Annotated in this window: 106 protein-coding genes, 3 tRNA genes and 1 pseudogene (2 of these 110 only partly in view); 63 read left to right on the top strand and 47 right to left on the bottom strand. The window is 71.8% G+C overall.

Features of this window, described 5'->3' with window-relative positions; all coding sequences use genetic code 11:
- Positions 1-301, bottom strand: partial view of a class I SAM-dependent methyltransferase gene (locus FB047_RS05250; protein ID WP_240752637.1) — the 5' portion only. 293 nt of this gene lie to the left of the window's left edge; the window shows 301 of its 594 coding nt (coding positions 1-301); its start codon is at positions 299-301; its stop codon lies off the left edge, out of view.
- Between the two features lie 30 nt (positions 302-331).
- Here FB047_RS05250 and FB047_RS05245 point away from each other — a divergent pair, with 30 nt between their 5' ends.
- On the top strand, positions 332-700 hold the full coding sequence (locus FB047_RS05245) for a VOC family protein (protein WP_136586143.1): 369 nt from the start codon (positions 332-334) through the stop codon (positions 698-700).
- A 40-nt stretch (positions 701-740) separates the two neighbouring features.
- On the opposite strand, the gene FB047_RS05240 is transcribed toward FB047_RS05245, so the two are convergent.
- Positions 741-1,703 (bottom strand): LacI family DNA-binding transcriptional regulator, encoded by a 963-nt coding sequence (locus FB047_RS05240; RefSeq protein ID WP_136586142.1) that lies wholly within the window; start codon positions 1,701-1,703, stop codon positions 741-743.
- Positions 1,704-1,791: 88 nt separating this feature from the next.
- On the opposite strand from FB047_RS05240, the gene FB047_RS05235 reads away from it, so the two are divergent.
- The 6 genes from FB047_RS05235 (at position 1,792) to FB047_RS05210 (ending at position 8,688) form a co-directional block, all read left to right on the top strand.
- Positions 1,792-3,312 carry a mannitol dehydrogenase family protein gene (locus FB047_RS05235; RefSeq protein ID WP_136586141.1) on the top strand — a complete coding sequence of 507 codons (1,521 nt, stop codon included), beginning with the start codon at positions 1,792-1,794 and terminating at the stop codon, positions 3,310-3,312.
- A 70-nt stretch (positions 3,313-3,382) separates the two neighbouring features.
- Positions 3,383-4,387 carry a zinc-binding dehydrogenase gene (locus FB047_RS05230; RefSeq protein WP_136586140.1) on the top strand — a complete coding sequence of 335 codons (1,005 nt, stop codon included), beginning with the start codon at positions 3,383-3,385 and terminating at the stop codon, positions 4,385-4,387.
- A gap of 40 nt (positions 4,388-4,427) precedes the next feature.
- The gene (locus FB047_RS05225) at positions 4,428-5,828 is read left to right on the top strand and encodes an MFS transporter (protein ID WP_136586139.1); all 1,401 of its coding nucleotides are present in this window, start codon (positions 4,428-4,430) and stop codon (positions 5,826-5,828) included.
- Positions 5,829-5,919: 91 nt separating this feature from the next.
- Entirely contained in the window at positions 5,920-7,146 is a 1,227-nt protein-coding gene (gene manD, locus FB047_RS05220; RefSeq protein ID WP_136586138.1) for a D-mannonate dehydratase ManD, read from the top strand.
- A complete protein-coding gene (locus FB047_RS05215; protein WP_136586137.1) occupies positions 7,136-7,759 on the top strand; it encodes a bifunctional 4-hydroxy-2-oxoglutarate aldolase/2-dehydro-3-deoxy-phosphogluconate aldolase in 624 nt (207 codons plus the stop codon). Before manD ends, FB047_RS05215 begins: the two co-directional genes overlap by 11 nt.
- Positions 7,756-8,688: a sugar kinase gene (locus FB047_RS05210; protein ID WP_136586136.1), complete on the top strand. Its 933-nt coding sequence runs from the start codon at positions 7,756-7,758 to the stop codon at positions 8,686-8,688. Before FB047_RS05215 ends, FB047_RS05210 begins: the two co-directional genes overlap by 4 nt.
- 64 nt (positions 8,689-8,752) lie before the next feature.
- Here FB047_RS05210 and purD read toward each other — a convergent pair whose 3' ends face one another.
- A complete protein-coding gene (purD, locus tag FB047_RS05205; protein WP_136586135.1) occupies positions 8,753-10,024 on the bottom strand; it encodes a phosphoribosylamine--glycine ligase in 1,272 nt (423 codons plus the stop codon).
- A 179-nt stretch (positions 10,025-10,203) separates the two neighbouring features.
- Here purD and FB047_RS05200 point away from each other — a divergent pair, with 179 nt between their 5' ends.
- Both FB047_RS05200 and FB047_RS05195 read left to right on the top strand, forming a co-directional pair.
- Positions 10,204-10,560 (top strand): sterol carrier family protein, encoded by a 357-nt coding sequence (locus FB047_RS05200; RefSeq protein ID WP_136586134.1) that lies wholly within the window; start codon positions 10,204-10,206, stop codon positions 10,558-10,560.
- A 210-nt stretch (positions 10,561-10,770) separates the two neighbouring features.
- Positions 10,771-11,106, top strand: a complete 336-nt coding sequence (locus FB047_RS05195) for a potassium transporter Trk (RefSeq protein WP_136586133.1) — start codon at positions 10,771-10,773, stop codon at positions 11,104-11,106.
- Positions 11,107-11,109: 3 nt separating this feature from the next.
- Here FB047_RS05195 and FB047_RS05190 read toward each other — a convergent pair whose 3' ends face one another.
- Positions 11,110-11,721: a zinc-binding alcohol dehydrogenase gene (locus FB047_RS05190; protein ID WP_136586132.1), complete on the bottom strand. Its 612-nt coding sequence runs from the start codon at positions 11,719-11,721 to the stop codon at positions 11,110-11,112.
- Between the two features lie 93 nt (positions 11,722-11,814).
- Between FB047_RS05190 and purM the strand changes: the two genes are divergently transcribed.
- The 3 genes from purM to FB047_RS05175 are packed head-to-tail and all read left to right on the top strand — an operon-like array spanning position 11,815 to position 15,656.
- Positions 11,815-12,957 carry a phosphoribosylformylglycinamidine cyclo-ligase gene (gene purM, locus FB047_RS05185; RefSeq protein ID WP_136586131.1) on the top strand — a complete coding sequence of 381 codons (1,143 nt, stop codon included), beginning with the start codon at positions 11,815-11,817 and terminating at the stop codon, positions 12,955-12,957.
- Between the two features lie 6 nt (positions 12,958-12,963).
- Positions 12,964-14,439 carry an amidophosphoribosyltransferase gene (gene purF, locus FB047_RS05180; protein WP_136586130.1) on the top strand — a complete coding sequence of 492 codons (1,476 nt, stop codon included), beginning with the start codon at positions 12,964-12,966 and terminating at the stop codon, positions 14,437-14,439.
- Complete coding sequence (locus tag FB047_RS05175) at positions 14,436-15,656, top strand: MFS transporter (RefSeq protein WP_136586129.1); 1,221 nt, start codon at positions 14,436-14,438, stop codon at positions 15,654-15,656. The genes purF and FB047_RS05175 overlap by 4 nt, the downstream gene beginning before the upstream one ends.
- Before the next feature lie 156 nt (positions 15,657-15,812).
- On the opposite strand, the gene FB047_RS05170 is transcribed toward FB047_RS05175, so the two are convergent.
- The gene (locus FB047_RS05170; protein WP_136586128.1) at positions 15,813-15,995 is read right to left on the bottom strand and encodes a DUF3073 family protein; all 183 of its coding nucleotides are present in this window, start codon (positions 15,993-15,995) and stop codon (positions 15,813-15,815) included.
- 157 nt (positions 15,996-16,152) lie between these two features.
- Here FB047_RS05170 and FB047_RS05165 point away from each other — a divergent pair, with 157 nt between their 5' ends.
- Positions 16,153-16,668: a universal stress protein gene (locus tag FB047_RS05165; RefSeq protein ID WP_136586127.1), complete on the top strand. Its 516-nt coding sequence runs from the start codon at positions 16,153-16,155 to the stop codon at positions 16,666-16,668.
- Positions 16,669-16,672: 4 nt separating this feature from the next.
- On the opposite strand, the gene FB047_RS05160 is transcribed toward FB047_RS05165, so the two are convergent.
- From FB047_RS05160 to FB047_RS16850, 3 genes are all read right to left on the bottom strand, one after another.
- On the bottom strand, positions 16,673-17,278 hold the full coding sequence (locus FB047_RS05160; RefSeq protein WP_136586126.1) for a PadR family transcriptional regulator: 606 nt from the start codon (positions 17,276-17,278) through the stop codon (positions 16,673-16,675).
- Complete coding sequence (locus FB047_RS05155; protein ID WP_136586125.1) at positions 17,278-18,123, bottom strand: DUF4097 family beta strand repeat-containing protein; 846 nt, start codon at positions 18,121-18,123, stop codon at positions 17,278-17,280. Before FB047_RS05155 ends, FB047_RS05160 begins: the two co-directional genes overlap by 1 nt.
- A gap of 263 nt (positions 18,124-18,386) precedes the next feature.
- Complete coding sequence (locus FB047_RS16850; protein WP_167494157.1) at positions 18,387-18,551, bottom strand: hypothetical protein; 165 nt, start codon at positions 18,549-18,551, stop codon at positions 18,387-18,389.
- Between the two features lie 240 nt (positions 18,552-18,791).
- Between FB047_RS16850 and FB047_RS05150 the strand changes: the two genes are divergently transcribed.
- The 6 genes from FB047_RS05150 to FB047_RS05125 all read left to right on the top strand — a co-directional run bounded on the left by FB047_RS05150 (position 18,792) and on the right by FB047_RS05125 (position 23,727).
- Entirely contained in the window at positions 18,792-19,061 is a 270-nt protein-coding gene (locus FB047_RS05150) for a DUF7218 family protein (RefSeq protein WP_136586124.1), read from the top strand.
- A gap of 5 nt (positions 19,062-19,066) precedes the next feature.
- Positions 19,067-20,032, top strand: a complete 966-nt coding sequence (locus FB047_RS05145) for a DNA topoisomerase IB (RefSeq protein WP_136586123.1) — start codon at positions 19,067-19,069, stop codon at positions 20,030-20,032.
- A gap of 145 nt (positions 20,033-20,177) precedes the next feature.
- Positions 20,178-20,543, top strand: coding sequence for a fluoride efflux transporter FluC (locus FB047_RS05140; protein WP_136586450.1), 366 nt, complete (start codon positions 20,178-20,180; stop codon positions 20,541-20,543).
- 144 nt (positions 20,544-20,687) lie between these two features.
- A complete protein-coding gene (locus tag FB047_RS05135) occupies positions 20,688-21,617 on the top strand; it encodes a carbohydrate kinase family protein (RefSeq protein ID WP_136586122.1) in 930 nt (309 codons plus the stop codon).
- Complete coding sequence (locus tag FB047_RS05130; RefSeq protein WP_136586121.1) at positions 21,614-22,255, top strand: class II aldolase/adducin family protein; 642 nt, start codon at positions 21,614-21,616, stop codon at positions 22,253-22,255. The genes FB047_RS05135 and FB047_RS05130 overlap by 4 nt, the downstream gene beginning before the upstream one ends.
- An 11-nt stretch (positions 22,256-22,266) precedes the next feature.
- Positions 22,267-23,727 (top strand): aldehyde dehydrogenase family protein, encoded by a 1,461-nt coding sequence (locus FB047_RS05125; RefSeq protein WP_136586449.1) that lies wholly within the window; start codon positions 22,267-22,269, stop codon positions 23,725-23,727.
- A 178-nt stretch (positions 23,728-23,905) separates the two neighbouring features.
- Here the strand turns inward: FB047_RS05125 and FB047_RS05120 are convergent, their stop codons facing one another.
- The 3 genes from FB047_RS05120 to FB047_RS05110 form a co-directional block, all read right to left on the bottom strand.
- Positions 23,906-25,183 (bottom strand): MFS transporter, encoded by a 1,278-nt coding sequence (locus FB047_RS05120; RefSeq protein ID WP_136586120.1) that lies wholly within the window; start codon positions 25,181-25,183, stop codon positions 23,906-23,908.
- Complete coding sequence (locus tag FB047_RS05115) at positions 25,180-26,250, bottom strand: alpha/beta hydrolase (protein ID WP_136586119.1); 1,071 nt, start codon at positions 26,248-26,250, stop codon at positions 25,180-25,182. The genes FB047_RS05120 and FB047_RS05115 overlap by 4 nt, the downstream gene beginning before the upstream one ends.
- A gap of 146 nt (positions 26,251-26,396) precedes the next feature.
- Positions 26,397-27,032: a TetR/AcrR family transcriptional regulator gene (locus FB047_RS05110; protein WP_167494156.1), complete on the bottom strand. Its 636-nt coding sequence runs from the start codon at positions 27,030-27,032 to the stop codon at positions 26,397-26,399.
- 56 nt (positions 27,033-27,088) lie between these two features.
- Here FB047_RS05110 and FB047_RS05105 point away from each other — a divergent pair, with 56 nt between their 5' ends.
- The 6 genes from FB047_RS05105 (at position 27,089) to FB047_RS05080 (ending at position 33,343) form a co-directional block, all read left to right on the top strand.
- Complete coding sequence (locus FB047_RS05105; RefSeq protein WP_136586117.1) at positions 27,089-28,537, top strand: flavin monoamine oxidase family protein; 1,449 nt, start codon at positions 27,089-27,091, stop codon at positions 28,535-28,537.
- Positions 28,534-28,992: an SRPBCC family protein gene (locus FB047_RS05100; protein WP_136586116.1), complete on the top strand. Its 459-nt coding sequence runs from the start codon at positions 28,534-28,536 to the stop codon at positions 28,990-28,992. Before FB047_RS05105 ends, FB047_RS05100 begins: the two co-directional genes overlap by 4 nt.
- Positions 28,993-29,099: 107 nt before the next feature.
- Positions 29,100-29,393, top strand: coding sequence for an alpha/beta hydrolase fold domain-containing protein (locus FB047_RS17350; RefSeq protein WP_136586115.1), 294 nt, complete (start codon positions 29,100-29,102; stop codon positions 29,391-29,393).
- Between the two features lie 61 nt (positions 29,394-29,454).
- Complete coding sequence (locus FB047_RS05090; RefSeq protein ID WP_136586114.1) at positions 29,455-29,679, top strand: hypothetical protein; 225 nt, start codon at positions 29,455-29,457, stop codon at positions 29,677-29,679.
- Positions 29,680-29,719: 40 nt separating this feature from the next.
- Positions 29,720-30,085, top strand: a complete 366-nt coding sequence (crcB, locus tag FB047_RS05085) for a fluoride efflux transporter CrcB (protein WP_136586113.1) — start codon at positions 29,720-29,722, stop codon at positions 30,083-30,085.
- Positions 30,086-30,166: 81 nt separating this feature from the next.
- The gene (locus FB047_RS05080) at positions 30,167-33,343 is read left to right on the top strand and encodes an efflux RND transporter permease subunit (RefSeq protein ID WP_136586112.1); all 3,177 of its coding nucleotides are present in this window, start codon (positions 30,167-30,169) and stop codon (positions 33,341-33,343) included.
- A gap of 592 nt (positions 33,344-33,935) precedes the next feature.
- Here the strand turns inward: FB047_RS05080 and FB047_RS17195 are convergent.
- The 3 genes and pseudogenes from FB047_RS17195 to FB047_RS05065 all read right to left on the bottom strand — a co-directional run.
- Positions 33,936-34,490: pseudogene (locus tag FB047_RS17195) on the bottom strand (DUF998 domain-containing protein); the annotation flags it as partial.
- Between the two features lie 314 nt (positions 34,491-34,804).
- Positions 34,805-35,710: an aldose 1-epimerase family protein gene (locus FB047_RS05070; protein ID WP_136586110.1), complete on the bottom strand. Its 906-nt coding sequence runs from the start codon at positions 35,708-35,710 to the stop codon at positions 34,805-34,807.
- Positions 35,707-36,330 (bottom strand): antibiotic biosynthesis monooxygenase, encoded by a 624-nt coding sequence (locus FB047_RS05065; protein ID WP_136586109.1) that lies wholly within the window; start codon positions 36,328-36,330, stop codon positions 35,707-35,709. Before FB047_RS05065 ends, FB047_RS05070 begins: the two co-directional genes overlap by 4 nt.
- 369 nt (positions 36,331-36,699) lie before the next feature.
- On the opposite strand from FB047_RS05065, the gene FB047_RS05060 reads away from it, so the two are divergent.
- Positions 36,700-38,868 carry a DEAD/DEAH box helicase gene (locus FB047_RS05060; RefSeq protein ID WP_136586108.1) on the top strand — a complete coding sequence of 723 codons (2,169 nt, stop codon included), beginning with the start codon at positions 36,700-36,702 and terminating at the stop codon, positions 38,866-38,868.
- Positions 38,869-38,984: 116 nt separating this feature from the next.
- Here FB047_RS05060 and FB047_RS05055 read toward each other — a convergent pair whose 3' ends face one another.
- Complete coding sequence (locus FB047_RS05055) at positions 38,985-40,088, bottom strand: Rv2578c family radical SAM protein (protein WP_136586107.1); 1,104 nt, start codon at positions 40,086-40,088, stop codon at positions 38,985-38,987.
- A 130-nt stretch (positions 40,089-40,218) separates the two neighbouring features.
- Here FB047_RS05055 and FB047_RS05050 point away from each other — a divergent pair, with 130 nt between their 5' ends.
- Positions 40,219-40,911, top strand: a complete 693-nt coding sequence (locus tag FB047_RS05050) for a hypothetical protein (RefSeq protein WP_136586106.1) — start codon at positions 40,219-40,221, stop codon at positions 40,909-40,911.
- Between the two features lie 54 nt (positions 40,912-40,965).
- On the opposite strand, the gene FB047_RS05045 is transcribed toward FB047_RS05050, so the two are convergent.
- Positions 40,966-42,909 carry an AAA family ATPase gene (locus FB047_RS05045; protein ID WP_136586448.1) on the bottom strand — a complete coding sequence of 648 codons (1,944 nt, stop codon included), beginning with the start codon at positions 42,907-42,909 and terminating at the stop codon, positions 40,966-40,968.
- Between the two features lie 117 nt (positions 42,910-43,026).
- On the opposite strand from FB047_RS05045, the gene FB047_RS05040 reads away from it, so the two are divergent.
- From FB047_RS05040 to FB047_RS05025, 4 genes are all read left to right on the top strand, one after another.
- Complete coding sequence (locus FB047_RS05040) at positions 43,027-44,163, top strand: M15 family metallopeptidase (protein ID WP_240752636.1); 1,137 nt, start codon at positions 43,027-43,029, stop codon at positions 44,161-44,163.
- A 251-nt stretch (positions 44,164-44,414) separates the two neighbouring features.
- Positions 44,415-46,205 carry a TIGR03767 family metallophosphoesterase gene (locus tag FB047_RS05035; RefSeq protein WP_136586105.1) on the top strand — a complete coding sequence of 597 codons (1,791 nt, stop codon included), beginning with the start codon at positions 44,415-44,417 and terminating at the stop codon, positions 46,203-46,205.
- Positions 46,202-46,555 carry a hypothetical protein gene (locus FB047_RS05030; RefSeq protein ID WP_136586104.1) on the top strand — a complete coding sequence of 118 codons (354 nt, stop codon included), beginning with the start codon at positions 46,202-46,204 and terminating at the stop codon, positions 46,553-46,555. The genes FB047_RS05035 and FB047_RS05030 overlap by 4 nt, the downstream gene beginning before the upstream one ends.
- The gene (locus FB047_RS05025; RefSeq protein WP_136586103.1) at positions 46,552-47,136 is read left to right on the top strand and encodes a hypothetical protein; all 585 of its coding nucleotides are present in this window, start codon (positions 46,552-46,554) and stop codon (positions 47,134-47,136) included. Before FB047_RS05030 ends, FB047_RS05025 begins: the two co-directional genes overlap by 4 nt.
- On the opposite strand, the gene FB047_RS05020 is transcribed toward FB047_RS05025, so the two are convergent.
- From FB047_RS05020 to FB047_RS05010, 3 genes are all read right to left on the bottom strand, one after another.
- Complete coding sequence (locus FB047_RS05020; RefSeq protein WP_136586102.1) at positions 47,111-48,133, bottom strand: pirin family protein; 1,023 nt, start codon at positions 48,131-48,133, stop codon at positions 47,111-47,113. The two genes, FB047_RS05025 and FB047_RS05020, sit on opposite strands and share 26 nt — an antisense overlap.
- On the bottom strand, positions 48,130-48,468 hold the full coding sequence (locus tag FB047_RS05015; RefSeq protein ID WP_136586101.1) for a GNAT family N-acetyltransferase: 339 nt from the start codon (positions 48,466-48,468) through the stop codon (positions 48,130-48,132). Before FB047_RS05015 ends, FB047_RS05020 begins: the two co-directional genes overlap by 4 nt.
- A gap of 100 nt (positions 48,469-48,568) precedes the next feature.
- Positions 48,569-49,084 carry a CGNR zinc finger domain-containing protein gene (locus FB047_RS05010; protein ID WP_136586100.1) on the bottom strand — a complete coding sequence of 172 codons (516 nt, stop codon included), beginning with the start codon at positions 49,082-49,084 and terminating at the stop codon, positions 48,569-48,571.
- A 25-nt stretch (positions 49,085-49,109) separates the two neighbouring features.
- Here FB047_RS05010 and FB047_RS05005 point away from each other — a divergent pair, with 25 nt between their 5' ends.
- Entirely contained in the window at positions 49,110-49,304 is a 195-nt protein-coding gene (locus tag FB047_RS05005; RefSeq protein WP_136586099.1) for a hypothetical protein, read from the top strand.
- A 124-nt stretch (positions 49,305-49,428) separates the two neighbouring features.
- Complete coding sequence (locus FB047_RS05000; RefSeq protein ID WP_167494155.1) at positions 49,429-50,766, top strand: FHA domain-containing protein; 1,338 nt, start codon at positions 49,429-49,431, stop codon at positions 50,764-50,766.
- 53 nt (positions 50,767-50,819) lie between these two features.
- On the opposite strand, the gene FB047_RS04995 is transcribed toward FB047_RS05000, so the two are convergent.
- The 10 genes from FB047_RS04995 to FB047_RS04955 form a co-directional block, all read right to left on the bottom strand.
- A complete protein-coding gene (locus tag FB047_RS04995) occupies positions 50,820-52,151 on the bottom strand; it encodes a S8 family serine peptidase (RefSeq protein WP_167494154.1) in 1,332 nt (443 codons plus the stop codon).
- Positions 52,148-53,476, bottom strand: coding sequence for a type VII secretion protein EccB (gene eccB / locus FB047_RS04990; protein WP_136586096.1), 1,329 nt, complete (start codon positions 53,474-53,476; stop codon positions 52,148-52,150). Before eccB ends, FB047_RS04995 begins: the two co-directional genes overlap by 4 nt.
- Positions 53,477-53,480: 4 nt before the next feature.
- Positions 53,481-54,815, bottom strand: coding sequence for a type VII secretion integral membrane protein EccD (gene eccD / locus FB047_RS04985; RefSeq protein ID WP_136586095.1), 1,335 nt, complete (start codon positions 54,813-54,815; stop codon positions 53,481-53,483).
- Positions 54,816-54,971: 156 nt separating this feature from the next.
- Positions 54,972-55,259, bottom strand: coding sequence for a WXG100 family type VII secretion target (locus tag FB047_RS04980; protein ID WP_167494153.1), 288 nt, complete (start codon positions 55,257-55,259; stop codon positions 54,972-54,974).
- A gap of 1 nt (position 55,260) precedes the next feature.
- Entirely contained in the window at positions 55,261-55,578 is a 318-nt protein-coding gene (locus FB047_RS04975) for a WXG100 family type VII secretion target (protein WP_076673392.1), read from the bottom strand.
- A 42-nt stretch (positions 55,579-55,620) separates the two neighbouring features.
- On the bottom strand, positions 55,621-57,141 hold the full coding sequence (locus FB047_RS04970; RefSeq protein ID WP_136586093.1) for a hypothetical protein: 1,521 nt from the start codon (positions 57,139-57,141) through the stop codon (positions 55,621-55,623).
- Positions 57,138-58,424 carry a S8 family peptidase gene (locus FB047_RS04965; RefSeq protein WP_167494152.1) on the bottom strand — a complete coding sequence of 429 codons (1,287 nt, stop codon included), beginning with the start codon at positions 58,422-58,424 and terminating at the stop codon, positions 57,138-57,140. Before FB047_RS04965 ends, FB047_RS04970 begins: the two co-directional genes overlap by 4 nt.
- Positions 58,421-58,810 (bottom strand): hypothetical protein, encoded by a 390-nt coding sequence (locus FB047_RS16845; RefSeq protein ID WP_167494151.1) that lies wholly within the window; start codon positions 58,808-58,810, stop codon positions 58,421-58,423. The genes FB047_RS04965 and FB047_RS16845 overlap by 4 nt, the downstream gene beginning before the upstream one ends.
- Before the next feature lie 333 nt (positions 58,811-59,143).
- Positions 59,144-59,431 (bottom strand): WXG100 family type VII secretion target, encoded by a 288-nt coding sequence (locus FB047_RS04960; RefSeq protein ID WP_076673399.1) that lies wholly within the window; start codon positions 59,429-59,431, stop codon positions 59,144-59,146.
- A gap of 28 nt (positions 59,432-59,459) precedes the next feature.
- Positions 59,460-59,771 carry a WXG100 family type VII secretion target gene (locus FB047_RS04955; RefSeq protein WP_055831852.1) on the bottom strand — a complete coding sequence of 104 codons (312 nt, stop codon included), beginning with the start codon at positions 59,769-59,771 and terminating at the stop codon, positions 59,460-59,462.
- A 293-nt stretch (positions 59,772-60,064) separates the two neighbouring features.
- Here FB047_RS04955 and FB047_RS04950 point away from each other — a divergent pair, with 293 nt between their 5' ends.
- The 6 genes from FB047_RS04950 (at position 60,065) to FB047_RS04925 (ending at position 71,777) form a co-directional block, all read left to right on the top strand.
- Complete coding sequence (locus FB047_RS04950; RefSeq protein ID WP_136586091.1) at positions 60,065-61,429, top strand: hypothetical protein; 1,365 nt, start codon at positions 60,065-60,067, stop codon at positions 61,427-61,429.
- Complete coding sequence (locus FB047_RS04945; protein WP_167494150.1) at positions 61,426-62,451, top strand: FHA domain-containing protein; 1,026 nt, start codon at positions 61,426-61,428, stop codon at positions 62,449-62,451. The genes FB047_RS04950 and FB047_RS04945 overlap by 4 nt, the downstream gene beginning before the upstream one ends.
- The gene (gene eccCa / locus FB047_RS04940; protein WP_136586089.1) at positions 62,448-66,452 is read left to right on the top strand and encodes a type VII secretion protein EccCa; all 4,005 of its coding nucleotides are present in this window, start codon (positions 62,448-62,450) and stop codon (positions 66,450-66,452) included. Before FB047_RS04945 ends, eccCa begins: the two co-directional genes overlap by 4 nt.
- 81 nt (positions 66,453-66,533) lie before the next feature.
- Positions 66,534-68,573, top strand: a complete 2,040-nt coding sequence (gene recQ, locus FB047_RS04935) for a DNA helicase RecQ (protein WP_136586088.1) — start codon at positions 66,534-66,536, stop codon at positions 68,571-68,573.
- A 384-nt stretch (positions 68,574-68,957) separates the two neighbouring features.
- Positions 68,958-71,060: an acyl-CoA dehydrogenase family protein gene (locus tag FB047_RS04930; protein WP_136586087.1), complete on the top strand. Its 2,103-nt coding sequence runs from the start codon at positions 68,958-68,960 to the stop codon at positions 71,058-71,060.
- Positions 71,061-71,204: 144 nt separating this feature from the next.
- Positions 71,205-71,777, top strand: a complete 573-nt coding sequence (locus tag FB047_RS04925) for a DNA-3-methyladenine glycosylase I (protein WP_136586086.1) — start codon at positions 71,205-71,207, stop codon at positions 71,775-71,777.
- A 19-nt stretch (positions 71,778-71,796) separates the two neighbouring features.
- Here the strand turns inward: FB047_RS04925 and FB047_RS17345 are convergent, their stop codons facing one another.
- Complete coding sequence (locus FB047_RS17345) at positions 71,797-71,919, bottom strand: hypothetical protein (protein WP_264629851.1); 123 nt, start codon at positions 71,917-71,919, stop codon at positions 71,797-71,799.
- Positions 71,920-72,162: 243 nt separating this feature from the next.
- On the opposite strand from FB047_RS17345, the gene FB047_RS04920 reads away from it, so the two are divergent.
- Positions 72,163-73,710 carry a DEAD/DEAH box helicase gene (locus FB047_RS04920; RefSeq protein ID WP_136586085.1) on the top strand — a complete coding sequence of 516 codons (1,548 nt, stop codon included), beginning with the start codon at positions 72,163-72,165 and terminating at the stop codon, positions 73,708-73,710.
- Between the two features lie 381 nt (positions 73,711-74,091).
- Here FB047_RS04920 and FB047_RS04915 read toward each other — a convergent pair whose 3' ends face one another.
- The 8 genes from FB047_RS04915 to FB047_RS04880 form a co-directional block, all read right to left on the bottom strand.
- On the bottom strand, positions 74,092-74,568 hold the full coding sequence (locus tag FB047_RS04915; protein ID WP_136586084.1) for a recombinase family protein: 477 nt from the start codon (positions 74,566-74,568) through the stop codon (positions 74,092-74,094).
- A gap of 250 nt (positions 74,569-74,818) precedes the next feature.
- Positions 74,819-75,571 (bottom strand): SDR family NAD(P)-dependent oxidoreductase, encoded by a 753-nt coding sequence (locus tag FB047_RS04910; RefSeq protein ID WP_136586083.1) that lies wholly within the window; start codon positions 75,569-75,571, stop codon positions 74,819-74,821.
- A gap of 94 nt (positions 75,572-75,665) precedes the next feature.
- Entirely contained in the window at positions 75,666-77,414 is a 1,749-nt protein-coding gene (locus FB047_RS04905) for a cation:proton antiporter (RefSeq protein WP_205822664.1), read from the bottom strand.
- Positions 77,415-77,460: 46 nt separating this feature from the next.
- A complete protein-coding gene (locus FB047_RS04900) occupies positions 77,461-78,705 on the bottom strand; it encodes a kynureninase (protein ID WP_136586445.1) in 1,245 nt (414 codons plus the stop codon).
- Positions 78,706-78,736: 31 nt separating this feature from the next.
- Positions 78,737-79,669, bottom strand: a complete 933-nt coding sequence (locus FB047_RS04895; protein WP_240752635.1) for an amidohydrolase family protein — start codon at positions 79,667-79,669, stop codon at positions 78,737-78,739.
- A gap of 5 nt (positions 79,670-79,674) precedes the next feature.
- Positions 79,675-79,932, bottom strand: coding sequence for a glutaredoxin family protein (locus FB047_RS04890; protein WP_136586082.1), 258 nt, complete (start codon positions 79,930-79,932; stop codon positions 79,675-79,677).
- A gap of 56 nt (positions 79,933-79,988) precedes the next feature.
- A complete protein-coding gene (locus FB047_RS04885; RefSeq protein WP_136586081.1) occupies positions 79,989-81,116 on the bottom strand; it encodes a glycosyltransferase in 1,128 nt (375 codons plus the stop codon).
- A gap of 158 nt (positions 81,117-81,274) precedes the next feature.
- Complete coding sequence (locus FB047_RS04880; RefSeq protein ID WP_240752634.1) at positions 81,275-82,435, bottom strand: polysaccharide deacetylase family protein; 1,161 nt, start codon at positions 82,433-82,435, stop codon at positions 81,275-81,277.
- Between the two features lie 110 nt (positions 82,436-82,545).
- Between FB047_RS04880 and FB047_RS04875 the strand changes: the two genes are divergently transcribed.
- The 3 genes from FB047_RS04875 to FB047_RS04865 all read left to right on the top strand — a co-directional run bounded on the left by FB047_RS04875 (position 82,546) and on the right by FB047_RS04865 (position 86,437).
- Positions 82,546-83,502 (top strand): Gfo/Idh/MocA family protein, encoded by a 957-nt coding sequence (locus FB047_RS04875; RefSeq protein ID WP_136586080.1) that lies wholly within the window; start codon positions 82,546-82,548, stop codon positions 83,500-83,502.
- 54 nt (positions 83,503-83,556) lie between these two features.
- Positions 83,557-84,750: a chromate efflux transporter gene (gene chrA / locus FB047_RS04870; protein WP_136586079.1), complete on the top strand. Its 1,194-nt coding sequence runs from the start codon at positions 83,557-83,559 to the stop codon at positions 84,748-84,750.
- Positions 84,751-84,853: 103 nt separating this feature from the next.
- A complete protein-coding gene (locus FB047_RS04865) occupies positions 84,854-86,437 on the top strand; it encodes an AMP-binding protein (RefSeq protein WP_136586078.1) in 1,584 nt (527 codons plus the stop codon).
- Between the two features lie 391 nt (positions 86,438-86,828).
- On the opposite strand, the gene FB047_RS04860 is transcribed toward FB047_RS04865, so the two are convergent.
- The 4 genes from FB047_RS04860 to FB047_RS04845 all read right to left on the bottom strand — a co-directional run bounded on the left by FB047_RS04860 (position 86,829) and on the right by FB047_RS04845 (position 89,678).
- Complete coding sequence (locus FB047_RS04860) at positions 86,829-88,892, bottom strand: MDR family MFS transporter (protein WP_205822662.1); 2,064 nt, start codon at positions 88,890-88,892, stop codon at positions 86,829-86,831.
- Between the two features lie 472 nt (positions 88,893-89,364).
- A tRNA-Phe gene (locus FB047_RS04855) sits at positions 89,365-89,437 on the bottom strand.
- Between the two features lie 64 nt (positions 89,438-89,501).
- A tRNA-Asp gene (locus FB047_RS04850) sits at positions 89,502-89,575 on the bottom strand.
- Between the two features lie 30 nt (positions 89,576-89,605).
- Positions 89,606-89,678 (bottom strand) — tRNA-Glu (locus tag FB047_RS04845).
- Between the two features lie 213 nt (positions 89,679-89,891).
- On the opposite strand from FB047_RS04845, the gene FB047_RS04840 reads away from it, so the two are divergent.
- Complete coding sequence (locus tag FB047_RS04840; protein ID WP_136586077.1) at positions 89,892-91,334, top strand: M23 family metallopeptidase; 1,443 nt, start codon at positions 89,892-89,894, stop codon at positions 91,332-91,334.
- Between the two features lie 73 nt (positions 91,335-91,407).
- Here FB047_RS04840 and FB047_RS04835 read toward each other — a convergent pair whose 3' ends face one another.
- Positions 91,408-91,941 (bottom strand): inorganic diphosphatase, encoded by a 534-nt coding sequence (locus tag FB047_RS04835; RefSeq protein WP_136586076.1) that lies wholly within the window; start codon positions 91,939-91,941, stop codon positions 91,408-91,410.
- 236 nt (positions 91,942-92,177) lie between these two features.
- On the opposite strand from FB047_RS04835, the gene tilS reads away from it, so the two are divergent.
- Positions 92,178-93,176: a tRNA lysidine(34) synthetase TilS gene (tilS, locus tag FB047_RS04830; protein ID WP_136586075.1), complete on the top strand. Its 999-nt coding sequence runs from the start codon at positions 92,178-92,180 to the stop codon at positions 93,174-93,176.
- 82 nt (positions 93,177-93,258) lie between these two features.
- Here the strand turns inward: tilS and FB047_RS04825 are convergent, their stop codons facing one another.
- Positions 93,259-94,548: an MFS transporter gene (locus FB047_RS04825; protein WP_167494149.1), complete on the bottom strand. Its 1,290-nt coding sequence runs from the start codon at positions 94,546-94,548 to the stop codon at positions 93,259-93,261.
- Positions 94,549-94,722: 174 nt separating this feature from the next.
- Here FB047_RS04825 and hpt point away from each other — a divergent pair, with 174 nt between their 5' ends.
- From hpt to lysS, 12 genes are all read left to right on the top strand, one after another.
- Entirely contained in the window at positions 94,723-95,274 is a 552-nt protein-coding gene (hpt, locus tag FB047_RS04820) for a hypoxanthine phosphoribosyltransferase (protein ID WP_136586073.1), read from the top strand.
- Positions 95,275-95,397: 123 nt separating this feature from the next.
- Positions 95,398-97,401, top strand: a complete 2,004-nt coding sequence (gene ftsH / locus FB047_RS04815; protein WP_136586072.1) for an ATP-dependent zinc metalloprotease FtsH — start codon at positions 95,398-95,400, stop codon at positions 97,399-97,401.
- Positions 97,402-97,407: 6 nt separating this feature from the next.
- Positions 97,408-97,995 (top strand): GTP cyclohydrolase I, encoded by a 588-nt coding sequence (folE, locus tag FB047_RS04810; protein ID WP_136586071.1) that lies wholly within the window; start codon positions 97,408-97,410, stop codon positions 97,993-97,995.
- Positions 97,992-98,783: a dihydropteroate synthase gene (folP, locus tag FB047_RS04805; RefSeq protein WP_136586070.1), complete on the top strand. Its 792-nt coding sequence runs from the start codon at positions 97,992-97,994 to the stop codon at positions 98,781-98,783. Before folE ends, folP begins: the two co-directional genes overlap by 4 nt.
- Positions 98,783-99,151, top strand: a complete 369-nt coding sequence (gene folB / locus FB047_RS04800; protein WP_136586069.1) for a dihydroneopterin aldolase — start codon at positions 98,783-98,785, stop codon at positions 99,149-99,151. The genes folP and folB overlap by 1 nt, the downstream gene beginning before the upstream one ends.
- Positions 99,148-99,675, top strand: a complete 528-nt coding sequence (gene folK, locus FB047_RS04795) for a 2-amino-4-hydroxy-6-hydroxymethyldihydropteridine diphosphokinase (protein ID WP_136586068.1) — start codon at positions 99,148-99,150, stop codon at positions 99,673-99,675. Before folB ends, folK begins: the two co-directional genes overlap by 4 nt.
- Positions 99,672-100,157, top strand: coding sequence for a DUF3180 domain-containing protein (locus FB047_RS04790; protein WP_136586067.1), 486 nt, complete (start codon positions 99,672-99,674; stop codon positions 100,155-100,157). The genes folK and FB047_RS04790 overlap by 4 nt, the downstream gene beginning before the upstream one ends.
- Positions 100,111-100,761 carry a PH domain-containing protein gene (locus FB047_RS04785; RefSeq protein WP_136586066.1) on the top strand — a complete coding sequence of 217 codons (651 nt, stop codon included), beginning with the start codon at positions 100,111-100,113 and terminating at the stop codon, positions 100,759-100,761. The genes FB047_RS04790 and FB047_RS04785 overlap by 47 nt, the downstream gene beginning before the upstream one ends.
- Before the next feature lie 56 nt (positions 100,762-100,817).
- Positions 100,818-102,476: a PH domain-containing protein gene (locus FB047_RS04780; RefSeq protein WP_240752633.1), complete on the top strand. Its 1,659-nt coding sequence runs from the start codon at positions 100,818-100,820 to the stop codon at positions 102,474-102,476.
- A complete protein-coding gene (locus tag FB047_RS04775; protein ID WP_136586065.1) occupies positions 102,473-103,192 on the top strand; it encodes a DUF2520 domain-containing protein in 720 nt (239 codons plus the stop codon). The genes FB047_RS04780 and FB047_RS04775 overlap by 4 nt, the downstream gene beginning before the upstream one ends.
- The gene (gene panC / locus FB047_RS04770; protein ID WP_136586064.1) at positions 103,189-104,043 is read left to right on the top strand and encodes a pantoate--beta-alanine ligase; all 855 of its coding nucleotides are present in this window, start codon (positions 103,189-103,191) and stop codon (positions 104,041-104,043) included. Before FB047_RS04775 ends, panC begins: the two co-directional genes overlap by 4 nt.
- 168 nt (positions 104,044-104,211) lie before the next feature.
- The gene (lysS, locus tag FB047_RS04765) at positions 104,212-105,732 is read left to right on the top strand and encodes a lysine--tRNA ligase (RefSeq protein WP_136586063.1); all 1,521 of its coding nucleotides are present in this window, start codon (positions 104,212-104,214) and stop codon (positions 105,730-105,732) included.
- Here lysS and FB047_RS04760 read toward each other — a convergent pair.
- A complete protein-coding gene (locus FB047_RS04760) occupies positions 105,683-106,834 on the bottom strand; it encodes a DUF4192 family protein (RefSeq protein ID WP_136586062.1) in 1,152 nt (383 codons plus the stop codon). The genes lysS and FB047_RS04760 overlap by 50 nt on opposite strands.
- 114 nt (positions 106,835-106,948) lie before the next feature.
- On the opposite strand from FB047_RS04760, the gene FB047_RS04755 reads away from it, so the two are divergent.
- The 3 genes from FB047_RS04755 (at position 106,949) to FB047_RS04745 (ending at position 109,623) form a co-directional block, all read left to right on the top strand.
- Positions 106,949-107,146, top strand: a complete 198-nt coding sequence (locus FB047_RS04755; protein ID WP_136586061.1) for a hypothetical protein — start codon at positions 106,949-106,951, stop codon at positions 107,144-107,146.
- Positions 107,147-107,210: 64 nt separating this feature from the next.
- A complete protein-coding gene (gene cls / locus FB047_RS04750; protein WP_136586060.1) occupies positions 107,211-108,677 on the top strand; it encodes a cardiolipin synthase in 1,467 nt (488 codons plus the stop codon).
- 205 nt (positions 108,678-108,882) lie between these two features.
- Positions 108,883-109,623 carry a hypothetical protein gene (locus FB047_RS04745; protein WP_136586059.1) on the top strand — a complete coding sequence of 247 codons (741 nt, stop codon included), beginning with the start codon at positions 108,883-108,885 and terminating at the stop codon, positions 109,621-109,623.
- A gap of 19 nt (positions 109,624-109,642) precedes the next feature.
- On the opposite strand, the gene FB047_RS04740 is transcribed toward FB047_RS04745, so the two are convergent.
- Together FB047_RS04740 and FB047_RS04735 are read right to left on the bottom strand one after the other, a co-directional pair.
- Positions 109,643-109,876: a helix-turn-helix domain-containing protein gene (locus FB047_RS04740; RefSeq protein ID WP_136586058.1), complete on the bottom strand. Its 234-nt coding sequence runs from the start codon at positions 109,874-109,876 to the stop codon at positions 109,643-109,645.
- Positions 109,873-110,499, bottom strand: a complete 627-nt coding sequence (locus tag FB047_RS04735) for a hypothetical protein (RefSeq protein WP_136586057.1) — start codon at positions 110,497-110,499, stop codon at positions 109,873-109,875. Before FB047_RS04735 ends, FB047_RS04740 begins: the two co-directional genes overlap by 4 nt.
- A 189-nt stretch (positions 110,500-110,688) precedes the next feature.
- Here FB047_RS04735 and FB047_RS04730 point away from each other — a divergent pair, with 189 nt between their 5' ends.
- The 3 genes from FB047_RS04730 to FB047_RS04720 all read left to right on the top strand — a co-directional run.
- Positions 110,689-113,214: an ATP-dependent Clp protease ATP-binding subunit gene (locus FB047_RS04730; protein ID WP_136586056.1), complete on the top strand. Its 2,526-nt coding sequence runs from the start codon at positions 110,689-110,691 to the stop codon at positions 113,212-113,214.
- Between the two features lie 72 nt (positions 113,215-113,286).
- The gene (locus FB047_RS04725) at positions 113,287-113,796 is read left to right on the top strand and encodes an amino-acid N-acetyltransferase (protein WP_136586055.1); all 510 of its coding nucleotides are present in this window, start codon (positions 113,287-113,289) and stop codon (positions 113,794-113,796) included.
- Positions 113,797-113,915: 119 nt separating this feature from the next.
- A protein-coding gene (locus FB047_RS04720) for a hypothetical protein (protein ID WP_205822660.1) crosses the window boundary here: on the top strand, positions 113,916-114,265 show its 5' portion. It continues 310 nt past the right edge of the window; 350 of the gene's 660 nt are visible here — the first part of the coding sequence; its start codon is at positions 113,916-113,918; its stop codon lies beyond the right edge, outside the window.

The following is a 114,265-nucleotide window of genomic DNA, read 5'->3' as shown; positions in this document are numbered from 1 at the left end:
GCCCGCCGTCGGCCTCCTCGAGCTCGTCGATGGTGCCGACGTCGAAACGGATGCCGCGGTGAGCTGCTCGCGCGTGCTCCACGAAGCGCGGCGCGAGGTCGACGCCGCGCACGTCGAGGCCCGAGCCGGCGAGATGCGCCGTCCAGTGGCCGGGACCGCAGCCGGCGTCGAGCACCGGGCCCGTGAGCCCCGCGGCCCACGCGTCGACGATCGCGCGGTCGACCGGGTGCACGGCATCCATCGTTCCGAGCGCCGCGATGTACTCGTCGGCTCGTGCGTCGTAGGCGGGGGAAGGGGACACCGACCGAGGCTACGCGCTCAGAATGGGCCCATGCAGGTTCGCTTCGCACGTCACACCGATCGCCTCCCCGAGATCGTGCGCTTCTATCGCGACGACCTGGGCCTGCCCGTGCGGGGGGAGTTCCGCGATCACGCGGGGTACGACGGGGTCTTCTTCGATCTCCCCGGAACGGGGGCGCACCTCGAGTTCACGTCGGGCGGCGGTCAGGCCGCTCCGACGCCCGACCCGGAATCCCTGCTCGTGCTGTACCTCGACGACGCCGAGCTGCAGTGCACCGCGGCTCGTCTCGCGGGCCGCGAGACCACGCCGGCGAACCCGTACTGGCAGCACAACGCCTCGGCGTTCCTCGACCCGGACGGGTTCCAGGTGCTGCTCGTGCGGGAAGGGGCGTCGAGGTGAAAGTGCGGGAGGTCGGTGTCGCTCCGCGAACGCCTCGCCGTCAGTCCCGGGGCGGGGCGGTCGATCCGCGGACGATCAGCTCCGAGGGGAGCACCGCGATCTCGTGGGGCGCCGTGCTGCCCATCGATTGCAGCAGCAGCTCCACCGCCAGGGCGCCCGACCGGGCGATCGGCATCCGGACCGTGGTCAGGCTCGGGGTCACGGCGCCGGCGAGTTCGATGTCGTCGATTCCGACGATGCTCACGTCGTCGGGACAGACCCGCCCGAGCTCGCCCATACCGGCCTCCAGGCCGAGGGCGACGAGGTCGTTGTAGGCGATCACGGCGGTGGCACCGCTGGCGATGGCCGCGGCGGCGCTCGCGCGACCGCCCTGGATGGACGCGGCGTGATTGCTCAGACGGGTGAGGCGGATGCCGAATTGCTCGCAGGCCCGGGCGACGGTGCGGGCGCGCTGGTCATCGGCCCATGAGCCGTGCGGGCCCGAGGCGTAGGCGAGGTGCGCGTGGCCGAGGGCGGCGAGGTGCTCGACCGCCTGGCTAGGGCCCCGCTCGGCGTCCATGATCACGCAGACGGCGCCGGGGATGAGGCGGTTGATCACGACGTGCGGGGTGTCGCCGATCAGGGCGAGCACATCGTCCTCGGGGAGACGAGGGGAGCACAACAGCAGGCCATCCGCCTTGCCTGCGAGTTCGATGGACTCGCGCTCACGGCGCAGGTCCTCGTCCGCGTCGTAGAGCACGATCCGGTGGCGCCCGTGCCACGCCTGCCCCTGGATGGCCTTGAGGAGGGTCGCATAGACGGGGTTGGCGGCATCCGGGACGAGGACGGCGATCGTGCGCGCCCCCGTCGGCACCTGTGACGCTGCATAGCCGAGTTCGGCCGCGGCGACGCGCACCCGCTCGAGCGTCGCCGGAGCGAGGCGGTCGGGCTCGCCGAAGGCACGCGAGGCTGTGGCGATCGAGACCCCGGCGTGCCGGGCCACGTCGGTGAGAGTGGCCGCCATTCGTGCTCCTTCGTGCAGTCGTTCCATCTTCGTGCATACCGAACTGAAAACAATTGACAAGTTTGTACAAACACATCACACTGCTTGTATGCCGATCACCGACGATCCCTCCAGACCGACCGCTCGCCTGCGTCGCACCCTGTCGTCGGTCGCCCTTCCCCCGGTCCCGGGCGCCGCCGGCATCCTGCACCTCGGCCTCGGCAGCTTCCACCGGGCCCATCAGGCGGTCTACACCGCGGCCGCTCTTCGCGCCGAGGGCGGGGACTGGGGCATCGTCGGCGTGGCCTCCCGGTCGCACCGGGTCGTGGATGCGCTGCACGCCCAGGATCACCTCTACGCCGTCGCGACAATCTCGCCCGGGGGGACGACGCTCGACATCCCCGGGGTCCACACCGACTCCTATGTCGCCGCCGATGACCCGGCCCGGGTCGTGGCCGATCTCGCCGCCCCCTCGACGCGCGTCGTCACACTTACCGTCACCGAGAACGGGTACAGCTACTCGTCGGCGACGCAGCACCTCGATGTGACCGACCCGCGGGTGCTGGCCGACCTCCGCGGCGGGGCGCCGACCTCGACCATCGGTCAGCTCGCCCGGGGTCTGCAGGCGCGGGCCGCCGCCGGCGGTGCGCCCCTCTCGATCCTCAGCTGCGACAACCTCCAGTCGAACGGCACGCACACCGAGAAGCTCGTCCGTGAGTTCCTCCACGAGCTCGCGGATGCCGAGGGCGCCGACGCCCTGTCCTACCTCGACCGCGCTGTGACCTTCCCCTCGAGCATGGTCGACCGCATCGTCCCCTCGACCACTGCGGCGCTGGCCGACCGCGTCGCCGGACTCCTCGGTGTACGCGATGAGATCCCCGTCCCGGCCGAGCCCTTCACCATGTGGGCCATCGAGGACCGCTTCGCCGGGGGCCGTCCCGCCTGGGAGGCTGGTGGCGCCGTATTCACCGACGAGGTCGGGGCCTACGAGCAGCTCAAGGTCCGCCTGCTCAACGGCACGCACTCGCTCATCGCCTACCTCGGCGCGCTGCGGGGGGTCCCGACGATCCCGGATGCCATCGCCCTGGCCGACATCGAAGCCGCGGCCGCGGCGGTCCTGCGCGGCGAGTACGAGCCATCGGTCACCGCCCCGGCCGGTGTGGACATCGAGCAGTACGAGCGTGAGCTGTTCGCTCGGTGGGGGAACAGCGCGCTGGGGCACCGCACCAGTCAGGTCGGCTCCGACGGATCGGCGAAGCTCGGGCAGCGCATCCCGGGGCCGATCGCCCACGCCCTCGACCGCGGCGAGTTCCCGCACCTCATCGCGCTCACGGTCGCCGCCTACCTCGCCTGCATCGCCCCGCCGGCCGGATTCGACCCCGGCCCGTACGCCGAGGCCATGACCGACCCCGCTCGCGAACGGCTCACCGCGGTCCCGACGCGCGGCGGGCGCGACCTCGCCCATCGCGCCGTCGTCGGCCTGCGGCTGTTCGGCGACGACGTCGCCCATCGGACGGCCTTCGTCGACCGGGTCGGCGACCTCGTCGACCTCATCGTGCAGCGCGGCGTCGAGAGCGCGATCGCCGACAGCCTCGCGGCGGCCGGCAGCCTTGCGCACCCCGCGACCTGACCCCTGGGCGCCCCCGAACGGCTCCACCACCCGACGCATTCAAAACGCAGAACGACAGGAGAGAGACGCGATGAAGCTCCTCGCGATCCACGGCGCCGAAGACATCCGCTGGGAAGACCGCCCGACCCCCGAGCCGGGCGAGGGCGAGGTACGCCTGCGCGTGCGCTACGTCGGCATCTGCGGGTCCGACCTGCACTACTTCTTCCACTTTAAGAACGGCGAGTACGCCGTCCGTGAGCCCCTGACCCCGGGCCACGAGCTTTCCGCCGAGGTCGACCTCGACCCCTCCGGGCGTCTCGCACCGGGCACTCCGGTCACGGTCCACCCCGCCCGCTTCGGCCCCTCCGTCGCGGGTCTCGAGGACCGCCCGCACCTCCGCGCCGGAGGCGACTACCTGGGCAGCGCCGCGGGCTTCCCGCACCGTCAGGGCGGGGCCGCCGAGATGCTCGTCGTCGAGGAGCATATGATCCGCGTCCTCCCCGCGGGGCTCTCCCTCGAGCGCGCTGCCCTCGCCGAGCCCCTCGCCGTCGCGATCCACGCCGCGGGCCTCGCGGGAGACCTGCGCGGCACACGCGCCCTGGTCATCGGCGCCGGCCCCATCGGCCTGCTCGTCGTCGCCGCGGCCGTGCACGCGGGTGCCGCGGTTGTGGGCGCCAGCGACGTCCGGCCCGAGCCGCTCGATCGGGCGCGCGCTCTCGGCACGACCGAGACCTTCCTCGTCGGCACCGACGCCATCGACCCCGAGTCCTTCGACGTCGTGTTCGAGTGCTCCGGCGTGGGCGTCGCGCTCACGCAGGCCGTCCGCGCCGCGCGCCGCGCCGGCACGATCGTGCAGGTCGGCATGCTCCCCGACGCCGAGATCGGCGTGAACCTCGCCCCGATGCTCGCCAAGGAGCTCACGGTGCGGGGAGCGTTCCGGTTCTCGACCGAGATCGACGACGCGATCGCCCTCCTGGCCTCGACCGCCGCGCTCGACGCGGTCCTCTCGCACGTCATCCCCGCGACCGACGCGGTCGCCGCGTTCGCCACGGCGCGCGACTCCTCGGCATCCGCCAAGGTCCTGCTTTCCCTCTGATCCGCCTCACCGAACGTCATCACTACGAAGGAGTAATCCGATGAGCAGCTCTTCCGCCCCCGGCGTCGACGCGTCGTCGTCGACGCCCGTCGCCAAGAGGTCGGTCGGCGACCTCGCCCGCGCCGCCGTCTCGGGTTGGCTCGGCACCGCGCTGGAATTCATGGACTTCCAGCTCTATTCGCTTGCCGCCGCCCTCGTCTTCAGCCAGATCTTCTTCGCCGGAGGGGATGCAGCGATGGCGGTCGTCCTCGCGATGGCGACCTATGGCGTGGGCTACGTCGCCCGCCCGGTCGGCGCGTTCTTCTTCGCCCGCATCGGCGACAAGATCGGCCGCAAGCAGGTGCTGTTCTACACGATCCTGCTCATGGGGGCCGCGACGACCCTGATCGGCGTCCTGCCGACGTACGAGCAGGTAGGCATCCTCGCCCCGATCCTCCTCGTGATCCTCCGCTTGGCCCAGGGCTTCGGCGCGGGCGCCGAGATCTCGGGCGCCGGTGTGATGCTGGCCGAGTACGCCCCTGACAACCGTCGCGGCATCGTCGCCTCGCTCGTCGCCCTCGGCACCAACTGCGGCACGCTCTTCGCCTCGGGCATCTGGGCGATCCTGCTCGCCGTGATGATGGAGAGCGACGTCATCGCGTGGGGCTGGCGCATCCCCTTCATCGGCAGCGCCGTCATCATGCTCTTCGCCCTCTGGGTGCGCTTCAACCTCAAGGAGAGCCCCGTCTTCGAGGAGCGCACCGACGTCGTCGACGGCAAGGCGCTCTCGCGCGCCGAGCTGCAGAAGGTCGCCACCGAGACCAACGACATCCGCACGCTCGAGTCGCTGCAGAAGAAGCCCCTCAAGGCCGTGCTCGTGTCGTTCTTCCTGCGCTTCGGCCAGGCGGGCAACTCCGGCATCGTGCAGACCTACCTCATCTCGTTCATCACGATCACCCTCGCCATCTCGAAGGAGGTCGGTCCCGAGATCGTCATCGTCTCGTCGCTGATCGGCTTCGTCACCATCCCCGTGGTCGGCTTCCTCGGTGACAGATTCGGCCGCCGCCGCATGTACATCGTCATGTCGGCGCTGTCGCTGCTGCTCATCGTCCCGACGCTGCTGCTGATCAACTCCCGCGAGGTGGGTGCGATCTTCGTCGGATACGCGCTGATCCACAACATCTCGGTGCTGGGTCTGGCATCCATGGAGAACATCTCGATCCCCGAGATCTTCGGCGCCCGCAACCGCTACACCCTAACCGCCGTCGTCCGCGAGGTCGCCGCGATCATCGCCACCGGTGTCGGCCCGGTCGTCGCCGCTGCCTGGGTGGCCGCCGCGACCGGCAGCATCGTCCCGATCATGGTGCTCATGGGCGTGTTCACCGCGTCGGCGCTGGTCGCCGCGATCGTCGCCCCCGAGTGGACCGGTCGCGACCTGACCGACCCGCGCGCCGCGATGTGACCCGCGGGGCCGATGCCCCGCACCCCGGGCGGGCTCGTGACGGCGAGCCCGCCCGGCATCCTTCTTCCCACCTCCTCGAGAAAGTCCCCGCATGAGCATCGAGTCCGTCGACGTCATCGTCACCAGCCCCGGTCGCAACTTCGTCACCCTCAAGGTCACCACCAGCGACGGTGTCGTCGGATGGGGGGATGCCACCCTCAACGGTCGCGAGCTGTCGGTGGCGTCGTACCTTTCCGACCACCTCGCCTCGATGCTCATCGGCCGGGACGAGGACCGCATCGAGGACACCTGGCAGTACCTCTACCGCGGGGCGTACTGGCGCCGCGGCCCGGTGACCATGGCCGCGATCGCCGCGGTCGACATGGCGCTGTGGGACATCAAGGCCAAGAAGGCCGGGATGCCGCTGTACCAGCTGCTCGGGGGCGCGAGCCGCGACGGCGTGCGCGTCTACGCCCACGCCTCGGGCACCGACTTCGCCGCGCTCTCGAACGCGATTACCGGCTACCGCGAGCTCGGGTTCACCGCCGTGCGCGTGCAGACCGGGGTTCCCGGCCTCGGGCAGATCTACGGCGTCTCGTCGACCGGGCCCGGCGTGCGCTACGACTACGAGCCGGCCAAGCGCTCGGGCGACCGCCCGTCCGAGGAGACGTGGGACACCCGTCAGTACCTCAACCACATGCCCGGCGTGTTCGCGAAGATCCGCGAGGAGTTCGGCACCGACCTGCGGATCCTCCACGACGGTCACCACCGCATGTCGCCGATCGAGGCCGCCCGCTTCGCGAAGGACATCGAGCCCTACGACCTCTTCTGGCTCGAGGACGCCACCCCCGGCGAGGACCAGACGGCGCTGCGTCTCATCCGCCAGCACTCGACGACTCCGCTCGCGATCGGGGAGATCTTCAACACCGTGTATGACTACCAGACGCTCATCACCGAGCGTCTGATCGACTACGTGCGCTCGGCCGTCACCCACACGGGCGGCATCACCGCGATGAAGAAGCTGCTCGACTTCGCCGCGATCTACGGCATCCGCTCCGGCATCCACGGGCCCACCGACATCTCGCCGGTCGGCATGGCCGCGGCCCTGCACCTGGATCTGGCGATCCACAACTTCGGCATCCAGGAGTACATGCCGCACAACGAGCAGACGCTCGAGGTCTTCCGGACGAGCTTCAGGTTCGACCGGGGCTTCCTGCACCCCGGTGATCAGCCGGGTCTCGGTGTCGAGCTCGATGAAGAGGCCGCGGGGGCTTTCGAGTACACGAAGGCGTACCTGCCCGTGAACCGCCTGCTCGACGGGACCGTACATGACTGGTGAGCTTCCCTCCCGCACGCTCGCGTCGAGACTCGTCGTCGTCGCCCGGGCGTCCGCCGCGTCGGATTACGCGCCGGTGCTCACCGCCCTGGCCGGGGCGGGCGTGCAGAGCGTCGAACTGACGCTTACGACGCCGGGCACCTTCGACGCCTTCGCCGACCTGCGCTCGTCGTTCGACGGCGACCTCGGCATCGGCACGGTCACGAACCTCGACCAGCTCGAGCGCGCGATCGAGGTGGGCGCGGACTACGTCGTGACACCCCTCACCTCGACGGCCCTCGTCGCGCGCGCGGTGGCCGCGGGCATGCCGATCGTCCCGGGTGGCCTCACCCCTACCGAGCTGTTCGCCTCGTGGTCGGCGGGCGCCTCGGCGGTGAAGGTCTTCCCGGCCGGACAGGTCGGCCCCGGGTACCTGAAGGACCTGCGCGGACCGTTCCCCGACATCGCCGTCGTCCCCTCGGGAGGGGTGGATGCCGCCGGCGCGGCCGCGTGGCTCGCGGCGGGCGCCGTAGCGGTCAGCGTAGGTGGGCCGCTGCTCGGCGACGCGTTCCGGGGCGGCGACCTCGGCGCGCTCCGCGATCGGGCGACGCAGTTCGTGGAGGTGTGTGCGTCGTGACGCGCGTCGTCACCCTCGGCGAGACCATGGCTCTCGCCCGCACGACCGAGATCGGCTCGCTGCGGCACGCGTCGGGGCTCGCGCTCGGCATCGGCGGAGCGGAGAGCAACGTCGCTGTGGGGCTGCGGCGCCTCGGCGTCGATGCGTCGTGGCTCGGCCGCGTCGGTGACGACCCCTTGGGCGAGCGGATCGCGCGCGAGCTCCGCGGGGAGGGCGTCGACGTCCACGCCCTCGTCGATGCCGGAGCCCCCACGGGCCTGATGATCAAGGAGCGTCCGTCCGCGGCATCCACCGCCGTCCATTACTACCGCCGCGGCTCGGCGGGGTCGCGGGTGAGCGAGGCCGATGTGCCCGACGGGTGGGTCGAGGAGGCGGCGCTGCTGCACGTCACGGGCATCACGCCCCTGCTGTCCGACACCGCCCGCGCCACCGTGCTCGCGGTCGTCGAGCGGGCCCATGACGCGGGCGTGCCGGTGAGCTTCGACATCAACTACCGTTCGGCGCTCGCCGCTCCCGAGGTCGCGGGACCGATCCTGCGCGAGATCGCGGAGCGCGCGACCCTCGTCTTCGGTGGCGTCGAGGAATTCGAGCTGCTGGGACCGGATGCCGTGACCTCGCTCCTCGCGGTGGGCGTCGCACACGTGATCGTCAAACGCGGGCCCGAGGGCGCCGCCGTCTTCACGCCCGACGGCATGACCGAGGCGCTCGGCTTCGTGATCGAATCCCTCGACACGGTGGGGGCGGGCGACGCGTTCGTCGCCGGCTACCTCAGTGCCTGGCTCGAGGACCTGTCGGCCGCGGACGCCCTGGTCCGGGGCAATGCCTGCGGGGCGGTGGCCTGTCTCGTGCCCGGCGACTGGGAGGCGGCCCCGACGCGGCGCGACCTCGAACGCTTCCTCGCCGGCGGCGGCGACCCGGTGCGTCGCTGACGCCCGGCGGCGCTGCGGGGTGCCGCAACCGAGCCGACCAAGGCTCGGGCCCCGACGAGCGCCGTCAGTCCTGCGCGACCCGCGCGGCGATGTCGGTGCGGAACTGCCCGCCCTCGAGACCGATGCGCTCGAGCCCCGCGTAGGCCGCCTCGCGCGCCTCGCGGAAGGTCGTGCCGGTCGCGACCACGCTCAGCACGCGCCCGCCCGTGGCGACGAGGTCGGCGTCGCGCTGGGCCGTGGCGGCATGCGCCAGGTGGACGCCGTCGACCTCTTCGGCCTCGTCGAGGCCGGTGAGCACGCGCCCGGTCAGGGGCGCTTCGGGGTAGCCCTCGCTCGCGAGCACGACGGTCACCGCGGTGGCCTCGGCGAAGGCCGGGCGGGGCTCGTCTTCGAGGGTTCCGGATGCCGCGGCCAGTAGCAGGCGCGACAGCGGGTCGACCAGGCGCGGCAGCACGACCTGCGTCTCGGGATCGCCGAAGCGCGCATTGAACTCGATGACCTTCACGCCCTGCTCGGTGAGGATGAGCCCCGCGTACAGCAGTCCGATGAAGGGGGTGCCCTCGGCATCCATCTGCCGGATCACGGGCTCGGCGATCTCGCGCGTGACGAGGTCGACGAACGTCTCCTCATCGCCGAAGCGGTCGCTCAGCCAGGGCAGCGGAGAATAGGCGCCCATGCCGCCGGTGTTGGGGCCCTCGTCGCCGTCGCGCAGGCGCTTGAAGTCCTGAGCGGGGCTGAGCGGAGCGACGTGATCGCCGTCGCTGAGGAAGAACAGTGAGACCTCGGGTCCCGAGAGGAACTCCTCGATCAGCACCGCGCCGGTGGGCAGGTAGGTCTCGGCGTGGGCGAGGGCGGCGTCACGGTCGCTCGTGACGATCACGCCCTTGCCCGCGGCCAGGCCGTCGGCCTTGACCACGTAGGGGGCGCCGAACGCGTCGAGCGCCGCGGCCACGGCCTCGACGTCGTGCGCGCGCGCGGAGCGTCCGGTGGGCACGCCCGCGGCATCCATGATCCGCTTCGCGTAGGTCTTGGATCCCTCGAGCTGAGCCGCGGCCTTGCCGGGGCCGAACACCGGGATGCCGTGCGCTCGCAGCGGATCGGCCACGCCGGCGACCAGCGGCGCCTCGGGGCCGACCACGACCAGGTCGATCGCCTCGTCTTTCGCGAAGGTGAGCACGGCGGTGGGGTCGAGCGGATCGAGGTCGACGAGGTGCGCCTCGCGCGCGATTCCGGCGTTGCCGGGGGCGGCGAAGATCGCGTGCGACTCCTGCTCCGAGCGCAGCGCGAGGATGATGGCGTGCTCGCGCGCGCCCGAACCGAGGACCAGGATTCTCACGCGGCCAGCCTAGCGAGCGCGGGGCCGGGGCTCGGGTCGCGGTCTCCCGGCCCGGCGCGGTCGCACGCTCCGTGATCCGCACAACCTCCGTCGCGCGGGCCGCGGCGGAGCTGAGGTTCTGCGAATCGCTGACATCGCGCGCGGCGCCGACGCGCACCGCCCCGAGTAGCGTGGATGCCATGCCTCCCCGCCGTATCGAGACCGGTGACGGCCGCGACGCGCTCGCCGCCGTCGCCGCCGGAGACGCCCCGCGCCCGGCCACGGCGACCGCGGTGCGCTACCTGCTGCAGCTGCTCGCCGAGAAGGCCCCCGGCAACTCGGTCGAGATGCGCGTGCCGCCCTTCGGGGCCGTGCAGGTGATCGAGGGCCCGCGCCACACGCGCGGAACCCCGCCCAACGTCGTCGAGACCGACGCCGCCACCTGGATCGCCGTCGCCACCGGCCAGGAGCACTGGGCGGATGCCGTGGCCGCCGGCCGCATCATCGCCTCCGGTGTGCGCGCCGACCTGAGCGCGCTGCTCCCCCTGCGGCCGTAACCCTCGGCCCCGCCCCGAACGGACCCCGACGCGCGGGATGCCCCGGCACCCGCGCGGAACGCGGGTCCTCTCGCGCGCAGCCGGTCTCCTCGCAGAAGGATCCCGCCCGCGCGAGGGGCGCCGTCCGCGGAACGCCCGGCCGCGGACGCCGGCTCGCTCGACGCCGAAGAACCCGACCCGCTCGCGGTTCTGCGGTGGGACAATATGCGTATGTCCGACCAGCCCGCTCCCGAACGACCGGTGTACGTCCGCGACGATATCGAGACCGTCACGGTGCGCCGCGCCCCCAAGTACGGCGTCTTCCTGGCCGCGGGTGCCTTCCTCGGCATCCTCGTGGCCCTCATCCTCACCGTGGCCATCGACGGCACCGACGTGAGCCCCTACACGCAGGTCGTCTACTCGCAGGTGCAGGTCTTCGGCTTCACGGCCCTCATCTGCGTGGTGCTGGGGGTCGCGCTCGCCGCGATCGTCGCCCTCATCTTCGAGCGCACCCTGGGCGGACGCACCCGTCAGGTCACCGTCGACCACGAGCAGTTCGAGGTCTGACCCTCACGCCAGCTCGGCGATGATCGGGTGGATCGCGGTGTCGAACGCGACCACGTCGCTGCGCAGACCGTCGGTCACCGCGACGGTGAGGGAGCCGATCCACCACACGCCCCGCTGAGCGAGCGGGAGCACCTGCACGTTCAGCTCGAACGAATGGGCCCGTCGACCGACCACCCGCTCGTGTGCGGCGATCGCGCTCGCGTAGGCGCGGTACGACACCCCCGGTCGCGCCGCGGACTCCCGCGCGTAACGGTCGTGGGCGAGGCGCGCGAAGTCGACGGCGTCGTCGGCGTGGCGGCCGATCGCGGCGCGCAGGGCATCGGCGCCCTCGACCGGGAGTGCGACGAGCGTGCCGAAACCGTCGACCAGCTCGAGCGGCACGGGCGAGGGATGCGCCTGCGGTTCCACGGTCAGCGCCCAGTAGCTGCGCCACTCGCGCTCGAGCAGTTCGTGCGCGGCATCCGTGCGCTCGTCGACGAGCGGCGGAGGGACGCGGCGGAGGGCGGGCAGCTCCTCGGGAGAGCGGATGCCGAGCACCTGACGCAGGTAGAGCGCGACGAGCACCGGTTGCGCCGCGTCTTCGCGGATCACCCATTCCGGCTGGCCGCCCGTCATGGCGCCATTGTAGGGAGGCGGGGCGGGCTCGGGGCCGGGCCTTGCGGACCCTGCCGGACACCCGCGCGTGTCCGCCCCGGGTAGTCTGTTGCGGTGGCCTCCGCTCCCCACGAAAACCCGTACTCCGCCGCAGGCGTCGATACCGCCGCCGGAGATCTCGCCGTCGAACTGATGAAGTCGGCCGTGCGCCGCACGCACGGTCCCGAGGTGCTGGGCGGGGTCGGCGGCTTCGCCGGCCTCTTCGACGCCTCCGCCCTTCGCGACTACGCCAAGCCGCTGCTCGCGACGAGCACCGACGGCGTCGGAACCAAGGTCGCGATCGCTCAGGCCATCGACAAGCACGACACGATCGGCGAAGACCTCGTCGGCATGGTCGTCGACGACATCGTCGTGGTCGGGGCGCGGCCCCTGTTCATGACCGACTACATCGCGTGCGGCAAGGTCGTGCCGCAGCGCATCGCCGACATCGTCGCGGGCATCGCGCGCGGCTGCGCCATGACCGGCACCGCGCTCGTCGGCGGCGAGACGGCCGAGCACCCCGGTCTGCTCGGCATCGACGACTACGACGTCGCGGGAGCGGCGACCGGCGTCGTCGAGGCCGACCGCGTGCTCGGCGCCGATCGCGTCCGCAGCGGCGACGTCGTGCTCGCGCTCGCCTCGAGCGGCCTGCACTCCAACGGCTACTCGCTCGTGCGCCACATCATCACCGGCGCGGGTATCGCCTACGGCTCGGCCTCCGCCGACCTCGGCGGCACGTGGGGCGAGGCGCTGCTCGAGCCCACGCGCCTGTACACCTCCCCGCTGCTGCGCCTGCTCGACGACGCGGCGGTCGGCTCCGGCATCCACTCGCTCAGCCACGTCACCGGCGGCGGCATCGCCGCGAACCTCGCGCGCGTGCTGCCGCAGGACACGTGGGTCGACGTCGACCGCTCGACGTGGAGCCCGTCGCCGGTGTTCCGGGTGCTCGCCGATCTGGGCGGCCTCGACCTCACCGCGACCGAGGGCACCTGGAACCTCGGCATCGGCTTCCTCGCCGTGGTCTCGCCCGAGATCGCGGATGCCGCGACCGCGGCGCTGCAGGCCGACGGCATCGCCACCTGGCAGGTCGGCGTCGTGCGTGACGGCGCCCGGCCCGAGGGCGAGTACGAGCAGGGCGCGAAGGGCGTCGACGGCGGTGCCGTGCGCCTGGTCGGAACCTACGCGGATGCCGGTCACCCGGCGAACGGAGCGAACTAACACCCCATGTGCGGCATCGTCGGCATGGCCGGGCAGGGCCCGGTCAACCAGGAGATCTACGACGCGCTCCTCCTCCTCCAGCACCGGGGGCAGGACTCCACGGGCATGGCCACGGCCGAGTCCAGCGGGGTGTTCCACATCCACAAGGCCCGGGGGCAGGTGCGCGAGGCGTTCCGCACGCGCGACATGCGGGCCCTCCTCGGCGACATCGGCCTCGGGCACGTGCGGTACGCGACCAAGGGGACGGCATCCAACGAAGAAGAGGCGCAGCCCTTCTACGTCAACGCCCCCTACGGCATCGTGCTCGTGCACAACGGCAACCTGACCAACACCCGCGAGCTCACGCGGGAGCTGTTCAGCAAGGACCGTCGCCACCTCAACACCAGCAGCGACACCGAACTGCTCGTCAACATCCTCGGCTCCGAGCTGCAGTCCGAGATCACCGGTCCCGACCTCGACCCCGACCAGGTCTTCCGCGCGGTCGCTCGCGTGCACGAGCGCGTCGAGGGGTCGTACGCCTCGATCGCCCTGATCGCCGGGTACGGGCTGCTCGCGTTCCGCGACCCCTTCGGCATCCGCCCGCTCATCCTCGGCAAGCGTCCCGCCGCGACCGTTCCGGGCGGCGAGCTGCGCGACGAGTGGATCGTGGCCTCCGAGTCGCTCGTGCTCGAGAACGCGGGCTTCGAGGTCGTGCGCGACGTCGAGCCCGGTGAGGCCGTGTTCATCAGCCTCGACGGCACCCTGCACGCGCAGCAGTGCGCGAAGACCACGATGCTCGCGCCGTGCTCGTTCGAGTACGTCTACCTCGCGCGTCCCGACTCGGTCATGAACGGCGTCTCGGTGTACGAGACGCGTCTGCGCATGGGCGAGCGCCTCGCCGACACGGTCGCGAAGTACACGCCCGCCGGGGCCATCGACGTGGTCATGCCGATCCCCGACTCCGCGCGTCCGGCGGCCATGCAGGTCGCCCGCAAGCTCGGGATCGAGTACCGCGAGGGCTTCTACAAGAACCGCTACGTCGGCCGGACGTTCATCATGCCCGGTCAGGCGGTGCGCAAGAAGAGCGTGCGCCAGAAGCTCAACGCGATGTCGACGGAGTTCCAGGGCAAGAACGTGCTCCTCGTCGACGACTCGATCGTGCGCGGCACCACGAGCCGCGAGATCATCCAGATGGCCCGGGATGCCGGAGCCAAGAGCGTGACGTTCGCCTCGGCCGCGCCTCCCGTGCGCTACCCGCACGTGTACGGCATCAACATGCCCTCGCGTCACGAGCTGGTGGCCCACGGGCGCACGATCCCCGAGATCGCCGAGGAGCTCGGCTGCGACTACCTGGTGTACCAGGAGGTCGAGGACCTGAAGGCCGCGATCATGGAGGGCACCGACCTGGTCGACCTCGACATGAGCTGCTTCGACGGCCGCTACGTCACGGGCACCGTGTCGGAGGAGTACCTCGCCTGGGTCGAGGGCAGCCAGGAGTCTTGACCCCGCCGAGACCGGCGGGGACGCTGGCGCTGGCCGCGTCGGCCATCGTCCTGCTGGCGCTGACGCTGCGGATCGCGGTGGCCTCGCTGTCGCCGTTGCTCGACGTCATCGACCGCGACTTCGCCCTGCCGGCGGCGGTCGTGGGCCTGATCGGCATGGCGCCGCCGGTGGCGTTCGCCCTGGCCGGAATGGTCGCCCCCGCGATCGAACGCCGCCTCGGTCTCGAGCGCAGCGTGCTGGTCGCGGCGGTGGTCGCCGCCGTCATGCTCGGGCTGCGGGCCGCCGCGGTCGACGCGTGGACGCTCCTGGCCGCGACGGCCGGGGTGTTCGCGGCGGTGGGGGTGGCCAACGTGCTGATCCCGGCGGCCGTGAAGAAGTACTTCCCCGAGCGAATCGGGCTGATGACCACCGTCTACACGACGACGATGGCCGTCGCGACGTTCACTCCGCCGCTGGTCGCGGTGCCGCTGGCCGACGCCGTGGGCTGGCGCGGATCGTTCGCGACGTGGGCGGTGGTGGCCCTCGCCGCCGTCGTGCCCTGGATCCTCATGAGTCTGCGGGCGCGGGCCGCACGCGTCGACCTCGTCGAGGAGCCGCGCACCTCCGTGCTGTCGCGCATCGTGCGGGTGCCGCAGACGTGGGCGCTCGTGCTGACGTTCGCGGTGAACTCCGCCGTCGCGTACGGCATGTTCGCCTGGCTGCCGCCCCTGCTGGTCGACGTGGCGGGCGTCGACGCCGCCGAGGCCGGGGGACTGCTCGCGCTGTTCTCGTTCATGGGCCTGCCGGTCTCGCTCCTCGTCCCCCTGCTCGTGCAGAGGATCGGGCGGACGACGCCGTTCTACGCCGTCGCGGTCATCGCCGGTCTCACCGGGGTGGCGGGCCTGCTCGTGGCCCCCACGGCGGCGACGGTGCTGTGGGTCGTGCTGATCGGCATCCCGCCCCTGCTCTTCCCCCTCGTGCTGGTGCTGTTCGGGTTGCGCACGCGCGGGCACGAGACGGCGGTCGCGCTGAGCGGACTGGTGCAGAGCGCGGGCTACGCGCTCGCCGCCCTCATGCCGCTGGCGATCGGCCTCACGCACGAACTGACCGGGGGATGGGTCGCGGCCCTCGTCGTGCTCGGCGCGGCGATCGCGTGCGCCGTGCCCGCGGGGCTGATCGTCGCGCGGCGCGAGACGATCGAGGACGCGTGGGAGAGGCGTACCGGACGCCCCTGGTGACGACCCGCCCCACTCAGGGGCGTCGCCCACCCCGGGACGAAAGAACGGCGGTGACGATCACGTCACCGCCGCTCGACATCGAGGGTCGACGAGAACGACTCGTGCCCACCCGGTCGCCGCAGAGGCGTCAGCGGGTGCGCGGACGAGCGAGAGGCGTCAGGCCTTCTCGTCTTCGTATTCGTCGGCGTACTGGTCGGCCCACTTGTCGACGTAGGCGTCTTCACCCGCCGCGGGTGCGCCCAGCTCGCGCTCGAGGGCCGAGTAGTTCACCGAGTAGGTGTCGTACTTCAGCTCACGGGCGATCTTGGTGTTCTTCGCCTTCTGACGGCCACGCCCCATGCGAGACCCCCTCACGATCGACGTCGAGGGCCGCTGTGCGAGCCCTGCGTATTGCGGTTCCGGACCGAGCCGGTAAGAGTAACAGCCAGGATATCACGGCGCATTCCGGCCGAGCCGTCGCGGGCTCGGGAGAGCGCCCGTCGCGACAGGAGCAGTCATGACCGATCAGCCCCGCCCCGAAGCCGCGCCCGGCGCGGTGATCGCCGGTGTCGTTCCGGGACAGTCGTCACGGGTCGTGCGGGAGGCGGCCCGCTACGCCGCGCTGTCGAAGGCGCCGCTGATCGTCGCCCACGTCGACACCACGCGCTTCGTCGCGTTCGAGGATCCCGACGGGTACGTGCACTCCTCGACGGTCGATGTCGCGGGTGCGGCCTCGAAGGCCGCGCTCGACGAGGTGCGCCGAGCGGCGGGTGAGGCGCTCGCCGGCCACGACGTCGAGTGGAGCGTCCGGCAGGTGATCGGCGACCCCGCACTCGCCCTCATCCAGCTCGCCGATCAGGTCGACGCGGCCCTGCTCGTGGTGGGCACCCGCAAGCGCGGCATCGGGGAGTCGTTCCGCGAATTCCTCACCGGTTCCGTCGCCGCGCGGCTGAGTCATCGGCAGCGCCGGCCGGTCCTCGTCGTTCCGCTCGGAGAACCGGCCGCCGCCGACGAGGAGCTGCCCTGGGCGTGACGCCCTACCCGCGCAGGGCGTGGGTGACGGCGTCCGAGGCGCGGCGCAGCGCCTCCTCGATCCCGTCGACCCCGGATGCCGACAGCTCGCCGCCGCGGGCGACGTGCGCGCGCAGTTCCGAACGCACGCGTCCGCGGAACTCGGTGATCGCCGCGTCGGCCCGCGACAGCTGCTCGCGGCTGCGCGCGCGGGCGTCGTCGGCGGGGGTCGCGGTGGCGTGCTCGCGTTCCTCGCGCGAGGCGGCCGCGAGGTCGGCGCGGAGGCTCCGCATCGCATCCCGCACGCTCCCGCGCACCTCGTCGGCGATCAGACGCACGCTGTCGGCGAGCCCCGCCTGAATGCCCTCCAGGTCGCCCGCGCGCTGCGCGACCTCGGCGCGGCCGGCATCCGTGATCTCGTAGACGGTCTTGCGCCCGTCGACGGTCTTGGTCACCAGGCCTTCTTCTTCGAGCTTCGACAGGCGCGGGTAGATCGTTCCGGCCGACGGGGAGTACGTGCCGCCGGTGCGTTCCGACAGGGCCTGCATGAGGTCGTAGCCGTGGCGGGGTGCCTCGTCGAGCAGGCTGAGGATGTACAGGCGGAGGTCGCCGTGCGAGAAGACGGGGCTCATCACCACTCCTCCTCTCCGGCGAGTTCTTCGGGGCGCAGGCCCGAGATGCCGCGGCGCAGCACGGTGATCTCGCCCGAGACGGTGTTGGCGCGCACGTCGACGAAGCTCCCCGCGAGGGTGCCCGTCGACCCCGTGTAGGTGGTGGGGCCCTTGCCGGAGCGCACGATCCCGTCGATCTGCACGCGGCCGCTGACCGAGCGCGAGACGTAGTTCGCCGGGAGGGCGCGGTCGAGGCGGATGGTCGCGGTGCCGCTGACGGAGTTCAGCGAGATCGACTGGGTCTCGCCGCTCGAGTCGACCAGCATCGCTCCCGAGACGGTGTCGATCGACGCCTTGGCGATGCGGCCGGTGGCGGCGACGTCGCCCGAGACGCTGTTGGCGCTCAGCGAGCCGTCGAGCTCGCGCACCTGGAGGTCTCCGGAGACGGCATTCAGGTCGACGTCGCCCTCCAGGCCGTCGACGATGATGTCGCCCGACACGGTGTTCAGGCGCACGTCGGTGCGAAGGCCCGACACGAGGGCGCTGGCGCTCACGACCCCCAGGGTCAGCGCGACGGTGCGCGGCACGGCGACGCTGATCTCGGCCTTGGGGCCACCCGCGCCGAAGTTGCGGAACACCTCGAGGAAGTTGTCCCACCGCAGCTGAGGGTGGTCGATCTCGAGACGGCCCTCGACCATCTCGATGCGCAGATCCTTGACCGTGACGCCGTGCACCTCGATGCGGGCGTCGGTCTCGTCGTGGGCGATCACGTCGACCTGGCCGCCGACGAGGCCGATCTTCAGCTCGCGCAGTCCGGCGACGTCGATGACGCGCGTCTCGCCGGGATGGATGATCCATTTCTCCATGTGGGGTCTCCTCACTCGCGATATATCGCGTTGGGTCGAGTGTCGCGATATATCTCGAGTTCGTCAAGAGGAGAGCGCGCCCGGGGGCTCAGCCGCCCCGTGATCGGCGCCTCCCCCGGAGGTCCCTGAGCCTGTCGAAGGGATCGCGACGGGCGAAGACGACGGATGCCACGCCCTCGAGGAGGACGTGGCATCCGGGGCGGGAGATCCCGCCGGGAATCGAGGTCGACGCGCACCCGAAACGCGTCGTCCGCTCGATGGGGTCAGACGGGCTTGCGACCGCTGATGAGGCGGAACAGCAGCACGATGAGGGCGATGAGGCCGACGATGATCGCGATCCACAACAAGAAGCTGGCCGCCTGGCCGAGTCCGCTGAAGATGGCGATGACGATCGCGGCGGCGATGATGATGATCAGGAAGATGTTCACGGGGGGCTCCTTCTTTCCCGCGCCGGAGCGCGGGACCTGGCGAGGTCATCCACCCGCTCCGCTCTGCGACGAGCAGGCGGCGCAACGGGTGGCTGATGTCCACGCTGTCACCGTCGAGGGCCGCGGTCAGTGGGGTTGACGCTGCGTGAAACCGGCTGTTATCCGCGCGGATGTCAACCCGCGGGCGCGGCGCCGCGCCCGCGGCGTAGCGTCGGACTCCGCGACGGGAAGGAGTCGATCATGCCCCAGGGACGTGGGTCCAGCAGCCTCAAAGACCCCGAGATGTACGAGGAGCTGCGCAAGAAGGGCGACTCGAAGGAGAAGGCGGCCCGCATCTCGAACGCCGCCGCGGCGCAGGGGCGCGACACCGTCGGCGAGAGGGGCGGTCACGCGGAGGACTACGAGGACCGCACCGTCGACGAGCTGAAGAAGCGCGCGAAGGAACTCGGCATCACCGGCTACTCGGGCAAGAAGAAGGCGGAGCTGATCGACATGCTCCGCTCGCACTGACGCGCATGGCGAGGCTCGTCCGCGTCCGGCCCTACGAAGACCCGGGCTATCGCCGGGTGCGCTCCGGATCGGGTTTCCGCTTCGTCGACCACACCGGGGCGGCCGTGCCCGAGCGCGACGCCGAACGCGCGCGCGGTCTCGTCATCCCTCCGGCGTGGCGCGAGGTGTGGATCGCGCGCGAGCCCAACGCGCACATCCAGGCCGTCGGCACCGACGAAGCCGGGCGGCGCCAGTACACGTACCACGCCGACTGGTCGAAGCGGCAGGACAAGGGCAAGTTCTCGCGCGCTCTCGACCTCGCCGAGACCCTGCCGCGGGCGCGCGCCCGTGTGACGCAGTCGCTGCGCCGCAGCGACATCGACCGCGAGCGGGTGCTGGCGGTGTCGTTCCGCCTGCTCGACCTCGTCGCGCCCCGGGTCGGGAACGCGCGGTACTTCGTCACGAACGGCAGTCGCGGCCTCACGACCCTCCAGCGCAGGGATGCCACGGTCGAGGGCGATCTCATCCGCCTGTCGTTCCCGGCGAAGAGCGGCAAGCGCGCCGACCTGCGCGTGCACGACGCCGAGCTGGCCGCCCTCATCGAGGAGCTCGCTCTCGGCCGCTCGCGCGCGGCGCTGCTGAGCTACCGGCGCGGACGTCGGCGCGTTCCCCTCACGCCGGGGGATGTGAACGCCTACGTGCGCGCGCTCACCGGTGGGCCGTTCAGCGCGAAGGACTTCCGGACGCTGCGGGGCACGATCCTCGCGGCCGAGTCGCTCGCGAAGGCCGGGGCCGTCGGGGGCAAGAACGAGCGCAAGAAGGTCGAACTCGCGGCCGTGCGGTGCACCGCCGACGCGCTCGGCAACACTCCCGCGGTCGCCCGGGCGAGCTACATCGACCCCCGCGTCTTCGCGCTGTACCGCAGGGGGCGCACGATGGACCTCGGCGGGTCGAAGGATGCCGCGATCCGGCGGCTCATCCTCGGGGAGTGAGCCCGCTGCGTCGATCGAGTGTCCACGACACCCGGACGCGTTCGGAATCCGTCCGGGTGTCGTGGACATTCGGCCGGGGTGCGTGGCACGGGCGGGCGCCGACCGGACGCGGGGCGGGACGGCGGCGTAGGGTGGCGCGGTGAGCATGTGGCGTGACGCGGTCCTCGTCGCCGCGGGCGGGGCGATCGGTACGGCCGTCCGCGCGGGGCTCACGCTCGCGCTCGGCGCCGACCTCGGCTCGGCTCTCGTGCCGCTCATCAACGTCGTGGGGGCGTTCGCGATCGGCATCCTGTTCGGATGGAGGGCCCGGATGCCGGAGTCCTCGCGCGCGCAGCGCGTGCAGCTGTTCGTCGGGACGGGTGTGCTGGGCGGCTTCACCACCTACAGCGCCCTCGCCGTGGAGTCGGCCGATCTCGCGCTGCTGTGGTGGGGCGTGGCGACCGTCGTCGTGGGCACTGCCGCGGCGTGGGGCGGCGTGCTGATCGGTCGCGGCGGGCGCGCGCGCAGCTGAGGAACGCCCCCGGGGTCTCGGTCGGCGCTCTCGGGGCGCCCCCGCGGCCGTCCTCGTGGTTGTCGCCGACGGGAGAAAGTGGTACAAATGTGCCACTTACTCGGCGTGGGCCGTCGCGCCGCGCCCCGACCCGGAGGTTCGACGATGAACGCCGCTCCCCAGATCGTCACGCTCGGAGCCCACGTGCTCGACACGATCGTGCATCCCGTCGACGAGATCCCCCCGGCGCAGGGGTCGCTCCTCGTCGACGAGATCGTGATGTCGGCAGCCGGTCCCGCGGGCGGCACCGCTCTCGTGCTCGCCAAACTCGGCGCGCACGTCGCCACCTGCGGAGCGGTCGGCGACGACGTGGCGGGCCGCGTGCTGCGGGGACTGCTCCACGACGCCGGGGTCGACGTGACGCACCTGCGCACCGACGCCCTGCCCACCTCTGCATCCGTCCTGCCCATCCGCTCCGACGGCTCGCGCCCCGCCCTGCACGTGGTCGGGGCGAACGCCCTCGCCGCCGACGTCGTGCCCTGGGACGCGCTCGCCGCCGCCGACCACGTGCACGTCGGAGCCCCCGAGCTGCTCGGACCCGAGAACGTCATCGAGATCCTCGACCACGCGCGGGAGAACGGCGCGACGACGTCGCTGGACTTCCTCATCGGCGGCGAACCGGCGTTCTACCCCCTCATCGAGCCGCTGCTCGCGCACGCCGACTACGTGCTGCCCAACGCCGAACAGGCGCGCGGATGGAACGGTGCCGCCGACCTGCCCGCCGCCGCCCGCGCGCTGAGCGCCGCGGGGGCCCGCATCGTGGCCGTCACCGACGGGGGAGACGACATCGTGCTCGTCGAGGGCGACGACCTCACCCGCGTACCGATCGTGCCCGCCGACCCCGTCGACACCAGCGGCGGCGGCGACGCGTTCTCCGCGGGGTTCGTCTTCGCCCGCCTCCGCGGCGCGTCGGCGACCGAGGCGGCGCGCTTCGGCTCCGCCGTCGCCGCCCAGGTGGTGGCGGGGGTCGGAACCTCGAACGGCGACTACGACGCGGCATCCGTCGACGCCCTGCTGCGCGAGGTCGCCCGATGACCGACGTGCGCGAGGCGGTCGCCGCGACCTGCCGCTCACTCGCCGCGCAGGGGCTGGTCAAAGGCACCGCCGGAAACGTCAGCGTGCGCGTCGCGGACGGCCTCGCGATCACGGCGACCGGGGTGGTCTTCGCGGACGCGGTCGCCGACGACGTCGTGATCGTCGACGCCGACCGGCGCGTGGTCGCGGGTCGTCTCGCGCCCAGCTCGGAGCTCGACCTGCACCGCGCCGCCTACGCCGACGACGCGGTGGGCGCGGTCGTGCACACGCACGCACCGGCGGCGGTCGCGCTGTCGCTGGTGAGCGACCGCCTGCCGTGCGTGCACTACCAGCAGCTCTCGCTCGGCGGAGAAGTGGACGTGGTGCCGTTCGCGGTGTTCGGCTCGCCCGAACTCGCGGCGCGCACCGGTGCGGCCCTGGCGAGCGCGAACGCGGTGATCCTCGCCCACCACGGCGCGGTCACCACCGGTCGCGACCTCGCCGACGCCGTGGTCAACACGGCGCTGCTGGAGTGGGCATGCGACATCTACCTGCGGGCGCGCGCGGTGGGCGAACCGGCCGAGCTGACCGCCGCCCAGCAGGCCGAGGTCGTCGCCGCGGCGGTGTCGACCGGGTACGGCCGCACGCGGGAGCTGTGACGATGGATGCCATGACGACGACGCCGACGTTCGACTCGCTCAGCCCGCTCGACGGGCGGATCGTCGCGACCTTCCCGGTCGACGACGCCGACGCGGTCGCCGCGACCGTGGAGCGCGCGCGTGCGGCCGCGAGCCGATGGGGGCGGCAGGGGTTCGACGGACGCCGCCGCACCCTCCGGGCGTGGCGTCGCGACATCGTCGCGCACCTCGACGACCTCATCGCGCTCGTGCGCGCCGAGACGGGCAAACCCGCCGGCGACGCGCGGCTCGAGATCATGCTCGCCCTCGACCACCTGGCGTGGGCGGCGACCCACGCCCGCCGGACGCTGCGGCGACGGCGGGTGCGCCCGGGGCTGCTCATGATCAACCAGTCGGCGAGCGTCGGGTACGTCCCCTACGGCGTGGTGGGGGTCATCGGCCCCTGGAACTACCCCGTCTTCACGCCGATGGGATCGATCGCCTACGCGCTCGCCGCCGGCAACGCGGTGGTGTTCAAACCCAGCGAGTACACCCCGGCGGTCGGCGCCTGGCTCCGGCGTTCGTTCGTGCGCGCCGGTGGCGACCCCGACGCGTTCGCGGTGGTGACGGGGCGGGGCGAGACCGGTGCCGCCCTGTGCCGTTCGGGGGTCGGCAAGGTCGCCTTCACCGGCTCCACCGCCACCGGCAAGCTCGTCATGGCGGCGTGCGCCGAGACGCTCACGCCCGTGGTGATCGAGGCGGGAGGCAAGGACGCGCTCCTCGTCGACGAGGACGCCGACCTCGACGCCGCCGCGGAGGCGGCGGTGTGGGGTGCGTACTCGAACGCGGGGCAGACGTGCATCGGCATCGAGCGCGTGTACGCGCACGAGCGGGTGTACGACCGCTTCCTCGAGGCGGTGGTCGAGCGCACGCGCGAGCTCCGAGCGGGCGTGGACGCCGACGCGCGGCTCGGGCCGCTCACGATGGCCCGCCAGGCCGACGTCGTGCGCGCGCACGTCGCCGACGCCCTGGCGCACGGCGGCACGATCCGGGTCGGCTCCGTGCCCCCGCCGGGCACCGTCGTGCCGCCCGTCCTGCTCACGGGGGTGGACGAGTCGTCGGACGCGGTGCGCGAGGAGACGTTCGGGCCGACCCTCGTCGTCAATCGCGTGGCCTCCATGGACGAGGCGATCGAGCGCGCCAACGCCGTGCGCTACGGCCTGTCGGGGGCCGTCTTCTCGCGGCGACGCGGGCGGGAACTGGCTCTGCGCCTGCGGGGAGGGATGATCGCGATCAACTCGGTGATCTCGTTCGCCGCGGTTCCCGCGCTGCCCTTCGGGGGCGTGGGGGACTCGGGGTTCGGGCGCATCCACGGGGCCGACGGGCTGCGCGAGTTCGCCTCCGCCAAGGCCGTGACGCGGCGGCTCTTCCCCTCGCTGACCCTGACGAGCATGCGGCGCTCGGCGCGCACCGACCGCGTGGTCGACCGCATCATCCGCGTCCTCTTCGGCTGAGCCGGCGCGCCCGGCGCACGGGGGCCGCGCCGCCGCCTGCTGCCCTAAGCGCCGAGCCCGCGGCATCCTGTGCGGGCCGCCGCTCCGCTCCCGCAATGTTCAGCGCTGTGCCCGCCGCCCGCCGTGCCCGGCGCCGCCCGCCGTGCCCGCCCGCCGTGCTCGCCCGGGCGGGTGGCGCTCAGCGCACCGAGCGCACGCGCAGGATGATCGCCGCGCCCAGCAGCCCGGCCGCCCCGCTCGCGACGAACAGGCCGGTGAAGCCGCCGAACGCGACGACCGCCCCCGCCCCGAGCAGCGGTCCGAAGGCCTGGGGGCCGGCGAGGGCGATGTTCATGATGCCGACGTCTTTGCCGCGCGTCTCGGCCGAGGGCAGCACCTGCGTCGCGAGCGCCTGGTCGACGGCGAAGAAGCACCCCTGCCCGAGTCCGAGCAGCACCGCGCCCACGATCGCGGTCGTCTGAGCCGGGGCCACCGCCAGCAGGAGGGCGGCGACCGCCTGCGCCGACCCCGAGGCCAGCACGAACACCCGTCGACGCCCGACGACGTCGCTGAGCTTGCCGAGGCCGACGGATGCCACGATCGTGACGACCATGTAGATCACCGTCGTGAAGACCAGGAAACCCGTGGGATCGTCCAGGCCGAGCGCGAAGGTGAAGAAGTACAGCAGCATCGTCGTCGCGATCGCGTTGCTGAGGTTGATGAGGACGCGGCTGGCGACCGTCCACGCGAAGTCGGGGTGACGGCGCGGATCGACCCAGATCGACGACAGGACGCCGCGCACCGTCGCGGGGCCGAGCCGGGCGGCGTCGGCGTCGGAGAGGGGGACGTCGTGCAGGCGCAGCAGGAACGGCACCGCCAGCACGACGGCGCACACGGCGAGGGCGAGGTAGCCCGACGCGGTCGTGGTGAACACCGCCGTCACGAGCACCATCCCGAGCAGGATGCCGAGGGCGTTCGGCGCCGAGATCCAGCCCGACACCAGTCCGCGCTGGTCGACGGGCACCCGGTCCGCCATCACGGCGGTGAGGGCGGCGGATGCCATGCAGAAGCCGATCATCGTGGTAGTCCACATCACGACGGTCCCGACGGTCCCGGTCTGGACGCCGAGCAGGGCGAGTCCGGCCGCGACGAGCAGCACGCCCCCGAGGATCCAGGGGCGACGGCGTCCGAAGCGCGATCGCGTGCGGTCGCTGAGCGCCCCCACGATCGGGTACGCCACGACGACGAAGGCGCCCGCGACCGCGCTCACGAGCCCGTACGCGACGAGGGACGACAGCCACTGCTCCGAGGAGTGCTGCGCGGCGATCTGCAGGGGGAGCAGCACTTGGACGGGAACGAGCTGCGCCATCCACAGCCCGAGCCAGACGCCGGCGAACGCGGCGATCCATCCCGCCCGTACGGGACGGGTCGGCTCCGCGTAGGCCGAAAGGGGCGGCCGATGCGTCTCGGCGCTCATCGGCGGTCGCCGGCGCGTGTCGCCGCCAGGGTCTGCAGGGCCCATCGACCGGCGTCGGCGACGGCCTCGCGCGCCTCGCGCAGGGCGCCGCAGGCGTTGAAGAAGCCGTGGATCTGGCCGGTGTGCACCACGAGGCGCGTCGCGACGCCGGCAGCCGTCAGCCGCTCGGCGTAGTCGACGCCCTCGTCGCGCAGAACGTCGAAGCCCGAGACGGCGACGTAGGCGGGGGCGACGCCGGAGAGGTCGTCGGCCAGGATCGGCGAGACGAGGGGGTCGTCGCCCGTCGCCCCGTCGCGGAGATAGTGGGCGGCGTACCAGTCCATCTGCGCCTCGGTGAGGAAGTACCCGTCGCGGAACAGGTCGTACGAGCGGCGTTTGCGCGAGAGGTCGGTCACGGGGCAGAAGAGGATCTGGAACGCGGGAGCGCCCGCGTCGTCGTCTCGCGTGACGATCGAGGTGAGCGCGGCGATGTTCCCGCCCGCGCTCTCGCCGCCGACGCCGACCGTTCCCGGGGCGGCGCCGAAGCGTTCGGCGGCGTCGCGCACGAACCTGAACGCGTCGATGCTGTCGTGCAGCCCGTACGGGAAGGGCGCTTCGGGGGCGAGCCGGTAGTCGACCGAGACGACCGTCATGCCCGAGGTCGCCGCGAGCGTGCGGCACGCGGCATCCCCGCTATCGAGGGATCCGAGCACCCATCCGCCGCCGTGGAAGTACACCACGACGCCCGGAGCGGGGCGGTCGGTGCGGGCGCGGTAGACGCGGCCCGCGATCGCCCCGTCGCGCGTGGGGATCGAGATGTCCTCGCGCTGGGCGAGGCGGGTGGTGCTGGCGAAGGTCCAGGCCTCCCTCTCGATGTGCTCGCGCGCTTCGGCGAGCGGGAGTTGTTCGAACCGGGCGCCGGGGGCGTCGTTCATCACGCGCAGGGAGACCTGCACGGCGGGGTGCAGCTCGTTCCCGTCGATCTCTACGGGGGCGCCGGCGAGGGCACGGAGCGCGCGCGGGGGCAGGGCGCCCAGTGCTCTCGCGCCGGCGCGCAGCAGGTGGTCGTGGGGTCGGGGACGGATCATCGCGGGTGAGCCCTTCTGCCGGTCACGTCGTCGTGATCGACTATCGGGTCACTTTATTGCACAGAAGTACAGCTTTGTGTGAAGAGAATGTGAAGAGGGCGGAATCGCGCTGGCCTCGGTCAACAAAACCTGTACATTTGTGCCAACTAAGCGGGACCGTCTCCCGCCTCGCCCAGCGACGAGGTCGCGGCGAGGGTGACGAATCCCACGAGCACCGCCCGCAGGGCGTGCGCCAAGGACTGGTACTGGACGACCTCGGAACGGGCGATGCGATGAAGGGCGAAACCGTCGATCACGGCGACGACCGCGGCCGCGGCGTGCGGATCGGTCACGCCGTTCGTGCGCAGCACCGCCGCGGCCAGGCCGCGCGTCTCGTCGAGGATGCGCTCGACGTGCACGCGCAGGGCCGGATGCCGCGAGGCGAAGAGGTAGATCTCGAACTGGGCGACCGTGTGCTCCTCGGACTGCTGCCGGACGATCTCGACGAACTCGTCGATCGCCGCGCCCGGACGGTTCGCCCCGGTTTCGAGCAGGGCGCGGAACTGCTGCAGACGCTCGAGCTCGGCGTCCATCGCGTGCGCCACCGCCTCGCCGATCATGTCGTCGAGCGAGGCGAAGAAGTACGTCGTGGACGAGTGCGGCACCCCGGCCGCCGCCGCCACCGAGCGGTGCGTGACGCCCGAGATCCCGCGTTCGGCGATGATCGCCAGCGTCGCGTCCAGCAGCAGGTCTTTGCGCGCTCGGCCCCTCGCGCGCATCGACCGGTTCGTCGTCTCGGCCACGGAGTCCTCCTCGCCGCCCCGCCCGGGCGGCATCGCATCAGAAACGGAGCAAGCCTATGACCGCCCCCGTCTCCCCGCCCGCCGCGGGCGTCGATGTCGTCGTCGTGGGGGCCGGTCTCTCCGGCCTGACCGCGGCCCACCGGCTCCGCCAGTACGGCCTGTCGGTCCGCGTCTTCGAGGCGTCGTCGAGGGTCGGCGGCCGCGTGTCGTCGACCCGCGTCGACGGCGTGCACGTCGACCTCGGCGGCACCTTCGTCGGTCCCGGCCAGGACCGCGTCATCGCCCTGGCCGACGAGGTCGGGGTGGGCCGCTACCGCACCTACGGCGCGGGGGAGAACGTCATCCGCTGGCGCGGGCAGCGCCGGCGCTACCGCGGAACGGTCCCGCCGGTGGGGGCGAGCCTGCTCGACGTCGGTCGCATCCAGCTCACGCTCGACCGCCTCGCCCGGACCGTGCCGTGCGGCGCCCCCGCGACGGCCCCGCAGGCGGCCCAGCTGGACGCGGAGAGTCTCGGATCGTGGCTCCGTCGGTCGCGGGCGTCGTCGGCCGCGCGCGACCTCATCGCGATCGCGGCCCGCACCACCTGGGGGTGCGAGCCCGACGAGATCTCGCTGCTGCACGCGCTGCACTACATCCACCAGGCCGGCGGGCTGTCGTCGATGCTCGACACCGAGGGCGGGGCGCAGGAGGAGCACTTCGTGGAGGGTTCGCACGAGATCACCCTCCGCCTGGCCGCCGCGCTGGGCGACGACCTGACCCTGGACGCGCCGGTGGAGCGCATCGCGTCCACGGGCGACGGGGTGCGGGTGACGGCGGCCGACGAGGTCGTGACGGCGGGGGCGGTGGTCGTGGCCGTCCCGCCCGCGCTGCGCTCGCGGATCCTCTTCGCCCCCGCCCTGCCCCCCGCGCACGCGCAGATGGCGCAGCGCTGGCCCGCCGGCATCCTGTCGAAGGCGTACGCCGTCTACGAGACGCCCTTCTGGCGCGAGCAGGCGCTCTCGGGGCAGGGGCTCAGCGACACCGGCCCGGTGTTCATCACGTTCGACGCCGGTCCCGAGGGGGCGGACGGTCCGGGCGTCCTGCTCGGCTTCGTCGGCGGGGTGTACGCCCGCGAGTGGGACGAGCTGCCCCCGGCCGAACGGCGGGCCCGGGTGCTGTCGTCGTTCGCCGACCTGTTCGGTCCTCGGGCGCTGGATGCCACGGGCTACGTCGACCAGCGCTGGGGGGCCGAGCCGTGGGTCGGCGGAGGACCCACCGCGGCGCCCGGTCCGGGTTCCGTCGTGCCGTACGCCGCGACCCTCGCCGCCCCCGTGGGGCGCGTCGTGTGGGCCGGCACGGAGACCGCCGACCGGTGGACGGGCTTCATGGACGGGGCGGTGCGCGCGGGGGAGCGCGCCGCGCTCGAGGCCCGCGCCCTCGTCTCCGCCACGGCCCGGCCCACCGCCTCGACCATCGCCTCGACGACCGCACCGCTGACCGCATCGCCCACGGGAGGGACCTCATGACCTGGCGCCGCCACTACACGCACCTCACCACCGCGAGCGCCGAGGCGGTGTGGAAGAGGTGGACGACCCCCGAGGACTGGGCCGTCGACGACCCCGATCTGCGGCGCGCCGACTTCGCCGTGCCCGCGCGCGTGGGGGCGAAGGGGCGGGTGGTGAATCACGGCACCCCCGCGCAGACGTTCACCTTCACCGAGCTGCAGCCCGGTGTCGCCATGAACTTCCGCATCTCGCTGCCCGGCGCCGTGTTGTCGTTCCCGCATCGCATGCGGCAGACCCCGAACGGGCTCTCGGTCACGCACGGCGTCGAGGTCTCGGGTCCGCTGGCCGCGGTCTTCGGTCCGCTCGTGGGGCGCAGGATCGCCGCGGGGCTGCCCGCCGTGGTGCGGCTGGTGACCACGAACGCCCTGGCCGACACCGCTGCCGCCGCCGCCGACGCCGATTCCGCCGCGGAGTGACGCGATGTCGCTGTCGATGACCCTCACGGCCGCCGCGATGTGGATGGACGCCGCTCGCATCCGCCGCGCCCTGTCCCGCGACGACTACCTGTCCACCCTCGACCCGGATCGTCGGCCCGCGCCCCCTCCCGCGCATCTGCGGCGCCGGCTCCGTCAATCCGGCGCGCGCCGAGCTCGACGGTCTTCCCCCGACCCTCGTCTTCCAGGGCGGGAGGGACATCTTCTTCGACGACGTGGTCGCCTTCGGGCGCCGCGCGCGGGACGCGGGCTCACCCGTGCGGGTGGTCACCGCCCCGGCGGGTTTCCACGTCTACGTGGGGGCGTTCTGGACGCCGGAGGCGCGGTCCGCGTACGCCCTCGTCGGCGCCCTGTCGCGGCATCCGTCCGAGAGCGTGACGTAACAGTACATTTGTGCAAGAATCTCGCCAGGGTGACAAGGACGCACCCGGATCAGGAGACACGATGGCCGCTCGATACGACCTCGCCAAGGTGAAGCTCGGCGCACTGATGACCGACCCGGATGCCGAGGGCATCATCCTCGACGTCATCCCCGACCTCAAGGCGAGCCCGACGTACCTCATCGCCCGCACGCTCACCGCGAGCGCGGCCCTGCAGCTCGCCGCCGCCCAGATCGGATCCGAGAAGGCCGCCGAGCTGCGCCGGCGCGTCGAAGCCCTCGAGGCCTGAGCCGACGCCTCCGGCGCGCGCGGCGGCGTAGGGTGACCGGGTGACACCCCTGGTCTTCCTCGCCGTCGCGCTCGCCGGAGGCGTCGGCGCGGCCCTCCGCTACGTGCTCGACGTCGCGGTCCGGCGGCGCACCGGGGAGCGGTTCCCCTGGGGGATCCTGGTCGTGAACCTGACCGGGGCGCTGGTTCTCGGCATCCTGACCCCCCTTGCGGCCGACGAGGCGTGGCGGTGGATCCTCGGAACCGGGCTGCTCGGCGGCTACACAACTTTCAGCGCCGTGGCGGTGACCACCGCGCTGCTCGCGGAGGAGGGGCGCACGCGCGCGGCGGTGTCGTACGCGGTGCTGTCGTTCGTCGGCTCGGTCGTGGCCGCGGCCGTCGGGCTCACGGTGGGTTCGCTGCTCTGAGCCGCGACCCGTCGCGAGGGGCATGGGATACTTGACGTTCGATACACCTCTGTATCGAACCGTGATCCCGAAGGGTCCTTCGTGTCGTACCTGGCCGTCCTGAGCCTGAAGAACCGCGCCCTCATCGCCCTCGTCACGATCGTCGCGGCGATCTTCGGCGGTCTGGCGCTGACGAGCCTCAAGCAGGAGCTCATCCCCTCGATCGAGTTCCCCCAGCTCGCGATCGTCACGACCTACCCGGGTGCTTCGCCCGAGGTGGTCGAAGCCGACGTCTCGACCCCCATCGAGAACGCGATCCGCGGTGTCGACGGGCTGGAATCCACGACCGCGACCAGCACGACGAACTCCTCGATCGTGTCGGCGTCGTTCACCTACGGCACCGACCTCGCCGCGGCGCAGCAGAAGATCCTCGCCGCGATCGCGCGCATCAACGACCGACTCCCCGAATCCGCCGACACCACGGTCGCCTCCGCCAGCATCGACGACTTCCCCGTCATCCAGCTCGCGGTCACCGGCTTCACCGACGCGCAGGCCACGCAGTCGATCCTGCAGACGAGCGTCATCCCCGATCTCGAAGACGTCGAGGGCGTCAACGGGGCCCAGATCGTCGGCGGAACGGGCCAGCGCGTCACCATCACCCCCGACACGACGAAGCTCGGCGAGCGCGGGTTCGGCCAGCAGGCGATCACCGACGCGCTCGACGCCAACGGCGTGCTCTTCCCCGGCGGCTCGCTGACCGAGGGCGATCAGACCCTCACCGTGCAGACCGGCACGAAGCTCACCAGCGTCGACGAGATCGCCGCGCTGCCGCTCGTGCCGACGGATGCCGCGCAGTTCCAGGCCGGGCAGACGACCATCGGCGACGTCGCCTCGGTCGAGCTGCAGACCGACCCCGTGACCACGCTGTCGCGCGTCGACGGCCAGCCGGCGCTCACCATCGCGGTCACCAAGCTGCCAGCGGCCAACACCGTCGATGTCTCGCGCGGCGTTCTCGCCGCCCTCCCGGGCCTCGAGTCGCAGCTCGGCCAGGGCGCGACCTTCACCGTGGTGTTCGACCAGGCGCCGTTCGTCACGCAGTCGATCGAGGCCCTCGCCCAGGAGGGCCTGCTCGGACTGGTGTTCGCGGTCGTCGTCATCCTGATCTTCCTGATGTCGGTGCGCTCGACCCTCGTCACCGCCATCTCGATCCCCACGAGCGTGCTCATCACCTTCGTCGGGCTGCAGGCCTTCGGCTACTCGCTGAACATCCTCACCCTCGGCGCGCTCACGATCGCGATCGGCCGCGTCGTCGACGACTCGATCGTCGTCATCGAGAACATCAAGCGGCATTACGTCGGTGATGCCGAGAAGATCCCCACCATCATCCGGGCCGTGCGCGAGGTCGCGGCCGCGATCACGGCATCCACGATCACCTCCGTCGCCGTGTTCCTGCCCATCGCCTTCGTCGGCGATGTCACCGGGGAGCTGTTCCGCCCCTTCTCGCTCACCGTCACGATCGCGATGGCGGCCTCGCTGCTCGTCTCGCTGACGATCGTGCCGGTGCTGGCGTCGTGGTTCCTCAAGCCGGGCACCGTCGTGCGCGACGCCGAGGGCAACGCGATCGACCCCGAAGCGGCCGACGCCCCGCCGACCCGTCTGCAGAAGGCCTACGTGCCCGTGCTGAGCTGGACGCTGAAGCACTCGTGGGTCACCCTCGGCGTGGCCGTGCTGGTGCTGGGCGCGACGCTCGCGGCCGTGCCGCTGCTGAAGACCGACTTCCTCGGCGACTCGGGGCAGAACACGTTCACCGTCACCCAGAAGATCGGCGATGCGCCGAGCCTGGATGCCGAGGACGCGGCCGCCCAGAAGGTCGAGGCCGTCCTGCTCGACACCGACGGCGTGCAGACCGTGCAGACCTCGATCGGTTCGAGCGGTTCCGCGCTGCGCGACGCCTTCTCGGGTGGCGGCTCGGGCATCACCTACTCGATCACCTCGCAGTCGGGCACCGACCAGGTCGAGCTGCGCGAGCGCGTGCGCACCGAGCTCGAGAAGCTGACGGATGCCGGCGAGATCGAGGTGTCGGCGCAGGGGAGCGGCTTCGGATCCACCGACATCACGGTCGACGTGACCGCCCCCGACGCGAACACCCTGCAGCAGGCGAACGACGCCGTCGTCGCGGGCCTGAACGGACGCGAGGGGATCGGCCAGGTCACCAGCAGCCTCTCGGCCTCGCTGCCGTTCGTCTCGGTGCGGGTGGATCGCGACGCGGCCGCCGAGCGCGGTCTGTCGGAGCAGGCGGTCGGCGCCCTCGTCTCGGGCGCCCAGCAGCCGCGCCAGGCGGGCACGGTCGAGCTCGACGGCCGCGGGGTCACGGTGTACCTCGCCACCGCGAACCCGCCGCAGACCATCGACGACCTGCGCGCCCTCGAGATCCCGAGCGCGCGCGGCACCGTGCGGCTCGACGAGATCGCGTCGGTCGAACAGAGCCAGACGCCCCCGTCGATCTCCACCGCCCGCGGGCTGCGCACGGCCTCGATCACGGTGACACCGACGACCGACGACCTCGGCAGCTCGTCGGCGAGCGTGAACGCGGCCCTCGCCGACGTGCAGCTGCCCGAGGGGGCCACCGCGAAGGTCGGCGGCGCGGTCACCGATCAGCAGGACGCCTTCGGCCAGCTCGGCCTCGCGCTGCTCGCGGCCATCCTCATCGTCTACGTCGTCATGGTCGCGACCTTCAAGTCGCTGCGTCAGCCGCTGGAGCTGCTCGTGTCGGTGCCGTTCGCGGCGACCGGGGCGATCCTGCTGCTGCTGGTGACGGGCGTGCCGCTCGGCGTCGCCGGCATGATCGGCGCGCTCATGCTCGTCGGCATCGTCGTCACGAACGCCATCGTGCTGATCGACCTCGTCAACCAGTACCGCGCGCGCGGTCTCAGCGTGCACGACGCGACGATCGTGGGCGGGGCGCGACGTCTGCGGCCGATCCTCATGACGGCGCTCGCCGCGATCTTCGCGCTGGTGCCGATGGCCCTCGGCATCACGGGGCACGGCGGATTCATCTCGCAGCCGCTCGCCGTCGTCGTGATCGGCGGTCTCGTGTCGTCGACGTTCCTGACGCTGCTCGTGCTGCCGACGCTCTACAACCTCATCGAAGGAGCGAGCGAACGGCGCCGGGCCCGGCGTGCCGCGCGAGACGCGGGCGGGTCGGAGTCGACGGGCGCTGCGCCGATCGCGGACGACGGGCACCCGCTGAGCCGCCGCGAGCTGCGCGAGAAGCACTGACCCGACGCGGGTCGGCCGCGAGGATCGCGGGCCGCGGGGTGGTGCGGCGCGCGCCGGGAGTGTGTGCATCGGCGCACGCGCCGTGCGTCGTCGCCGTCGCGTGGGCGGTCGCCGTGGGGTGTGCCGCGCCGGAGAGCACCGGGGTCGCCTGCGCGGCCCCGCTCCGTGCGGCGGCGTCCGCGGCGCCGGAGTGCGAGGGGGAGGATGCCGCTCCGGTCACTGCCGTCATCGCGGGGATGCGGGCTGCGCGCCGAACGGCCGCCGTGGCGGAGAGCGGTGCCAGACGCTGCGGCCACCCGACAGGGACGGCGGTCGCCGTGCCGGTGAGGGCGGACAGCACGTCGATGCGCGCGCGCGTCGGGCGGCCGGGGCCCGTGGCGAGGGGGGAGCGGCGGTGCGACACGACCGCGATGAGGGGCAGCGCCGAGGGGTGGCTCGCTGCGGCGGCGAACGACGGGGCAGCGAACGATGCGGCGAAGACGCTGCGACCCGCGCGGCGACGTGCGAGGTGCGCGGTGGTGCGCTCACCCTCGGTGCGCGCGGGGGCGGCGACGCGCGCGGCGCGCGCGGCGAGAACGTGGGTGAACATTCCCGACCAGGCGAACATCGCCGTGCACGAAATGGTCTCGAAAAGGGCGAGATTGATGGTGGCCGTGACGAAGAGGGTGATCGAGATGAGGAGCCAGACCGTCGCGACCGCGGTGCTGACGGCCATGCGCTTGCCCAGGCGGTTGAACATGATGGGCGCGCTGATCAAAAGGGCGAGGAATCCGAGCACCATCGAACCCGCGACACGGTCGTGAAGGTCTTTGTCGGTGTTCAGCGGAATGCATCCGACCAGGGCGAGATTGACGCCGACGACATTCAGGCAGAGGAATGCCACGGTCGCCGCGCCGCGGCGCACGGGGCCGCGACCGACACGGCGCACGTCGCGGCGGACGCAGAACGCGAACACGACGACGATGAGACCGCTGACCTTCAGGGTCGTGTTGAAGAACGCGCTCGAGAGGTCGCCGAAGATCCCCAGCTGGCTGAAGTGCAGCTGCCACCACAGCGGGTCGCTGGTCGTCGCGATGGACAGCAGCAGGCCGCTGACCAGCACGATCAGGGCGGCGGCGCCGACGTGGAGCGACGGGAGGGTGCGCATCCGGCGGGTGAGGCCGGACAGGTGCGACGTCGACAGGGAGAAGGGGACGGCGGAGCGGAGCGCGCTGCTCATGATGGGGGATCTTTCCTCGTGACGGAACGAGGATCCCCCCACATCGCGGGACCCTCGGCCCCCGTCGGCTCATTCGGGTAAAAACCGGGGGGAACCTTGACCCTTTGCTGCCCCCGGTCGCGACGGAAACCGTCAACCCGAATGGTATCGTTCGCGCCTCCGAAATGGGAAAGGGCTTGTCTCCTCTTTTCCCTGGTCATAGGGCGTATTTCTTGTCCCCCAAATGGGGGACAAGATTCGCTTTATGCCGTGAAGCGCACGCCCCATTCCCGATGCAGAATGCCGCCGCATTCCAGGTGCTCGAGGTCGTCGCCCGTCGCGAAGGCGTTCGCGGGCGCCGTCATCGGCTCGATCGCGACGGCGAGGGGGTGCCCCGGATAGCGGTCGGTCGTGAAGACCTGCGCCCAGCGGAATCCCTCGTCCTGCCATAGTTCGACACGCGCCCCGTCGGGCGCCGTCAGCGTGTGTCGGGCCCGCCCCTCGGCATCCCTCTCCATCCCCCGGTAGCCGTTGTCGAGAGCGGCGTCGCCGAGGCGCACGCCGTCGCGCAGGTCGGTGCCGGCGCCGACGGGTACCTCGTCGACGGGGATGTTGCGATCGTCGAGCACCAGCGTGGTGGTCCCCGACGAGTGCACGACCAGATCGGCGGTGTCGACGCCCCCGATCTGCAGGTACGGGTGCACACCGAGCGCGACGGGCGCCGTGCTCGCGCCCACGTTCTCGATGTCGTGGGCCACGTGCAGCCCGTCGGCCTGCAGGGTGAAGGTCACGCGCGTGCGCAGGTGGAAGGGGTAACCGGTCTGGGGGACCACGTCGGCGCCGAGCACGAGCCGCTCCTCGGTTTGCTCGATCGGCTGGTACGCGGCGAAGCGCAACAGGCCGTGGCTCGCGTTGCCGAACTTCGGCTCGCTGATCGCCAGCTGCAGGTCGGCGCCGTCGAAGCGGTACCTGCCGTCGCGGATGCGATTCGGCCACGGCACCAGCACGACCCCGGATGCCGCGGGCGTCGGCACGTCGTCGGGGTAGCGGGGCACGAGGTCGACCCCGTCGACGGTGAGCGCGCGCAGCGCCGCACCCACCTGGGCGATCTCGGCGGAGACGTTCGCGCTGCGCAGGACGAAGCGGTGGCCGGTGGGATCAGCGGTCATGACGAGGCCTTTCGTGGACGGGGCGGTCGCTGCAACCAGGGGTGGAGCAGGCGGGTGACCCACGGCAGAACCAGGTAGGTCATGACGGGGGTGAGCAGCAGAGTCGTGGCCAGCACCCGCAACGGCAGGGGGATCTCGGCGAACCCCGGGACGAAGCCCAGCAGCCACGACGCCAGCAGGTTGGTGGGGAAGAACCCCACCCAGATGGTCACGGCCTGTTTCCAGCGGGGAGGAGCGGGAGGCACCGGTTGCTGCACGGGCGAGGTCGTGGCATCCGTCGGGGCGAGGACCGAGCCGAACGCGGCGTCGAACCACCCCTCGATGCCCGTGCGTCGCTCGCTGCGCTCCTCGCGCGCGAACGGACGCCCCGAGTCGAGCCACCACTGCCGTTGCGAAGAGGTCTCCCACTGTTCGAGGGTGGCGATGTCGCGGAAGCGGTACAGCATGTACCAGAGGTCGCTCTCTTCGCCCGCGCGCACCCACCCCGAGCCGAGGAAGCCCGGGAAGGCGGTCGCGAGGTCGGTGCCGGCCTGCATCCAGGAGGTCGCTTCGGCGGTGCGCGTCGGGTCGATGCGCCGCTCGATCGCCACCGTGATGGGGTGGGCGTCGGTGTCTGCCATGCGTCCATTTTCGGTCACCCGTCGCGCCGTCGCGGCGCGGGCGTTCGAGAACAGGCGATCGTGCGGGAACAGGCCGTGACCGCTCGGGTGAGCCCTGTTCTGGAGCGATGCCCTGTTCTAGCGGGGTGGGGCCGCAGAGGGTGGCCGGGCATGGATGCCATTCCCAGGCGCGACCTGTAACGTGGGGCGGTCGGCTCTGGACACCGCGTGTGATGCGCGGATGGGTTTGTGAGTCCAAGGGGCCGATGGACAGGACGCGATCGCGGCCTCGACCCATCAGTGAATGGCCCCCGGCCGACGACAGTCCGGGTATCCCACCGCCACGAGCGGTGATGCTGTTTCGCGCGAACAGAACCCAGGAAGTTCCCCATGCCCAAGAACAAGAAGCCCGCCGGCGGCCGCGCCGCCAAGAACTTCGAGCCGCGCTACGGCGCCAAGACCTCGTTCCAGGACCGCAAGCGTCGTCCCGGTGCGGAGGGTCCCGCCAAGCCCGGCAGCAAGAGCCCGAACCACCGCGGCTACCGTCCCGAGGCCGAGGTCGCGCCCGACAAGCGTCGCTGGAACGCGTCCGACCGAGCCGGCCGCGACCAGGCTCGCGACATCCGCAGCTCCGCCCGTGACGACCGTCCGGCTCGTTCGTTCGATCGTGACGAGCGTCCGCGTCGGTCGTTCGAGGACCGTCCCGCGCGCTCGTTCGATCGTGATGAGCGTCCGCGCCGTGAGGCGGGCGACCGTCCCGCCCGTTCGTTCGACCGTGCCGACCGCCCGGCTCGTTCGTTCGACCGCAGCGATCGTCCCGCGCGTTCGTTCGACCGTGCCGACCGCCCGGCTCGTTCGTTCGACCGCAACGACCGCCCGGCTCGTTCGTTCGATCGTGATGAGCGTCCGCGCCGTGACGCGGGCGACCGTCCGGCTCGTTCGTTCGACCGGACCGACCGCCCGGCTCGTTCGTTCGATCGTGATGAGCGTCCGGCTCGTTCGTTCGACCGCAACGACCGCCCGGCCCGTTCCTTCGATCGCAACGACCGCCCCGCGCGCTCGTTCGACCGTGACGAGCGTCCCCGCCGTGACGCGGGCGACCGTCCCGCCCGTTCGTTCGACCGCACCGACCGTCCCGCGCGTTCGTTCGACCGTGACGAGCGTCCGCGTCGGTCGTTCGACGACCGTCCTGCTCGTTCCTTCGACCGCGCCGACCGCCCCGCGCGGTCGTTCGACGACCGCCCGCGCCGCGCCGACGGACCGAGCCGCAGCGACTGGAACGCGTCGCCGAAGCGCTCCGCCGAGCACGAGCAGCGCGTCGACGTGGTGCACGAGCGTCTTCAGGCCGAAGCGGTGGATGCCGCGACGGTGACCGGCGCCGGGTTCGCCGATCTGGGGCTGGGCGACAACATCGTCCGCGCCCTCGCCGGACTCGGGGCCGAGAAGCCCTTCCCCATCCAGGCCGCCACCGTCGTTCCGATCCTCGAGGGCCGCGACGTGCTGGCCCGCGGTCGCACCGGCTCGGGCAAGACCATCGCCTTCGGCGCCCCGCTGGTCGAGAGCATCCTGCGCTCGCAGGCCGGCAAGCGCCGCGAGTTCGGGCGCGCCCCGAAGGCGCTCATCATGGCGCCGACGCGCGAGCTCGCTCTGCAGATCGACCGCACGATCCAGCCGATCGCGCGCAGCGTCGGTCTGTTCACCACGCAGATCTACGGCGGCGTGCCCCAGGCGCGCCAGGTGGGTGCGCTCAAGAAGGGCGTCGACATCATCATCGGCACCCCCGGTCGCATCGAGGACCTCCTCAACCAGGGCAAGCTGAACCTCTCCGAGGTCACCGTCGCCGTGCTCGACGAGGCCGACCACATGTGCGAGCTGGGCTTCCTCGAGCCGGTGCAGCGCATCCTGCGCGCCACCGCGAAGGGCAGCCAGAAGCTGCTGTTCTCGGCTACGCTCGACCGCGAGGTCGCGGCCCTGGTCGACGAGTTCCTCGTCGAGCCGGCCGTCTACGAGGTCGCCGGAGAGGATCAGGACTCGAGCACGATCGAGCACCGCGTGCTCGTGATCGAGCACCGTGACAAGGCGCAGATCCTCGACTCGCTCGTCGACCGCGAGGGCAAGACGCTCGTGTTCGCCCGCACCCGCGCGTACGCCGAGATGCTCGCGGAGCAGTTCGACGACGCCGGGATCGCCGCGGTCGCCCTGCACGGCGATCTCAACCAGCAGAAGCGCACGCGCAACCTCGAGAAGCTCACCTCGGGTCGCGTCAACGTGCTCGTGGCCACCGACGTCGCCGCCCGCGGCATCCACGTCGATGACATCGACCTGGTCATCCAGGCCGACGCCCCCGACGAGTACAAGACGTACCTGCACCGCTCCGGCCGCACGGGCCGCGCCGGTCGCAGCGGTACGGTGGTGACGCTCATCACGCGTCAGCGTCGCCGCCGGATGACCGAGCTGCTCGATCGCGCCGAGATCGAGGCGCCCTTCGAGGAGACCCAGCTCGGCGACGACGTGCTCGAGGAGATCTCGGGCCGTCAGCTGGCCGACGTCACGTCGTAAGCGTTACTCCGAGAGGCCCCCGTTCGCGTTCGCGCGGCGGGGGCCTCTCGCGTTCACCCGTCCGTCCGACGGCCTCGCGTCCCTCTCGTCTGCGCCATCGGAGGGCCTCACGCCGTTCAGAACAACCTCGGTTCGCTCGCCGGAGCGACGCGGGGGCGCGCGGATGCCATGCCGACGGTGCTGCGGACCGGACCGAGGCTGCTCGTGGTCGGGGTGCGGGCGGCGAGTCCTGGTTGGGGGCGGCCGCGAGGGTGGTCGTCTTCGTCCCACCCGTCGAGCCCGTGCAGGCGGAGCAGGGGGCGCAGGCGCTTGCCGAGCCACGAGCGGTAGGCCTTCGGCGCGGTGACCGAGACGCCGGGATACAGCCCGCGATACGACGAGACGAGGTGCGGCTGCTCGCGCTCGAGCCACTCGAAGAACCACTGCTTCGCGCCCGGTCGGAGGTGGAGGGCGCCGTAGACGACTCGGGCGGCTCCCGCCGCACGCAGGCGTGCCAGTGCGTCGTCGAGCACCGGTATCGAGTCGGTGAGGTGGGGGAGGATCGGCATCAGGAAGACCGTCACCCGGAATCCGGCCGCTGTCGCCGCGCGGACCGTCTCGAGGCGGGCCTCGGCGCTGGGGGTCCCCGGCTCGATCGCGCGCTGCAGCGCATCGTCGAAGACGGCGATCGACATCGCCAGCGAGACCGTGACCTGCTCGGCGGCCGCGGTGAGCAGGGGGAGATCCCGGCGCAGCAATGTGCCCTTGGTCAGAATCGAGAAGGGGGTGCCGTTGTCGGTGAGGGCGCCCACGATCTCGGGCATGAGGCGGTAGCGTCCCTCCGCCCGCTGGTAGGGGTCGGTGTTCGTGCCGAGCATGACCGGTTCGCGTGCCCAGGATCCGCGACGCAGTTCTGTCCGCAGCACGTCGGCGACGTTGACCTTCACGACGATCTGCGAATCGAAATCAGCGCCGTAGTCGAGGTCGAGGTATTCGTGCGTCTTGCGCGCGAAGCAGTACGCGCAGGCGTGGCTGCATCCCCGGTACGGGTTGACGGTCCAGTCGAAGGGCATCGCCGACGCGCCCGGAACGCGATTGAGTGCGCTCTTGCACAGCACCTCGTGGAAGGTCATGCCGGCGAATTCCGGAGTGGTGACGGAGCGGACGAGACCGTCCATGCGCTCCATGCCGGGCAGCGCCGCCGTGTCGTCGACGCCCAGCTGTTGACCCTGCCACCTCATCTCGATAGTCGAACACATGTTCTATTCAAACGCAAGGCGGTGTTGTCCACATGCGTCTCCATGGACGAACGGCGACGCGCTACTGTGACAGCCAAGTCCGCTCGCCGAGCGGAGTGACAGGGGGTGGCGCATGGTCGACGACCGGCAGGTCCGGGGTCACGCCCTCGTGCACCGATCCGCGCGGCCGCTCGAGTCGCGGCATCCGGCATTCGTGGTGCGGCATCCCACTCTCTCCGGATGGATCTGGCTCGCGGTCGCGGTGGTGCTGCTCGTGGTCTGCGAGATCTGGGTCGAGAACGAGTCGGCCGGCGTCCTGGTCTCGCTCGTCGGCGCCCTTCCGTCGCTCGGCGCGACGCTTCTCGTGCTCGCGCAGACCCCGCGGACGCATCTCGACTTCGAGGAGTCGATCCTCGGCCACTTCTTCGCGCGTTTCTTCGCGGTCCTGGGGGCGCTGATCCTGTGGATCGGATCCGTCGTCCTCGGCGCCGCGGTCGCCGTCCAGCTCGCGGAAGACACCGGAGCCGATCCCGAGAAGGCGTGGGTGGAGGCCTTCGAGATCTTCGGCGCGGTCGTCCCCTTCATCGTCGCGATGCTGTGGGCCGTGCTCGTCTTCCGCTGCGTCGGCTACATCGCGCGGTTGCGCGGATGGGCGGGCGTGCCCGAGCGGCATCGCATCCCGGATCAGTTCTTCGCGGATCTGCCGCGCACCCGGCGCGTCGTCGTCGGCCTCGCCCACCCGTCGCTCCTGCTCGTCGCGGGTCTGCTGAGCATCGTGGTCGCGATCTTCGCGGCCGCCGAGGTCGGGTTGAGCGACATCGCGTGACGCCGTGTCGCGGCCGGCCGCCGCGGGGAGTGAGGAGCCGTCTCCCGCGCCGCCTCAGTCGAGCAGCCGGGCCGCGACGAAGCGCAACGCCTTCGCGCCGTGCGCCAGGGAGTCCTCCTGCTCCCGGCGAGAGTGGTCGGGGAGATCGGGATCGGCCAGGATCCCGCGCGTCACGCGCTGCGACGCCGCGAGGATCTCCACCAGGAACTCCTCGTCGCCGTCCGCGAGCGGCACGAGCAGCTCGGCATCGTCGAGGGGCCATCCGGTGGGGGCGAGGGGGCCGGGATGCCGCGCGGTCGCGGCGCTGCCGGCATCCATCAGGCGCGCCGTGCGGGCCGCGACGACCGGGTCGCCGCCGACGCGTTCGACGGAGCCGGTGTTGTCGAGCGTCCCGTAGACGGCGTGCCAGACGGGCATCGGGAAGCTCAGCTCGTGGGTCGGCTCGGTCGTGTCGACGACGGGCTCGTCGGCATCCTGACCGACGGTGTCGAAGGCGACCCCGCGTCCGTCGGTCTCGTCGTGATAGCCGAGATCTCCGAACGGCGACACCTGCAGGTGGGGGCCGCCCGGGTGCGGGACGAAGGGCGCGTGGCCCACCAGGGTCGCCGCGTGCGCCGACGGCGCCGTCTCAGACCGCGTCCCCAGGAGCACGCGCGTCAGCGCGGCCCCCGAGGCGAGCAGCTCGTCGAGGGCCGCCGCGAGGTCGTCGTCGCTCGGCGCCTCGTCGCCCCGGACCGCCGCGCGCAGCACCGTGCCGCGCAGCAGTTCCTTCGCGAACGACCCCGTCGTGCCCCGGGCGCGGTCGGCCGCGGCCTCGAGCGCGTCCGCCGACAGGGGCAGTCCCTGGGCGTACCTGCGGAACAGGCGCCGTCGGTCGGCGTCGTCGGGAAGGGGGATCTCGACGCCGAGGTCGACGCGCCCCGGCCGGGCGGCCAGAGCCTCCTCGAGGATCTGCACGTGGTTCGTCGTCATGACGAAGGCGATGTCGGCATCCGGTTCCAACCCGTCGAGGGCGTCGAGCACGTCGAACAGCACGGGCTCGGGCGAGAAGCCGCGGTCCGCCGCCACCAGGTCGATGTCTTCGAGCACGACGAGGGCGGGGGCGAAGGTGCGCGCGATCTCGGCGGCGGCGGTGACGAAGCGGATGCTGGACCCGGTCAGCACCACGGCGGTCGTCCCGGGGGTGCGGGCGAGCAGGTGACGCACCGTGAGCGTCTTGCCGGTGCCGGGAGGGCCGTACAGCAGGACGCCGCGCTTGAGGTGCTGTCCGGCGGCACGCAGGGCCTCGCGGTGGTCGCCGATGCCCACGACGTGGTCGACGATGCGTTGCAGCACGCCCTCGCCGAGAACGATGTCGTCGGCCGACACGTCGGGGCGGGGCAGGAAGGTCGCCCCGGCCTCGTGCCCGTACTCGGTCGGGACGAACGACAGCACCTGGCCCCGCAGCACGCTGCGCTCGATCATGAGCCGCCGGATCTCGGCGAGTGCCGCCGCCGTGGCATCCGGATCGGCGCCGATCACCTCGAGCTGGGGCTGCGCCGGCATCGACCGCGGATTGGCGGAGCGCTGCACGATCGCAAGCGGGTGTCCGTCGAACCGGAGCAGGCGCACGCCGAACGACACGACCCGACGCTGCGCGGTGGCGCTCACGTCGCGGGACTCGTACGACACGGGCCCGGGAGCGAAGTGCGAATACGGACCGGAGAGGAGCTCGGATGCCGACACGTGCAGGCGCTGCTCGCCTCCGGTCACGCCGATCAGGCGCCCGCCGCCGCGCTCGGTGAGTTCGTCGAGGGCGATGTCGGCGTCGACGTAGCGGTGCGCCGAGAGCGTCTCGGTGGTCACGGGAAGGGTCGTCGCATCCACGCCGAGATGGGCGCTCACCTCCTCGCCGAGCCGCGTGCGCTCCCCGGCCCGGTCGGCGGCGACCACGCGGTTCACGGTCTCGAGATAGCGGCCGAAGGCGTGCGCGAGTGCGCGGTCGTCGTCGTCGAGCATGGTCCCCCCCGATCTGCTCACGGTGGCTCCAGAGTGCCCGTTCGGAGGGTGCGGGGGCAACCGTCGCCGGCCGACGGGTCGACCGCGGGCCGCCCCCGGGAGACAATGGGAGCACTCATGTCCCCCGATCCCGAGCTCTCCCCCCGCCGCGCGGCCCGCGCGGAAGCCGAGCGACTCGCGACGGAGGCCCTCGCGCAGATCCCCCCTCCCGCTCCGACGCGCCGTCAGCTGCGCGAGGGCGCAGGCGCCGCGCGGGTCGAAGAGCCTCGACGCCCGAGCGCGGCGCGCCGCGGGCTCGCGCAGACCCTCGCCGCCCTTCCCGCGGACCGCCGACGTCGTCTCGCCGTCGTGATGGGAGCGGGAGCCGCGGTGATCGTCGGCGTCGTCGTCGCGATCGGCGCGGCAGCGGGTTCCGCACACGACGCGGCCGCATCGGCATCCGTCGACGACACCGTGAGTGCCGCCGTCGCGGGTCCGCCGGCCGTTCCGGACGAGGGGCTGCCCGTGCCGCAGGTCTCCGCCGTCGCGGCGACCGCGACACCCTGCGACGACCCGGCCTTCACCGCCGCGCTCGGGCAGGGCGACGACACCGCCGCGATCGCCGCAGCGGGCGGTGGGGCGGCGTTCCGCTCCGCGGTGGCATCCGGGATCGCCCCGTGCGTGTCGCTGAGCGACCCGGACCGCGAGTGGCTCGTGGTCAACAAGCAGCGCCCGCTCGACCCGATCGACTACGCCCCGGGCGACCTCGTCATGCCGGCGAACGTGCGCGCCCTCGAGCAGTCGGCGCTGCGGGCCGCTCCCGCCGAGGCGCTGAGCGCGATGGTGCGTGCCGCGGCCGACGCGGGGGCGGGCGAGATCGGGTACCTCAGCGCCTTCCGCTCCTACTCCACGCAGAAGTCCACCTACGCCGGCCGCGTCGCCGTGGGCGGCGTCGCGGAAGCCGACCGCGAGAGCGCACGGCCGGGGTACAGCGAGCATCAGACCGGCAAGGCCGTCGACATCGTTCCGTGCAACGGCTCGTGCGGCACGCTCGACGACGTCGCCGCATCGCCCCAGGGCGCCTGGGTGCGCGAGCACGCGTGGGAGTTCGGCTTCATCACGCGCTACGCCGAGGGGCGCGAGGACTACAGCGGCTACGAGCCCGAGGCGTGGCACCTGCGCTACATCGGGCCGGAGCTCGCGCAGGCCTATCACGACGGCGGGTACACCACCCTCGAGGAGTTCTTCGGCCTCCCGGCGGCGCCGACCTACTGAGCGACCGACGCCCCGGGCGGCTCAGGCCCCTCCCGCGCCTCGATGCCTCGCGCCGCTCGACGCCCCGGGTGGCTGACGCCCCGGGTGGCTGACGCCCCGGGTGGCTCACGCCCCTCCCGCGCCTCGACGCCCCGCGCAGGCGCCCGCCACCGCGTCCGCCCTCCCCCGCCACGCCACGCCCCACCCCGCTCGACGCGCCGCGCGCCGAGGCGCTACATTCGTGTTCTTCCTCCGCCCGAACGGATGATCACGTGACCGGTCTGTCCCGCCGCCAGTTCCTCCACGTCGCCGCCACTGCCGCCGCCGCGACGGGGATCGGCCTCGACGCGCTCGTCGCCGCCTCGGCTCGCGCGCAGGCACCTGCCGCGACGGCGGCCGGCATCCCGACCACCCTTCAGCAGACCATCCGGCAGGGCTCTGTGGTCTCGGGACGCTATCGCGCGCTCGCCACGGGGGCGGGCGAGCCGTACCTCCCGCGCACCGACGTCCTGCGGCGCGCGCCGTCCGCCGCCCGCACGGCCTCGCGGCGGTCGCTGCTGTACCTGGGGCACCTGTCCGACCTGCACGTGATCGAGGCGCAGTCGCCGGGCCGCATCGAACCGATGATCGTGCAGGATCACTCCGCGTGGGGCAGTGCCTTCCACCCGCAGGACCCTCTCAGCCCGCACGCGACGGCGGCGATGGTGCGGGCGTTCTCCGACGCCCGGTACAGCCCGCTCACCGGAGCGCCGATGAGCGCCGCGATCGTCACCGGCGACAGCGCCGACATGCACTCGCACCTCGAGCTGCGCTGGTACATCGACCTGATGGACGGCCTCCCGGTCGACCCGGCCACCGGCGGGCCCACCTGGCAGGGTGTGCAGGCCTGGAACGAGGCGATCTGGGCGTACCGGCCGAACGATCCCCGCGGGGGCGCGTTCGGCGACTACGGGTTCCCGCGCCTGCCCGACCTGCTCGCGCAGGCGATCGCGCAGAAGGTGGAGTCGGTGGGGCTGCCCGCGCCCTGGTACGCCGTGTACGGCAACCACGACACCCTCCTGCTCGGCACGTTCGACATCAGTCCGCAGCTGCGCGCCCTCGCCGTCGGCGGGCGGAAGTCGTACACCCTGGATGCCACGGCGAGCACGGCGCTGGAGGGGTGGGCGTCGAGCACGAGCGTGTTCTCCCAGGCCCTCGCGGCCCTCGGCCTGGCATCCGGAAACCCGGGGATGCGGGAGGTGCCCGCGAACGAGGATCGTTACCTCTTCGAGCGGCGCGAGTTCATGGCCGAGCATTTCCGCACCGAGACCACCCCCGGACCCGTCGGGCACGGCTTCACCGCCCACAATCTCGCGTCGGGCGAGACGTGGTGGCAGGTCGACCTGAGCCCGCGCGTGCGCGCCTTCGGCCTCGACACGTGCAACCAGGTCGCGGGTCCCGACGGGGCGGTGCCGGAGTCGCAGATGCGCTGGTTGCGGGCGCAGCTCGAGATCGCCCAGCGCGAGCAGCGGCTGGTCCTGATCTTCAGCCACCACAACAGCCTGACCCTCGAGAACCGGGCGGTGCGGCCGGGAGCCGACGAGAAGCTGTACGGGGCGGAGGAGTTCGTGGCGATGCTGTTGGAGTTCCCCGTCGTCGTGGGGTGGCTCAACGGCCACACGCATCTCAATCAGATCCTGGCGCACACGAGCGCCACCGGTGGGTTCTGGGAGATCACCACCGCGTCGTGCATCGACTTCCCGCAGCAGCAGCAGGTCGTCGAGCTCGTGGACAACCGCGACGGCACGCTCTCGCTGTTCACGACGGTGCTCGATCACGCCTCTCCGGCGGTGCCGGGGTCGTCGGGTTCCGTCGCCGATCTCGCCAGCCGCAGTCGGGAGCTCGCCGCCAACGACTGGGCCGAGACGCCGCTCATGCGCCGCGGCTCCCCCCTCGATCGCAACACCGAGCTGCTGCTGCCCGCGCCGTTCGACCTGGAGGTCATCACCGACGCGCAGCTCGAGGCGCAGCACGTCGCCGAGCGCGCGCGGATCGTCGCCTACGAGACGGAGCGCGCGCTGTGAGGCGGGTCGCGACGTCGGCCTCGCTGGGGGCGGTGCTGGCGCTCGCGCTCGCGGGCTGCTCGCAGGTCGCGGCGATCGCGCCGGTGGGCGGCAACCACCTCACCGAGGTGCGGTTCGCGACCATCGACGTCCTCCTCGACCGCGGCGTCGAGCTCGAGGCCGTCCCCACGTGCACCCGCGCCGACGACGGGGCGATCTCGTGCGCGGGAACCACGGGAGAGGGGGATGCCGTGGCCTCGAGCTCGCCGGCATCCGATCCCGACGCCCTCACCGTCACGGTGTCGGGCGCGGTGGTCTTCACCGGCAGCGTGAGCGCCGTGATCGACGCGGCGGCGGGGGACGCCCCGTGAGGCGGGCCCTGCTCACCGCGGCGGTGGTCGTGGGGCACGCGGTGATCCAGACGGCGCTGGTCGTCCCGCGGGCGGCGGTCGCGGCATCCGCCGGGTTCATCGCCCTCTTCGCGGCCTCGGCGGTGGCGATCGCCGCGGCGGCCGTCGCACTGGTGGTCCTCGCGGGCACGGGCGGGCGGCCCCGGATCGGACGCGCGATCGCGGGGGTCGTGGTCGCTCTGGTCGTCGTCGCCGCCCTGGCGGTGCTGTCGGCGGCGACGCTCGTGCCGGCGATCCTCGTCGCTCTGGTCGTCGTGTCTCCGCTGGGCAACGCCGGGGTCGGCGGGGCCGTCGGCCTCGGCTCGTTCGCCCGGCATCCGGTCCGCGCGGTGCTGGCGGCGGTGCTGACGGTGGTCGTCCTCGCGCTGATCGGCGTCGCCGCTCTGCTGCTCGGATTCCTCGTCACCGGATGGCTGGGGGCCCTGGCCACCGGCATCGCGGGAGGTGCTCTCGTGGCGCTGCTCGTGCGCCTCTGGGCCCGGCTCGCGATCCGCCCGCGGGGCGGGGCGAGCCGGGTCAGACCCGCCGTCGCCGCGCAGTGAGCCGCACCGCCGGAAGCGGGGGAGCGGGGATGCGCTCGGGACCGTGGTCGACGACGTCGCCGAACCGCTCGGAGTGGCCCTCCCACGCCTCGCGCGCCGCGACGATCTCGTCGTGCGTGCGGCCGACGAAGTTCCACCACATGACGATGTCGGCTTCGAAGGGTTCGCCGCCGAGCAGGAACACGCGGGCTCCGTCGGTGCTGCGCAGTTCGAGGTGGTCGCGGCCGGTGCCGAGGTACACGAGTCGGGTGTGATCGACGGATGCCGTCTCCCCGGCCTCGAGGGCCGGCCCCGGGCGACGAACTGCGTCGGCGTCGACGGCATCCATCCCGGTGACCGCCTCGGCGGTGCCGGTCATCCCGTAGACGGCGTACTCCCAGTCGGGGCGCAGGGGAACCCGCACGCTCACGCCCGCCGGGAGGCGCAGCTCGGCCCCCACGATCGGGGTGTGGACGGTGGCGGGCGAGGCGACCGCGCCGAGCGTGCCCATCACCACCACCGCGTCCGCGCCGTCGCCGAGGTCGAGCACGGGAAGGTCCTCGTGCCGTTCGAAGGCGGGGGCGCCGTGCCGGCGCGACTCGGGAAGGGCGACCCACAGCTGCAGTGCGTCGAGAGGGATGGGGCCCTCGCCCACCGAGTACTCCGAGTGGGCGATGCCCGCGCCGCTGGTCATGAGGTTGAGGGCGCCCGGGCGCACGACGACGTCGCTGCCCACGGCATCCCGGTGACGCACCTCGCCGATGATCGGCCAGGTCACCGTCTGCAGGCCGATGTGCGGGTGGGGTTCGACGCGCATCAGGGTGTCCTGCGGACCGAACCGGTCGAGGAAGCACCACGCGCCGACCATCGGCAGCGAGCGGTGCGGGAGGGTGCGGTGCACCTCCATGCCGCGCACCCCGCCCAGGGGCACCTCGCGCGCCTCGACCACGAGGGCGCGCGGCCCGTCGCACTCGACCGGCCCCTCCGACGCGGGCGGAGCGACGTCGAGGCGGGTCACGACGGTTCGCCGGACCCCGCCGAGTCGGCGGCGTCGGCCTCGTCGGGCCACTCCACGACGAGACCCGGTACATCGTGCTCGCGGAGGTAGTGCGCCACGAAGGGGCAGGAGGGGATGACGCTGCCGCCGCGGCGGGCGAGATCGCCGAGGGCTTCGCTCGCCAGCGTCGACCCCAGGCCGCGGCCCTTGAAGGCCGGGTCGATCTCGGTGTGCGGCAGCACCACGCGGTCCTCGCCCGCGGGACGGAACTCGAGGAAGCCGCCGAGCTCGTCGCCCACGTTGATCTCGTAGCGGCGTGCCTCGTCGTTGCGGGTCACGGTCAGTTCATCGGCCATCGGCGTCTCCTGTCGTCGGTGTCCACAGCAACGTACGTCGGCGCCGCGGTGTTCCGCCATCCCTGGACACGGCGCGCAGGGGCGCCCCGACGGCGTCGGCTCACGCCCGCGCGCGGTGCCGCCGGACGGCCGCGCGGTTGGCGCAGCGCACCGAGCAGTAGCGCTGGCGCCCGTTGCGGGTGATGTCGACGACGACGCGGTCGCACGGCTCCGAGGCGCAGCGACCGAGGCGGTTCATCCCGCGCGTGACGAGGTGCAGCGAGGTGCCGACCGAGATGACGGCCGCGAGGACGCGCGGCAGCGCTTCGTCGCTGTCGCGGTAGTGGAGGTGCCACCCCTCGCCGTCGTGGTCGGTGAGACGGGGGTAGGCGGTGACGGCGGCCATCTGCGTGTTCAGCAGCTCGGCCCGCGCGGCCGGGTCCTTCTCGTCGACGACGCGAAGCCACTCGTCGATCACCGCGCGCGTCTGTGCGTGATCGTCGGATGCCACCGGGAAGCGCATCGTCATCCCCCGCTCGATCGTGCGCTCCTCGATGCCGGCGCGGTCGGCCGGCCAGTCGTTGGCGAGCGAGGCGGCCAGGAGCACGGCGTACTCCCCGTAAGGGTTGAGATGCATAAGGGCATTACAACACGCTGGGATCATGACCGCCTCCCGCACCCGACCCGCCGCCGCCGCGGCATCCGTCCACGAACACGCCTGGCTCACGGAGTCGGTGCACGCCACGAGCGAGGGACGCGTGCGCTACGTGCGCTGTACCGGCTGCTCCGCTCGGCGCGTGGATCGGGAGCACCCGCTCGCGGTGGTCCCGGTCGCGGTGTCGCGCGCGATCGGATGACGCGGCGGAGGCCGGCGGGGAGGGGGCGGCCTCGGCTGCCGTTGCTCGATCCCCCGGGAGGACCGGCCACCCACGGGCGACGCCCGGCGCGGTAGCGTCGATGCAGACCGTCGACGGAGGACGCATGGATGCTCTGAGCCTGATCGCCGCGACCGCGGGAGCGGTGCTGGTGATCGCCCTCGTGCTGCACGTCTGGTACGCGATCGGACTGTCGCGCGTGCTCGCCGCGCACGGCGGCGAACCGTGGCGCGCGTGGGTGCCGCTCGTGAACGAGGCGGAGGTGTTCCGTCTCGGCCGCATCGACCCGGTGCGCGCGGTGCTGCTCGTGGTGCCGTTCGTGAACGTCTACGGGCTCGTGCTGAAGGCGAGGGCGGCGCACCGGCTCGGCGAGGGCTCCGGTCGCGGAGCCGGCACGACGACGCTCGCGGTGCTGCTTCCGCCCGCGTGGGCGATGGTCCTGGCTCGAGACCCGAAGGCGCCGGATGCCGCACCCCCGGCCCCGCGCGAGATCGACGGCCTCGAGTCGGTCGCCGCCGAGGCCGGTGAGGTCGACGGCCCGATCGCCGCCGTCCCGGGGGTTCCGACCGCCCCGTCCACCGCGGGTCCGGCGGCTCCCGTCGCCGCCGCGGCCGGAGGACGACGTGCCGTGGCGACGTCGGCGGAGCCGTTCGCGCCCCCCGTCCTGCCGGGACCCCGCGAGATCGGGGCGGGCGACGACCCGGACGCATCCTCTCCGGCGCCGGATGCCGTGGTCTCCGCCTCGCGGGCGGCGGCGCCAGTCGCGCCGGCTCCGGATGCCGGGATGCCGGCCTCGCGGGCCGAGGCGTCCGTCGCGCCGGCTCCGGATGCCGGGATGCCGGCCTCGCGGGCCGAGGCGTCCGTCGCGCCGGCTCCGGATGCCGGGATGCCGGCCTCGCGGGCCGAGGCGTCCGTCGCGCCAACTCCGGATGCCGGGATCCCGGCCTCGCGGGCGGAGGCGTCCGTCGCGCCGGTCGCCGTCGACGCCGCGGAAGGCATCGACGGTCGCGTGTCGGAGACGACGGACGCGACGGCCGAGCGACCCGCCGGACGCACCGACGTCGCCGACCCCCTCGACGAGTCGACGCAGACCGCGCGCCCGCGCTCCCGGCGCCGCGGGGACTGGACCCTCGGACTCCCCGACGGCGAGATGGTGTCCCTCACGAGCCGGACGGTCGTGCTGGGCCGCAAGCCCTCGAACGCCGACGACATGACCCAGTACGTCGCGGTCGTCGACGAGACCCGCACGATGTCGAAGGAGCACGCGCGCCTCGACTGGACCGTGACGGGCTGGACCCTCACCGATCTGGACTCGACGAACGGCGTGACGCTCGTCCACGACGACGGCCGTCTCGAACGTCTGCCCGGCGGCGGCACCGCGTCGGTGCCGAGCCGGTTCCGCCTCGGTGACGCGAGTCTCGAGCTGCGTCCGGCGGCCGGCTGAGCGCACGCGGCGGCTCCCTTAAGAGCCGTGCGGGCACGGGCTGACGCGGGTCGTCAGTCCGTGGCCGTGTCGTCGCCGTAGAGTCCGCGCCCGGTGGGCGCCGGTCGGCGCGGCACCGCGTCGTCACGGCGTCGGCTGACGTAGACCGCCATGGCTCCGATCGCGCCGAGAAGCACCAGGGCCCCCGCGCCGATGCCCGTCGCGAGGGTGATCGCCCCGGCATCCGGACCCGGGCCTACCGCGACACTGACCGGGGTCGGCGTCGTCGACGGCTGCGGCGAGGCGGACGCTCCGGGGAACGGGTTCGAGGGGCCGCGCAGACCGGAGCCCGGCACGAGCACGATGGCGTCGTAGGGCTGCACCACGCCCCATCCCGAGGTGTTCGACCGCGCGTCGGGCTGGGCCCGCACGGCCGTCGCCTCGAGGCGGTAAGCCCACTGGTCGGGCGTCTCGTCGGGGTGAGCTGCGGCCACGAGGGCGGCGGCCGCCGAGACGTACGCGGCGGCGTAGCTGGTCGCCGGCTTGTCGCTGGACACCACGCAATCCCCGCCCTGCGGCCACGACGACGCGATCGCCTGGCCGGGGGCCGACAGCTTCACGTGCGACCCGCGGATGCTCGCGCTCGTGACGGTTCCCGACGGGTTCGTGGCGGCGACGCCGAGGGCGCCGCGGAAGCCGGCCGGGTAGCGCACGCCGTCCTTGTCGTCCTCCTCGACGGCCGCCTCGGAGTCGCGGTTGCCCGCGCTCGCCACGACCAGGCTGCCCTTCTCGCGCGCGTAGGCGACGGCGGAGGCGAGTCCCCCGTCCTCGGCCGAGGTGCTCATCGAGACGTTGATGACCTGCGCCCCGAGATCCGCGGCGATCCGGATGCCGTTCGCCATCCGCTCGGTGTTCGGACCGAAGCCCGCTTCCCTCAGCTGCTCCGAGGTGCCCGCGAAGACGCGGATGGGGAGGATCTTGGCATCCGGGGCGAGACCCTGCACCCCCGACTTCGGGATGATCTGCGCCGCGATCTGACCGGCGATCACCGTGCCGTGCCCGTAGACGTCGGTGCGCGCGGTCGAGTCCGTGCCGTCGGGCACGAGGTTGATCCCGGGGAGCACGGAGGCGTCGAGGTGCGGGTTCGGAGCCACGCCGGAGTCGACCACGGCGACCACCACCCCGGCGCCCTTCGTGATCTCCCACGCGGCCGCGCTCTGCAGTTCACCCAGGGCGGGCGGAGTGTCGGAGACCCGCGTCGAGGCGAGGCAACCGTCCTCGGCGGCCGAGAGAACGGGGAACCCCGGGAGCGGCGCGGCCTGCGCGGCAGCCGGGACGCCCGCGCTCACGAGGCCGACCGCGATCGCGAGCGCTCCGAGACGTCTCGCGACGCCGCGGTGGTTCACTTCGCCTCCGGCGTGCGCTGCGCCGCGCTCTCGCTGAGCGAGGGGCCGGTGGCCAGCAGGGCCGTCCAGCCGTCGGCGATGGAGCCGATGTCGTCGGAGGTGTACCCGAGGCGGGCGATCGTCTCGTCGTCGGCGCTGGGGAGCGGGTAGGCCGTGCCCGTGGCATCCACCAGCGTGAGCACGCTCGTGTTCTGGTCGCCGCGCCCGCCGGCGCGCACCAGCGCACCGTGGCTGGGATCGACGCGAACGCCCGGAGACACGGTCGTCGAGGTCGGCTGGGTGGCCAGCGTGGTGACCGCCTGTCCTTCGGCGCCCTCGAGCACCGCGCACGGGCGCTGCCCCGTCGGAATCGTCTCGAATCCCGTCGACGGCCACTGGTCGCCGATGCCCTTCGAGGCCGTCGCCAGGCCGCGGATCTCGCTTCCGGTCACCTCGGTGACCTCGCCCTTGAGGGCGCTTCCGCTGCCGAGCTGGTACAGCTGCCAGGCGAGCGGAGACAGCGTCTCGAGCACCCCGCCGGTCTGCACGAGGAAGCGCTCGTCGTCGGGCGCACCCGCCTGACGCACGACCTGACCCACGCGCAGCGACGTTCCCGAGACGCTCTCGCCGTAGTTCTTCAGCGTGATCGGCGTCAACGCCGTGCCGGCGGTGAAGAGGTCGAGCCACGCGGCCGGAACGGTGACGGGGTCGAGCGCTGAGATCCCCGCGGCGCGCAGCACGGCGTCGGGGTCCTCGCTCGAGACGGCGAAGCTCCGCTGGCCCTGGATCACGTGCAGGATGCCGTCGACCGAGACGACCACGGCCCGATCCGGTGCCGGGGTGGGACCGGTCGCCGTCGAGATGCGCACGTCGAGCGACGCGTCGTCGGACACGCACGCACTCCATCCCGTGTTGATCAGGCCCGAGACGGGCGGGAGCTCGTCGGGGGCGCCGGTGATGCCGAGGGTGTCGCCGACCGGGGTGCCCGCGAGAGTGGCCTGGTCGGTCGAGATCACGCCGTACTCGTTCGCCGGGAGCAGCAGACGCGCGCTCGCGGTGTTGATGACGGGGTGCAGGGTGCCGTCGACGGTCACGAAACGGGCGCCGGTGTCGGAGACGAGGACGAGCTTGCCGTTCTCCCACCCGGTGGGCAGTCCGGGACGGATGAGGCCGTAGAAGACGCCCACGAGCACCACGATGACCGTGAGCGCGATGGCGGCGATCACGGCGCGCAGGGGGGCGGTCGGCTGCAGCTCTTTCCCGCCCGGGGCCCCGCTGACGAAGGCGGTGAGCAGGCGGCGGCGCGAGAAGTTCTGCGCCTCGATCAGATCGCCCTTGGTGGCCATCGCGTCAGGCCAGCCCGGACGAGATCACCGCGAGCGGCAGCAGCGCGGCGAGCACGAGCAGCTCGGCGGTGTCGGCGACGCGGATGAGGCGCAGCCGCGTCTTCGGCGCGAGCAGGGTGATGGTCACGACGCTGACGGTCGCGATGAGCAGCACGACGAGGATGCCGACCCGCAGCCCCGGCTGCGCGAGTGAGGCCACGACGCCCGCGACGACGAGACCCAGGATGCCGGTGGCCATGACCGTCAGCACGCCCGAGCGCGCGTACGTCTGCCGCGAGGGGAACATCATGCCGGCGAAGGCGAGGGCGCACACGAGCGCACCCGTGGCGTTCTGCGCCGCGACGAGCGGAGTGGCGACGAGGATCGCCGCCGCGAGGGCGAGGCGCAGGGCGATGAGGATGCGCTTGCCCTGCTCGACGCGGGCGGCGATGTCGTCGGCGTCGATCGGTTGCGGATCGGCGAAGATCTCCACGTCGTTCTGCGGCGAGACCACGCGCAGGCGGGTCGTGCTCATCGCGAGCCACGGCAGGGCTCCCGCGAGCGTCGCGATCACGCCGACCATGAGCGTCCACACCGTTGCGGGCGGGAAGAAGGCGGCGAGGGTGCCGGTGACGCCGAGCGCGCCGCCGGCGACGAGCGGGGTGAGCTGCAGTTCGGCGCGGTCTCGCGTGAGCGCCAACGCGACGCCGGCGACCACGAACGCCCCGCCTCCGGCGGCCGCCAGCGGCCAGCCCCACAGATCGAACGAGGCGGGGATCGCGAGGAACCCCGCGACGGCGGCGAAGACGGATGCCGCCATACCCAGCCCCTGGCCCGCCTCGCGCTGACCGAGCCGGGCGACCACGGCCGAGACGACGAGCAGCACGACCGCGCCGCCGCCGGCCACGAGCGCACCGAACGGCAGAGCGCGTCCCGCCGCGAGCAGCAGGACCGCGCAGACGCCGAGGAGGGCCAGGCTCACCGCCAGTGCGGTGCGGGCGTTGTCGCGCGTGGTCCACGGGCGGTTCTGCTGCGCGGTGGCGTCGATGACCGCCTCGACGATGTCGTCGTACACGCGCGGCTGGGCCACGAGTCCTCCGCGCACCAGGGTGAGCACCTCGCCGTCGACGATGCCCTGGGCCGAGGCACCGAGAGAGGGATCGACGGTGGATCCGTCGGCGCGCTGCAGGGCGTACCCCGCGGAGGTCATCGAGGCATCGAGTACGCCGAGCGACCGGGCGAACCCGGGCAGGAACTCGATGACGGGCACCTGGGCGGGGATGGCGATGTCGAGCCGCCGCCCTTCGCTCTGCACCGAGAGTCGCAGCAGCGCTCGTGTCGCGTTCATGACGTCAGCCATCCGCGGCCCCCTCTTTCCGGACCGAAGCCCCCTGCGGTCAGACCTCGAAATCCTATCGCCGCGGGTCGCGGCGGCGGTCGAGCGCCGAGCGGTGATCGCTCGGCGCCCGGTACTCAGCGCTGCGTGATCGGCGTCGGCCGCTCAGCGTCGAGCTGATCACTGGAAGCGCGCGGCCGAGGCCCGGTCGGCCGAGACATAGTCGTCGGCGATCGAGTCGGCCGCGTTCGAGATGCGCGAGAGCGCGTCGCGCATCTGCTCCAGGGTCGCGCTCCACTGCTGCTGAGCGTTGTTGTAGGCCACCTGCGCGGTGCCCTCCCAACTCCCGCGCAGGCGCGCGACCTCGGCATCCAGTCCGCCGAGGGCGGCGTCGATGCGGGCGCTCTCGGAACGCAGCCGTGCGGCGGCGGCGTGCAGGGCTTCGGGGGTGACGCGGAGATCGCCCATCTCACTCTCCTCCGAGCAGCGAGCCGAGGCCCTGGATGGTGGTGCGGTGCTGCTCCTCGACCGCTTCCTGGTCGCTCGCGGTCGCCCGCAGGGCCGCGCTGAGGGTGACGAGCACGTCATTCAGGCGCGTGGCTCCGGCCGTCCACTCATTGACGAGCGCGTTGTACGAGCTCGCCGCGTCGCCGGACCAGTTGGCGGCGAGCTCGTCGAGCTCGGCGAGGACGCGGCGGGCGCTGTCGCTGATGTCGGCGTGCGCGCCCATCACCACTTCGGCGCCCCGGACGAGCGCGCCCTCTTGGGCGGAGATGCGATCAGACATCGTCTTCTTTCTTGTCGGTGAGGATCAACGCGCGACGAGGGGTCACTCGTCGCGGCCGCCGGCCTGGGCGTTCTCGGACCGGGGACCGATCTGCTCGTCGTCTTCCATGCGCGGCGCGATCGGACCCGCGAGACCGCGTGCTTCGTCCTTCTTGCGCTCGGAGCGTGAGCCGGGGCCACCCATGCCGCCCACGCCGCGCGAGCCGGCGCCCGCGGTGCGGCCGGTTCCGGCCGCTCCGGAACCGCCGGCGCTACCCGCGCCGGTCCGACCGCTCGCCGCACCCGCACGCCCACCCGACGCTCCCGTGGTCGAGCCGCCGGCCCCGCCGACGCCACCGGCGCGCGTGCCTGCGGCACCGAGGCCGCCGGCTCGTGCACCCGCGCCGCGCGCTGTCGAGTTCGCCGAACCCGTGCCCGCCGCGCCGAGACCCCCGACACCGCGGGTTCCGAGACCGGCGCCGGCGCCCGGGCGTCCGAGCAGACCGCCGGACCGCGCCCCGCCCGCGCCACCCGCGCCGACCGAACCGCCCGCGGGGCCGCCGAAGAGACGGCCACCGGGTACTCCCGGCGCGCCCGCGCCGCCGCCGACGCGACCGAGAGCGATCGCGCCGCCGCCGCCGGCGATGAGACCGGCTCCAAGACCCGAGCCGAGACCGGCTCCGGGGCTGCCGGGCGTCCCGACGAGTCCGCCGCCCCCGCCGCCGGGAACCATCGGAATGCCACCGGGAAGGGTGGGGCTGCCGCTGATCGGACCGTCGGGAGTGGGCTCGGGAGGGATGTTGCCGATGTCGATGGGCGCGGGCGAGCCCGGAGGCAGTCCGGGCACGCCACCGGGGAAGGGACCGTGCTCGCCGGGCCCGGGAGGGACGGCTCCTGCCTCGGGTGGCGGGGCGGAAGGATCTCCTCCGCCCGTGGTCGGGCCGGACCCACCGGGTGCGATGTCCCAGTCGGGGTACTGCTCGAAGCTGCGACCACGGGCACCACCCGGTCCACCCGTCTGCTGTTCGGGATTCTCGGGAGGAGTCTCGTCCTCGTCTGAGACACGTCCGTCGAACGACGGCGGCTGGTCGATGTTCAAAGCGTCCAGACGTCCGGAGTAGGTCTCTACGTGGCGCTTCGCTTCGGCTTCACGCTGCTCCGCCATGTAGGTGTTGATCGCCCGGCTGGCACCTTCACCCGCCAGAAATGCCACCGGACCGAGCATCAACGTGGCACCGACCGCCGCTCCTCGCACAGCGGCGTCTTGTCCGGGGCTCATCTGGCCCGGTGGCAGGGTGGCGGCAGCGTCGCGCGCTTCGGTCCTCACCTCGTTGGCCTGGCTGATGGGGATCGGCATGTGCACGCCCAGGTAGTTGATCTGCTTCTGCACCTCGCCGGCCGTGTACGCGAAGGCTCGCTTCGCCGCGTCGCCCGACTTCCCAGCCAGCCCGGGATCGTCCTTGACCTGATCGAGCACCTGTTTCAGTGCGTTCAGACCGTTGAGGAAGTCGCTCCGATACGGCATGTCCCACGGGACGCCTCCCTCGGCGAGATTGATCAGACGCTGTTCCCACACTCCGGTCACGATGTGAACTCCTTTCCAGCTTTGCGGCGCTGTGAGACGACGATGGCGACGACGACCACGATCGCCAAGACGAGCAGGCCGGCCACTCCGGCGATGATCCACACGATCAAGGGGCCGATGCCTGGGGTGGAGGCTTCTTCGTCGTCGCCGTACTGCGTGAAACTGTCTTGCTTCTCGATGGGTACGTAACCGCCCGCGCTGACCGCTTCGGAAATCTGGTCGGGTGTCGGGATGCCGGCCGCCTTGTCGGTGAGAGGCGTCTCATCGGGAAGAGTCGTAGGGTCCACGCTCAGGAGTGTCGGTAGCCATGCCGCGCCGTAACCGAAGCCGTCGTCGGTGCGGGTGAGGTCATGCACCTGCCCGTTCGTCGTGCGGACGAGGGCCTGCACGAGTTGAGTGCCGCTCGCTGCGGGCGTCTTTTGGGCTGCGAGGGCGAGCATCCCGGCGACGACGGGCGCCGCGAAAGATGACCCGCTGCTCGGCGCCGAGGCATCCCAATCATCCACACGACCGACGGATGGCAGGTTCTTCCCCGCCGCGACGACGGTGGTCTGAGGGAGAGCGAGAACCTCTCCGTTCTGAGAGGTCTGCAAGTCGCCCTCGCGTCCGATCGCGGATGCGGCGACGATGCCGTTCATCGCTCCGAGGTCCTTGTCGTAGACGGCGAGCATGTCGGGGTTCGGCGTGCCGGCGATGATCGCGACGCCGCGTGAGAGGGCGTAGGCCACGGCCGGGCCATCCGCTGAGCGCGCGCCCATCGTGATGGAGGTCGTGATGATGTCGGCCCCGTCGTCGACGGCCGTCTTCACGGCGTATCCGAAGTCGGTGATCTCCAGATCGGTGTCGGGACGGCAATCGTCCGATCCTGTGCCGTAGCCGTAGAAGGTGACATCCGCCTCGGGGGCGATGCCTCGAAGTCCTCCTGCGCCGGTGCCGTTGCCGATGATCATGGCTGTGACGGTGGAGCCGTGGATGGCGCCCGCGTCTGCGACGTCGGTGGCTGCGGGCGTGCGGTCGGGGCAGATGACGGTGTCCGACACCGTCAGATTGCGTCCCTGGAAGACCGGCAGGTTCGGATTGATCGACTCATCGATGACGGCGATCTTCACTCCGGCGCCGGTCAGGCCCGCGTCGTGAGCAGCCTGCACGCCGTAGGTGTCGAGCCACCAGTCCCAGTCGGTGCCGGCCGCGTGCGCCGCCGTCGGAGTGGCAGCCGATATCGTCGCGCCGGCGACCACCACGGTGGCGAACAGACGCAGTGCTGCGCCGCGGAGGCGGCTCACTGCGGAATCCCGGGCAGCACCGACCGCACGCCGGACGACCCGGACGACGTCGCCGCCGAGCCGGAGGGGCCTGTCGCGGAATCCACGACGGCCATCGCCTGCGCAGCCACCGCGGAACTGATGGCATCCGTCTCCTGCAGTGCGGCGACGGCTTTCGTCAGCGCCTCGGCCTGAAGGCGTACGTATTCCCGGACCGCTTCGACCTGGGTTCCCAGATCATTCGCGCGGTCCCTCACCAAGTCCGTGAAGGCCGTGGCGGCCGGCTCGGTCGAGTTGCCCTCGACGATCGCGAGATTCGCCGCGGTGGGCAATTCATCGGGCACCGCGTTGAGGTTGATGACGTTGTGCTGAACGACGTCGCCGTCGTAAGAGACCTGATCGGACATGAGGATCACTCGTACTCTCTGATCGAAGGGGCGATCGTGGGGCGTAAACGCCTGTGAAGCGGGGTCGCGAGGATGCAACGCCGCCACGCCTCTGTCATGGCGTGTTCCCCTTGCCGGCCGTGCGGCGCTCGGGTCATCGCGGCGCTCCGTCGAAGGGCGCGCGCACGCCGAAGGGGTGGCCGGCAGGCGACGTCCAAGCGGGCCGGAGATCGGCCATGCTGATCACTCGTTTCTCTGTGATCGGGATGCGAGGGAATCGGGCACGCGAGCGACGAAAGGCGCGCGAGCCCAGAGAACCGGCGGCCGCCGCAGCGACCGCCGGTCCGGAGTGGGTCAGGCGAAGCGGCCCGCGGCCGACTTGTCGGTCGAGGTGTAGCCCTGGGCGATCTCGTCGGTCTTGCCGGCGATCTGCTGGAGCAGCTCGTTCAGGCGGGTGATGGACTGGGTCCACTGGGCCTGCGCCTGGTCGTAGGCGGTCTGCGCCTCACCGTCCCAGGAGGCGCGCAGGGCGTTGACCTGCGACTCGAGCTCGTCGAGACGGGTGCGGATGCCGGAGGCACCGTTGCGGATCTGACCGGAGAGGGCGATGACCTGCTCGGGACGAACGGACATGGACTGCATGAGAGTTCCTTCTTTCGTGTCGAGCGGGTCAGCCGAGCAGCGAGCCCAGGTTGCCGATGGTCTGCTGGTGCGACTCTTCCGAGGCCGCCTGGTCGCGCTCGGTGCCGCGCAGGGCGTCTTCGAGCGTGACGAGCACGTTGTTGAGCTTGGTGGTCTCTTCGTTCCACCGCTGCATGAGCTGGGTGTACGAGCCGGCCGCTGCGCCGGTCCAGAAGCCGGCCACCTGGTCGAGTTCGGTGCGGACCTTGCGCACCTGCTCGTCGATGCCCGACTTCGCGGTGTTGACCGCCTCGGCCCCGCGACGAAGCGCACCCTCCTGGGCTGCGATGAGATCTGCCACGTTGTCTCCTCGATGTTCCTCCGGGGCGCGCCCGGGCGTTGCGGATCATGTCTGCACGCACGGGATTCGGCCCCGCGCGCGGGATCGATGGAGTGACCGGAGCCCCCCACCGGCCTTCGAACATACGTAATGCTCGGCGAGGCGACAACCCTCTTGCGCTTTTTCAAAGATGACAAAACTCTCATCTTTAATCCCGATGGTGAGGGGAAAGAAGCCGGCGCCGTCACGGGGGCGGATACGCTGGTGCGGTTGAGCCGACCCTCGGGTCGGTGGCGCGGGAACGAGGGGGACCGTTGAGCGCGGAAGTGGTGCAGGGGCGACGCGTCGCTCTCATCGACGGTGCGTCGAGGATCGACCTGGTGGTGCCGTTGCGCGCCCGGGTCTCCGACGTGCTGCGCGCGGCCGGCACCCCGACGCGGAGCGACGTGCGCGTGGTCGGTCTGTCGGGTCGGGAGATCGACGGCTCCACGGCGATGACCTCGCTCGAAGACGGGGTCGTGCTGGTGCTCGTCGATCCGGCCGCCACGGTCGACGCGATCGATCGACGCTCTCCCCGCGCACCCGTCGCCGCGCGCGCGACGGCCGTGTGGATGGTGATGGCCGCGGCGGGCGGCATCCTGGCCTTCCTCCGCCTGATCGATGCCGACGCCCTTCCCGTCGACGTGCGCACCCCCGTCGCCGCGCTCGCCCTTCTCGCGGCTCTCGCCGCCGTCGCGATGTTCTCTCTGCGCGCGCGGGCGCGCACGGCGACTCTCACCCCCGTCGTGGCCGTCGCCGCCCTCGCGTTCGGCGGGGGAGTGGCGATCGTGCCCGATCTGCCCGCGTCGTCCGTGCAGGTCGCGGTGTTCACGGGTCTTCTCGCTGCGTCCGTCGTCACCGGTGTCGCCGGAGTGATGGGGGCCACCCAGACCCTCCGCGCGCAGAGCCGCACCGCGACGATCATCTCCGCCGTGCTCGCGGCCGTGTGGGCGCTCGCGCTCCTGCTGCACCTCGACCCCTCCGCCCCCGCCGCCGTGACCCTCGGGCTCGTGCCCGTCGCGCAGCGCATCCTGCAGGCGAGCCTCGTCGACGTCGAGCCCGGCACCTTCATCGACTACCGACGCTTCCAGAGCACCCGGTGGACCGTGCGGCAGAGCCTGCCCGACGAGGTGCGCACGATCGAGGCCGACGACGCCGACGCCCTCGTCGAACGCTCGACCGCGCGACTGACGGTCGGGGTCGTGCTCCTCGTCGCCGCCGGCGCAGCCAGTGCGGTCGCCGCCCTGCCGACGTTCGCGGTCTCCGACCCCGTCGTCCTCGGTGGACGCATCGGCCTCGCGGTCACGGTGGTGCTCGCGCTGCTGCTGGGTTCGCGCAAGAGCACGGTGCCGTTCCTGCGGTGGGTGGCCCGTGTCGGCGCCGTCGTCGTCGTCGCCGCCGTCTTGACGGCGCTCGTGCCCACGATCGCGTCCGACATGCTCGTGGTCGTCGCCGGAGTCATCCTGATCGCGGCCGTGGCCGCCGCCCTCCTCGTGGTCCCGGTGGGTCGCGGCCTGAGGTCGCTGGGATGGTCGCGCACGGGCGACGTGTTCGAGGCGCTCGCGACGGCCCTGTCGCTCCCGGCCGGCCTGCTGGCCGCCGGAGCGATCGAGGTCGCGCGTGCGATGATGGCGGCATGACGCCCTCGCCGCCGCTCGGCGCGCCCGCGACGGTGGGGGTGCGCATCGGCGCCTTCAGCGTCGACGCCGCCCTCGTGGTCATCGCCGCCGGCGCGGCATCCCTCCTCGGATCGCCCGTCCTGGGGGCGGCGGTCGCCGCCGAGGCGCTGCTGGGCCTGTGGATCCTCCAGGCGCGCCTCGGATTTGGCCCGGGCGCGCTGTTGTTCGGCCTGCGCACATCGCGCGCCGAGGCTCCCCTCGTGCCCGGCGCGGGCAGGGCGTTCGTACGCGGATCGCTCGTGCTTCTCGGTGGGCTCGTCCTCGTCGCCGGAGCCTGGGTCGTCGTCGCCTCGGCCGCCTTCGACCGCTCGGGCCTGCGGCGCTCCTGGGCCGACCGCGCGGCCGACACCGTTCTGATCGTCGCCCCCCGGGGTCGACAGGATCAGGATGCCGACGGCGCCCCCGCACTCGCCGAACCCACCGTCCACGCGCGCACCTCCGCCGTCCGCGAGCCCCTCCAGGTGTCGGCGGCCGCCGCCGCGCTGCCGACCGCACCCGCGTGGGACACCCCGCTCCTCGCCGTCGAGGCGCCGGCCGCGGTCGAGGCACCTGCCGCCGCCGGCGAGCGCGTCGCGCCCGTCGTCGCCTCCACGGCCGGATCGTCGGATGACGCCGTCGTGACCGGAGCGGTGGGCCGCGCGCAGCTGCTCGTTGTCTTCGACACCGGGCAACGCGCGCAGATCGACCTGCCCGCCGCGGTGAACTTCGGGCGTGCGCCGGTCGCGAGCGAGCCCGGCGACGTGCTGATCGCCGTCGACGACCCCGACCGGCTCATCTCGAAGACGCACCTGCGCCTCGAGCACGACGGCGAGACCGCGTGGGTGATCGACGCCGGTTCCACGAACGGCTCGGAGCTCATCGACGACGACGGAGCCGTCCACCCCCTGCAGCCCGGTGCGCGCACCCTGCTCGAAGACGGCACGCGGGTGCGTCTGAGCGAGCGCGTGTTCACCCTGAGCCGACTGATCGGAGGTCCGGTGTGAGCACGGGCCCGCGTATCGCCCCGCCGTCCCTGCCCAACGGGCGGGTCGTGCTGCAGCCGCCGCCCGAGCTGGTCCCGAACGAGGGCGGCAGCGGCATCCTGACCTCCCTCCTGCCGATGCTCGGCAGCGTCGGCGCCATCGTGATGGTGACCATCTCGAACAGCGGGCCGACCGGCTTCCTGATCGGCGGCATGTTCCTGCTGTCGTCGCTGGGCTTCGTGGCCGTGAACGGCTGGCGCCAGCGCGCGCAGCGCAACGCCGAGGTGCTGGGCAACCGGCGCGAGTACCTCGCCTACCTGTCGGAGCTGCGCGAGACCGTGCGCGTGGCCGCGCGCAAGCAGCGCCGTCACGGCGGGTGGATCATGCCCGCCCCCTCGGCCCTGCCGTTCATCGCCGAGGAGCGTTCGCGCGTGTGGGAGCGTCAGCCCGGCGACGAGACGTTCCTGCTGGCCCGCATCGGCGTGGCCGATCAGCCGCTGAGCCTGACGCTCGAGGCCCCCGAGCTGCCGCCCCTGGCGCAACTCGACCCGGTGGCCGCCTCCGCGGCGCACCGCTTCATGCTCACGCACGAGATCCAGCGCGACCTTCCGCTGGGCTTCCCCCTCGGCGAATACGCGCGCATCGAACTCGTCGGCCCCGACGAAGAGGCCGTCCGCAGCCTCGCCCGTTCGCTCGTGGCCTCGGCGGCGACGCTGCACGACCCCGAAGACGTGATCATCGCGGTCCTCGCCGGGCCCGCGCAGATCGGCGCCTGGGACTGGGTGAAGTGGCTTCCGCACGCGATGTCGTCGCGCGTGCAGGACCGTCTCGGACCCGCGCGCATGATCGCGGCATCCCCCGACGAACTGACCGACATGCTGCCCGCGCAGCTCGCCTCCCGCACCCGCTTCACCCCGGGAGGCGGGATCACCCCGCACGTCGTGCTGGTGGTCGACGGCGTCGAGTCGTCGTCGAACGCTCCGCTCACGGGACTCGAGGGCGCGCAGGGCGTCACCGTCATCGACCTCCCCACGCGCTGGGACGAGCTGGACGACCCGACGGTCGCCCGTGTCGCCCTGGCCGAGACGCCGACCGTCGTCCGTCCGCGCCGCGGCGAGGCCGCCCCGGTCGCCGCTCCGGCGGAGTTCATCGACGGCGCCGGTCGCGCGCAGTCCTTCGTCCCGGATGCCATGTCCATCGCCGAAGCGGAGGCGACCGCGCGCCGCCTCATGCCGCTGCGCCCCGCCCCCATGGTGGTCGTCGACGCCCCCACGACGCAGGGCCAGGCGGAGCTGACCGAGCTCCTCGGCCTGCCCGACGTGCGCTCCGTTGACTTCGATCAGGCCTGGACGCCGCGCCTCGAGCGCGACCGCCTGCGCGTGCCGATCGGACAGGAGCCCTCGGGCGCCCCGCTCGTGCTCGACCTCAAGGAATCGGCCTCGCAGGGCATGGGTCCGCACGGCGTGATGGTCGGTGCCACCGGTTCGGGCAAGTCCGAGGTGCTGCGCACCCTCGTGCTGGCGCTGGCCATGACCCACTCGCCCGAGCAGCTCAACTTCGTGCTCGTCGACTTCAAGGGCGGCGCGACCTTCGCGGGAATGGCCGAGATGCCGCACGTGTCGGCGGTCATCACCAACCTCGGCAGCGAGCTCGCGCTCGTCGACCGCTTTCAGGACGCCCTGCAGGGCGAGGTCGTGCGCCGCCAGGAGCTGCTGCGCGCCGCCGGCAACTTCGCCAACGTCGGCGAGTACGAGGCCGCGCGTCGCGGGGGACGCACCGACCTGGCTCCGCTGCCGGCTCTGCTCATCGTCGTCGACGAGTTCTCGGAGCTGCTGACGGCCAAGCCCGAGTTCGTCGACAGCTTCTTGAACATCGGCCGCGTCGGTCGTTCGCTGCACGTGCACCTGCTGCTGGCATCCCAGCGCCTCGAAGAGGGCAAGCTGCGCGGCCTCGACACCTACCTGTCGTACCGGATCGGTCTGCGCACGTTCTCGGCATCCGAGTCGCGCACCATCATCGGCACCCCCGACGCGTACACGCTCCCGCAGGAGCCCGGCGTCGGCTTCCTCAAGAGCGACACCGAGAACCTCGTGCAGTTCCGCGCGGCCTACGTCTCGGGGCGCCCGCGCGGAACGGCGGGAGTGGACGCCGCCGGGGCCGAGTCGGTTTCGGGCGGCCCCGCCCGCGTCGAGGTGTTCACGGCCCTGGCCCAGCCCGACGACGACGGGTCTGCGGAGCAGGCGGATGCCGCGCCCGCGGCGATCGCGGCCCCCACGGCCGAGAAGCGCTCGACGTTCCAGATCGCGGTCGATCGCATGAAGGACCGCGGGCCCGAGGCGCACCAGGTGTGGCTGCCCCCGCTCGCGGAGCCGTCTCCGCTGGACGCCCTCATGCCCGACCTGGCCGAAGACCCCGAGCTCGGGCTCGTGTCGCACCGTTGGCGCAGCGCCGGCGCGCTGACCGTGCCGATCGGTCTCGTCGACATCCCGCTCGAGCAGCGCCGCGACCACCTCACCGTGTCGCTCGGCGGCGCCGCGGGTCACGTGGCGATCGTCGGCTCGCCCCTGAGCGGCAAGTCGACGCTCGCGCGCACGCTCGTCTCCGCCCTCGCGCTGACCGGGACGCCGCGGGAGTTCCAGTTCTTCGTGCTCGACTTCGGCGGCGGCGGCTTCACCGCGATGCAGCAGCACCCCCACGTGTCGGGCGTCGCCACGCGCACGGAGCCCGAGGCGGTGCGCCGGGCCGTGGCCGAGGTGGAGGCCGTCCTCGATGCGCGCGAGCAGTACTTCCGCCGCAACGCGGTCGACTCGATCGAGACCTACCGTTCGCGGCGACGCGAGGGGCGCCTCGACGACGGCTTCGGCGACGTCTTCCTCGTCATCGACGGCTGGTCGACCCTCCGCTCGGAGTTCGAGCCGCTCGAGGCGCGGGTGCAGACCATCGCCGCCCGCGGCCTCAGCTTCGGCGTGCACGTCGTCGTCACCGCGAACCGCTGGCTCGAGATCCGCGCGAACCTGAAGGATCTGATCCAGACGCGCCTCGAGCTGCGCCTGGGCGACCCGACCGACTCCGACGTCGACCGCAAGCAGGCGGCGAACGTGCCGGTCGGCCAGCCCGGTCGCGGCCTCAGCGCGTCGAAGCTGCAGATGCTCACGGCCGTGCCCCGCGTCGACGGCTCCGACGACCCCGCGACGATCGCCGACGGCGTCGCCGACATGATCGGCCGCGTCGCCGCGGCGTGGCACGGCGAGCCCGGACCGAAGCTGCGGCTGCTGCCGGAGAACATCACGCTCGACGAGGTGCGCGCGCTCACCGAGCCCGGCGACGGTCGCCTGCTGCTCGGCATCGAGGAAGCCCAGCTGTCGCCCTTCGGCGTCGACCCCCGCGTCGAGCCGCACCTGTTCGTGTACGGCGACTCCGGAATGGGCAAGTCGTCGTTCCTGCGCGCGGTGGCGAAGGAGATCCAGCGGCTGTACACGCCCGCCGAGGCGAAGATCTTCGTCGTCGACTATCGCCGTGCGCTCCTCGGCGAGATCCCCGACGACTACCTCGGTGCGTACCTCACCTCGCACGACCTCGCGACCGGCGGCATGAACGATCTGGCGCAGTACTTCTCGACGCGCATCCCGGGGCCCGACGTCACGCCGACACAGCTGCGCGAGCGGAGCTGGTGGAAGGGCGCCGAGGGATTCATCCTCGTCGACGACTACGACCTCGTCGCCACGAGCCAGGGCAACCCCCTGGCCGTGCTCCAGCCGCTGCTGGCGCAGGCCGGCGACCTCGGCCTGCACGTGGTGCTCACCCGTCGATCGGGCGGCGCGAGCCGCGCGGCCTACGACCCGATCATCCAGCGCTTCACCGACCTCGGCGTCACCGGCATCCTGCTCGGAGGCAACCCCGAAGAGGGGGCGCTCATCGGTCGCGTCAAGCCGGAGCGGGCCGCTCCCGGTCGCGCGCAGATCGTCAGCAGGGAGCACGGGCTCGTGGCATCCCAGCTCGCCTTCTCCCCGCCCACGCACTGACCCCTCCTCCCCAGCCGCCCCGTCGTCCCCATCGGAGGGCGGGGCGGTGTCGATGTCGGCGGCCCGGGTTACCGTGGGGGAGTGACATATCCCGGCGCCGCTCCCGAGTCGTACGCCGACGCTCCGCCCGAGTCGTACGACGTCCCCGACGACCCGTACGCCGGCGCGCAGTGGGACCCCGACCAGTTCGCGCCACCCGACGACTTCGACGCGCCGCCGCCCCCGGTCGACCCCGCGTCGGCCTTCGCCCGCGCGGCCGCCGCCACGGGGACGGCGCGTGAGCTGCCCGCCGTCCGCGACTTCACCGGACACGACCCGCGCGCGGTGCTGCACGAGGTCTACGGCTACGACGCGTTCCGCGGCGACCAGGCCGACATCGTCCAGCACGTCGTCGACGGCGGCGACGCCGTCGTGCTCATGCCCACCGGCGGCGGAAAGAGCGTCACCTACCAGGTGCCCGCTCTCGTCCGACCCGGCACGGGGCTCGTCGTCAGCCCCCTCATCGCGCTCATGCACGATCAGGTCGAGGCGCTCATCGCCAACGGCGTACGCGCCGGCTACCTCAACTCGACGCAGGCGCCCGCCGAGCGCCAGGCCGTCGAGCAGGCGTACCTCGCGGGCGAGCTCGACCTGCTGTACGTCGCGCCCGAGCGGTTGAACGGCGCGCAGACCCTCGGGCTGCTCTCGCGCGGCCGCCTGAGCGTCATCGCGATCGACGAGGCGCACTGCGTGTCGCAGTGGGGCCACGACTTCCGCCCCGACTACCTCGCGCTCGGCGACCTCGCCGATCGGTTCCCCGGGGTTCCGCGCATGGCGCTCACGGCCACGGCCACGCCCGAGACCGCGCGCGAGATCGTCGAGCGCCTGCGCCTGCGCGACGCCCGCGGCTTCGTCGCCAGCTTCGACCGGCCCAACATCCAGTACCGCATCGACGCCAAGGTCGACCCGCGTCGCCAGCTCGTGCAGTTCATCCGCTCGCAGCCCGAGGGCTCGGCCGGCATCGTCTACGCCCTCAGCCGCAAGACCGTCGAGCAGACCGCCGCGTACCTGGCGTCTCAGGGCCTCGACGCCCTGCCCTATCACGCGGGTCTCGACGCCTCGGTGCGCGCGGCGCATCAGTCGCGCTTCCTCCGAGAAGACGGGGTGGTGATGGTCGCGACCATCGCGTTCGGCATGGGCATCGACAAACCCGACGTGCGCTTCGTCGCCCACATCGACCTGCCCAAGTCCGTCGAGGGGTACTACCAAGAGACCGGTCGCGCCGGCCGCGACGGCGACCCGTCCGTGGTGTGGATGGCCTACGGCCTGGGCGACGTCGTGCAGCAGCGCCGCATGATCGACCAGTCCCCGGGCGATCGTTCCTACAAGATGCGCCTCGGCCAGCACCTCGACGCGATGCTCGCCCTGTGCGAGACGGTCGGATGCCGCCGGCAGAATCTGCTCGACTACTTCGGGCAACGCTCCGAGCCCTGCGGCAACTGCGACACGTGCCTCACCCCGCCCGACACGTGGGACGGACTCGTCGCCGCCCAGAAGCTGTTGTCGACGATCGTGCGCCTGCAGCGCGAGCGCGGACAGGCCTTCGGTGCGGGGCACCTCATCGACATCCTGCGCGGGGCCAAGACCGAGCGCATCGCGCAACAGGGCCACGACCGCCTGAGCACCTACGGATTGGGCGCCGACCTGTCCGACCAGGATTGGCGCAGCGTCATCCGGCAGCTGCTCGCGCGCGGCTTCATCGTGGCCCAGGGCGACTACGGCACCCTCGCGCTGAGCGAGGCCTCCGCCGGGGTGCTGCGCGGCGAGACCCCCGTCCCGCTGCGTCGCGACGCCCTCGGCCGCACGGGCGGCGGCGGAGGGGGGAGTCGCCAGCGCAAGTCGAGTGCCGACGACGTCGCCCCCGACGACCGCGACCTCTTCGAGGCGCTGCGCGCGTGGCGCGCCGAGAAGGCGCGGGAGCAGGGCGTCCCGGCCTACATCGTGTTCGGCGACGCCACGCTGCGCGCGATCGCGGCCGCGCGTCCCACGGCGATCGGCGACCTCGACGGCATCACCGGCATCGGCGCCAAGAAGCGCGAGGCCTACGGTGACGGCATCCTGACGGTGGTCGCGGCGAACTGACGCGGGTCTCGTCCCGCGGGGCGGGTGCGCGTGCGCGTGCGGGTGCCGGGGTGGGCCCGGGTGCCGGGAGCGCCGAGACTGCGTGCTGCTGACATCTCGGTTGCAGCGCGCCGCCGAGTCGTCAGCGGTGTGCAGTCTCGCCGCTTCGCGCGCCCCGTGCGCCCCGCGCGCCCCGTGCGCCCCACCCGCCGCGCCCCGCCCGCCCCTCCGCCCCGCCACAGCCACCGCCGTCCGTTCAGCCCCCACTCGGGAATGTTGACCACCCACAACGAATCGGCCCGGGCGAGCGCGGGCCTGTTGTGCGCATCGCACAGGATGTTTGAGCGGTCGTTGTGGGACACCTACCGTGGAGGCATCCCTTTGCAACGTCGAAAGGTGCCGAGAATGACCGACGCCGCCGTCCGTCCCACCACGCCCGCCACGAGCACGCGCACGCCCGTGGGCGGCGCGCCGACCGCCGCCCACAGCGCGGCCGAGGCCGCCGAAGCCCGCATCGACACCGAGCGGGTCACCGACCTGCTGCTCGGTACCTGGGCCGAGACCCGCCGCGAGGCGCGCGAGATGATCAAAGACCCCGCGCTGTGGCGCGACGACAGCCTGGGCATGGATGCGCACCGCGAGCGCACCCTCAGCCAGCTCCACCTCCTCGTGCAGAACAAGGCGGTCCACCGGGCGTTCCCGAAGCGCCTCGGCGGCGAGGAGAACAACGGCGCCAACATCGCCGGGTTCGAAGAACTCGTCGCCGCCGACCCGAGCCTGCAGATCAAGTCCGGTGTGCAGTGGGGTCTGTTCGGCTCGGCCGTCCTGCAGCTGGGCACCCGCGAGCACCACGACAAGTGGCTCCCCGGCATCATGAGCCTCGAGATCCCGGGGGCGTTCGCGATGACCGAGACCGGGCACGGCTCCGACGTGTCGGCCATCGGCACCACCGCGACCTACGACCCCGATACCGAGGAGTTCGTCATCCACACCCCGTTCCGCGGGGCGTGGAAGGACTACCTCGGCAACGCCGCCCTGCACGGCAAGGCGGCGACGGTCTTCGCGCAGCTCATCACGAAGGGCGTCAACCACGGCGTGCACTGCTTCTACGTGCCGCTGCGCGACGACGCGGGGAACTTCCTCCCCGGCATCGGCGGCGAGGACGACGGCCTGAAGGGCGGTCTGAACGGAATCGACAACGGTCGCCTGCACTTCGACCAGGTGCGCGTCCCCCGCACGAACCTTCTCAACCGGTACGGCGACGTCGCGGCCGACGGCACCTACTCCAGCGACATCGCCAGCCCGGGCCGTCGCTTCTTCACGATGCTCGGAACCCTGGTCCAGGGGCGCGTCTCCCTCGACGGCGCCGCGGCGTGGGCATCGGCGATCGGCCTCACCATCGCGATCACCTACGGCAACCAGCGCCGCCAGTTCGACTCGGGCAGCGGGACCCCCGAGGTGACCCTGCTCGACTACGGGAAGCACCAGCGCCGTCTCCTGCCGCGCCTGGCCACGACGTACGCGGAGATCTTCGCGCACGACGAGTTCCTGCAGAAGTTCGACGGCGTCTTCAGCGGCGCGCTCGACACCGACGCCGATCGCGAAGACCTCGAGACCCTCGCCGCGGCCCTCAAGCCGCTGTCGACCTGGCACGCGCTCGACACCCTGCAGGAGTCGCGCGAGGCGTGCGGCGGGCAGGGCTTCCTGTTCGAGAACCGACTCGTGGGTCTGCGCGCCGACCTCGATATCTACGTCACCTTCGAGGGCGACAACAACATCCTCCTCCAGCTGGTCGGCAAGCGTCTGCTGGCCGACTACGCGAAGCAGTTCAAGGGCAAGGATGCCAAGCAGCTCGCCGCCTTCGCCGTCGGCCAGACGGCCGGCAAGCTCTTCCACGGTGCGGGGATGCGTCAGCTGGGTCAGGCGGTCAGCGATTTCGGTTCGACCGCCCGGTCGGTCGAGAAGGGCCTGCGCGCCGAGCAGCAGCACGAGCTGCTGGCCGGTCGGGTTCAGCAGATGATCGCCGACATCGCGGGGCGCCTGCGCCCGGCATCCAAGCTCTCCCGCGAGGAGGCGGCGGCGCTGTTCAACGAGAACCAGGCCGAGCTCATCGAGGCCGCTCGCGCGCACGGCGAACTGCTGCAGTGGGAGGCCTTCACCGACGCCATCAACCGCATCGGCGACCGCGACACCCTCCGGGTGCTCACCTGGCTGCGCGACCTGTTCGGTCTGCAGCTCATCGAGAAGCACCTGGCCTGGTACCTCATCAACGGCCGGCTCTCGACGCAGCGTGCCGCGGCGGTGTCGAGCTACATCGACCGCCTGTGCGCGCGTCTCCGTCCGCACGCGCAGGACCTCGTCGATGCCTTCGGCTACGGCCCGGAGCACATCCGCGCCTCGATCGCCTCGGGCGTCGAGGACGACCGCCAGAACGAGGCCGCGGCGTACTACGCCGAGCTGAAGGCCTCGGGCAACGCCCCGGTTCCGGAGAAGAAGCCCGCCCGGTGACGGCATCCGCCCCGGTCCCCGACGAGGACAGGGGATGACGCGAGAACAGGCCGATCCGTCGAGGGTCGGCCTGTTCTCGCGTCACTGGTCCGCCGCTGTGACGCGGCGCGGCGCGATGTCGGAGGCCCCGCCTAGCCTGGACGCATGAGCGATCTCGTCACCGGGTCCGACGGCGTCACCCGCTGCGCGTGGGCGGGCACCGACGCCGAGTACCAGCGGTACCACGACGAAGAGTGGGGCACCGAGCTGCGCGGCGACCGTCCGCTGTTCGAGAAGATGAGCCTCGAGGGCTTCCAGGCGGGCCTCGCCTGGATCACGATCCTGCGCAAGCGTCCGCGCTTCCGCGAGGTGTTCGACGGTTTCGAGCCGTCGATCGTGGCGAGCTTCGGCCCCGACGACGTCGAGCGGCTCCTCCAGGATGCCGGCATCATCCGCCACCGCGGAAAAATCGAGGCCGTGATCGGCAACGCCCGCATCGTGGCGGCCATGGCTGAGGGCGAATTCGACGCTCTGATGTGGTCGTTCGCCCCCGCCGCGCACACACCCCCGGCGACCTTCGCCGAGGTGCCGGCCGTGACCCCCGAGTCGACCGCGATGAGCAAGGAACTGCGTCGCCGCGGATTCCGCTTCGTCGGACCGACCACGATGTACGCCCTCATGCAGTCCTCGGGCATGGTCGACGACCACGTGGCGGGGTGCTGGCGCGCCGCCGCGTGACTCTTCCCTGGTCGCGCGCTCAGCCGATGGTGCTGTCGTGAGCGTCGAGTTCTCGCAACCGCCGCAGCTTCGCCCACGGCCAGAACCCGATCCAGGCGATCGACGCGATCGAGGCGCCCATGATCATCGAGGCGATATCCATGCCATCGACGGTACGAGTGCTCGCGCCTCTGCGGATCCCCCGAGAGACGGAGATGACCGTCCCACCCGGTAGACTGATCTCTGGAGCTTTCGCTCCACGCGTCGTCGAACGCACCGGCCCCCTCTTCTCGGGCCTTTGACCTTCACGGCGAACGGATGCGCCACCCGGCGCCTTCGCCCCTGCAGCCGCAGCATCGCGGCATCCCGAACCGCCGTGCGCGCGTGCGCCGCGGCAGGAGTATTCATGACGTCCCAGACTTTCGCCGACCTCGGCGTGCCCGCCCCCCTCATCGACGTTCTCGCCGCTCAGGGCAAGAACGAGCCGTTCCCGATCCAGGCCGACACCCTGCCCGACACCCTCGCCGGCCGTGACGTGCTCGGCCGCGGCAAGACCGGCTCGGGCAAGACCCTCGCCTTCTCGCTGCCGCTGGTCGCCCGGCTCGCCGCCAAGGCCGACCGCCGCCGCGGCCGCAAGCCCCGCGCGCTCGTGCTGGCTCCGACCCGCGAGCTGGCCAACCAGATCGACGAGGTCATCAAGCCCCTCGCCGCGGCCTACGACCTCGTGACCACGACGGTCTACGGCGGCGTGAACCAGAAGCGCCAGGTCGACGCGTTGAACGCCGGCGTCGACATCCTCGTCGCGTGCCCCGGTCGCCTCGAAGACCTGATCGGTCAGGGCTTCGCGAACCTCGGCGACGTCGAGATCACCGTTCTCGACGAGGCCGACCACATGGCCGACCTCGGCTTCCTGCCCGGTGTCACGCGCCTGCTCTCGCGCACCCCCGCCGACGGACAGCGCCTGCTCTTCTCGGCGACGCTGGACAACGGCGTGGACAAGCTCGTCAAGCGCTTCCTGCGCAACGAGGTGCTGCACTCGGTCGACGAGGCCCACTCGCACGTCGCCGCGATGACCCACCACGTCTTCGCCCCGGTCGACGCGGATGCCAAGAAGGACCTCGTCCAGACCCTCGCCTCCGGCACCGCCCGCCGCATCCTCTTCATGCGCACCAAGCACCAGGCGAAGAAGCTCGCGAAGCAGCTGACGGCCTCGGGCATCCCCGCCGTCGACCTGCACGGCAACCTCTCGCAGCCCGCCCGCGACCGCAACCTGGCCGCCTTCGGCGACGGTCGCGCCAAGGTGCTCGTGGCCACCGACGTCGCCGCGCGCGGTGTGCACGTCGATGGCGTGGAGCTGGTCGTGCACGTCGACCCGCCCGTCGAGCACAAGGCGTACCTGCACCGCTCCGGCCGCACCGCGCGCGCCGGCACCGCCGGTGACGTGGTGACGATCATGCTCCCCGAGCAGCGTCGCGACACCCTCGACATCCTGCGTAAGGCCAAGATCTCGGCCACCCCGCAGCAGGTCACCTCCACCTCTCCCGAGGTCGTCGCCCTGGTCGGCGAGGTGGCCCCCTACGTCAAGCCCGAGCCGGTCGTCGCGCAGCCCCAGGGCGGCGGACGTTCGCAGGGCGCCAACGCCCAGCGCAAGCGCGCGGCCCGCGGTGAGGGCCAGCAATCCTCGGCCCGCGGCGGCGCACAGGGCGGCGGCGGTCGTCGTCGCGGCGCGGGTGCCCCGGCATCCGACGCTCCGGCCGGTGGTCGCGCTCCGCAGGGCGGTCGCGGCGGCCAGCGCTCCGGCGCGGGCCGCGGCCAGGGCGGAGCGGGTGCGCAGCGCACCGGCGCCCCCGCTGCCCGTCCGCAGGGCGCCGGGCGTTCGGCATCCGGAACCCCCACCACCGGCATGGTCGTCGGCGCCCGCAACCCGCGGACGAACCGTCGCGCCCAGGGCTGAGTCGCTTCTCCCGGTGCCCCCGCAGATCCGTCTGCGGGGGCACCGTCGTGTGCGGGCGGCCACCGCCGTCTGGTGACGGCGCGGCCGTCGTGCGGACTCGGGGTATTCCGGATGCCGCGGGGTCGAGGTCGGGGCTCGGACTCCGCGGGACGGTCGTTGTGGGTCCGGCCCAACCGTCGTGCGGAGTCGGCGGGTGACACGCCGGTTCCGGATGCCGTGGGGCCGCGGTTGGGGCTCGGACTCCGCGTGACGGTTGTTGTGGGTCCGGCTCGGCCGTCGTGCGGAGTCGGCGGGTGACACGCCGGCCCAGGATGCCGCGGGGCCGCGATGCGGGCGAGGACTCCGCCGGACGGCTCCTGCGACGCCTCAGTTCCGCCCCGGTCAGCCCCGGGACGGAAGTGAGGCGTCGTGCAGGTGCCGGTCGCCGTGCGACAACACCTTCACCATCACGCCGCGTCGGCGCAGGTCGGCGACCGCACGGTTGGCATCCTCTCGGGTCGCTCCGAGAGCGTGGATGCTCGCGACCACGAGCACGTCGCCGCTCGTCAGCGTGCCGAAGAACCGGTCGAGGCGGTTCGCCCACCCCTCGAGCGTCTCCGGGGCGGGGTGGCGGAAGCCCTCGATGGGCACGCCGAAGCGGGTGAGATCGTCGCGCTGCTGCACGACGGTGGGCATGTCGGGCCGCGACACCACCAGTCCGACGAGACGGGATCCGGCGGGACGCGCGCGCCACCAGTCGCGATCACTCTGCAACTCGGTGAAGCACTTCGGGCACTCGGCCGCGGTGTGCATCACGTGGACCGGGCTGGTCCCGGCGGCATCCGCGGATGACGGCATCGTCGGGATCGGATCGCTCATGGAAACCTCCGCGACCATTGTGCCCCACGCCCCTGCGAAACCGCCCTCCGGGCCGGGGTCGGCGCCCCCTCGTCCCACTTATGACGGTGCTCGTCCCGAAAAGTGCGGGTCGAGGGCGTCAGCACCGACCAGAAGTGGGACATGCCCGCCCTCACGGGCGAGACCCGCGCCCGGCACCGCCCCCGGCACGAACACCCCCGCACGACGAAGGCCCGCCGCACCTCACGCGCGGCGGGCCCGGGGCGGTGGCTCAGTGCGCCGAGTATCCGCCGTCGACGAGGTGGTAGCTGCCCGAGATGAACGATGCGGCGTCGCTCAGCAGGAAGAGCGTGAGCGCGGCGACCTCGGAGTCGGTGCCGAGGCGACCGGTGGCGTGCTCGTTCTCGAGGTGCGTCAGTGCCTCGGGGCTCAGGCTCGAGCGGACGAGGGGCGTGTCGATGAATCCGGGACCGACGGCGTTGGTGCGCACGCCCTTCGCGGTGTATTCCAGCGCCGCAACCTTCGTCAGGCCGACCAGTGCGTGCTTGCTGGCGACGTAGGCGGCGTTCTGCGCGATGCCGACCGAGCCCAGCACGGATGCCATGTTGACGATCGCCCCGCCGCCGGAGGCGACGATGGCCGGCAGCTCGAACTTCAGGCCGTAGAAGACGCCGTCCAGGTCGACCGCGCGCACGCGGTCCCACGCCTCGACGTCGTAGTCGCCGATGTTCTGCGGCGGGGCGCCGATGCCGGCGTTGTTGACGGCGAGGTGGAGCCCGCCGAAGGTGTCCTGCGCGAAGGCGACGGCCGCCTGCGAGTCCTGCCACTTCGCGGTGTTCTGCACGAAGGCCGCGGCGGTTCCGCCCGCGTCGGTGATCTGCTGCACGACGCGCTCGGCGGCATCCTGGTTGATGTCGGTGACGACGACCGACGCCCCTTCCGCTGCCAGCTCCCGCGCGATCGCGGCTCCGATTCCGCTGCCGCCACCGGTGACGAGGGCGACCTTCTGGGCGAACCTGCTCATGGATGCACTTCTCTCCCGCCGTCGAGTCACCGCGGATCTCGTGGCGACCGCATGCGCATGAATATAAACAGGGATGCCGCCGACGGTATTCCGCTCAGGCGTCCTCGCCGTCGTCGATGCGCAGCTCGAGACTCAGCTGATCGGCGTCGAGTTCGGCGAGGGCGTGGCGCAGGGCGGCGGTGCTGTAGCGGCCGTCGCGGCCGACGTCGTGCAGGCGGTGCCGCATCGCCTCGATGGAGGCGAGCCGCAGCTCGAGGAAATCGCGCACGCGCGTCGAGGCCTCCTCGTCGGGAGGCTGCACGAGGCGGGCGCCGGCCCGCTCGATCATCTCCGCGGGGAAGGCCTCGCCGTCGCGCCGCACGAGCGTTCCCGACTGCACGGCCGCGATCGCGGCATCCCGCAGCTCCGCGTCGAGGGCGCGCTGCTCGTCGCGGGAGGGCCCCTCGCCCCCGTCGCCCGCGAGTCCGATCCGGCGGACGACGGTCGGGAGGGTCAGGCCCTGCAGCACCAGGCTGAACAGGGCGACCAGGAACGCGACGAAGATCAGCAGGGGGCGCTGCGAGGTTTCCACGGGGAGCGTCTGGGCGGCCGCGAGGGTCACGACGCCGCGCATCCCGGCCCAGACGATGACGCTCCCGTGACGCGCGTCGAGCGGGGTGTCGCGGTAGTAGTCGAGATCGGCCATCGTGCGGGCGATGCGCGTGCGCATCCACCCGATGCGCCGCTCGGCGCGAGCGGGGTCTTCGAGACGCGCGCCGAATTGCTCGGGGGCGGTGCGGTAGGCCTCTTCGAAGCGGTCGAGGCGCCGCTGCGCGTCGTCGACCCTCTCGAGATGCCGGGGGGCGCGGTGGCTGCGTCGTCCCTGGATCCAGATGAGCCACGACACGTACAGCGCGCGCGCGGCGAGCGTGATGCCGAGCGCCGAGAGCGCCAGCCAGGTCCCGTGCCAGAGACCCTCGTGCTCGCGCAGGTTCGCCGTGACGATGTCTTTCAGCTCCAGCCCGAACACGAGGAAGACCCCGCCCTCGAGGATCAGCTCGATCGTGCGCCAGTTGAGCCGGTCGCTAATGCGCTGCTCGGGCGTGAACCGCCGGGCGGCGCCCTGTCCGGTGACGATGCCCGCGACGACCGCCGCGACCAGGCCCGAGCCGCCCAGGTGCTCGGTCGGCAGGTAGGCGATGAACGGCACGGTGAAGCTCAAGGCGGTGTTCGCCGCGGAGTTCGACACGCGCTCCCGCACGCGCAGGTTGACCCACCCGACCACCGCGCCCAGCGCCAGGGCGAGCACGACGGCCCACGCGAAGGATGCCACGGCGTCGCCGAAGGCGAATCCGGATGCCACCGCCGCGGTCGCCGTGCGCAGCAGCACCAGGGCCGTGGCGTCGTTGAGCAGGCTCTCCCCCTCGAGCATCGTCACCACGCGCGGCGAGATGCCCAGGCGCTTCGCGATCGAGGTGGCCACCGCGTCGGTGGGGCTCAGGATGGCCCCCAGCGCGATCGACAGGGCGAGCCCGAGGCCGGGGATGACCGCCCAGAAGAACAGTCCGAGCACGAGCGAGCTGAACACGACCAGCAGCACCGACAGGCCGGCGATGGGGGCGAAGTCGCGGCGGAACTCGATCGCGGGCAGTTGCACGGCCGCGGAGTACAGCAAGGGCGGGAGCACCCCGATGAGGATGACCTCGGGGTTCACCGCGAACGCCGGCACGAAGGGCAGCAGGCTGACCCCCGCGCCCACCGCGAGCAGAACGAGGGGACCGGCGATGTTGAAGCGCGGCCCGATGACCGTGGCGAGGGCGACGACCACCACGCCGGCGACGACGATGATGAGCGGATCGATCACCTCTCGAGGCTAGCCCCCCGCCTCGTGCGGCCTCGACCGCGGCGTGTCAGGCTTCGGCGCGGAGCGCGTCGGCCACGGCCCGCATGCCCGCGAGCGTCTCGGTGAAGCTCGTCGACAGGGGGGACAGTCCGATGCGCAGCCCGTGCGGATCGCGGTAGTCGGGGATGACGTCGCCGCGCCACAGCCGCGCGGTGACCGCGCGCATCGCGGGGTGCGACAGGGTGATGTGCCCTCCGCGCTCGGCGGGATCGCGCGGCGAGGCGAGGCTCACACCGAGGGGACTCAGGATGCCGTCCGCCACCCGCACCGCGAAGTCGGTCAGCGCGATCGACTTGCGACGGATCGCGTCGATCCCGGCCTCGTCGAGGAGGTCGAGGGTGTCCTGCATCGCGAGCATGCCGAGCACCGGCGGCGTCCCCGACAGGAAACGGCGCATGCCGTCGGCGGGACGGTACTGCGGGCCCATCGAGAACACGTCGGCCGCCCCCATCCACCCCTGCACCGGCTGCGTGAGGCGGTGCTGGTGCCGTGCGGCGACGTACGCGAAAGCGGGGGAGCCCGGTCCGCCGTTGAGGTACTTGTAGGTGCAGCCGACGGCGAGGTCCACTCCCCACGCGTCGAGGTCCATCGGCACGGATCCGGCGGAGTGGCACAGATCCCACAGCACGAGAGCGCCCGCTTCGTGGGCGATCCGGGTGAGGGCGGGGCCGTCGGCGAGGTACCCGGAGCGGTACGAGACGTGGCTGAGCAGCACCACCGCGGTGCGCGGACCGACCGCGGCGCGCAGCAGGTCGGCATCCACGCCGCGGGACGTGTCGACCTCCACCCAGACGACGCGGGCGCCCCGCTCGGCGGCGATGCCCTCGACGAGATAGCGATCGGTGGGGAAGTCGTCGCGGCCCACGACGATCTCGACCCGCTCGGGGTCGGCGGCGCTCTGGGCGTCGAGGGCGGCGCGCAGCAGCTTGTAGAGCAGCACGGTCGTTGAGTCGCCGATCACGGTCTGCCCGGATGCCGCGCCCAGGGCGAGGGCGCCGATGCGGTCGCCGATCGCGAAGGGCAGGTCCATCCACGCCTCGTCCCATCCGCGGATGAGGCGTCCGCCCCACTCGTCGGTGACGAAGCGCGCGAGGCGCTCGGCGGTGGCGCGGGGAGGGCGTCCGAGGGAGTTGCCGTCGAAGTAGATGAGCGACGTCTCCGCGCCGACGAAGGCGGCGCGGTGCGCCGCGAGCGGGTCGTCGGCGTCGAGGGCGGCCGCCTCGACCTCCAGCGAGGGGTGCGGCACCTCCAGGCGGTCGACGGATCCGAAGTCGGGGGAGGGGTCAGTCGACACGCGTCAGCTCCTCGGTCGGGACGACGGTGGCCCGGCTCAGCCAGGTGGGAACGTCGTCGGCGGGTGCGGCACCGGCGGGAGCGGGACCGGCGATGAAGGTCGAGACGCCGAGGGTCCGCTCCGCGCGGGGCCAGGGGTCCGTCAGTGCGGCGATGAGGGCGTCGTCGCGCACGCCGGCCTCGTGCAGGGCCAGCAGCTCCCGCCTGTTCACGCCGACGGGGAGGGGGCCGTTGCCCAGGTCGGTGCCGTAGAGCACCCGGCCGCCGCGCGCCGCGAACGCGCGCACGTTCGCGATCGCGACGTCGCGCGCCGCGCCGCGGTGGATGTCGAGGGTGGAGATCCACGCCTGACCGGCGGACACGGCCTTCGCGAGCAGCCGTCGCGAGACGGGGGCGTCGAAGGGGGCGTGGGCGAGGACCGACACTCCCGCCTCGATGGCGCGTTCCACCTGTCCGGCGCCCTGCGCGTGCGCGACCACGGGCAGCCCGCGCTCGCGGGCCGCCGCGACGATCGCGGCGAGGGTGTCGTCGTCGGGAACCGGGCCCGCGTCGACGTTCAACGCCACTTTGACGACCGAGGCCCCGGCATCCACCTGCGCGTCTACCGCCGTGCGCGCACCGCCGGAGACCCCCGGATGCCGCGAACTCGCGGTCACCACGCGCACGATGTCGGCGGGGGCCCAGGAACGACCGAGGGGATACCCTCCGGGGACGGTCAGGAACGCCCCCGCGTAGGACACGCGGGGGAGGCCGTCGACGCGACGGGCGAGGGCGACGGGATCACCGCCGAGATCGACGACGGCGGCGACCCCGCGCCGGGGGAGCCCGGCGGCGTCGATGAGGTGCAGGTGCACGTGGTGATCGACGAAGGCCGGCAGCATCGTGCCGGCCTCGCCGGTCAGCGCCCGCCGGACCGGCTGCACGGTGCTCAGATGAGCGAGAGTTCGCGGAGCTTCGCCTCGACGTCGGCGTTGGAGGGCTCGACGTGGTGGCTGGAGTCGGGGTAGACGACGACGGGGATGCTCGTGCGGCCCGAGATCTCCTTGGCGACATCGGCCGCGGCGGGGTCGGCGACGAGGTCGATGTACTCGTAGTCGATGCCGAGCTCGTCGAGCTGCTTCTTGGTGCGGATGCAATCGCGGCACCAGTCGGCGCCGAACATACGGATGGATGCGTCGGAGGACATGTCTCCAGCGTACGCCGCCGCCGCTGTGCGGGCGCGGAGTCCCGCGGGGTCGGGGCTCAGGCGGTGACTTCGTCTTCGAGCGGCTCGACGGCGCGCACGACCTTGCCGACGCGGCTCTTCTTGGGCGCGTAGACCACGAGAGCGTGGAAGACGAAGCGCACCACGAACGCCGCGATGAGGGTGAGGGCGGCCGCGACGACGCTCTGGATGTGCGCCTGGCTCACGAGCACCCAGATGACCGGGATGCGCACGATGGCCTCGATGCCGTTGAACGTGAACGACTTCACGAAGCGGTGGCGCATGAGTCCGGATTCGGCGCGCATGTCGGCGAAGACGAGGTACTCGAGGGCGAGGAAGTTCGCGATGATCGTCACGATGCTCGCGATCACCGCGGCGACGATGTACTGCACGCCCACGGCCTGCAGGGCTCCCATGATGAGGAGGTTGGCGACGGCGCCGAGGCCGCCGACCAGCGCGAACGCCGACATGCGACCGAAGCGCAGCATCGTCAGCTGGGTCAGGAAGCGCATGCCCTGGCTGAACGAGGCCTTCGACTCCCCGGCGAAGCGCGGAGCGAACGAGAACGGCACCTCGGCGACGCGCATCTGCTTGCGCGCGAGGATCTCGAGGAGGATCTTGAAGCCCCGCGGCTGCAGGGTCTCGACCTCGAGTGAGCGACGGTCGACGAGGAAGAACCCGGTCATCGGGTCGGAGCAGTTGTGCAGCTTCTTCGGGAACATCGCCTTGGTCAGCAGCGTCGACGCGCGCGAGACGGTCGTGCGCACGGCGTTGGCGAGACCGTCGGACGTCCCGCCCGCGATGTAGCGGGAGGCGACGACGACGTCGGCGTCTCCCTCTTCGGCCCGCGCGAGCAGCTCGGCGATGACCTCGGGCGGGTGCTGCAGGTCGCCGTCCATGACGACGCAGTAGTCGGATGCCGCGGCCTTGATGCCCTCGACCACAGCACCGCCCAGACCGCCGACGGGCTCGTCGCGGTGAATGAGGCGCACCGGGACCGTGGCGGTCGCGGCGACCGCCCGGATGATGTCGGGGGTGTCGTCGCGGGAGTCGTCGACGAAGATGATCTCCACGTCTCGACCGAGCAGGGCGTCCGTCGTGCGACGGACCAGCTCGGCGACGTTCGGACCCTCGTTGAAGGTCGGAACGATGACGGAAATATCCATGTGTGCTCGCGTTTTCTCGGTAAGCCAGAAGTACACAGCGTAGACCGGCCGACGCGTGCCCAAATTGGGATTGTGGAGGAGTTACCTGGGAGCTAGCGGGTGTTCACCCCAGCGTCCGGCCAGAAACAGCTCTCCATCGGCACGATCTCTTGTCGTGCTCAGCCGATCTTCGCCTTGAGGTCGTCGACGGTCATTCCGTAATTGACCCTGACGACGGGCAGGGCCAGCTTATCGGTGCCGATGCGCACGTACCCGGGCTCGATGGTGCGGCCGAGGGCGAAACCGGCGCGACGCACGCCCTCTTTCGTCGTCTCGTTGTAATGCCCGAAGGGGTAGGCGACCACTTCTTTGGCCCCGAGGATCCGGGCAGACTCCTCCAGGTCGGCGGCGATCGTGTCGGCGTCGTCGTTGACCATCCGCCCCTTGCCGTTGGGGCCGGCGCGGTGCATGTCGTGCGTGTGCGATCGCTGCAGCACGAAGGTGTTCGGGGTCGGCTCGGTGCGGAACGAGGTGATGACGAACGACGTGGTCAGCAGGTTCTTGCCGTCGACGATCGGGGCGGCCAGCTCGAGCCAACTGGAGTCGGCGTCGTCGTCGGTGATGATCACGGAGTGCTTCGGCAGGAAGAGCCGGCCGTCGATGAAGGCGCTCAGCTCGTCCCAGGTCGGCAGGTAGAAGTCCGCGTCCTTGATATACGCCATCTGCGCGTCGAAGTCGCCGACGTAGGCGTAGTTGCCGCGGAGCCAGCCGTCCTCGCCCTCCGGCTTCCGCGTGAACTGGTGGTACATGAGGATCGGGATGCCGGCGTCCTCGGCCGTGTTCGCCGCGGGCGTGGTCCATCCGGCGTGCAGTACCCGCTCCCTGTCGGTGCAGGCGACCAGATCGGCGCCGTTCACGCGAGCGGAGGCCGTCAGCGCCGCGGCATCGGCGGTGGTGGGGTACCAGCCGGCGAACACGCGGCCCTCGGCCTGCGGGATGGGCAGGGCCTCGTAGCGGTAGCCCTGGGTCTGCACCTGAGGGTCGAGGGCGATGCCCTCGCCCGCGAACGACACCGCGCAGGCATTCGGATCGGTGGTGGTCGACAGGAGCCGCTCGGCCGGGGTGAGGGGAGTCGGGGTCGGGGTGGGCGTCGGCGTGGGGGTGCTCGAGGCGACCGTGGTGGCCGCGTCGGTCGTGTCGGGGGAGCCGCCTCCGCGCGTGACGGCGAAGACGGCGACGCCGCCCGCGATGACCGCGACGGCGACGACGGAGACGAGGGCGCGCCGCGCGCGCACGCGGCGGCTGGCGCGCCGGCGGCGGGCGGCTCGGGTGATCGTCATGAACGGTGCCTCGGGATCGGGTGGGGCGGCTCGCCGCGATCCTAGCGGGACGATCCGCGCCGTCCGGGGGACCGGCGCGCCGCGATGCGCGCGCGCGAGAGGATGGGGAGATGATCCGCATCGGCATCGTCGGCACCAGCAGCATCTCGGAACGCTTCGTCGAGGCCGTCGACGCGGTCGACGGCGTCGCCGTGTCGCGCGTGGCCTCGCGCGACGCCGACCGGGCGCGTTCCTTCGCCGACGCCGTCGGCGCGCCGGGCACCGCGGTCGGTCTCGACGATCTGCTCTCCGCCGACGACGTCGACGCCGTCTACCTCGCCAGCCCCAACTCCGTGCACGCGGAGCAGATCGCCGCGGCGGTGGATGCCGGCATCCCGACGCTCGTCGAGAAGCCCGCGGTGCTGTCGGCCGACGACTGGAACGCCGCGGTGCGCGATGCCCGCGCGCGGGGCGTCGTACTGCTGGAGGCCATGCGCTCCGCGTACGACCCCGGTCTCGCGGCGGTGCGCGAGCTGCTGCCCCGACTCGGAACCGTGCGGCGGGTCTCGCTGCGCTACGAGAAGAGATCGGCGCGCTACGACCACGTGCTGGCGGGCGAGCAGACGAACATCTTCGACCCCGCGCTGGGGGGAAGCTCCCTCCGCGACCTCGGCGTGTACCCCCTGCACGCGCTCGTGCGCCTCTTCGGCCGGCCCCGGGCGGTGCACGGCGTGCGGGTGGGCATCGCGTCCGGCACCGACGGCCTGGGCAGCGCGCTGGCCGTCTACGACGGCTTCGTCGCCGACGTCGCGTGGTCGAAGATCACCGACACCGCTCTGCCGAGCGAGATCCAGGGAGAGGAGGGCTCGCTCACGATCGACGCGATCGATGCGCCGCGCCGGCTCACCCTCACGCCGCGGGGGCGGACTCCCCAGGTCATCGAGGTCGACGCTCCGCCGTCGCCGATGGCGGGTGAGGTCGAGCGCTTCCGCGACGCGATCGCCGGAGCCGACGTCACCGAGGATCAGGACCTCACGGCGCTGACCCTGCGCCTCGTCGACGAGGTGCTCGCGGTCCCGCTCTCCTAGCGGCGACCCCCGAGAGTTCACCTGCCGTTTCCCCCGCGGCGAGAGGATCCGGGGATGCAGAGGACCGGTTCGGTGGGAGAGGTCTTCCTCGCCTTCCTGCGCCTCGGCGTCACCTCCTTCGGCGGGCCCGTCGCCCACCTCGGGTACTTCCGCGACGATCTCGTCGTGCGCCGCCGGTGGATGGACGACCGGGCGTATGCCGACCTCGTCGCCCTGTGCCAGTTCCTCCCTGGCCCCGCCTCCAGCCAGGTGGGGTTCGCGATCGGTCTGCAACGCGCGGGCCTGGGCGGTGCGCTGGCGGCCTTCGCCGCGTTCACCCTTCCCTCGGCGGTGCTGCTGGTCGCCTTCGCCGCCGGTGCCGCCGCGCTCGGCGGGCCCGTGGGAGGCGGGGTTCTCGGCGGTCTCAAGATCGTCGCCGTGGCGATCGTCGCCCACGCGGTGTGGGGGATGGCGCGCACCCTCACCCCCGACGCCCGCCGCGCGGGCATCGCCGTCGTGGCCCTCGCCCTCGCGCTGCTGCTCCCGGCGGCGCCGGGGCAGCTCGGTGCGCTCGCTGTCGGCGTCGTCGCGGGGCTCGTCCTGCTGCGCGACGGAGACTCCCCGCCCGAGAACGAGCTTCCGCCGTTCGGCGTCCCCCGCGCGGTCGCCGTCGGGTGTCTTCTCGTCTTCGTGCTCGGCCTCGTCGTCCTGCCGCTGCTGACCGTGGCGACGGGATCGGGAGCGGTGGCCCTCGCCGACGCGTTCTTCCGGTCGGGGGCCCTCGTGTTCGGCGGCGGTCACGTCGTGCTGCCCCTGCTGCAGTCCGGGGTCGTGCAGACGGGGTGGGTCTCGCCCGAGACGTTCCTCACGGGCTACGCCGCGGCGCAGGCCGTCCCCGGCCCGCTCTTCACGTTCGCCGCCTTCCTCGGGGCCGTCTCCGACGTGGGACCGGGCGGTTTCGCGGGGGCGGGGATCGCGCTCGCCGCGATCTTCCTCCCCGGCTTCCTCGTGCTGCTGGGCGTGCTTCCGTTCTGGGACGCCGTGCGCCGCCGGCCGCGGGTGCGCGCGGCGATGGGCGGGGCGAACGCCGCGGTCGTCGGCATCCTGGGCGCGGCGCTGTACTCCCCGGTGTTCACCACGGCGATCACCGGGCCGGGACCCCTGGTGCTCGCGGCGATCGGGTTCGTGCTGCTGACGGCCTTCAAGGCGCCCGCCTGGGCGGTCGTGCTCGTGGGGGCCGCGGGCGGCGTCGTCGTCTCGTTCACCTGAGCGGCGGCCGAGAGCCGGTCCCGCGCGGGGTGACACCGCGTCCCACCGATGCCAGGATGAGCGCACGGCCCCGCCGCCGCGACTGTTTTCGAGGGAGAGAACCGTGTTCCAGAGCCCGTACCCGAGCATCGACGTTCCCGATCAGAGCATCTACGACTATCTGTTCGCCTCGCTCACGGAGGACGATCTCGATCGCGTGGCCCTGGTCGACCCGTCCTCGGGAGCCGAGACCACCTATCGGGCCCTCCGCGCGCAGGTCGACGCGTTCGCCGGGGCGCTCGCGGCGCGCGGCGTCGACACCGAGACGGTCGTGGCGATGCTGTGCCCGAACGTTCCCGCGTTCGCGACGGTCTTCCACGGCATCCTGCGCGTGGGCGCCGCGATCACGACGATCAACTCGCTCTACACGGCGCGCGAGATCGAGTCCCAGCTGCGCGATGCCTCCGCGACGTGGCTCGTGACGGTGTCGCCCCTGCTGCCGCAGGCGGCCGCGGCGGCCGAGGCCGCGGGCATCGCCGCCGACCACGTGATCGTGCTCGACGGCGCGGAGGGGCACCCCGACCTGCGGTCGCTGCTGAGCGAGGGCCGCACGCCGCCCGCGGTCTCGTTCGACCCCGCCACCCACATCGCGGTACTGCCCTACTCGTCGGGGACGACCGGCGTGCCGAAGGGCGTGATGCTCTCGCACCGCAACCTCGTCGCCAACGTGCACCAGTGCCGGCCCATCATCGAGATCACCCCCGACGACCGGGTGCTCGCGGTGCTGCCCTTCTTCCACATCTACGGGATGACGGTGCTGCTGAACCTCGCGCTGCGTCAGCGGGCGACGCTCGTGACCATGCCCCGCTTCGACCTCATGGAGTTCCTGCGGGTCGTTCAGGATCACCGCTGCACGTTCCTCTTCATCGCGCCGCCGATCGCGGTCGCCCTCGCGAAGCACCCCGCGGTCGACGACTTCGACCTCTCGAGCGTGCACAGCGTGTTCTCCGGAGCGGCCCCGCTCGACGGCGAGACGGCCGAGACGGCGGGGCGGCGCATCGGCGCCCGGTTCTTCCAGGGATACGGCATGAGCGAGCTGAGTCCCGTCTCGCACGCGATCCCCGCCGACTCGGGCTTCCCGGTCAGCTCGGTGGGTGTGCTCATCCCCGGATGCGACGCCAAGCTCGTCGATCCCGAGACCGGGGCGGAGCTCGAGGAGCACGGCGACGACGGCCTGACCGCGCCGGGGGAGATCTGGGTGCGCGGTCCCAACGTCATGCTCGGGTACCTCAATCGCCCCGATGCCACGGCCGAGACCCTCGACGCCGACGGCTTCCTGCACACCGGCGACATCGGCGTGCACCACGTCGACGGCTACTTCACGATCGTCGACCGGCTCAAGGAACTCATCAAGTACCACGGGTACCAGATCGCCCCCGCCGAGCTCGAGGCCCTGCTGCTGTCGCATCCGGCGATCCAGGATGCCGCGGTCATCGGCGTGCGCGCAGACGACGGCGAGGAGATCCCCAAGGCGTTCGTGGTGACGGCTCCGGAAGCCGGCCTGACGGCCGAGGACGTCATGGCGTTCGTCGCGGAGCACGTCGCGCCCCACAAGAAGGTGCGGCGCGTGGAGTTCATCGACGTCGTGCCGAAGTCCACGTCGGGCAAGATCCTGCGGAAGGACCTGAGGGCGCGCGAGGCCGTTTGACCCCGGCCCGCTCCCGCCGTGGGGCGACGTCGCGCGCCTCTCGCCGTCGGCATCCCCCCTCGTCCCACTTGTGGCGGTGCGTGTCCCATTTGTGGGGGGTGCGGGGCGCGCTGACGCACCATAAGTGGGACATGGATGCTGGAGGGGTCGCCGCTCGCGATCGGCATCCGGCATCCCTCTCGTCCCACTTGTGGCGGTGCATGTCCCACTTGTGGCGGTGCGTGTCCCATTTGTGGGGGGTGCGGGGCGCGCTGACGCACCATAAGTGGGACATGGATGCGGAAAGGCCGACCTCGCGCCGCGGTGCGGGCCCACTCGAGGGGCGGCGACCGCGGCCCGAGGTATGACGAAGGGCGGGGCGTCTCGCGACGGCCCCGCCCTTCGTGCGCGCTCAGGGGGTGAGCAGGGCGCCGGTCTGCGCGGCGGCCTCGTCGGCGCGCTTCTCTTCGTCGTCCTTGCCGCGGCGCTCGTCGGCGGCCTCCTGGAGGGCCGACTTGGCGCGCAGCGGCGGGGTGCGGAAGAACAGCGCGAGCACGAACGCGAGCAGCACCACGCCCATCGCCGTCCAGTACACCGTCGTGGCGGAGGAGTTGAAGCCCACCAGGAACGGCTTGGTCAGTCGCGCGTCGGCGCCCACCAGGAACGACGTGTCGTCGAGCGTGGAGCCGCCGATCGAGGTGTTCTCGTCTCCCGAGGTGAAACGGTCCTCGAGGGTGGTGGCCACCTGGTCGACGAAGGCCGCGCGGTCCGCGTCGTTCGAGAAGTCCAGGCTCACCGATCCGTCGCTTCCGACGCGGGCGACCGGAACCTGCTGCTGGATCTGCGTCGCGGCGGCCGACGTCGCCTGGGCGATCGCGGCCTGCGTGGCCTGCGCCTGGGCGGCTGCCGGGATCTGCCCCGCGGTGACCTGGGCGGCGACCGCCTGGGTCGCGGCATCCTGCGCCTGCTGCACGCCCTGCTGCACCTGCTGGGTCACGGCATCCGTCGTCTGGGTGACGATCGGACCGTAGATGCCCGACATGATCTTCTCGTTGGCCGGTGCCGAGGCCACCGTCGGGTCGAAGGCGGCGTCGAGGGCGTCGGTGAGCGTCTGGCGGTCGGAGAACGAGCCGATGATGTTCGACGGCATGAGCGTGAACAGCAGTGAGAGCAGCACCGCGGTACCGAGCGTTCCGCCGATCTGGCGGAAGAAGGTCGAGCCGCTGGTGGCCACGCCCATGTCGCGCAGGCCGACGGAGTTCTGGCTCGCGATCGTCAGGGTCTGCATGAGCTGACCGAGACCCAGGCCGATGACGAGCATCGCGATCGCGACGTGCCAGTAGGGGCTGTCGTACTTCAGGAACGTCAGCAGGAAGAAGCCGAGCGACATCAGCGCCGTGCCCAGGATCGGGAACATGCGGTAGCGACCGGTGCGCGCGATGATCTGGCCGCTCGCGATGGAGGCGATCATGAGGCCGAGGATCATCGGCAGCATCTCGAAGCCGCTCTCGGTGGGCGTCGAGCCGAGCACGAGCTGCAGGTACAGGGGCAGCGTCAGCATCGCGCCGAACATGCCGAAGCCGACGAGCACGCCGATGATCGTGGCCATCGAGAAGGTGGGGGAGCGGAAGAGCTTCAGCGGGATGAGCGCGTCGTCCTTCATCTTCGTCTCGGCGATGACGAACGCCAGGATGCCGAGAGCCCCGACCACGTAGCAGGCGAGGGCGATCGGCGAGCCCCAGCCCCACTCGCGTCCCTGCTCGGCGACGAGCAGCAGCGGCACGAGGGCGACGATCACGGTCGTGGCGCCCCACCAGTCGATGCGCACCGAGTGGCGCGGCTGCTTCGGGATGTGCAGGAACCGCCACACGATCGCGAGGGCCGCGATGCCGATCGGCACGTTGATGAGGAACACCCAGCGCCAGCCGGTGATGAAGAGGATCTGGTCGGCGCCGGCGAACAGGCCGCCCACGAGCGGGCCGATCACGCTGGAGATGCCGAAGACGGCGAGGAAGTAGCCCTGGTACTTCGCGCGCTCGCGCGGGGCGAGGATGTCGCCCATGATCGCGAGCGGCATCGACATCAGTCCGCCGGCGCCCAGGCCCTGGATCGCGCGGAAGGCGGCGAGCTCGGCCATCGAGGTCGAGAAGCTCGCGAGCACGGAGCCGACGATGAAGATGAGGATCGCCAGGAGGAACAGCGGACGGCGGCCGAAGATGTCGGAGAGCTTGCCGTAGATGGGCGTCGAGATCGTCGAGACGATCAGGTAGGCCGTCGTGACCCAGGCCTGCAGGCTGAGGCCCTGGAGGTCGTCGCCGATCGTGCGGATGGAGGTTCCGACGATCGTCTGGTCGAGCGCGGACAGGAACATGCCGGCCATGAGGCCGAAGATCACGAACATGATCATGCGGTGGGTCATGACCGTGTCGGTGGCAGCCGTATGGGCGCGGCTGCGTCGCGTGGTGATGTCTGACATCTGTCCTCATCGAGAAGGGGTGGCGGGCGGCTCGATCCGGGGCCGGGGCCAGGTGTTTGCTAAAAGTCAACAAATAGTAGCGCTGTCCGGCGGGGTCGGGGAACCGTCCGCGGATCCGCCCGGGTTCGGGCGCGGAGAAATACCCCCGTGGGGGGAGTCCGACCTCGGGCCGGTGTTCGAGGCGCGGGTCGCGCCGGCGGGCGCGGGACGGGCGAGGGCTGCGCCGGGCCCGCGCGGGAACAGGTGATCGTCCGAGGACAGGATGGAGCCGACCGCGGCCGTCCTGTTCTCGAACGAACGCCTGTCCGCACGCGTGCTGCGGGGCGTCTCGTCACGCTGTGCCCGCTCGACGACCGAGGGGTCGGAGCCGGGCGCGTCGGAGACGACGTCGCACCTCGCCGGGGCAAAGCAAAACCCCCGCCATATAGAAGCTAGGCGAGGGTTTCTGGGACCGTTGTAATGACGATCCGTGTGGCTCCGACGGGCGTCGATCCCGTGACCTCACGATTTTCAGTCGTGCGCTCTACCAACTGAGCTACAGAGCCGAGCGGCTTGTCTGCCGCTTCCTAGACGAAAGGCCTCCTCGAAAGAAGGCCCGTCGCTGTGGAGCGACCCTGACGGGACTTGAACCCGCGACCTCCGCCGTGACAGGGCGGCACGCTAACCAACTGCGCTACAGGGCCATGCGTTTTAAATTGTACTTCACCGGAAAGTGACCCCAACGGGATTCGAACCCGTGCTACCGCCGTGAAAGGGCGGCGTCCTAGGCCGCTAAACGATGGGGCCGGATGAGGGGGAAACCTTGCGATTTCCAACTCGCTTGCCGACGACCGAGCCTACTTCACATCCCGCGAGATTGCCAATTCGGGGCGTGGCGTACGCCGCTCGCGCGTGTCGCACGCGCAAGATGGGCGCTGACGACGGGAACTCGCCCTGTTGTGCGTGTGACTCGTGTTGCTACTGTGAGTCGAGTTGCGACCGGTGAGAAGAGGTATTCCCGTGACGCTCGAGCGCCCCGACGAGTCAGACGATTGCGGCTGCGCGCCCACGGCGCAGGAGCAGCGGCGCCTCTGGCCGACCTTCGATCGCCGCAGCGCCCTCAAGTTCGGTGCCATCGGTGCCGTCGCCGTCGGAGCGTTCGGCGCGGCGGCATCCGGATTCTCCTCTCCCGCGGTCGCCGCCGACTACCCGTCCTGGGACGACGTCGAAGCGGCGCGGGCGAACGAGGCGGCGAAGGCCGGGGAGATCGCCCGCATCCAGGGGCTGATCCAGGGGCTGCAGTCCGAGGTCGCGCGCACGCAGGCCGAGGTCGTCGCCCGCTCCGACGAGTACTACACGGCTCAGCAGGCCTACCTCGACGCCGACTACCGTGCGCAGCAGATCCAGGCGCAGGCCGACGCCGAGGCGGCCAAGGCCACCGACGCCGCCGCGAAGGCCGGCAAGGTCGCTGCGCAGCTGTACCGCTCCGGTGGAGACGACACCTCGCTCGACCTGTTCTTCTCGGGTTCCGCCGCCAGCGCCGACGATCTGCTGGCCAAGCTCGGCACGATGGACAAGCTCATCGAGCGCAATCGCTCGGTGTACGCCGCGGCCGTCACGGCCCGCGACTCCGCGACCCAGCTGAGCAACCAGGCGAACGACGCCCGCACCGAGCGCGACCGTCTGCAGAAGATCGCCGAAGAGAAGATGGTCGCCGCGCAGCAGGCCGCGCAGGCCGCCCAGGAGGCGCTGGCTGCTCAGCAGGCGAACCAGGTGGTCCTCGAGGCCCAGCTGGCCGCGCTGCAGGACACCACGGCCAAGACCGTCGCCGACTACCAGGCCGGGGTCGAGGCCGAGCGCAAGGCGCGTGAAGAGCGCGAGCGCAAGGCCCGCGAAGAAGCCGAGGCGCGTGACCGCGCCCGTCGCGAGCAGGAAGAGCGCGACCGCCAGAACAACAACAACGGCGGCGGCGGTGGCGGCGGCGGAGGCAGCAGTGACGGAGGCGGCGGTGGCGGTGGAGGCGGCGGCGGCGATGTCGCGGGCTCCGGCTGGGCGCGGCCCTCGTCGGCCGGCACGACCTCGGGCTACGGCCCGCGCTCGAGCCAGTGCAACGGCAGTTACTGCGCGAGCTCGTGGCACCTCGGTCTCGACTTCGGCGCCGGTTGCTACTCGCCGATCTACGCGGCGTCCGCCGGTCGGGTGACCTACGCCGGCTACAACGGCGGCTACGGCAACTACATCCGCATCCAGCACGACGACGGTTCGGCCACCGGTTACGCGCACATCGTCAACGGCGGCATCTACGTCTCGTACGGGCAGCGCGTCGGGGCGGGCGAGCAGATCGCTGCGACCGGCCAGACCGGCAACTCCTTCGGCTGCCACCTGCACTTCGAGGTCTACCCGCCGTGGGGCGGCACGACCGATCCGGCCCCCTGGCTGCGCGATCGCGGCGTCTGGGTCTGATCCCGACACGAGAAAACCCCCGGTCGATCGACCGGGGGTTTCTTCGTGCCGCGGCAGTTGAGCCGCCGCCGGCTCAGAGCGTGTTGGGAGCCTCGCCCGCACCCTGCGTCTTGGTCTGCGCGTCGTGCTCGTCGAAACGCGTGAACGCCTCGGCCACGAGACGCTCGGCCTCGGCGGCGTTCGCCCACTCGTCGACCTTGACCCACTTGTTGGGCTCGAGGTCCTTGTAGTGCTCGAAGAAGTGCGAGATCTCCTTCTTGGTCCACTCGTCGATGTCGTCGACGTCCTGGATGTGATCCCAGCGCGGGTCCTTCGCCAGCACGGCGACGACCTTGTCGTCTCCGCCGGCCTCGTCGCTCATCTTCAGCACGCCGACGGGACGCACCTTGGCCAGGATGCCGGGGTGCAGATCGCGGTCGAGCAGCACGAGCACGTCGAGCGGGTCGCCGTCTTCGCCGAGGGTGTTCTCGAAGAAGCCGTAGTTGGCCGGGTAGCCGAACACCGTGTAGAGGATGCGGTCGAGGTAGACGCGGCCGGTGCCGTGGTCGACCTCGTACTTCACGCGGCTGCCGCGGGGGATCTCGATGACGGCGTCGAATGCGCCCATACTCGTGCTCCTTAGATCTGTGGATTTCCGCGGCCCAGCCTAGTCGGGCCGCGGTTCCGCGCGTGGTCTGCACGCGATGGGTGGGCGGCGACGGCGGTCGCGGCGCGCCGGTCGGTCGGGCCACGACACAGGAGAACCCGCGGCGGGCGCGGCGCGACGCGGCCGGTTGCCGCCCCGGCCGTGACCGCGAAGGGCGAAACTCCTGCCTTGCGTCAGCCGGCCAATACCGTAGGGGGATGGATCGCCGCCCTGGACTCTCCCCCGCCGTCGCCGAGGTGCGCAGGGCCGTGCGTACAGCACTCGAGGGCCGCACCGGTGGCGTCGTGGTGGCGCTGTCGGGCGGGGCGGACTCGCTCGCGCTCGCGGCGGCGACGTCGTTCGAGGCCGAGCGCCTCGGCATCCGGGTCGAGGCCGTCGTGATCGACCACGGCCTGCAGGAGGGCTCGGATGCCGTCGCGGCGCGCGTGGCGCACGACGCGCGGGAGCGGGGCATCGCCGCGCGCGTGATCGCCGTCGAGGTGGTGCCGAAGGACGGCCCCGAGGCCGACGCCCGCGCCGCGCGTTACGCCGCCCTCGCGGGGGCGGCAGCGGATGCGGGCGCCGAGGCCGTGCTGCTCGGCCACACCCTCGACGATCAGGCCGAGACGGTGCTGCTGGGCCTCGCCCGGGGCTCCGGCGCGACGAGTCTGTCGGGCATGGCGGCGGAACGACGGGATGCCGCGGGCCCGACCTGGCTGCGCCCGTTGCTCGGCGTGCGCCGGCGGACGACCGTCGCCGCGTGCGCCGCGGAGGGCCTCGAGCCCTGGGAGGATCCGCAGAACGCCGACCCCGCGTTCCGGCGGGTGCGCGTGCGGGATCGGGTGCTGCCCGTGCTCGAGGACGAGCTCGGACCGGGCGTCGCCGAGGCGCTCGCGCGCACGGCCGAGCAGCTGCGGGAGGATGCCGCGGCCTTCCAGGACATGATCGACGAGACCATCGAAGACATCGTCGAGCACGCCGAGGCGGGCATCTCGATCTCGGTCGCCGCCCTCGCGGCCAATCCCGCGGCGCTGCGCAACCGGATCGTCCGGTACGTCGTCGAGAGCGAGTTCGGCGTCTCACTGACCCGCGCGCAGACGCTCGAGGTCGCGCGTCTCGCCGTCGACTGGCGGGGGCAGGGTCCGATCGACCTGCCCGCGTGCGCCGCCCGGCGGGTCGGCAACCGCATCGAGATCGTCGCTCGCGTCCGCGACTGAACCCCGCGACGGCGGCATCCGGTGCCCCCGTGTCGAAGGCGCACCGGTCGAGCCGGCCCGAGCGGAGAGCGCGCTCGCGTCCTCAGCTGCGCGGGAGCGGTCGACGCACGCGCTTCTCGACGACGGCCATCGCGCCGATCGACACGAGGGCGATCGCGGCGAGTCCGATCGTGAGCAGGGCGAGGCCGTCGAAGAGCAGCCACTGCGCGAACGCCCCGCCGAGGACGTTCCCGAGCACGTATCCGGCGCCGACGACCACGGAGTACGCCCCCATGATCAGTCCGCGGTCGTCGCGGAACTCCGCGGAGATGTCGCTGAGGTGGGTGAGGGCGGCCGGGGTGAAGCCGGCCTCGAGGAACACGCCGACCGCGACCAGGGGGAGGGCGAGCGCGAGGGGGGCTCCGCGGTTGGCCAGGAGCAGTCCGGCGGAGGCGATCATCGCGCCCGACACGGTGAGGAAGAGGACGGGCACGGTGGGCAACCGGCCGATGAAGAACGCCCACGCGACGATGCACAGGCTGAAGAAGAGCACGTAGACGCCCAGGACGAGGGACAGTCCCGCCTCGTCGCCGCGGAAGGCGCCCGGGAAGAGCTGCCCGTCGACGCGGGTGTCGCCGGCGAGGACGAACGTGATCTGCGAGGTCACCCAGGTTCCGAGGATCGCGTTGACGGCGATCCACGCGGGGAGGAAGGCCAGCAGGCGCGGCTGCACGAGGACGCGGAGGCGCTCGCCGAGCGAGGGCGAGGTGCGCGCCGTCGGCGTCGGCGCGGCGGTGGGCACGAAGGCGAACGTCAGCACGGCCGCCCCCACGTAGACGGCGGCGAGGGCCACGAACGTCCAGAGTCCGAGCGCGGCGTACAGGAGCGGTCCCGCGACGGCGCCGAGGGCGATGCCGCCCGACGACGACAGCTCGTAGAGGCTGGTCACCCGGCCGCGCCGACCCCGGTCACCGTCGCTCGTGTCGGCGAGGAGTCCGAGGGTCGTCGGCGCGGAGATCGCGGCTCCCGCCCCGTCGAGCAGTCGCGCGATGCCGACGACGACCACGACGAGGACGAGGGAGGGTGCCGCCGCGATCCACGAGGCGCCGGGGGTCAGGATGACGCCGGCCGCGGCCAGCAGAGGGGCGGCGACGAGGAAGACCTTGCGTCCGCGGCGGTCGCTCGCCGACCCGGCGACGGGCGCCAGCACGAGTTCGACCAGGAACCCGATGCCCGACAGGATCCCCAGCAGGAGCGGCCCCACCGAGGTGCCCTGCCGCGAAAGGTCCACGAAGTACGAGCCCAAGGCGAGCGCGCCCGCCGCCGACGCGGTCCGCAGCAGCAGCTGCGCCACGATCACGGCGGCGGCTCCGCGCGGACGGGGCGCCGTCACGGTCGCCGATCCGCGAGAGTGCAGAGGCTGTCCCAACGCGTCCCCCTCGAGATCGATGCGCGGAATCCCGCATCCGCCGTCGTTCGACGCTACCGCCGCCACGTCGGTGCGGGGCCGGGCGGGCGGCATCCCCGATCGGACGACATCGCGGATCCGGCCCCGTAGACTTTTCGGATGCGCGCGGCCGACATCTCCGACGACATCAGCGAAGTCCTCCTCACCGAGGAGCAGATCCACGGCAAGCTCGCCGAACTGGCGACGCAGGTCGTCGCCGACTACGAGGGGCGCGACGTCGTGCTCGTGGGCGTGCTCAAGGGGGCGGTCATGGTCATGGCCGACTTCGCCCGCCACCTGCCGATGCACGTGTCGATGGACTGGATGGCCGTGTCGTCGTACGGCGCGTCCACCCGGTCGAGCGGCGTGGTGCAGATCCGCAAAGACCTCGACACCGACATCACCGGTAAGCACGTGCTGATCGTCGAGGACATCATCGACTCCGGCCTCACCCTGAGCTGGCTGCTCGAGAACTTCGCCTCGCGCGGGGCGGAGTCGGTCGAGGTGCTCGCGCTGCTGCGCAAGCCCGACGCGATGAAGGTCGAAGTGGACTGCCGCTACGTCGGTTTCGATATTCCGAACGATTTCGTCATCGGCTACGGACTCGACTACGCGGAGAAGTACCGCAACCTGCGCGATGTGGCGGTGCTCGCGCCGCACGTGTATTCCTGAGGCGTTCGGAGCGCCGTCTCCGTACGCCCTCGACGAACGCACAGGCCCGGCATAGTCCGTGGGCGTTAGCCTGATGCGACCGCGTTTCTGCGGAGGATCACGAAAGGGCTGGGCTCGCCCACCATGAATTTCAAGAAGATCACGCGCAATCCGATCGTCTACGTTCTGCTGGTCGGTCTGCTTCTGGTCATCGGTTTCTCCCTCATCTCCAACCTCAGTGGTGCCCGTCAGGTGTCCACCAAGGAGGGTCTGGACCTGCTCAAGGGCGGAACCGTGACGCAGGTCGTCACCAACGATCCCGACCAGCGCGTCGATCTGACGTTGTCGCAGCCCTTCGAGGGCGCGAACGACGTGCAGTTCTACTTCAGCCAGGCCCGCGCGAACGAGGTCGCGAGCGCGATCGACGCGGCGGCCCCCGCCGACGGCTTCAACGACGTCGTGCCCAAGCCCAGCTGGTTCGACGGTCTGCTCGGCCTGATGCTCCCGCTGATCCTGCTCGGTCTGCTCTTCTGGTGGCTGCTGTCCAGCGCCCAGGGCGGCGGCAGCAAGGTCATGCAGTTCGGCAAGTCGCGCGCGAAGCTCGTCACCAAAGAGACGCCCACCGTCACCTTCCAGGACGTCGCGGGTTCCGACGAGGCGATCGAGGAGCTCGACGAGATCAAGGAGTTCCTCAAGGACCCCAAGAAGTTCGAAGAGGTCGGCGCCCGCATCCCCAAGGGCGTGCTGCTGTACGGCCCTCCCGGAACCGGTAAGACCCTCCTCGCGCGCGCCGTCGCGGGAGAGGCCGGCGTGCCGTTCTACTCGATCTCGGGTTCGGACTTCGTCGAGATGTTCGTCGGCGTCGGCGCCAGCCGCGTCCGCGACCTGTTCAACCAGGCCAAGGAGAGCTCCCCGGCCATCATCTTCATCGACGAGATCGACGCCGTCGGTCGCCACCGCGGCGCCGGCATGGGCGGCGGTCACGACGAGCGCGAGCAGACGCTGAACCAGATGCTCGTCGAGATGGACGGCTTCGACCCCAAGGTCAACGTCATCGTGATCGCGGCGACCAACCGCCCCGACATCCTCGACCCGGCCCTGCTGCGCCCCGGCCGCTTCGACCGCCAGATCGGCGTCGACGCCCCCGATCTGAAGGGCCGTCAGCGCATCCTCGAGGTGCACGGCCGCGGCAAGCCGCTGTCGGACTCGGTCGATCTCGAGGTCGTCGCGCGCAAGACGCCCGGCTTCACCGGTGCCGACCTGGCGAACGTCCTCAACGAGGCCGCGCTGCTGACCGCGCGCTCCAACGCCCAGCTCATCGACAACCGCGCCCTCGACGAGGCCATCGACCGCGTCATCGCGGGTCCGCAGCGTCGTACGCGCGTGATGAAGGACAAGGAGAAGCTCATCACGGCCTACCACGAGGGCGGTCACGCCCTCGCCGCGGCGGCGATGAACCACACCGACCCCGTGACGAAGGTCACCATCCTCCCGCGCGGCAAGGCGCTCGGGTACACGATGGTCCTCCCGCTGGATGACAAGTACTCCGTCACGCGCAACGAACTGCAGGACCAGCTGACCTACGCGATGGGCGGCCGTGTGGCGGAGGAGATCGTGTTCCACGACCCCACCACCGGTGCCTCGAACGACATCGAGAAGGCCACGAGCATCGCGCGCAAGATGGTCACCGAGTACGGCATGACCAACGAGGTCGGCCCCGTGAAGCTCGGCTCGTCGTCGGGCGAGGTGTTCATGGGCCGCGACATGGGTCACGGCCGCGACTTCTCGGAGCGCATCGCGGAGCGCGTCGACGCCCAGGTGCGCGCGCTCATCGAGCAGGCGCACAACGAGGCCTACCAGGTGATCAACGACAACCGCGAGGTGCTCGACCGCCTGGCCCTGGCCCTTCTCGAGAAGGAGACGCTCGACCACATCGAGCTCGCCGAGATCTTCAAGGACGTCAAGCGACTCACGCCGCGCCCCCAGTGGCTGTCGTCGGGCGACCGTCCCGTCTCGGACCAGCCTCCCGTCGAGGTGCCGCGTCGCCAGGCTCCGGCCGGGATCGCGGCGTCCGCCGAGGCGGAAGCGCAGACGACCGCGGCGGCGCACCCCCGTCCGAGCGGACAGACGCGCCCGGCGACCGCCTGAGGCGCCGTGGCCGTCGATCGAGAACGGGTCGCAGCCCTCGTCCGCGAGCTGCTGGAGGCGATCGGGGAGGACCCCGATCGCCCCGGCCTTCGCCAGACTCCCGCACGCGTCGCCGACAGCTACGCCGAGTTCTTCTCGGGGGTGGACCAGGATGCCGGCGCCCCCCTGCAGCACACCATCTCGGTGACGCGCGGGCCCGCGCCCGACACCCTGCCGTCCGGTGCCGTGATGGTGCGCGACATCGCGTTCCGCTCGATGTGCGAGCACCACCTCCTGCCCTTCCGGGGGCGCGCCCACGTGGCGTACCTCCCGGGGGAGGAGGTCGTGGGTCTGGGCGCCCTCCCCAAGGTCATCGACGTGCTCGCTGCGCGACCGCAGGTGCAGGAACGGCTCGGCGAGCAGGTGGCCGACGCGATCGCCTCGGCCCTCGACGCACGAGGGGTGCTCGTCGTGCTGGACGCCACGCACGAGTGCGTGACCATGCGCGGCGGTCGACAGCTCGACGCCTCGACCGTGACGATCGCGGCCCGCGGGGCGTACGCCGAGCCGTCTGCCCGTAGCGAGCTCGTCGCCCTGATCGGCGCTCGCGGATGACGCTCGTGATGGCGATCGTGAACGTCACCCCCGATTCCTTCAGCGACGGCGGTCGTTACCTCGACCCCGACGTCGCGATCGCGCACGCCCGCTCCCTGCGCGCCCAGGGTGCGGACCTGCTCGACGTCGGCGGCGAGTCCACGCGCCCGGGAGCGGAGCGGGTGGCGCCCCGGGTCGAGCAGCAGCGCGTTCTGCCGGTGGTCGCGGCTCTGGCATCCGAGGGGGCGTTCGTCAGCATCGACACCATGAACGCCTCGACCGCGCGAGCCGCCGTCGCGGCGGGCGCCCGCCTGGTGAACGACGTCTCGGGGGGCCTCGCCGACCCGGAGATGTTCGCCGCGATCGCCGAGAGCGGAGCCGAGGTGGCGATCGGCCACTGGCGGGGACCCTCGAGCGAAATGTACGCGCGAGCGGAGTACGTCGACGTGGCGGCCGAGGTCGTCGCCGAGCTCGACGAGCGCGTCGCCGCCGCGGAGGCGGCGGGCATCCCGTCGTCGCGGATCGTCGTCGATCCCGGTATCGGGTTCGGCAAGCGCGGTGATCAGAACTGGCGGACGCTGCGGGCCCTCCCCGCTCTCGTCGCCCGGGGTAACCGCGTGCTCGTCGGCACGAGCCGCAAGAGGTTCCTCGCCGACGCGCTCGGCGACGACGCCGATCTCTCCCGACGCGATCTCGCGACCGCCGTCACGAGCGCCCTCGCCGCCGGCGCGGGCGCCTGGGCGGTCCGCGTGCACGATGTTCCGACCACTCGCGACGCCCTCGCCGTCGCCCGCGCCTGGGAGTCCTGATGGATGCCGCCGACCGCATCACCCTGACGGGCGTGCGCGCCTTCGGGTACCACGGGGTCTACCCCGATGAGAAGCGCGACGGGCAGGAGTTCGTCGTCGACGCGACCGTGTTCCTGCCCCTGCGGCGTGCCGCGGAGACGGATGACGTCGTCGACACGGTGCACTACGGCGAGCTGGCCGAGCGCATCGCCGCGATCGTGGCGGGAGACCCCGTCGATCTGCTCGAGAAGCTCGCGGCGCGCATCGCCGACGCCGTGCTGCTCGACGAACGGATCGACGCCGTCACCGTGACCGTGCACAAGCCGACGGCGCCGATCCCCGTCCCGTTCGCGGACGTGTCGGTGACGATCACGCGGACGCGCTCGTGAGCGTGCGGTTGGCGCACGGGATCGGTGACGCCCCCCGGACCTCGCCCGTCGCGGCGGTCGTCGCCCTGGGCGCGAACCTGGGCGAGCGCGCCGAGACGCTGGCCGCCGCCGTCGCCGAGCTGCGGGCCCTTCCCCTCACGGAGGACGTGCGGGTGTCGGCTCCGATCGAGACCGTCGCCGTCACGCTGCAGGGCGAGGACGAGGACGCTCCCCGGTACCTGAACGCCGTCGCGACGCTGCGCACGCGTCTCGCCCCCACGGCGCTGCTCGCGGCGCTGCACCGCATCGAGGCCCGCCACGGGCGCGTCCGCCGCGAGCGGTGGGGCGACCGCACGCTCGATCTCGACCTCATCGCCTACGGTGACGAGGTCATCGACCGCGACGACCTCGTCGTCCCGCACCCTCGGGCGCACGAGCGCGATTTCGTGCTCGTGCCCTGGCTCGACGTGGATCCGGATGCCGAGATCCCCGGCCGGGGCCGGGTCGACGACCTGCTGCGAGATCTGCGAGGAGAAGCGACGTGAAGCGCACGGGAGCCGGCATCCTGATCATCGCCGTGATCATCGGCGGCGTGTTCGGCTTCGTGCTCGACACCATGCTCACCGCGATGGGCCGGGCGACCTTCGTGCCCGCCGCGAGCCTGCCGACGATCCTGGCGCTGCTGGGGGTCGTGATCGTCGTGCTCGCCGTGCCGGTGTACCGCGCGACGCGCGGGCGCAGCGATCGACGCATCGACCCGTTCCGTGCCCTGCGCATCGCGATGCTCGCGAAGGCTTCGTCTCTCGTCGGGGCGGCGGCGCTCGGCTTCGGCGTGGGACTGCTGGCCTTCTTGTTGAGCCGACCGGCGACCCCGTCGATAGGCTCGATGGGATCGATCATCGCGACGGTCGTGTGCGCAGTCGTCCTCGTCGTCGCGGGTCTCGTGGCCGAGCAGCTCTGCACCCTCCGGAAGGACGACGATGACGACACCCCCGGAGACACCCCTGCCGGGCCCATCGGGATCTGACCCGTCGGGGTCCGGCCCGTCCGGATCCGGCCCGTCGGGGGCTGGACCGTCGGGGGCTGGCCCGTCGGGCGAGGGCGCGCTCGATGAGGGCACCTTCTCGCGCATCCTCGAGCCGCGTTCGTCGGGCCGTCTGCCGCTCGGCGACGGCACGTGGCACCAGCTGGCGCGCGCCTACGTGTGGGTCCAGCTGATCTCGCAGGGCGCGGTGTTCGTCCTCGTGCTCGCCGTGGCCGTCGCGCTCCAGCTCTTCTTGGGGCTGCCCTGGCCGTGGATCCCCGCGGGGATCGTGCTGGTGATCACGGCGATCGGACTGCTCATCACCCCGCGACAGGCGCGCTCCTTCGGATACCAGCTGCGCCACGACGACCTCGTCTTCCGCCGCGGCATCCTGTGGCAGCGCGTCGTCGCCGTGCCGTACGGGCGCATGCAGCTCGTCGACATCACCCACGGCCCGCTGGACCGCGGCTTCGGGATTGCGCAGCTCAAGCTCGTCACGGCGGCGGCGTCGACGGGGGTCACGATCCCCGGCCTCACGCAGGAGGCGGCCGAGCAGCTGCGCGACACCCTCGTCGCCGTGGCGGAGACCCGGCGGACGGGGCTGTGAGCGACCCGGGGCGGGAGCCCGGCGCGGCCGGAGGCGATCGAGAGGAGCGGTCCGGTGTGGCCGGGGGTGGCGCGGGCGAGCGTCCCGGGGCTGTCGGAGATGGCGCAGCGGCCGCGTCCGGCGCGGTCGACGACGACCTGGGGGAGGCTCGCGCGGCCGGGGGAGACCCGGGGGCGCGACGCGGCCCGGTCGTCCGCTCGCCGTACAGCGACGGGGAGTGGCACCGACTGCACCCGCTGACGCCGTTGCTGCGCGGAGGCCTGTCGCTGCTCGTGATCGGTGGTCTCATCGTCGCCAACCTGCGCGAGCGGCTGCTGGAACTGTTCTTCCCCGTCTTCACCGACCTGCCGCCGGGTGAGCTCCCACCCGACCCCGTGGACTTCCTGCTCGCGAACAACCTGATCCTCATCGCGGCGGGGGTGGCGCTTGCGGTGCTGATCGTGCTGCTGGCGTTGTTCCGCCTCTCCTGGCGTTTCCACACGCTGCGCATCGGGGCGGACGACGTCGAGGTGCGCTCCGGAGTGCTCTTCCGCACTCATCGTCGCGCTCCGCTGGACCGCGTGCAGGGGGTGAACCTGACGCGCCCGATGCTCGCGCGCCTCCTCGGGCTGGCGAAGCTCGAGGTGGTCGGCGCCGGCCTCGATGCGAACGTCAAGCTCGAGTACCTGTCGGGCAAGGACGCCGAGGCGATCCGCGGCGACATCCTGCGCCTGGCCTCGGGTCGCCGCTTGGCCGAGGCCGGAGCCGACCCGCGCGACCGCCGACCTCTGGTGACGGTGGCCGCCGACACCGTGGCGGACGGACTGCAGGGGATCGTCGACGGGGAGGACTTCTCCGACGCCGAGCCCGAGAGCATCGTGCGCATCCCCCTCGGCCGTCTCGTGGCATCGCGCGTGCTGAGCGGTTCGACGCTCGTGCTCATCGCCTTCGTCGTCGGCATCGTGGTCGCCGCGTCGGTGTCGACGCTGTGGCTGCTGTTCACCGTCGTGCCCATGTTCCTCGCCTTCGGCGCGTACTACGTGCGTTCCGTCGCGCGGGGGCTGCGCTATTCGATCGCCCCGACGTCCGACGGGGTGAGGGTGACGTTCGGTCTGTTCACGACGGTGACCGAGGTCGTTCCGCCGGGACGCGTCCACGCCATCGAGGTGCGGCAGCCGTTGCTCTGGCGGCCGTTCGGGTGGTGGTCGGTCACGGTGAACCGCCTGTCGGGACGAGCCTCCACGGACTCCGGCACCGATCAGCTCGCGGCCGTGCTGCCCATCGGGACGCGTGCCGACGTCGAGCGCGTGCTCCGGATCCTCGCCCCCGGGCTGCCGGGCGACGAATGGACACTCGTGTTCCGCGACGGCATCCTGGGTCCGGTGGAAGACGACCCCTATCTGACGACCCCTCGGCGTGCGCGGTGGCTCCGGCCGCTGTCGTGGCGCCGCAACGGCGTGCTCCTCACCGCCGACGCCCTGCTGCTGCGTCGAGGCTGGATCTGGCGTTCGCTCACCCTGCTGCCGTTGGCGCGGCTTCAGTCGGTCGGCGTCCACCAGGGTCCGCTGGCCCGCGCCGTCCGCACGGCGACGCTCACGGGGCACGTCATCGCGGGAACGGTGCAGACGACGCTCGGCGCGATCGACCGCGACGATGCGCTCCGTCTGTTCGATGCGACCGCCCGGGGCGCGGTGGCGGCGGCCGCGGGCGACCGCACGCACCGGTGGGCAGGATGAGCGGGCGGGACGGACGCCTCGGGGTGGGCGTCATCGGTGCCGGCCGCGTCGGACCCGTCATCGCGGCGGCGCTCGCCGGGGCGGGACACGCCCTGACCGGCATCACCTCCGGCTCCGACGACGATCGCGTCGAGGCGATCCTCCCCGGCGTCCCGCAGCTCACAGCCGACGAGGTCGCTCGACGCAGCGAACTCGTCGTGATCGCGGTCCCGCACGAGCAGCTGCCGGGCCTGGTCGCAGGGCTCGCCGAGGTCGGAGCCTGGCAGCCCGGCCAACTCGTTCTGCACACCGACGCCGCGTACGGAGCGAGAGTGCTCGATCCCGCGACGCAGCGGGGCGCCATCCCCCTGGCGATCCACCCCGCGATCGTCTTCACCGGTGCCTCGTCGATCGACCTGCGACAGCTGGCCCAGGCGTACGCGGCGGTGACCGCCCCTGCTCCCGTGCTCCCGATCGCGCAGGCGCTCGCGGTGGAGCTCGGGTGCGAGCCCGTCGTGGTCGTGGAGGACGACAGGCCGACGTACGCCGAGGCGATCGCGACGGCGACGGAGTTCTCGCGCTCCATCGTGCGGCAGTCGTCGGAGCTGCTCCGTGGCGTGGGCGTCGACAATCCCGGCGGGTATCTGTCGGCCCTGGTCCGATCGAGCGTCGACCAGGCCCTCGTCGACGGCGGCGGCGCGGGCCGCTTCGGCGGCGACGCTACGATCGACGGATGATCGCCACCCTCGAGGATCTGCGCGCCCGACTCGACGAGATCCGAGGGACAGAGCGACGTGCCGGGGGACCCCGTGTCGCCCTCGTGTCCACGCTCGGGGCTCTCCACGACGGGCACGTCGACCTCATCACGCGCGCCAGGGAGTCGGCGGACGTCGTGGTCGTGTCGACCTTCGTCAATCCGCTGCGCTTCCGCACCGCGGAGGACACCGCCGCCTATCCCCGCACCCCCGACGTCGACGCGCGCGTGCTCGACGATCTGGGGGTGGACGTGATCTTCGCCCCGTCGGCCGCCGAGTTCCTCCCCGCCGGTACGGCGACGACGAGGGTCTCCGCGGGCGACGTCGGCCTCCGCTACGAGGGGCGCGTGCGCCCGTTCTACTTCGACGGGGTGCTGACCGTCGAGGCCAAGCTGTTCAACCTCGTCTCCCCTCACGTGGCCGTGTACGGCGAGCGCGATCTGCAGCGGATCTTCCTGGTGCGACGCATGGTGCGCGACCTCGACATCCCGGTCGAGATCGAGACGGTCGCCACGGTCCGCACCGACGACGGGCTGCCGGTGTCGAGCCGGATCGCGCTCCTGGAGGACGCCGATCGACGTGCGGCCGCCAAGCTCCCGCGTGCGCTCGAGGCCGCCGCGTCGAACGCCGATCTCGGCGTGGACGCCTGCATCGCCGCCGCGCAGTCGGCGCTCATGGGTGAGCAGCGCATCGCGCTCGAATATCTGAGCGTCGTCGATCCCTCGACCTTCCTCCCGGTCGACGACGGCCACCGCGGTCGGGCGTTCGCGCTGATCGCGGCGACGGTCGGGGGTCACCGCTTCATCGACAACGCCGAGATCTCGCTGCGCTGACGCCGCCCTCGGATGTCCGCGCCGACGTCGGCGACGGGTCGCCGCAATCGGTGCGGCTCGGGGGAGCGCGCGCGGAACGCCGACGTCGGAGCGCTCGGACGAGCGCCGGCGCCCCAACGGCCGTGGACCGGGCGAATACACTGGGGAGGACCCCGAGGAGCTTCCACGATGACCGACGCGCCCGCGAACGACGCTGCCGAACCCACCGAAGACGAGGTCTTCGAGCAGAAGGCGGTACGCCTGGCCAAGCGCGAGCGCCTGCTCGCCGAGCGTGCTGACGCCGCGGGCGGCGCCTACCCGGTCGCGGTGCCCGTCACGACCACGATCACGGCGCTGCGCGCGCGTTTCGGCGACCTGGAGGCCGGCGCGGAGACGGGAGAGACCGTGGGCGTCGCGGGTCGCGTCGTCTTCAGCCGCAACACCGGCAAGCTCTGCTTCGCCTCTCTTCAGGCCGGCGACGGCAGCCGCATCCAGGCGATGGTCTCGCAGGGTGTCGTGGGCGAGGAGTCGCTGCAGGCGTGGAAGGAGCTCGTCGACCTCGGCGATCACGTGTTCGTCTCGGGCGAGGTCATCTCGAGCCGCCGCGGTGAGCTCTCGATCATGGTCGCCGAGTGGCGCATCGCCTCCAAGGCCGTGCTCCCCCTGCCGAACCTGCATACGGAGCTCAGCGAGGAGAGCCGGGTGCGCAGCCGGTTCCTCGACCTGATCGTGCGCGACCGCGCCCGCGACACCGTGCTCGCGCGCGCCAAGGTCAACGCGAGCCTTCGACGCACCTTCACCGAGCGCGACTTCGTCGAGGTCGAGACGCCGATGCTGCAGGTGCAGCACGGCGGCGCCTCCGCGCGCCCCTTCACGACCCACTCCAACGCCTTCGACACCGAGCTCTTCCTCCGCATCGCGCCGGAGCTCTACCTCAAGCGTGCGGTCGTCGGCGGCATCGATCGCGTGTACGAGATCAACCGGAACTTCCGCAACGAGGGTTCCGACTCCACGCACAGCCCCGAGTTCGCGATGCTCGAGGCGTACCAGGCGTACACCGACTACAACGGCATCGCCGACCTCACCCAGACCCTGATCCAGGACGCCGCGATCGCGGTCGCGGGATCGACCACGGTCACCTGGGCGGACGGCACCGAGTACGACCTCGGCGGGGAGTGGGACCGCATCTCGATGTACGACTCGCTGTCGGCGGCATCCGGTCACCTCGTCACCCCCGAGACGTCGCTCGACGAGCTGCGCGCGCTCGGCGAAGAGTCCGGCGTCGACGCGCCGCCGCACGAGACGCACGGCAAGTGGGTCGAGGAGCTGTGGGAGCACTTCGTGAAGGGCGGTCTGACGCGCCCGACCTTCGTCATGGACTTCCCGGTCGACACCAGTCCGCTGGTGCGCGAGCACCGCTCGATCGCGGGTGTGGTGGAGAAATGGGATCTGTACGTTCGCGGCTTCGAGCTCGCCACCGGATACTCCGAGCTCGTCGACCCGGTCATCCAGCGCCAGCGTTTCGTCGAGCAGGCGAAGCTCGCTGCTCGCGGTGACGACGAGGCCATGCCCATCGACGAGGAGTTCTTGCGGGCTCTGGAGCACGGGATGCCGCCGACGGGCGGCATGGGAATGGGGATCGATCGTCTGCTGATGGCGATCACCGGCCTCGGGATCCGCGAGACGATCCTCTTCCCCCTCGTGAAGTAGGCCGCTCGAAGACCCACTCCGGCAGGCGGCCCGCGTCGAGCAGGCTCAGCATGATCGTGCTCAGCCCGTGCTGGGCGTCGATGCGCAGCGCCTCCTCGGCATTCGTCGCCGCGTGGGAAGAGCGTCCCTGGGCCCAGGCCAGCCACGCGCACGCCGACAGGGCGCCCGGTCGCCGCTCGGCGGGCAGCGCGGCGGTGGTGGCGCGGCAGAGGTCGAGAGCCGCGCGGAGCCGGGCCGGGTCGGGTCGGGCTCCTTCGCCCCACATCGGACGGGCGAGGTCTTCGGGGAACGGTTCGCCGATGCCGAACGCCGTCTGCGCGTCGAGGACGGCGTCGCCCCGAGCGGCGTTGACCGCCCACTGCATGAGCGCCACGTCGCGCAGGAGCGGACGCTCGAGGCAGAACGCCAGCGCAGCCGTAATCGACGCCGTCACCGGGTGGGCGGTGAGTGCCTTCTCGAACAGGGCCGGCGGATCGGCGACGAGCGCGGCGACCTCGTCGGCTCGCGAGCGGCGGCCGAGCGGGAGCCGGCGCCGCGCCCCCGGGGTGCTCAGCAGGTCGTCGACGTCACGCAGAACGGCGACGATCGCCCGGGTGGTCTCGTCGTCGACCGTCGGCAGCGCGGCGGCGGAGAACTGGTCGGTGCCGGGCAGGTCTTCGGGGATCTCGGCGGCGGCCGCGGCGATGTCGGACAGCAGACCGCGGGACGCGTCCGACGGGTCGAGGTAGCAGCCCCAGGCGTCGGGGCCGACGACGAGGGCGTCGAGCACGCGCAGGCCGCAGATGCCCGCGCGGGCGAGGACCTCGTCGACGAGACGACGCTCGGGAAGATCGCCGTCGCCCGACAGGGGCTCGTCCGTGTAGACGATCGGGACGATGGCATCCGTCGAGGCGACCTTGCAGGCCATGCCGATGACGGTGGAGGCGACGCTCTCGGCCTCCCTCTGCCCGCCGCGGGGGAGATCGACGCGCATGGCGCCCGACGACCGACCGTCCGCGAACGGGACGACGACGAGGCTGCGACGCGGTGTGCACTCCAGGAGGTGAGGCACGAGGGCGAGGAAGGAAGCGGAGGAGCGGGTTCGGACGACGGTGGTGGTCATGGGCACGAGGGTGCCGCGTCGGGGCGCGAGCGCGCGGGCCGGGAAACCTCGATCGTGGAGAACCCGTTCATCGTCGCGGCTGGGGAGGAGTCGTGCGCGGGTATCCTGGTGGGTATGGACAACACCTGGGTCGCGGCGCTGTGGGCGATCCTGCCCACGATCGTCGTCTCGGTCGTGTTCTTCTTCATCCTCCGCAACGTGATCCGCATGGACCGCACCGAGCGCAAGGTCTACTCGCGCATCGAAGCCGAGGAGCGCGCGAAGCGCGGCCTTCCCCCGGTCGCCCCCGCGCGCGAGGGCTCCGCGAACTGACGATCTCGCGGCGGTTGTCGGACCCCGTCGCTACGCTGGGTGCACAACCCGCCCAGGAGGATCCGTGATCAACGCCACGTTCGACGCGAGCTGGCTCGTCATCACGCTGTTCGTCGTCGATCTCGTGGTGCGCATCGCGGCCGTGATCATCGTGCCCCGCAACCGCCGGCCCACCGCCGCGATGGCCTGGCTCCTGGCGATCTACTTCATCCCCTTCGTCGGGGTCTTCCTGTTCCTGCTGATCGGCAACCCCCGGCTCCCGCGCAAGCGCCGTCGCAAGCAGGCCGCGATCAACGAGTACATCCACGACACCAGCGCCTCGCTGGAGTTCGGCACCCTGCGGCCGAACGCCCCCGACTGGTTCCGCGCCCTGGTCCGCTTGAACCGCAACCTGGGGGCCATGCCGATCGCGGGCGACAACGCGGCGACGCTCATCGCCGACTACCAGCAGAGCCTCGATGCCATGGCCGAGGCGATCCGGCGGGCGACGCGCTACGTCCACGTCGAGTTCTACATCCTGCAGACCGACGACTCCACCGACAACTTCTTCCGTGCTCTCGAAGAGGCGGCCGAGCGCGGCGTCGTGGTCCGCGTGCTGCTCGATCACTGGGCCAATCGCGGGAAGCCGTTCTACAAGCAGACCCTCCGCCGGCTCGACGCGATGGGCGCGCACTGGCACCTCATGCTCCCCGTGCAGCCGTTGCGCGGGCGCTACCAGCGCCCCGACCTGCGCAATCACCGCAAGCTTCTCGTCATCGACGGCGACGTGGCGTACATGGGCTCGCAGAACGTCACCGACTCCTCGTACAACCTGCGCAAGAACATCCGCCGCGGTCTGCACTGGGTGGACCTCATGGTGCGCGTCGAGGGCCCGGTGGTGGCCAGCATCAACGCCGTCTTCCTCTCGGACTGGTACAGCGAGACCGACGAGACTCTCACCGACGAGATCGACCTGTTCTCGGTCAGCTCGGGGCCCGGCGACCTCGACTGCCAGATCGTGCCGTCGGGGCCGGGCTTCGATTTCCAGAACAACCTCAAGCTGTTCCTCGGGCTGCTCTTCGCCGCCCGCGAGCGCATCATCATCGTCAGCCCGTACTTCGTCCCCGACGAGGCTCTGCTCCTCGCGATCACCACGGCGTGCCAACGCGGGGTGCACGTCGAGCTCTTCGTCTCCGAAGAGGGCGACCAGGCGATGGTCTACCACGCTCAGCGCAGCTACTACGAGGCACTCCTGCGCGCGGGAGTGGTCATCTGGATGTACCGCAAGCCGTTCATCCTGCACAGCAAGAGCGTCACGATCGACGACGAGGTCGCCGTCATCGGGTCGAGCAACATGGACATGCGCTCGTTCGGTCTGAACCTCGAGGTGTCGATGCTCGTGCGCGGCGAGGAGTTCGTGCGCGACATGCGCGCCGTCGAGCACACCTACCGCCGTCTGAACCGGCAGCTCACCGTCGAGGAATGGCAGCGTCAGCCGCTGCGGTCGACGATCCTCGACAACCTCGCGCGCCTCACCTCGGCCCTGCAGTGACTCCGCGGCATCCCCTGTCCGGGGCGATGCCCTCCTCCGTCGTCGTCACCCGCTCAGCGCGCGGAGTTCCCCGAACGATCGACGCGCCCGTCGCGGCGAGTCCCGCGACAGCCGGCGGATCGCTTCCGCGCCACGCAGACGGTTCGCCGCCGGCATCCAGGATTCTCCGCCATCATGGGCCGGAACTCGCCCCCCGGAGGTTCACATGTCCCGTCACCGTCTGACGCTCGCCGCCCTCGTCGGCGCGAGCCTTCTCGCCGCCGGTGCGCTCACCGGGTGCGCCACGGGAGCCGCTCCCGGGTCCGCCTCGCCTTCGGGTACCGCCTCGTCCGCGGCTCCGGATGCCGAGACTGCGGCGCCGCCCGCCGGCGTCGAGGCGGCCTGGCTCGACGCGGGCCGTTCCGTCGCCGTCGTGACGTGGGGGAGTTCGTCGTGCCCACCCGTCGCCGAGGGGGCCACCGCCGCCGGGGACGGCACTGTCTCCGTCACGCTCGCGGACTCCGCGCGCACGGACTGCGCGCGCGACATGGCGCCGCGGGCCACGCTGGTCAGCCTGCCGGCGGGCGTGGATCCGAGCGGGCCCCTCGAGCTGACGGTGGAGGGCGTGGTCGAGGGGCGGACGACTCTCGCCGCTCTGCCCGCCCCTCCGGCGGATGCCGGCCAGTTCGCGCCGAGCGCCGGATGGGTGGACGACGCTCTCGTCGCGATCGTGACCTACGGGAGCTCGGGCTGCCCTCCCACCGTGGAATCGGTGAGCGCCTCCGGCTCCGACATCGTGGTGCAGTTCGCCACCCCGCCCGCCGATCAGGTCTGCACGATGGACATCGCTCCGCGGGTCACCCTCGCCGAGGTCGGCGAGGACGCGCCCGAGGGGGAGGCGTCGGTCGTGCTCTCGGGCGGGGGGATGGAGTCGACCGACCCGATCCCGGTGCTCGGCTCGCGCTGACGCGCAACGAGGATCCGGGTCAGCGCGTCACGACCAGCAGGTCGCCCACCTCGCAGTCCAGCGCCCGGCAGATGGCCGACAGCGTGGAGTAGCGGATCGCGCGCGCCCGGTCGTTCTTCAAGACCGAGAGGTTGACGACCGAGACGCCGACCAGCTCGCTCAGGCGGGTGAGCGTCATCCCGCGGGCCTCCAGCAGCTCGTCCAGGCGGCAGTGGATGCCGGTGGGCCCGTCGTCCGCGGCGGCCGGGGTCACACGAGCCCTTCCGTGTCGCGCTGCAGGCGGTCGCCGACGGCGAAGACGGTGCTCGACAGGGCCGCGACGAAGCCGACCACGATAAGAATCGGCAGATCGATCTGCTGCGTCAGCCCGCGGTCGTAGGTGCGCTCGGACAGCCAGGCGAGGGCGCCGTTGGCGACCATGTTGTGGAAGAACGGCACCGCGAAGGCGGCGACGAGCGACACGATGCCGACCGCGACGACGAGGCGGGTGTGCCGCCGGCTGAAGATCTCGCCGCGCAGGATGCCGATGCACAGGATCAGCAGGAGAACGACCACCGCGACGACCGCGGCGGCCAAGATCCCCTCCGACAGGAACAACGCCCAGAGGGAGGCGAGGGGGAGCGACGGTGCCGTGACCACCGCGCCGGTCAGCTCGACCGGAACGGATGCTCCGTCGGGGCCGATCGGCGCCTGGGCGACCGTGTCGAGGAAGTCGATGGGGACGCGCACGTCGCGGTTGCCGGCGGCGGCGACGATCGTCGCCGCGGAGCTGATCACGGCCCAGACGGCGATCGCGACGCCCGCGACGATGAAGAGCAGGAAACTGCCGGTGTCGCCGCGCGAGAGGGTGCGCGCGGCGGGACGGGGGGATGCCATGATCGCTCCTTATCGAGAATCGTTGTTATCGGTGATCGATAAAGTATCGACTATCGATGGGGTTCGCAAGAGCGGATGCGAGGGCGGTATGCCCACGGCGAACACGCGTCCGTGGCCTCCGGCCGCTGGTTACTCTCGATGTACGGCGCGCGGAGGCGTGCCTGTCAGCCCATTTCTGGAGGGACTGAGATGTTCGAGAGATTCACCGACCGTGCCCGTCGTGTGGTCGTCCTCGCCCAAGAAGAGGCGAAGATGCTCAACCACAACTACATCGGCACCGAGCACATCCTGCTCGGGCTGATCCACGAGGGCGAAGGTGTCGCCGCGAAGGCGCTCGAGTCCCTCGGCATCTCGCTCGACGCCGTCCGCGAGCAGGTGCAGGACATCATCGGCCAGGGTCAGCAGCAGCCGACCGGCCACATCCCCTTCACGCCGCGCGCGAAGAAGGTGCTCGAGCTGTCGCTGCGCGAGGCGCTCCAGCTGGGCCACAACTACATCGGCACCGAGCACATCCTCCTCGGCCTCATCCGCGAGGGAGAGGGTGTCGCCGCCCAGGTGCTCGTCAAGCTCGGCGCCGACCTGAACAAGGTGCGCCAGCAGGTCATCCAGCTCCTCTCGGGCTACCAGGGCAAGGAGCCCGCGGGCGTCGCCACCGGCGCCGGCGAGCAGCAGTCCTCGGGTGCCCAGGGCGGTTCGGCCGTGCTCGACCAGTTCGGTCGCAACCTCACCCAGGCCGCGCGCGACAACAAGCTCGACCCCGTCATCGGGCGCGAGAAGGAGATCGAGCGCGTGATGCAGATCCTGTCGCGCCGCTCGAAGAACAACCCCGTCCTCATCGGCGAGCCCGGTGTCGGAAAGACCGCCGTCGTCGAGGGCCTGGCCCAGGCCATCGTGAAGGGCGACGTCCCCGAGACGCTGAAGGACAAGCAGGTCTACTCGCTCGACCTCGGCTCGCTCATCGCCGGTTCCCGCTACCGCGGTGACTTCGAGGAGCGCCTGAAGAAGGTCACCAAGGAGATCCGCACGCGCGGCGACATCATCGTCTTCATCGACGAGATCCACACCCTCGTGGGTGCCGGTGCCGCCGAGGGCGCGATCGACGCGGCATCCATCCTCAAGCCCCTCCTCGCCCGCGGCGAGCTCCAGACCATCGGAGCCACCACGCTCGACGAGTACCGCAAGCACTTCGAGAAGGATGCCGCTCTCGAGCGCCGCTTCCAGCCGATCCAGGTGGCGGAGCCGAGCCTGCCCCACGCGATCAACATCCTGAAGGGCCTGCGCGACCGCTACGAGGCGCACCACAAGGTGCAGATCACCGACGGAGCGATCGTCGCCGCGGCCAACCTCGCCGACCGCTACATCAGCGACCGGTTCCTGCCCGACAAGGCGATCGACCTGATCGACGAGGCCGGCGCCCGCCTGCGCCTGTCGATCCTGTCGTCGCCGCCGGAGCTGCGCGAGTTCGACGAGAAGATCGCCAAGGTCCGCGAGCAGAAGGAGCAGGCCTCCGAGGAGCAGGACTTCGAGAAGGCCGCGTCGCTCCGCGACGAGGAGAAGTCGCTGCTCGCCGAGCGTCTGCGCCTCGAGAAGCAGTGGCGCTCGGGCGACGTCGCCTCGCACGCGGTGGTCGACGAGGGCCTGATCGCCGAGGTGCTCGCCCAGGCGACCGGCATCCCGGTCTTCAAGCTCACCGAGGAGGAGTCCAGCCGCCTCATGTTCATGGAGAAGGCCCTGCACCAGCGGGTCATCGGCCAGGAAGAGGCGATCGCGGCCCTGTCGCGCACGATCCGTCGTCAGCGTGCGGGCCTGAAGGATCCGAAGCGTCCGAGCGGTTCGTTCATCTTCGCCGGCCCCACGGGCGTCGGAAAGACCGAGCTTGCCAAGGCGCTCGCCGAGTTCCTCTTCGACGACGAGGGCGCGCTGATCTCGCTCGACATGTCGGAGTTCGGTGAGAAGCACACGGTCTCGCGGCTGTTCGGTGCCCCTCCCGGATTCGTCGGCTTCGAAGAGGGCGGCCAGCTCACCGAGAAGGTGCGTCGCAAGCCGTTCTCGGTCGTGCTGTTCGACGAGATCGAGAAGGCCCACCCCGACATCTTCAACTCGCTGCTGCAGATCCTCGAAGAGGGTCGCCTGACCGACGGTCAGGGTCGCGTCATCGACTTCAAGAACACCGTGATCATCATGACGACGAACCTCGGTTCGTCGGCGATCGCCGGTGGCCCCGTGGGCTTCCAGGTCGAGGGCAGCGCCCAGACCTCGTACGAGCGCATGAAGGGCAAGGTCGACGAAGAGCTGAAGCGCCACTTCAAGCCCGAGTTCCTCAACCGCGTGGACGACGTGATCGTCTTCCCGCAGCTGAACAAGGACGAGCTGCGTCAGATCGTCGGTCTGTTCGTCAAGCGCCTGGCCGACCGCCTGCTCGACCGCGACATGACGGTGGAGCTGTCGGACGACGCGAAGGACAAGCTCATCGAGATCGGATTCGACCCGACCCTCGGTGCGCGCCCCCTGCGCCGCGCCATGCAGCGCGAGGTCGAGGACCGTCTGAGCGAGAAGATCCTGCACGGCGAGCTCGAGTCGGGCGACCACGTGAAGGTCGGCGTCGAGAACGGACAGTTCACCTTCGACAGCGCGCCGCGCGGCGACAAGGTCGCCATCGGTGTCGGAACGGCCGGCGAGATCGCCGCCACTCCCGACACGCTCGCGGGGAGCTGAGACGCATAACAGACAGGGACCTGGATGCCACGGCATCCGGGTCCCTTCTGTGTTGCGGCGTACGCTGGTTCGATGACCTCTGCCACGCCGTTCGTCGTCCGCCCCGCCGCGACCGCCGACGTGCGACGTATCCACGAGCTGCTCGAGCCGTTCGTGCAGAAGCGCATCCTGCTGGGCAAAGACCTCGTGGTCCTCTACGGCTCGGTGCAGCAGTTCGTCGTCGCCGAGGTCGACGGTGTCGTGATCGGATGCGGCGCGCTGCACGTCATGTGGGACGACCTCGCCGAGATCCGCACGCTCATCGTGCACGACGACTGGCTGCACCACGGCGTCGGGCGAGCGATCGTGGAAGACCTCGAGCAGCGGGCGCGCGATCTGGGTGTGGCCCGCCTGTTCTGCCTCACGTTCGAGGTCGACTTCTTCACGCGGCGCGGCTTCGCACCGATCGGGGAGCAGGTCGTCGACCCCGACGTCTACTCGCAGCTCGTGCGCAGTCCCGACGAGGGCGTCGCGGAGTTCCTCGACCTGGCGCACGTGAAGCCCAACACCCTCGGCAACACCCGGATGCTCAAGCAGCTCTGAGTCGTCCGCCACGCCGGCTGCCGCCCCTCGCGCCCGGCGAGGCGGCGAAAGCGCTGTGAGGGCGCCGGGCGGAGCGCGCCGTGGCGGGTCGGCACCGCTGCGGCGCCTACCCTGGAACCATGACCGATGCCCCCCGTAGGCGGAGGCAGTCCCCGGCGGTCTACCGTCGACGTCGTCTCGCGGCGGGGCTTCTGGCCCTCGTCGTGATCGGCCTCGTCGTGTGGCTCGTCGCGGCTCCGCCGTGGCGCTCCGCCCCGACAGCCCTCGACACGCCCGCGCCCGCCGAGAGCACCCCCGCCGCCGTCGCGAGCCCGTCCGCCCCCGCGGTGGCGTCGAGCTCGCCGTCGCCGACCGCCAGCACGCCGACCGGACCCGTGGAGTGCACCGCGGCCGACATCACCGTCGAGGCGCTCTCCGACAAGGGGCAGTACGGCCAGGGCGAGAACCCGCAGCTGTCGATCCGGCTCAC

Origin of the sequence: Microbacterium hydrothermale (genome assembly GCF_004854025.1) — a bacterium.
In the GTDB taxonomy this organism is placed as follows: Bacteria; Actinomycetota; Actinomycetes; order Actinomycetales; family Microbacteriaceae; genus Microbacterium; species Microbacterium hydrothermale.
This window is presented reverse-complemented; position numbering and strand designations above follow the sequence as displayed.

Coding starts and splice junctions, on each gene's coding strand:
- tilS (WP_136586075.1), top strand. CDS start 92,178: ATGGATCGCCGCCCTGGACTCTCCCCCGCCGTCGCCGAGGTGCGCAGG.
- eccD (WP_136586095.1), bottom strand. CDS start 54,815: ATGGCTGACGTCATGAACGCGACACGAGCGCTGCTGCGACTCTCGGTG.
- manD (WP_136586138.1), top strand. CDS start 5,920: ATGAGCATCGAGTCCGTCGACGTCATCGTCACCAGCCCCGGTCGCAAC.
- FB047_RS05100 (WP_136586116.1), top strand. CDS start 28,534: ATGACCTGGCGCCGCCACTACACGCACCTCACCACCGCGAGCGCCGAG.
- FB047_RS05145 (WP_136586123.1), top strand. CDS start 19,067: ATGGCGAGGCTCGTCCGCGTCCGGCCCTACGAAGACCCGGGCTATCGC.
- FB047_RS05120 (WP_136586120.1), bottom strand. CDS start 25,183: ATGAGCGCCGAGACGCATCGGCCGCCCCTTTCGGCCTACGCGGAGCCG.
- FB047_RS04755 (WP_136586061.1), top strand. CDS start 106,949: ATGGACAACACCTGGGTCGCGGCGCTGTGGGCGATCCTGCCCACGATC.
- purF (WP_136586130.1), top strand. CDS start 12,964: ATGTGCGGCATCGTCGGCATGGCCGGGCAGGGCCCGGTCAACCAGGAG.
- FB047_RS04980 (WP_167494153.1), bottom strand. CDS start 55,259: ATGGGCGATCTCCGCGTCACCCCCGAAGCCCTGCACGCCGCCGCCGCA.
- FB047_RS05200 (WP_136586134.1), top strand. CDS start 10,204: ATGCCTCCCCGCCGTATCGAGACCGGTGACGGCCGCGACGCGCTCGCC.
- FB047_RS05215 (WP_136586137.1), top strand. CDS start 7,136: ATGACTGGTGAGCTTCCCTCCCGCACGCTCGCGTCGAGACTCGTCGTC.
- FB047_RS04860 (WP_205822662.1), bottom strand. CDS start 88,892: ATGTCAGACATCACCACGCGACGCAGCCGCGCCCATACGGCTGCCACC.
- FB047_RS05195 (WP_136586133.1), top strand. CDS start 10,771: ATGTCCGACCAGCCCGCTCCCGAACGACCGGTGTACGTCCGCGACGAT.
- FB047_RS05105 (WP_136586117.1), top strand. CDS start 27,089: ATGACCGCCCCCGTCTCCCCGCCCGCCGCGGGCGTCGATGTCGTCGTC.
- FB047_RS05245 (WP_136586143.1), top strand. CDS start 332: ATGCAGGTTCGCTTCGCACGTCACACCGATCGCCTCCCCGAGATCGTG.
- FB047_RS04880 (WP_240752634.1), bottom strand. CDS start 82,435: ATGACGATCACCCGAGCCGCCCGCCGCCGGCGCGCCAGCCGCCGCGTG.
- FB047_RS05065 (WP_136586109.1), bottom strand. CDS start 36,330: ATGGCAGACACCGACGCCCACCCCATCACGGTGGCGATCGAGCGGCGC.
- FB047_RS05225 (WP_136586139.1), top strand. CDS start 4,428: ATGAGCAGCTCTTCCGCCCCCGGCGTCGACGCGTCGTCGTCGACGCCC.
- FB047_RS05070 (WP_136586110.1), bottom strand. CDS start 35,710: ATGACCGCTGATCCCACCGGCCACCGCTTCGTCCTGCGCAGCGCGAAC.
- FB047_RS04735 (WP_136586057.1), bottom strand. CDS start 110,499: ATGGCATCCCCCCGTCCCGCCGCGCGCACCCTCTCGCGCGGCGACACC.
- FB047_RS04915 (WP_136586084.1), bottom strand. CDS start 74,568: ATGAGCGATCCGATCCCGACGATGCCGTCATCCGCGGATGCCGCCGGG.
- FB047_RS05040 (WP_240752636.1), top strand. CDS start 43,027: ATGTCCCCCGATCCCGAGCTCTCCCCCCGCCGCGCGGCCCGCGCGGAA.
- FB047_RS05230 (WP_136586140.1), top strand. CDS start 3,383: ATGAAGCTCCTCGCGATCCACGGCGCCGAAGACATCCGCTGGGAAGAC.
- FB047_RS05000 (WP_167494155.1), top strand. CDS start 49,429: ATGGATGCTCTGAGCCTGATCGCCGCGACCGCGGGAGCGGTGCTGGTG.
- folB (WP_136586069.1), top strand. CDS start 98,783: ATGGATGCCGCCGACCGCATCACCCTGACGGGCGTGCGCGCCTTCGGG.
- ftsH (WP_136586072.1), top strand. CDS start 95,398: ATGAATTTCAAGAAGATCACGCGCAATCCGATCGTCTACGTTCTGCTG.
- FB047_RS05160 (WP_136586126.1), bottom strand. CDS start 17,278: ATGAGCCCCGTCTTCTCGCACGGCGACCTCCGCCTGTACATCCTCAGC.
- FB047_RS05190 (WP_136586132.1), bottom strand. CDS start 11,721: ATGACGGGCGGCCAGCCGGAATGGGTGATCCGCGAAGACGCGGCGCAA.
- FB047_RS05170 (WP_136586128.1), bottom strand. CDS start 15,995: ATGGGGCGTGGCCGTCAGAAGGCGAAGAACACCAAGATCGCCCGTGAG.
- FB047_RS04885 (WP_136586081.1), bottom strand. CDS start 81,116: ATGGATATTTCCGTCATCGTTCCGACCTTCAACGAGGGTCCGAACGTC.
- FB047_RS04890 (WP_136586082.1), bottom strand. CDS start 79,932: ATGTCCTCCGACGCATCCATCCGTATGTTCGGCGCCGACTGGTGCCGC.
- FB047_RS04760 (WP_136586062.1), bottom strand. CDS start 106,834: ATGACCACCACCGTCGTCCGAACCCGCTCCTCCGCTTCCTTCCTCGCC.
- FB047_RS04725 (WP_136586055.1), top strand. CDS start 113,287: ATGACCTCTGCCACGCCGTTCGTCGTCCGCCCCGCCGCGACCGCCGAC.
- FB047_RS05010 (WP_136586100.1), bottom strand. CDS start 49,084: ATGCATCTCAACCCTTACGGGGAGTACGCCGTGCTCCTGGCCGCCTCG.
- FB047_RS05060 (WP_136586108.1), top strand. CDS start 36,700: ATGCCCAAGAACAAGAAGCCCGCCGGCGGCCGCGCCGCCAAGAACTTC.
- FB047_RS04975 (WP_076673392.1), bottom strand. CDS start 55,578: ATGTCTGATCGCATCTCCGCCCAAGAGGGCGCGCTCGTCCGGGGCGCC.
- FB047_RS04775 (WP_136586065.1), top strand. CDS start 102,473: ATGAGCGGGCGGGACGGACGCCTCGGGGTGGGCGTCATCGGTGCCGGC.
- FB047_RS04945 (WP_167494150.1), top strand. CDS start 61,426: ATGACGCCCTCGCCGCCGCTCGGCGCGCCCGCGACGGTGGGGGTGCGC.
- FB047_RS05135 (WP_136586122.1), top strand. CDS start 20,688: ATGAACGCCGCTCCCCAGATCGTCACGCTCGGAGCCCACGTGCTCGAC.
- FB047_RS04960 (WP_076673399.1), bottom strand. CDS start 59,431: ATGCAGTCCATGTCCGTTCGTCCCGAGCAGGTCATCGCCCTCTCCGGT.
- FB047_RS05115 (WP_136586119.1), bottom strand. CDS start 26,250: ATGATCCGTCCCCGACCCCACGACCACCTGCTGCGCGCCGGCGCGAGA.
- eccB (WP_136586096.1), bottom strand. CDS start 53,476: ATGGCCACCAAGGGCGATCTGATCGAGGCGCAGAACTTCTCGCGCCGC.
- folP (WP_136586070.1), top strand. CDS start 97,992: ATGACGCTCGTGATGGCGATCGTGAACGTCACCCCCGATTCCTTCAGC.
- FB047_RS04920 (WP_136586085.1), top strand. CDS start 72,163: ATGACGTCCCAGACTTTCGCCGACCTCGGCGTGCCCGCCCCCCTCATC.
- FB047_RS05015 (WP_136586101.1), bottom strand. CDS start 48,468: ATGGCCGATGAACTGACCGTGACCCGCAACGACGAGGCACGCCGCTAC.
- FB047_RS04785 (WP_136586066.1), top strand. CDS start 100,111: ATGACGACACCCCCGGAGACACCCCTGCCGGGCCCATCGGGATCTGAC.
- FB047_RS04730 (WP_136586056.1), top strand. CDS start 110,689: ATGTTCGAGAGATTCACCGACCGTGCCCGTCGTGTGGTCGTCCTCGCC.
- FB047_RS04745 (WP_136586059.1), top strand. CDS start 108,883: ATGTCCCGTCACCGTCTGACGCTCGCCGCCCTCGTCGGCGCGAGCCTT.
- FB047_RS04910 (WP_136586083.1), bottom strand. CDS start 75,571: ATGAGCAGGTTCGCCCAGAAGGTCGCCCTCGTCACCGGTGGCGGCAGC.
- lysS (WP_136586063.1), top strand. CDS start 104,212: ATGACCGACGCGCCCGCGAACGACGCTGCCGAACCCACCGAAGACGAG.
- FB047_RS05005 (WP_136586099.1), top strand. CDS start 49,110: ATGACCGCCTCCCGCACCCGACCCGCCGCCGCCGCGGCATCCGTCCAC.
- FB047_RS05235 (WP_136586141.1), top strand. CDS start 1,792: ATGCCGATCACCGACGATCCCTCCAGACCGACCGCTCGCCTGCGTCGC.
- FB047_RS04925 (WP_136586086.1), top strand. CDS start 71,205: ATGAGCGATCTCGTCACCGGGTCCGACGGCGTCACCCGCTGCGCGTGG.
- FB047_RS05045 (WP_136586448.1), bottom strand. CDS start 42,909: ATGCTCGACGACGACGACCGCGCACTCGCGCACGCCTTCGGCCGCTAT.
- FB047_RS05140 (WP_136586450.1), top strand. CDS start 20,178: ATGTGGCGTGACGCGGTCCTCGTCGCCGCGGGCGGGGCGATCGGTACG.
- FB047_RS05155 (WP_136586125.1), bottom strand. CDS start 18,123: ATGGAGAAATGGATCATCCATCCCGGCGAGACGCGCGTCATCGACGTC.
- FB047_RS16845 (WP_167494151.1), bottom strand. CDS start 58,810: ATGTCCGATCAGGTCTCTTACGACGGCGACGTCGTTCAGCACAACGTC.
- FB047_RS05240 (WP_136586142.1), bottom strand. CDS start 1,703: ATGGCGGCCACTCTCACCGACGTGGCCCGGCACGCCGGGGTCTCGATC.
- FB047_RS05090 (WP_136586114.1), top strand. CDS start 29,455: ATGGCCGCTCGATACGACCTCGCCAAGGTGAAGCTCGGCGCACTGATG.
- FB047_RS17345 (WP_264629851.1), bottom strand. CDS start 71,919: ATGGATATCGCCTCGATGATCATGGGCGCCTCGATCGCGTCGATCGCC.
- FB047_RS05055 (WP_136586107.1), bottom strand. CDS start 40,088: ATGAGGTGGCAGGGTCAACAGCTGGGCGTCGACGACACGGCGGCGCTG.
- FB047_RS04835 (WP_136586076.1), bottom strand. CDS start 91,941: ATGGGCGCATTCGACGCCGTCATCGAGATCCCCCGCGGCAGCCGCGTG.
- FB047_RS05125 (WP_136586449.1), top strand. CDS start 22,267: ATGACGACGACGCCGACGTTCGACTCGCTCAGCCCGCTCGACGGGCGG.
- panC (WP_136586064.1), top strand. CDS start 103,189: ATGATCGCCACCCTCGAGGATCTGCGCGCCCGACTCGACGAGATCCGA.
- FB047_RS05050 (WP_136586106.1), top strand. CDS start 40,219: ATGGTCGACGACCGGCAGGTCCGGGGTCACGCCCTCGTGCACCGATCC.
- chrA (WP_136586079.1), top strand. CDS start 83,557: ATGCAGAGGACCGGTTCGGTGGGAGAGGTCTTCCTCGCCTTCCTGCGC.
- FB047_RS04930 (WP_136586087.1), top strand. CDS start 68,958: ATGACCGACGCCGCCGTCCGTCCCACCACGCCCGCCACGAGCACGCGC.
- FB047_RS05150 (WP_136586124.1), top strand. CDS start 18,792: ATGCCCCAGGGACGTGGGTCCAGCAGCCTCAAAGACCCCGAGATGTAC.
- FB047_RS04875 (WP_136586080.1), top strand. CDS start 82,546: ATGATCCGCATCGGCATCGTCGGCACCAGCAGCATCTCGGAACGCTTC.
- hpt (WP_136586073.1), top strand. CDS start 94,723: ATGCGCGCGGCCGACATCTCCGACGACATCAGCGAAGTCCTCCTCACC.
- FB047_RS05165 (WP_136586127.1), top strand. CDS start 16,153: ATGACCGATCAGCCCCGCCCCGAAGCCGCGCCCGGCGCGGTGATCGCC.
- FB047_RS05130 (WP_136586121.1), top strand. CDS start 21,614: ATGACCGACGTGCGCGAGGCGGTCGCCGCGACCTGCCGCTCACTCGCC.